Genomic DNA, 112,218 nt, shown 5'->3' with positions numbered 1-112,218 from the left:
GGCACCGTCCCCGCCCTGTGGATCGGCGCCTTCGCGGTCGCCCTGGCCGCCCTCGCCGCCCTGCTGATCCCGCGTCGTACGAAGGCGGAGGAACCGGCCGGGCCGGCGGCCGACGACGACCGCGAGCTCGTCACCACCTGACACGCCGAACACGCCTCGTCCGCCCGGCACAGGTCACCGCCCGGCGCAGCTCACCGCCTGACACGGCACGCCCGTCCCAGCCCGACGATCCGAACGGAGAACCACCGTGCCCGACCTCCCCTGGCTCACCCCGCACCGCCCCGACCCGCACACCGAGGCGTACGCCATGGCCTCCCGCTTCGAGACCCGCACCCTCCTGGGCGCGTTCCGCTTCTTCGCCCGCGCGCCCCGCATCATGTGGCAGATCCGCACCGCACCCGGCGCCCACGGCGTCACCCTGCGGGCCCGCCCGCTGCGCCGCACCTTCTGGACGCTGTCCGTCTGGGAGTCGCAGGAAGCCCTCTACCGCTTCGCGGGCAGCGACCCGCACCGGTCCAGCGCCCGGGCGTTGAAGCCCCTGATGAAGGACTCGACGTTCACCTTCTGGCCCGTCGACACCGACACGCTGCCGCTCACCTGGGACGACGCCCTGAAACGACTGGACGCCCCGCACTGAACCGACCCGCACCTCCGTGCCGGACCACCCCGTACCTCAGCTCCGGCCCACGCCTTGCCCCGTGCCGAACCACCCCGCACCCAGCGGCCCCCGCCCGACCGGCGGGGGCCGCTTCCGCGCTCTCGTACGCTGGACCCCGTGCAGGAACTCCACGATGCCCCCCTCGCCCCCCTGACCACCTTCCGCCTCGGCGGCCCCGCGGCCCGCCTGGTCACGGCCACCACCGACGACGAGGTGATCGCCACCGTCCGCGAGGCCGATGCCGCAGGCACCCCACTGCTGATCGTCGGCGGCGGCAGCAACCTGATCATCGGCGACAAGGGGTTCGAAGGAACCGCCCTGCGCATCGCCACCAAGGGCTTCCAGCTCGACGGTACGAAGCTGGAGCTGGCCGCCGGAGAAGTCTGGACCGACGCCGTCGCCCGCACCGTCGAAGCGGGCCTCGCGGGCATCGAGTGCCTCGCCGGAATCCCCGGCTCCGCCGGTGCGACCCCCATCCAGAACGTCGGCGCGTACGGCCAGGACGTCTCCAGCACCCTCACCGAGGTCGACGCGTACGACCGGCGCACGGACGAGCGCGTCACCCTCACGAACGCCGAGTGCGCCTTCTCGTACCGCCACAGTCGCTTCAAGGAAGACCCGCACCGCTATGTGGTGCTGCGCGTGCGCTTCGAGCTGGAGGACGCGGGCGGGCTGTCCGCGCCGATCAAGTACCCGGAGACCGCCCGCACCCTGGGCGTCTCGGCCGGCGACCGCGTTCCCGCGGCGACCGCGCGCGAGACCGTGCTCGGCCTGCGCGCGGGCAAGGGCATGGTCCTGGACGAGGCGGACCACGACACCTGGTCGGCGGGATCCTTCTTCACCAACCCGATCCTCGACGAAGCCGGGTTCGCGGACTTCCTCGCGCGCGTCCACGACCGCCTCGGCCCCGACACCGCCCCGCCCGCCTTCCCGGCGGGGGAGGGGCTGACCAAGACGTCGGCGGCCTGGCTGATCGACCGCGCGGGCTTCACCAAGGGGTACGGGGACGGGCCCGCCCGCATCTCCACCAAGCACACCCTCGCCCTCACCAACCGGGGCCACGCCACCACCGAGGACCTCCTCGCCCTGGCCCGGGAGGTCGTCGAGGGCGTCCGCGAGACGTTCGGCGTGACCCTGGTCAACGAGCCGGTGACGGTCAACTGCGCCCTCTGAAGCCACGGGCACCTCAAGATCTGAAGCCACCGGCCCCTCAAGATCTGAAGGCATCGCGCCCCCTCAAGAGGGGGCCGGAGCGTCCTCTTGAGGCGTCAGTACGCCACCCCGACGCCCTGCTTCACCGTCGCGGGGTCCTCCAGCACCGCCAGCATCGCGTGGGCCACATCGGCCCGCGCGATCGTCCGGCCACTGCGCGGGGTGCCGCCGACGACCTTCCGGTACGTCCCGGTCAGCGGCTTGTCCGTCAGCTTCGGCGGCCGCACCGACGTCCAGTCCGTCGCCGAGCGCGCCAACTCGCCCTCCATGACGCGCAGATCGTCGTACACGCCCTTCAGAACGCGGCTGACCACCCGGCCGATCACCCGGTCCACGGCCGGCTGCCGCTCCGGCGCCGGGCCCACCGGGGCAGCGCTGACCACCACCAGCCGGCGGGTGCCCTCCGCCTCCATCGCACTCAGTACCACCCGGGTCAGCGTGGTGGTGATCCCGACGTCCTTGGTGCTGCGCGCCCCGAGGCCCGAGAGCACCGCGTCCCGGCCGGCCACGGCCGCGCGCAGTCCCTCCGGGTCCGCCAGGTCCGACCGGAACACCGTGAGCCGCTCGCCGGTCACCGCGAACCGCGCCGGATCGCGCACCACCGCCGTCACCTCGTGCCCCGCAGCCAGCGCCTGCTTGACGATCTCCTGCCCGATGCCGCCTGTGGCACCGAATACCGTGAGCTTCATCGCACACCCTCCTGGGGTGGGTGAGCATTCACTCACCCTGCCTCTAGAGTGGGTGAGCATTCACTCACCCGTCAACCCCCGCCATGAACCCGCCCGGAGCATCCATGCAGAAGCCCACCCGAGAGCGCATCCTCGACGCCGCCCACGAGCTGATGCGCACCCTCGGACTGTCCCGCGCCACCACCAAGGAGATCGCCCGGGCCGCGGGCTGCTCGGAGGCCGGGCTCTACAAGCACTTCGCGAGCAAGGAGGACCTCTTCGTCGCCGTGCTGACCGAACGGCTGCCCCGGCTCACCCCGCTGCTGCACCGCCTCGCACTCGACCCCGGCGCGCGCTCCGTCGAGGAGAACCTCACCGAGATCGCCCGCCAGGCCGTCCTCTTCTACGCCGAGAGCTTCCCGATCGCCGCCTCGCTCTACGCCGAGACCAGACTCAAGGCCCGCCACGACACCGCCATGCGGGACATGGGCACCGGACCCCACATGCCCATCGAGGGACTGGACGCCTATCTGCGCACTGAACAGGCCGCCGGCCGCATCGCCCCCACCGCCGACACCTTCGCGGCCGCCTCGCTGCTGCTGGGCGCCTGCGCGCAGCGCTCCTTCGCGTACGACCCGGAGGGGAAGATCGGCAAGAAGCCCCCGCAGGACATCGACGACTTCGCCGCAGCCCTCGCCGCCACCCTCCTGGAGGGCGTCAGCGGGTAGCGCTCACCCCTCGGGCATGCGTCGGCAGGCGACGCTCACTCCGCCAGCCACGCGTCGATCCCGCTCAGCAGCTTCTCCCGTACGCCCGCGGGTGCGGCCGACCCCCGTACCGACTGCCGTGCCAGCTCAGCCAGTTCGGCATCGGTGAACCCGTGGTGCTCCCGCGCCAGCTCGTACTGCGCCGCCAGCCGCGACCCGAACAGCAGCGGGTCGTCCGCCCCCAGTGCCATCGGCACCCCCGCATCAAAGAGGGTGCGGAGCGGCACGTCCTCGGGCTTCTCGTACACCCCGAGCGCGACATTCGACGAGGGGCACACCTCGCACGTGACGCCCCGGTCCGCGAGACGCTTCAGCAGCCGGGGGTCCTCGGCGGCCCGCACCCCGTGCCCGATCCGCGAAGCGTGCAGGTCGTCCAGGCAGTCCCGGACGGAAGCGGGCCCGGTCAGCTCGCCGCCGTGCGGCGCCGCGAGGAGACCGCCCTCGCGGGCGATCGCGAACGCACGGTCGAAGTCCCGTGCCATTCCCCGCCGTTCGTCGTTCGAAAGACCGAAGCCGACGATCCCGCGGTCCGCGTACCGCACGGCGAGGCGTGCCAGCGTCCGCGCATCAAGAGGGTGCTTCATCCGGTTCGCCGCGACCAGCACCCGCATCCCGAGCCCGGTCTCCCGCGACGCGCTGTCGACCGCGTCCAGGATGATCTCCAACGCCGGAATCAGCCCGCCGAGGAGCGGTGCGTACGACGTCGGATCGACCTGGATCTCCAGCCACCCCGACCCGTCCCGCACATCCTCCTCGGCGGCTTCGCGCACCAGCCGCTGGATGTCCTCGGGGGTGCGCAGACACGACCGGGCCGCGTCGTACAGCCGTTGGAAGCGGAACCAGCCCCGCTCGTCGGTCGCCCGCAGCTTCGGCGGCTCACCGCTGGTCAGGGCGTCGGGCAGATGCACACCGTGCAGGTCGGCCAGGTCCAGCAGGGTCGAGGGCCGCATCGACCCGGTGAAATGCAGGTGCAGATGAGCCTTGGGGAGCAGGGTCAGATCACGTACACGTTCCATCCAAGGATCTTGCCGTACGTGCGACGCGCCCGGAAGTGTCTTTTCCCCAACGGGTGCACCCCCGAACGCAGAAACGGTCCTCCGGCCACAGGGCCGGAGGACCGTCAGGTCCAGCGAGGCGTCAGTCGCGCGCCTCGGCCAGCAGCTTCTGCATCCGCGACACGCCCTCGACGAGGTCCTCGTCACCCAGCGCGTACGAAAGCCGCAGGTAGCCCGGGGTCCCGAAGGCCTCGCCCGGAACGACCGCGACCTCCACCTCCTCCAGGATCAGCGCGGCCAGCTCGACCGAGGTCTGCGGGCGCTTGCCGCGGATCTCCTTGCCGAGCAGCCCCTTCACCGACGGGTACACGTAGAACGCGCCCTCCGGCGTCGGGCAGACGACGCCGTCGATCTCGCCGAGCATCCGCACGATCGTCTGGCGGCGCCGGTCGAAGGCGGTCCGCATCTCCGAGACCGCGTCCAGCGGACCGGAAACGGCGGCGAGCGCGGCGACCTGCGCCACGTTGCTCACGTTGGACGTGGCGTGCGACTGAAGGTTCGTCGCGGCCTTCACCACGTCCTTCGGGCCGATGATCCAGCCGACCCGCCAGCCGGTCATCGCGTACGTCTTCGCCACGCCGTTGACCACGATGCACTTGTCGCGCAGCTCGGGCACGATCGCGGGCAGCGAGGTGAACTGCGCGTCGCCGTAGACCAGGTGCTCGTAGATCTCGTCGGTCAGCACCCACAGCCCGTGCTCGTGCGCCCAGCGGCCGATCGCCTCGGCGTCGGCCTCGCTGTAGACCGCGCCGGTCGGGTTCGACGGCGAGACGAAGAGGACGACCTTCGTACGCTCGGTGCGCGCGGCCTCCAGCTGCTCGACGGAGACCCGGTATCCGGTCGTCTCGTCGGCCACGACCTCCACCGGGACACCGCCCGCGAGCCGGATCGACTCCGGGTAGGTCGTCCAGTACGGAGCCGGGACGATGACCTCGTCGCCCGGGTCGAGGATCGCGGCGAACGCCTCGTAGATGGCCTGCTTCCCGCCGTTGGTGACCAGGACCTGCGAGGCGTCGACCTCGTAGCCGGAGTCGCGCAGCGTCTTCGCGGCGATCGCGTTCTTCAGCTCGGGGAGCCCGCCCGCCGGGGTGTAGCGGTGGTACTTCGGGTTCGAGCAGGCCTCGATCGCGGCCTGGACGATGTAGTCCGGCGTCGGGAAGTCGGGCTCGCCCGCGCCGAAGCCGATCACCGGGCGGCCGGCGGCCTTGAGGGCCTTCGCCTTCGCGTCCACGGCAAGGGTGGCGGACTCGGAAATGGCACCGATGCGGGCGGAGACCCGGCGCTCGGTCGGAGGAGTAGCAGCGCTCATGCGCCCCATCGTCCCAGACCATCTGCCGCCCCGGTACAGGGGTTTCGCAGACTGGTCCGGGGCACGTCGGAGCCCTTTCTGTTCGACGCGGGCCCGCGGAGCACGTACACTCACCTGTCGTTGGCCCACAGCAGCCCGCTCCGCCGAGCGCACTCCGTGCACTCAGTCGGATGCGGTAGGTTGGGGGAACCACAAAGGGTCGTAGCTCAATTGGTAGAGCACTGGTCTCCAAAACCAGCGGTTGGGGGTTCAAGTCCCTCCGGCCCTGCTACACACTCCTTCGCCAGGATGTGTGCGCATGTACGTACTTCTCTGCATTGTCGTGCGGCTCCACCGGGCGCGGCACGGCCACGACCCGGAATCAGGTGAGTAGCGTGACGGACGCCGTAGGCTCCATCGACATGCCTGATGCCCAGGACGAAGTACCGAAGAAGGCGCGAAAGGGCGGCAAGCGGGGCAAAAAGGGCCCGCTCGGCCGCCTCGCGCAGTTCTACCGCCAGATCGTCGCGGAGCTGCGCAAGGTCGTCTGGCCCACCCGCGGCCAGCTGACGACGTACACCACTGTCGTCATTGTCTTCGTCGTGATCATGATCGGCATCGTGACCGTGATCGACCAGGGCTTCTCCGCCGCCGTGAAGTACGTCTTCGGCTAAGCACTACTCGCGTAGGGCGCCTCCACTGGGCGCCCCTTTCGCGCGTTCCACCCATTTGTGTATCCAGGAAGAAGCAGCCACCGTGTCTGACCCGAACCTGAACGACGCCGTCGAGCCGGCGGCGGGCTCTGTCGAGTCCGTTGAGGACCAGACCGCCATCGTTGAGGCGGCGGACGCTGTGGAGCCCGACCAGGCCGAAGCTGCCGACGCCGCCGCGGGCGAGCCGGCCGAGGAGGCCGCCGTCCACGTCGAGGACGAGGCCGTCGCGGTCGCCGAGACGGACGAGGACGAGGCTGCCGCCGAGGACGCTGCGGAGGCCGACGAGGTCGACGCGGAAGCGGCCGAGGTCGAGGCCGACGAGGCAGAGGCCGAGCCCGCCGAGCCGGTGGACCCGATCGCCGCCCTCCGCGAGGAGCTGCGCACCCTGCCCGGCGAGTGGTACGTCATCCACACGTACGCCGGGTACGAGAAGCGCGTGAAGGCCAACCTGGAGCAGCGCGCCGTCTCCCTGAACGTCGAAGAGTTCATCTACCAGGCCGAAGTGCCGGAAGAAGAAATCGTTCAGATCAAGAACGGCGAGCGCAAGAACGTCCGCCAGAACAAGCTTCCGGGCTACGTCCTGGTGCGCATGGACCTCACCAACGAGTCCTGGGGCGTCGTCCGCAACACCCCCGGCGTCACCGGCTTCGTGGGCAACGCCTACGACCCGTACCCGCTGACCCTGGACGAGATCGTCAAGATGCTCGCCCCGGAGGCGGAGGAGAAGGCGGCCCGTGAGGCCGCCGAGGCCGAGGGCAAGCCGGCACCGGCCCGCAAGGTCACCGTCGAGGTCCTGGACTTCGAGGTCGGCGACGCGGTCACCGTCACCGACGGCCCGTTCGCCACGCTCCAGGCCACGATCAACGAGATCAACGCCGACTCGAAGAAGGTCAAGGGTCTCGTCGAGATCTTCGGCCGCGAGACTCCGGTCGAGCTCAGCTTCGACCAGATTCAGAAGAACTGACCCCTCCCGGGGCACTTCTGACAAGAGCTTCCGAACAGGTCAGATCGGGCTTCCAAAGCCGGTCTGACCTGCTCGGTTTTTAGCCGCACGTCTATACCCGTTATCGTTGTGCGGTATGCCTCCATCCGGATGATCGGATGGATGGCCGAAACTCTCACTAGGACCCGGAGAGAGCAATGCCTCCCAAGAAGAAGAAGGTCACGGGGCTTATCAAGCTCCAGATCAACGCGGGCGCCGCCAACCCGGCCCCGCCGGTCGGCCCGGCGCTCGGTCAGCACGGCGTCAACATCATGGAGTTCTGCAAGGCCTACAACGCCGCGACCGAGTCGCAGCGTGGCATGGTCGTGCCGGTGGAGATCACGGTCTACGAAGACCGCTCCTTCACCTTCGTGACGAAGACCCCGCCGGCCGCCAAGCTGATCCTCAAGGCCGCGGGTGTGGACAAGGGATCGGGCGAGCCCCACAAGACCAAGGTCGCGAAGCTCACCGCCGCTCAGGTGCGCGAGATCTCGACGGTCAAGCTCCCCGACCTGAACGCCAACGACCTTGACGCCGCCGACAAGATCATCGCCGGCACCGCCCGTTCCATGGGCATCACGGTCGAGGGCTGATCAGCCCCTTCTCGTACGAAAGCCCCTTTTCGTACGACAGTGGTAGGGCCACGCGCCGGCCCGCACCACGACTCCACACCTGCCATGCGGCGGCAGCCGCATGGTGAATACCTGACACAGGAGCAGCAGTGAAGCGCAGCAAGTCTCTCCGCGCTGCGGACGCCAAGATCGACTCGGAGCGTCTGTACGCCCCGCTCGAAGCCGTCCGTATCGCCAAGGACACCAGCTCGGTCAAGTTCGACGGCACCGTCGAGGTCGCCATGCGTCTGGGTGTCGACCCGCGCAAGGCCGACCAGATGGTCCGCGGCACCGTCAACCTTCCGCACGGCACCGGCAAGACCGCCCGGGTCCTGGTCTTCGCGACCGGTGACCGTGCTGCGGCCGCGGAAGCCGCTGGCGCCGACATCGTCGGCTCCGACGAACTGATCGACGAGGTGGCCAAGGGCCGCCTGGACTTCGACGCCGTCGTCGCCACCCCGGACCTCATGGGCAAGGTCGGCCGCCTCGGCCGCGTGCTCGGTCCGCGTGGTCTGATGCCGAACCCGAAGACCGGCACGGTCACCCCGGACGTGGCGAAGGCTGTCACGGACATCAAGGGCGGCAAGATCGAGTTCCGCGTCGACAAGCACTCGAACCTGCACTTCATCATCGGCAAGGTCTCCTTCGACGAGACCAAGCTGGTGGAGAACTACGCAGCGGCGCTGGAGGAGATCCTCCGTCTGAAGCCGTCCGCCGCCAAGGGCCGCTACATCAAGAAGGCCACGCTGGCCACCACGATGGGCCCCGGCATCCCGCTGGACGCCAACCGCACCCGCAACCTCCTCGTCGAGGAGGACCCGGCCGCCGTCTGAGTCCTCTGACTCGGTAGCTGCCGCGGGTTCCGCGCACCGAAGCCGGGTTGCACTCCTCTCCGCAGGAGTGCAACCCGGCTTTTCGCATCTCTCGTCCTTCTCCGGTACGTGGCCGTCTCCCCGGGTACGCGGTCACCGCCGTGCCTCCCGTTTCGATACGGTCGTAAGCACTGGTCAGGGGCCATTCATCAGAATTGAGGACACATGAACAAGGCACTCGTACGCCGCGCGGGTCTCTCCGTGCTGACGGTGGTCGCGCTGACCGGACTCGCCGCCTGCAACGGCGGCAACGGTGGCAAGCAGACCGAGGGCAGCAAGCAGACCGACGCCGGCAAGCAGGCCGACGGCGGCACCGACGGCACCGACAGCGCCCGCAGCGCGCTCAGCGTGCTCCAGGCCGCCCAGAAGAAGGCCGGTGCCGCCAACTCCGCGAAGATCGAGAGCACCATGTCGGTCGGCACCACGATGGGCACCGAGAGCAAGGGCGCGATCCGCTGGGACAACGGCGTGACCGGAGTCATGGACCTCAGGTACACCAGCGGCCCCATGGCCGAGAACCTGCGGAAGGCCGGCAGCGACGGCAGGATGAAGGCCCGCTACCTCCCCGACGCCTACTACGTCGACATGGGCCCCGCCTTCGCCAAGGACATGGGCGGCAAGTCCTGGATCCGGTACTCGTACGACGACATGGTCAAGCTGATGGGCCCCAGCGGCGCCCTGCTGAAGGACCAGATGCAGAACTCCACCCCGGAGCAGGGCGTGAAGCAGCTGCTCGCCTCCGGGCAGGTCAAGGAGGTCGGCAAGGAGGACGTCCGCGGCGTGCAGGCCACGCACTACACGGGCACCCTCGACGTCCAGAAGATGGCCGAGGCCAACTCCAAGCTCGACGCGAAGACCCTCGCGGGCCTCAAGAGCCAGCTGGAGCAGACGGGCGTCACCACCAGCACCGTCGACATCTGGGTCGACAAGGAGGACCTCCTGGTGAAGAAGACCGAGCGCTCCGAGTCGAAGATCGGCCCGATCAACTCCACCGTCTTCTACACGGACTACGGCGTGGACGTCGCCGCAGAGGCCCCGGCCGCGGACCGGACGCTCGACTTCAAGGACCTGATGAAGCAGCAGCAGAAGCAGCAGAAGCAGCAGCAGGGCTGACGGAGCGCGGCCGGACGGCCCCTCGGACCACGGCAGGACGGCCCTCGGGGCGGGGCCGTGGACGGGGGCCGTCCGGCCGATTTGCCTGACATCGACGCCGTCGCGTACTCTTCCGAGGAAGCCAAAGACCGCTGGTCGTTGTCGTGTGCTCGTAAGAGGGCGCGATGGCCGAAGGATCCGCTGGAAAGACGCGGACGACCTGCGCAGGTGTTCGTGGAAAGTTCCCGGTTCATTCTGGTTGAGCTCAGCCCCGTGCGCTTGCGCCGGGGCGTTTTCGTTTTTGCAGCCCCTTCTGAGCGGTCCTCATCACCCGGAAGGAGGCCGACGCTCTATGGCAAGGCCCGACAAGGCTGCCGCGGTAGCCGAGCTCGCGGACCAGTTCCGCAGCTCGAACGCCGCCGTGCTGACCGAGTACCGGGGTCTCACCGTTGCGCAGCTCAAGACGCTGCGTCGTTCGCTCGGTGAGAACGCCCAGTACGCCGTGGTGAAGAACACGCTGACCAAGATTGCGGCCAACGAGGCCGGGATCTCTTCGCTGGACGACCAGTTCACTGGTCCGACGGCGGTTGCCTTCATCACCGGTGACCCGGTGGAGTCGGCGAAGGGTCTTCGTGACTTCGCCAAGGAGAACCCGAACCTCATCATCAAGGGCGGTGTCCTTGACGGTAAGGCGCTGACCGCCGATGAGATCAAGAAGCTCGCGGACCTCGAGTCCCGCGAGGTTCTGCTCGCCAAGCTGGCGGGTGCCATGAAGGGCAAGCAGACTCAGGCTGCGCAGCTCTTCCAGGCGCTCCCCTCGAAGTTCGTCCGCACCGCGGAAGCGCTTCGCGTCAAGCTCGAAGAGCAGGGCGGTGCCGAGTAACTCGGCTCGCGCATTGGTCGTAACCCACTAGGGGGACGGCCGCAGCGGGCCGACAGTACGCCCGCCGACATTTACATCCGGCACCTGCCGAATTAGTGGAAGGACGCCATCATGGCGAAGCTCAGCCAGGAAGACCTGCTCGCTCAGTTCGAGGAGCTCACCCTCATCGAGCTCTCCGAGTTCGTGAAGGCCTTCGAGGAGAAGTTCGACGTCACCGCCGCCGCGGCCGTCGCGGTTGCCGGTCCGGCCGGTGGCGGCGCCGCTGCCGAGGCCGTCGAGGAGCAGGACGAGTTCGACGTCATCCTCACGGGTGCCGGCGACAAGAAGATCCAGGTCATCAAGGTCGTGCGTGAGCTCACCTCGCTGGGTCTGAAGGAGGCCAAGGACCTCGTCGACGGCGCTCCGAAGCCGGTCCTCGAGAAGGTCACCAAGGAGGCCGCCGAGAAGGCTGCCGAGTCCCTCAAGGGCGCCGGTGCGGCCGTCGAGGTCAAGTGACCCTCTGAGTCTCTGACTCTTTTTGCCGGAACAACGCCGTGAGGCGTAACGCCGGCACAGCCAAGGGCGATCACCCAATGGGGTGGTCGCCCTTCGGCGTTCCTCCGGCGGCTGGGCTCATCGCTCCCCGACGAGTATGGTGATCTTCGTTGTGCGCCCCGCAGACCCACTGTGCGCCCGCTGTACGCCGCTGAGGCGGTCCGGGCAGGTGACAAACCTCTGAGGGGGCGGGGGGCCTTGACGAACGGCACGCAGCGCGCAATTCTCAGGACGCGTCGTCACAACGATCCGACTCCGAGGCATGGATCGACGGCGAAGAGGGCAGTATCGAGGTGCGCTCACAGAGCGCGAGGGCTGGCCCCGTGGCGTTGGCACAACAGCAGGACGCAGAAGCAGTCAGGCAGGCGGTCAGTGGCCGGGGCAGTGGCGTTGACGCAGTGGCACGGACAGTGGCGTTGAGAAGAACAAAGAGGCCGATGAGGGTCCCAAAAAACCCGCTCTGGACATCAGTGGGCCAAGTGGCTACACTGACCCTTTGCGCTGCCTGTTAGCTGCCTCCTGCCCGTCACCAGGGGCATGCCCACTGTTTGGCCACTGAGGAATGAACTGCCCTGATCTGGGCTTTTCTGTCTCCGTGTCCAATGTGGGACCGGTACGCGCGTAGTGAGTCCGAGCCCTCGGAAGGACCCCCTCTTGGCCGCCTCGCGCAACGCCTCGACCTCCAATACGAACAACGGCGCAAGCACCGCCCCGCTGCGCATCTCCTTTGCAAAGATCAAGGAGCCCCTCGAGGTTCCGAACCTCCTCGCGCTGCAGACCGAGAGCTTTGACTGGCTGCTCGGTAACGCCGCTTGGAAGGGTCGCGTCGAGGCCGCTCTCGAGAGTGGACAGGACGTCCCCACCAAGTCCGGTCTGGAAGAGATCTTCGAAGAGATCTCCCCGATCGAGGACTTTTCCGGGTCGATGTCGCTGACGTTCCGCGACCACCGTTTCGAGCCGCCGAAGAACTCCATCGACGAGTGCAAGGAGCGCGACTTCACGTTCGCCGCCCCGCTCTTCGTCACCGCGGAGTTCACCAACAACGAGACCGGCGAGATCAAGTCCCAGACGGTCTTCATGGGCGACTTCCCGCTCATGACCAACAAGGGCACCTTCGTCATCAACGGCACCGAGCGTGTCGTGGTGTCGCAGCTGGTCCGCTCGCCGGGTGTCTACTTCGACTCGTCGATCGACAAGACGTCCGACAAGGACATCTTCTCCGCCAAGATCATCCCGTCCCGGGGTGCCTGGCTGGAGATGGAGATCGACAAGCGCGACATGGTCGGTGTCCGCATCGACCGCAAGCGCAAGCAGTCCGTCACCGTTCTCCTGAAGGCTCTCGGTTGGACGACCGAGCAGATCCTGGAGGAGTTCGGCGAGTACGAGTCCATGCGCGCCACCCTGGAGAAGGACCACACCCAGGGCCAGGACGACGCGCTGCTCGACATCTACCGCAAGCTGCGCCCGGGCGAGCCGCCCACGCGCGAGGCTGCTCAGACGCTGCTCGAGAACCTCTACTTCAACCCGAAGCGCTACGACCTCGCGAAGGTCGGCCGCTACAAGGTGAACAAGAAGCTCGGCGCCGACGAGCCGCTGAACGCGGGTGTCCTCACCAGCAAGGACATCATCGCCACCATCAAGTACCTGGTCCGGCTGCACGCCGGCGAGGTCGAGACGGTCGGCGAGTCGGGTCGGAACATCGTCGTCGAGACCGACGACATCGACCACTTCGGCAACCGTCGTCTGCGCAACGTCGGCGAGCTCATCCAGAACCAGGTCCGCACGGGTCTGGCTCGTATGGAGCGCGTCGTGCGCGAGCGCATGACGACCCAGGACGTCGAGGCGATCACGCCGCAGACCCTGATCAACATTCGCCCGGTCGTGGCGTCGATCAAGGAATTCTTCGGCACCTCGCAGCTGTCGCAGTTCATGGACCAGAACAACCCGCTGTCGGGTCTGACGCACAAGCGTCGTCTCTCGGCACTGGGTCCCGGTGGTCTGTCCCGTGAGCGGGCAGGCTTCGAGGTCCGTGACGTGCACCCGTCCCACTACGGCCGTATGTGCCCGATTGAGACGCCCGAAGGTCCCAACATTGGTCTGATCGGTTCGCTGGCTTCGTACGGCCGCGTCAACGCCTTCGGCTTTGTCGAGACCCCGTACCGCCGCGTCACCGAGGGTGTCGTCACCGACGAGGTCGACTACCTGACGGCCGACGAGGAAGACCGCTTCGTGATCGCCCAGGCGAACGCGATCCTCGGTGAGGACATGCGCTTCACCGAGTCGCGCGTCCTGGTCCGCCGTCGTGGCGGAGAGATCGACTACATCCCGGGCGACGACGTCGACTACATGGACGTCTCGCCGCGCCAGATGGTGTCGGTCGCGACCGCGATGATCCCCTTCCTGGAGCACGACGACGCGAACCGCGCGCTCATGGGCGCGAACATGATGCGTCAGGCCGTGCCGCTGATCACGTCCGAGGCTCCGCTCGTCGGCACCGGCATGGAGTACCGCTGTGCGGTCGACGCCGGTGACGTCATCAAGGCGGAGAAGGCGGGTGTGGTCCAGGAGGTCTCCGCGGACTACGTCACCGTCGCCAACGACGACGGCACGTACACCACGTACCGGATCGCCAAGTTCTCCCGCTCGAACCAGGGCACCTCGGTCAACCAGAAGGTTGTCGTCAACGAGGGTTCCCGGGTCATCGAGGGCCAGGTCCTCGCCGACGGTCCCGCCACCCAGCAGGGTGAGATGGCGCTCGGCAAGAACCTCCTCGTGGCGTTCATGCCGTGGGAGGGCCACAACTACGAAGACGCGATCATCCTCAGCCAGCGGCTGGTGCAGGACGACGTCCTCTCCTCGATCCACATCGAGGAGCACGAGGTCGACGCCCGTGACACCAAGCTCGGCCCGGAGGAGATCACCCGGGACATCCCGAACGTCTCCGAAGAGGTCCTCGCCGACCTCGACGAGCGCGGCATCATCCGTATCGGTGCCGAGGTCGTCGCCGGCGACATCCTCGTCGGCAAGGTCACGCCCAAGGGCGAGACCGAGCTGACGCCGGAGGAGCGCCTGCTCCGCGCGATCTTCGGTGAGAAGGCGCGCGAGGTGCGCGACACCTCGCTGAAGGTGCCGCACGGTGAGATCGGCAAGGTCATCGGCGTCCGCGTCTTCGACCGCGAAGAGGGCGACGAGCTGCCGCCGGGCGTGAACCAGCTGGTTCGTGTCTACGTGGCGCAGAAGCGCAAGATCACCGACGGTGACAAGCTCGCCGGCCGTCACGGCAACAAGGGTGTTATCTCCAAGATCCTGCCGATCGAGGACATGCCGTTCCTGGAGGACGGCACCCCGGTCGACATCATCCTGAACCCCCTGGGTGTGCCGTCCCGAATGAACCCGGGACAGGTCCTGGAGATCCACCTCGGCTGGCTCGCCAGCCGCGGCTGGGACGTCTCCGGACTGGGTGACGAGTGGGCGCAGCGCCTCCAGGTGATCGGCGCCGACAAGGTCGACCCCGGCACCAACGTCGCCACCCCGGTGTTCGACGGTGCGCGCGAGGACGAGATCACCGGTCTCTTCGAGGCCACGATCCCGAACCGCGACGGCGACCGGCTGGTCCAGCCCTCGGGCAAGGCCAACCTGTTCGACGGCCGCTCCGGCGAGCCGTTCCCGGACCCGATCTCGGTCGGGTACATGTACATCCTCAAGCTCCACCACCTGGTCGACGACAAGCTCCACGCGCGTTCGACCGGCCCGTACTCGATGATCACCCAGCAGCCGCTGGGTGGTAAGGCGCAGTTCGGTGGTCAGCGCTTCGGTGAGATGGAGGTGTGGGCGCTGGAGGCATACGGCGCCGCGTACGCCCTCCAGGAGCTGCTGACGATCAAGTCCGACGACGTGACCGGCCGCGTGAAGGTCTACGAGGCCATCGTCAAGGGCGAGAACATCCCGGAGCCCGGCATTCCCGAGTCCTTCAAGGTGCTCATCAAGGAAATGCAGTCGCTCTGCCTCAACGTGGAGGTGCTGTCCTCGGACGGCATGTCCATCGAGATGCGTGACACGGACGAGGACGTCTTCCGCGCAGCGGAGGAACTCGGTATCGACCTGTCCCGGCGAGAGCCGAGCAGCGTCGAAGAGGTCTGACGGGCCGGCCGGGAGTCCTCCCAGTAGAGGACTCCCGGCCCTCCCCGGACCCGTTCAGACCATTTGAAGTGCCCATTAATCTCGCTCACGCGAGGGGCTCGAACCCCCGAAAGAGGGATTGACGACAAGTGCTCGACGTCAACTTCTTCGACGAGCTGCGGATTGGCCTCGCCACCGCGGACGACATCCGGACCTGGTCCCACGGCGAAGTGAAGAAGCCGGAGACCATCAACTACCGCACGCTCAAGCCCGAAAAGGACGGACTCTTCTGCGAGAAGATCTTCGGTCCGACCCGGGACTGGGAGTGCTACTGCGGCAAGTACAAGCGTGTCCGCTTCAAGGGCATCATCTGTGAGCGCTGCGGCGTCGAGGTCACTCGCGCCAAGGTGCGTCGTGAGCGGATGGGCCACATTGAGCTGGCCGCGCCCGTCACGCACATCTGGTACTTCAAGGGCGTTCCCTCGCGCCTTGGCTACCTGCTCGACCTCGCGCCGAAGGACCTCGAAAAGGTCATCTACTTCGCCGCGTACATGATCACCTTCGTGGACGAGGAGCGCCGGACGCGCGACCTGCCTTCGCTGGAGGCGCACGTCTCCGTCGAGCGTCAGCAGGTCGAGAACCGTCGTGACTCCGACCTGGAGGCCCGCGCCAAGAAGCTTGAGACCGACCTGGCCGAGCTTGAGGCCGAGGGTGCGAAGGCCGACGTGCGCCGCAAGGTGCGCGAAGGTGCCGAGCGCGAGATGAAGCAGCTCCGTGACCGCGCCCAGCGCGAGATCGACCGCCTCGACGAGGTGTGGAACCGCTTCAAGAACCTCAAGGTCCAGGACCTGGAGGGCGACGAGCTCCTCTACCGCGAGCTGCGTGACCGCTTCGGCACGTACTTCGACGGTTCCATGGGTGCTGCTGCACTGCAGAAGCGCCTGGAGTCCTTCGACCTCGAGGAGGAGGCCGAGCGCCTCCGCGAGATCATCCGTACCGGCAAGGGCCAGAAGAAGACCCGTGCGCTCAAGCGCCTCAAGGTCGTCTCCGCGTTCCTGCAGACCAGCAACAGCCCCAAGGGCATGGTGCTCGACTGCGTGCCGGTCATCCCGCCGGACCTGCGTCCGATGGTGCAGCTGGACGGTGGCCGCTTCGCGACCTCCGACCTGAACGACCTGTACCGCCGCGTGATCAACCGCAACAACCGCCTGAAGCGACTCCTTGACCTCGGCGCCCCCGAGATCATCGTGAACAACGAGAAGCGCATGCTTCAGGAGGCCGTCGACGCGCTCTTCGACAACGGCCGTCGTGGTCGCCCGGTCACGGGCCCCGGCAACCGTCCGCTGAAGTCGCTGTCCGACATGCTCAAGGGCAAGCAGGGTCGATTCCGTCAGAACCTTCTCGGCAAGCGTGTGGACTACTCCGCGCGTTCCGTGATCGTCGTCGGCCCGCAGCTCAAGCTGCACCAGTGCGGTCTGCCGAAGGCCATGGCGCTGGAGCTCTTCAAGCCGTTCGTGATGAAGCGCCTGGTGGACCTGAACCACGCGCAGAACATCAAGTCGGCGAAGCGCATGGTCGAGCGCGGCCGCACCGTCGTGTACGACGTCCTCGAAGAGGTCATCGCCGAGCACCCGGTGCTGCTGAACCGTGCACCCACCCTGCACCGCCTCGGCATCCAGGCCTTCGAGCCGCAGCTGGTCGAGGGCAAGGCCATCCAGATCCACCCGCTCGTCTGCACCGCGTTCAACGCGGACTTCGACGGTGACCAGATGGCCGTGCACCTGCCGCTTTCGGCAGAGGCGCAGGCCGAGGCCCGCATCCTGATGCTGTCCTCGAACAACATCCTGAAGCCGGCCGACGGTCGTCCCGTCACCATGCCGACCCAGGACATGGTGCTCGGCCTCTTCTTCCTCACCACGGACGAGGAAGAGCGCAAGGTCATCGGTGAGGGCCGTTCGTTCGGTTCCTCCGCCGAGGCGACCATGGCGTTCGACAACCGGGAGCTCTCGCTCCAGGCGAAGGTCGACATCCGCTTCCCGATCGGCACCGTCCCGCCGCGTGGCTGGACCCCGCCGGTGGCGGAGGAGGGCGAGCCCGAGTGGCAGACCGGTGACTCCTTCCGTCTCCGTACGACGCTGGGCCGTGCGCTCTTCAACGAGCTGCTGCCCGAGGACTACCCGTTCGTCGACTACTCGGTGGGCAAGAAGCAGCTCTCCGAGATCGTCAACGACCTGGCGGAGCGCTACCCCAAGGTCATCGTGGCGGCGACGCTCGACAACCTGAAGGCGGCCGGCTTCCACTGGGCGACCCGTTCGGGCGTCACCGTGGCCATCTCCGACGTCGTCGTCCCCGAGGCCAAGAAGGCCATCGTCCGGGGTTACGAGGAGCAGGACGAGAAGGTCCAGAAGCAGTACGAGCGCGGTCTCATCACCAAGGAAGAGCGCACTCAGGAGCTCATCGCGATCTGGACCAAGGCGACCAACGAGGTTGCCGAGGCGATGAACGCGAACTTCCCCAAGACGAACCCCATCTTCATGATGGTTGACTCGGGTGCCCGAGGAAACATGATGCAGATGCGTCAGATCGCCGGTATGCGTGGTCTGGTGTCGAACGCGAAGAACGAGACCATCCCGCGGCCGATTAAGGCGTCGTTCCGCGAGGGTCTCTCCGTGCTGGAGTACTTCATCTCCACCCACGGTGCCCGTAAGGGTCTCGCCGACACCGCCCTGCGTACCGCCGACTCGGGTTACCTGACCCGTCGTCTGGTGGACGTTTCGCAGGACGTGATCATTCGCGAGGAGGACTGTGGCACCGACCGCGGCCTCAAGCTGAAGATCGCGGAGAAGGGCGCCGACGGCATCCTCCGCAAGACGGACGACGTCGAGACCAGCGTCTACGCCCGCATGCTGGCGGAAGACGTCGTGATCGACGGCAAGGTCATCGCGCCTGCCAACGTCGACCTCGGCGACGTGCTCATCGACCAGCTGGTCATGCACGGCGTGGAGGAGGTCAAGACCCGCTCGGTCCTGACCTGTGAGTCCGCGGTCGGCACCTGTGCCTTCTGCTACGGACGCTCGCTGGCCACCGGCAAGCTCGTCGACATCGGTGAGGCGGTCGGCATCATCGCCGCCCAGTCCATCGGTGAGCCGGGTACGCAGCTCACCATGCGTACCTTCCACACCGGTGGTGTGGCCGGTGACGACATCACCCAGGGTCTGCCCCGTGTCGTCGAGCTCTTCGAGGCTCGTACGCCGAAGGGTGTCGCCCCGATCTCCGAGGCCAAGGGCCGCGTGCGGATCGAGGAGACCGAGAAGACCAAGAAGATCGTCGTCACCCCGGACGACGGCAGCGAGGAGACGGCGTTCCCGATCTCCAAGCGTGCCCGTCTGCTGGTCGGCGAGGGCGACGCGGTCGAGGTGGGCCAGAAGCTCACCGTCGGTGCGACCAACCCGCACGACGTGCTGCGGATCCTCGGTCAGCGTGCGGTCCAGGTCCACCTGGTCGGCGAAGTCCAGAAGGTCTACAACAGCCAGGGCGTGTCGATCCACGACAAGCACATCGAGATCATCATCCGGCAGATGCTCCGCCGCGTGACGATCATCGAGTCCGGCGACGCGGAACTGCTGCCGGGCGAGCTCGTCGAGCGCTCGAAGTTCGAGACCGAGAACCGTCGTGTGGTCCAGGAGAGCGGTCACCCCGCCTCCGGTCGTCCGCAGCTGATGGGTATCACCAAGGCCTCGCTGGCGACGGAATCCTGGCTGTCGGCCGCCTCCTTCCAGGAGACGACCCGAGTCCTGACGGATGCGGCGATCAACGCCAAGTCCGACAGCCTCATCGGCCTCAAGGAGAACGTCATCATCGGTAAGCTCATCCCGGCCGGTACGGGTCTCTCCCGCTACCGCAACATCCGGGTCGAGCCCACCGAAGAGGCCAAGGCCGCGATGTACTCGGCCGTCGGCTACGACGACATCGACTACTCGCCGTTCGGCACGGGCTCCGGCCAGGCCGTTCCGCTGGAGGACTACGACTACGGTCCGTACAACCAGTAAGCGCGTGTAGCTGTACGTACGAAGGGCGGTCACCCGGTGTCTCACCGGGTGACCGCCCTTCGGCGTTGTTCCGTACGGTACGGAGCCGGGCTCAGCGGCCGGTGGCCGCCGCGGTGTCCAGCCGGCGCCTGCGCAGGGCGGCGACGTACGTGGCGACGCTGCCCAGCACCAGGGCGACGCTCGCGGCGAGCAGGATCTGGCCGGAGGAGGAGGCGCCGGTGGCAGCCAGGGTGGCGCCTCCCGCGACGATTCCGGTGGCGGCGCCGGCGGTGTAGTTCATTTCTGTGTTCTTCCTTTCGGGGACGTTCTTCAGGGGGTGGTCATCGAGTGGTCATCGAGCGGTCACTTCCACGAACTCACGCGCGTGGCATACGACTTGATGACAGAAGTGACGAGCCAGTAGTTGCGGACGACCGCGAACACCAGCCCCGGCAGCATCAGCGCGGAGATCACCATGGCCTTCCAGCCGAGGTGCCGGACGTTGAGCGCTGCCCACGCCGACCAGAAGCCGGTCAGCGAGAACCAGGCGGGGTGGAACAGGAACCCCGAGCGGGCCGTGACTCCGAGCCAGACTCCGAGCCAGGCGAAGGTGTAGAGGAAGCCGACGAAGCCCAGGATCATGGTGGTGATCGAGAACCAGGTGTGCCGGGTCCAGCCGCGGCGTCGCAGCGTGTCGACGGTGCCCCGGCCCCAGCGCTCCCGCTGCTGGATCAGTTCGCGCAGGGTGGGCATCAAGTCGGTGTAGGCGATGCAGAGTTGATTGGCCGTCACCTTCCATCCCGACTCCTTGAGCGCGATGGTGGTCTCGTAGTCCTCGACCAGGTTGGCGTGGTCCTCCCAGAAGACCTCGCCGCGCCAGCGCAGCAGGCTCATCAGGGCCTCGGCGCGGTAGAAGGACCCGGCGCCGGACATGGAGTGGATGTTGCCGCGGTAGCGGGAGCGTGCGTAGCGCCCGTACTCGATGATCTGCATGCCGGTGAGGAAGCGCTGCCAGGTGCTGTTCCACAGGTCGGTGCGTCCGAGACAGGTGGCGCTGAGGCCGCCGATGGCCGGGTCGGACAGCAGGACGTTCCTGGCCCGCAGCAGGAACTCGTGGTGCAGGCTGGTGTCGGCGTCCATGACGAGGACGAAGCGTGCGGCGGAGGTGAGGCCGCCCCTGGCGTGGGTCAGCCAGTCGATGGCGTGGTTGAGGGCGCCGGCCTTCTTGTGCGGGTTGTCCGGGAGGTTGAGGACGACCGTCTTGGGGGACTCGGGGCGTAACGCGAACTCGCGCGCGTAGGCCTCGGTGCGGTCGGTGGAGTTGTTGACCACGACGATGACGAGGTCGGGGCGGTGCGACTGGGCCGCCAGGGAGTCCAGGGCCAGCAGGATGCCGACCTCTTCGTTGCGGGCGGGCACCACCACGACGGTGTCGAACAGCACAGGGGCGTGCGAGGACGCGACCCGGCGCCGCCGGTGCCCGGAGCCGCGGCGGCGACCACCGCTCGCGCTCCCGTTCCCGCCCGTTCTCCCGCGTCCGTCGCGGGACGCGTCCATGGCTGTGCTCGACACAACGGCCCCCCCAGGCTTCCGCCCACCGTGCAACTCCCTTTGCACACATGGGCGTTCGTGTTGCACACGACCCTACAGCTTCACCCTTATTGGTGAAGGAGTGTGTGCAATTTGTGCCCTTGTGGAACCCTGCGTGACTGTGCGTGTTCGTGCGGTCGGTCGGGGCCTCGTGGCGGCCGGGAAAGAGGAGTGCTGCCGTCTGCCGCACGGGTGGACAGCATTTGTTTTGACCCAGGTCGATGAGGTAGGTACGCTCGGACCTGTGCCTGGGGTGTGCCTGGGCTCCTGTGCGTGTCTATAGCCGCAGAGCGAGCCCGTCTTTACGTAGGCCATCGCGATCCGCGTCGTCTTCCGCCTCGGCGGAGCGTGCCGGTTCCGACACACCCGACCGCGTGGGTCGGGGACTGTTCCAGGTTAGTTTCACAGTGATCGGCACACAGAAAACGGAGAAGTAGTGCCTACGATCCAGCAGCTGGTCCGAAAGGGCCGACAGGACAAGGTCGAGAAGAACAAGACGCCCGCGCTTGAGGGTTCGCCCCAGCGCCGTGGCGTCTGCACGCGTGTGTTCACGACCACCCCGAAGAAGCCGAACTCGGCGCTCCGTAAGGTCGCGCGTGTGCGTCTGACCTCGGGCATCGAGGTCACGGCCTACATCCCGGGTGAGGGCCACAACCTGCAGGAGCACTCGATCGTGCTCGTGCGTGGCGGTCGTGTGAAGGACCTTCCGGGTGTTCGTTACAAGATCATCCGTGGTTCCCTCGACACGCAGGGCGTCAAGAACCGTAAGCAGGCTCGCAGCCGCTACGGCGCCAAGAAGGAGAAGTAAGAATGCCTCGTAAGGGCCCCGCCCCGAAGCGCCCGGTCATCATTGACCCGGTCTACGCATCTCCTCTTGTCACGTCGCTGATCAACAAGATCCTGCTCGACGGCAAGCGTTCCACCGCCGAGCGGATCGTCTACGGCGCCATGGAAGGCCTCCGCGAGAAGACCGGCGCTGACCCGGTCATCACGCTGAAGCGCGCGCTTGAGAACGTCAAGCCCTCGCTCGAGGTCAAGTCCCGCCGTGTCGGTGGCGCCACCTACCAGGTGCCGATCGAGGTCAAGCCCGGTCGCGCCGCCACCCTCTCGCTCCGCTGGATCGTGGGTTACTCCCGCGCCCGCCGCGAGAAGACGATGACCGAGCGCCTCATGAACGAGCTGCTCGACGCCTCCAACGGTCTTGGCGCTGCCGTCAAGAAGCGTGAGGACACGCACAAGATGGCCGAGTCCAACAAGGCCTTCGCGCACTACCGCTGGTAGTCGTTACCCACTTCGAGACCGAGAGAAGATTGAGCCTTATGGCCACCACTTCGCTTGACCTGGCCAAGGTCCGCAACATCGGGATCATGGCCCACATCGACGCGGGCAAGACGACCACCACCGAGCGGATCCTCTTCTACACCGGTGTGTCTTACAAGATCGGTGAAGTCCACGACGGCGCTGCCACGATGGACTGGATGGAGCAGGAGCAGGAGCGCGGCATCACGATCACGTCTGCCGCGACGACCTGCCACTGGCCGCTCAATGATGTCGATCACACGATCAACATCATCGACACCCCGGGTCACGTCGACTTCACCGTCGAGGTGGAGCGTTCGCTCCGCGTCCTCGACGGCGCTGTCACCGTGTTCGACGGTGTGGCCGGCGTCGAGCCCCAGTCCGAGACTGTCTGGCGTCAGGCGGACCGCTACGGCGTGCCGCGCATCTGCTTCGTCAACAAGCTCGACCGTACGGGTGCCGAGTTCCACCGCTGCGTCGACATGATCGTCGACCGCCTCGGTGCGGTCCCGCTCGTCATGCAGCTCCCGATCGGTGCAGAGGCCGACTTCAAGGGCGTCGTCGACCTCGTGGCGATGAAGGCCCTCGTGTGGTCCGCCGAGGCCGCCAAGGGCGAGATGTACGACACCGTCGACATCCCGGACACGCACACCGAGGCTGCCGACGAGTGGCGCGGGAAGCTCCTTGAGACGGTCGCCGAGCACGACGAAGAGATGATGGAGCTGTACCTCGAGGGCCAGGAGCCCACCGAGGAGCAGCTGATGGCGGCTATCCGTCGCATCACGCTCGCGTCGAAGGGCAGCGCCGACTCCGTCACCGTCAGCCCCGTGTTCTGCGGTACGGCGTTCAAGAACAAGGGCGTCCAGCCCCTGCTCGACGCCGTCGTGCGCTACCTGCCCTCTCCCCTGGACGTCGAGGCCGTCGAAGGCCACGACGTGAAGGACCCGGAGAAGGTCGTCCTGCGCAAGCCTTCGGACGACGAGCCCTTCTCGGGTCTCGCGTTCAAGATCATGAGCGACCCGCACCTGGGCAAGCTCACCTTCGTCCGGGTTTACTCGGGCCGCCTTGAGGCCGGCAGCTCCGTGCTGAACTCGGTCAAGGGCAAGAAGGAGCGCATCGGCAAGATCTACCGCATGCACGCGAACAAGCGTGAGGAGATCGCATCGGTGGGCGCCGGCGACATCATCGCCGTCATGGGTCTCAAGCAGACCACCACCGGTGAGACGCTGTGCGACGAGAAGGCCCCGGTCATCCTGGAGTCGATGGACTTCCCGGCCCCGGTCATCGAGGTCGCCATCGAGCCGAAGTCCAAGGGTGACCAGGAGAAGCTGGGTGTAGCCATCCAGCGTCTCTCTGAGGAGGACCCGTCCTTCCAGGTCCACTCGGACGAGGAGACCGGCCAGACCATCATCGGTGGTATGGGCGAGCTTCACCTTGAGGTGCTCGTCGACCGCATGAAGCGCGAATTCCGCGTCGAGGCGAACGTCGGCAAGCCCCAGGTCGCGTACCGCGAGACGATCCGCAAGGCCGTCGAGCGCATCGACTACACGCACAAGAAGCAGACTGGTGGTACCGGCCAGTTCGCGAAGGTGCAGATCGCCCTTGAGCCCATCGAGGGTGGCGACGCGTCGTACGAGTTCGTCAACAAGGTCACCGGTGGCCGCATCCCCCGGGAGTACATCCCGTCGGTGGACGCGGGCGCCCAGGAAGCCATGCAGTTCGGCATCCTGGCCGGTTACGAGATGGTCGGCGTCCGCGTCACCCTTCTCGACGGTGGTTACCACGAGGTCGACTCCTCGGAGCTCGCCTTCAAGATCGCCGGTTCGCAGGCGTTCAAGGAGGGTGCCCGCAAGGCCTCTCCCGTGATCCTTGAGCCGATGATGGCCGTCGAGGTCACCACGCCCGAGGACTACATGGGCGACGTGATCGGCGACCTGAACTCCCGCCGTGGCCAGATTCAGGCCATGGAGGAGCGCAGCGGCGCTCGCGTCGTGAAGGGCCTCGTGCCCCTCTCGGAGATGTTCGGCTACGTCGGAGACCTCCGCAGCAAGACCTCGGGTCGCGCAAGCTACTCGATGCAGTTCGACTCCTACGCCGAGGTTCCGCGGAACGTCGCCGAGGAGATCATCGCGAAGGCCAAGGGCGAGTAACTCTCCCGAGTAACTCACCGGGCGGCTCTTCCCGAGTTGCCCACCGCGAGTGCGGGTTCCGACCCGTATGAGCACACGCTTTAGGCTTATCACCGGAGCCACTGGGGCATTCAGCGCAATCCGTGCTGAATGCCCCGGGCGCCGGCATCCCAGCAAAGATCACCTGGCGCCGATGAAGCAAGGCGTACAGAACCACTCCGCAGGAGGACCCAGTGGCGAAGGCAAAGTTCGAGCGGACTAAGCCGCACGTCAACATCGGCACCATCGGTCACATTGACCACGGTAAGACGACCCTCACGGCCGCCATTACCAAGGTGCTGCACGACGCGTACCCGGACCTGAACGAGGCCTCGGCCTTCGACCAGATCGACAAGGCGCCGGAAGAGCGTCAGCGTGGTATCACGATCTCCATCGCGCACGTCGAGTACCAGACGGAGTCGCGTCACTACGCGCACGTCGACTGCCCGGGTCACGCTGACTACATCAAGAACATGATCACGGGTGCGGCGCAGATGGACGGCGCCATCCTCGTCGTCGCCGCGACCGACGGCCCGATGCCGCAGACCAAGGAGCACGTGCTCCTGGCCCGCCAGGTCGGCGTTCCGTACATCGTCGTCGCCCTGAACAAGGCCGACATGGTGGACGACGAGGAGATCCTGGAGCTCGTCGAGCTCGAGGTCCGTGAGCTCCTCTCCGAGTACGAGTTCCCGGGCGACGACCTGCCGGTCGTCAAGGTCTCGGCGCTCAAGGCGCTCGAGGGCGACAAGGAGTGGGGCCAGTCGGTCCTGAACCTGATGGCCGCCGTCGACGAGTCGATCCCGCAGCCCGAGCGCGACGTCGACAAGCCGTTCCTGATGCCGATCGAGGACGTCTTCACGATCACCGGTCGTGGCACCGTCGTCACCGGCCGTATCGAGCGTGGTGTCCTCAAGGTCAACGAGACCGTCGACATCGTCGGTATCAAGGAAGAGAAGACCACCACCACGGTCACCGGCATCGAGATGTTCCGCAAGCTGCTCGACGAGGGCCAGGCTGGCGAGAACGTCGGCCTGCTCCTCCGTGGCATCAAGCGCGAGGACGTCGAGCGCGGCCAGGTCATCATCAAGCCGGGCTCGGTCACCCCGCACACGGAGTTCGAGGCGCAGGCGTACATCCTGTCGAAGGACGAGGGTGGCCGTCACACCCCGTTCTTCAACAACTACCGCCCGCAGTTCTACTTCCGTACCACGGACGTCACCGGTGTCGTCACGCTGCCCGAGGGCACCGAGATGGTCATGCCGGGCGACAACACCGTCATGTCGGTCGCGCTGATCCAGCCGGTCGCCATGGAGGAGGGCCTCAAGTTCGCCATCCGTGAGGGTGGCCGGACCGTCGGCGCCGGCCAGGTCACCAAGATCACCAAGTAATTACCTGGTGGTTTGACCTGGTAGCTCGCTGACTGAGCTCCAAGTTCCAAGGGAAGGGCCCCGGCCCCGCCGCGCGAGCGGTGGGTGCCGGGGCCCTTTCTGTTGTCCCTGCGAGGGACCTTCTTGTACGGGGCCTACGGCCGCCAGAGCCAGGGCGTCGCGTCCGGGCCGAGGCCGACGACGGCCGGGCGTTCCCCTGCCCCGGGGGCCAGGGTCGGCGCCCCGACGCAGATCGCCCGGTGACGCTTCAACTTGCCCTTTCCGTCGAGGAGTTGGACGGAACCCCGCTCGTCGCGGCCCGCCAGGACGGGTCCGGTCGGGCCCGCCGCCGCGGCCACGGGGCCGTACCCCTGGAAGGACGTGCGGGGGAGTGGCGTGCCGTCCGGGCGGACGGCGGTGAGAGGGGCGGAGTGCGGGCCGCGGTAGAGCACGCCGAGCGAGCCGTCCCGGTGTACGAGGGCGCGCGGGACGTCGCCGGGTGCGGGCATGCGCCCGCCGTCCTGCAGGGTGACGGGTGCGCCGGGGGACGTCTGGGCCCAGTGCCGCACCGTCCTGCGGGCCGCTGCGAAGAGGTGGACCAGGCCCCGGCCGTCGACGACCGCCGACAGTCCGTCCTGGATGCCGTCGCCGTCGCCCCTGCCGTCCCCGTCAGGGCCCTCCAGGTCGCACCAGGGGCCCCAGCGGCCACTCGTGTCCCGCAGGCGTGTGCTGACGCTCTTCGCCGCGTTCCGTACGAAGAGATGGACCTGGCCGTCGCCGGCCGTGACCGCCACCGGGACGCCGATCCTGCGCGTACGGTCCGGGACCCTCTCCGGGTTGCCCAGGCTGGTCCAGGCGCGGCCGTCGTGCTGGACGATCTCGCGGGTGTTGGCGCCGCCGTGTCCGCCGAGCGCGGCGAGCCGCAGGCCGAAGAGGAGCAGGCCGCCGCCCCTGGGGGTCGCCTGTCCGAGCACGGGGGCGAGGGGGCCGCCGCCGAGGTCCTCGGGCGCGCCGAAGGTGCCGTCGGGGGCGGCCCTCCAGCGGGCCAGGCGCAACCCGAGAACGCCGTACGCGAAGAGGCTCCCCGACTGTTCGTGCGTCACCAACTGGGTCCCCGGATAACGGTAGTTGGTCGACCGCACCCAGCCCTTCCAGTTCGTCAGCGGACGCCCCTTGCCCACGCTGTAGTCGCCGCAGCCCGCCGGATTGCCGCACTCCCAGTCGGCGTCGCCGCCGTACGCGACGAGCGGCTCGGCCTTCTGCAGGACGACGCTCCCGGGGAGGTTCTTGGGCCAGTGCCGGTTGTAGTAGCCGCGGAAGGCGGTGGTCGTGAAGCGGGGCACCGGGCGGCCCCCGCCGGTGCTCTCCGCGACCCAGCGGATCAGCGCCGCCCAGCTGAAGCAGGCGACGGCGGTGTGGTCGGGATGGTCGGAGTAGCCGCGCTGCTCGCTGTCCTTGCGGCGTACGTGCTCGGAGCTGTGCTGGATGTCGGGGTCGGGGTCGAGGGTCTGCACGACGGTCGGCCGGTAGTGGTCGAGCAGCCCGGTCAGCGCGTCCACCAGCTCGTCGTAGTCGTACGAACTCGCCTTCTTGATGGGGGAGTTGTCGGCGACCATGGTCCGCTGCCGCATTCCCCTGTCGGCCCACAGGGCGGGCAGGGCGGGCCGGCTGCGGGACGAGTTCACGGAGATGTCGAGGAAGACGAGGTCGGCCCGTCGGGTGCCGTGCGCGAGGGTGTTCAGCTCGGCCTGCTTGCCGCCGCGCAGGGGCAGCACGGTCCGCTGCCACCGGGTGAACTTCGGCAGCCCCAGCAGGGTGGCGTACGCCTGCCGCAGCCCCTGCTGGCGGGACGATACGTACGCGCTCTTGTCGGCCTCGGGGCGCGGGTGGCCCGGCGCGTGATTGACCCCGTTGGCCTCGCCCGCGGTGACGTACACGGAGACGACGGGGGTGCCGGCCTCCAGCATCCGCCGGGTGTCCGGGTTCATGAAGTACAGGTCGTCGTCCGGGTGCGCGAGGAACTGCAGCAGCAGCGACCGCTCGGTGCTCGCGATGGGCCGCCCCGGCGCGGGATTGGCCACCGGGTCGCGACGGCGGGGCGGCGGGACGGTGCAGGAGGACACGGCGAGGGCAGCGGCGCCGGACGCGGCGGCGGCCAGCAGGGTCCGCCTGGGCAGGCGCGAACCCGGTCCTGTGGCGCTGGTCATGCGTGTGTGCTCTCCGTCCGCTTCCCCCGCAGCGGGCGGGCGACCTCGCGCTGCGTTCGATCGTTCTGGGCGGGGGACGGCCGGTGACGGCGCCGGGACCCCACTGCGCCCAGCTAGATGGCGGGGGAGGGCCGGGGGTTGCCTGCGTCGCTCAGAAGGCGTACGGGGCCTTCCGCACGCGGTCGTGGATCCGGCGCAGCCATGGTTCCCGTACGGCGGGCAGCCGTGCCAGCGTACGCAGGAAGACGTCCATGTCGGGCCGGAAGAAGCCGCCCGGATGAGGCAGCGAGGGGTCGTCGCGCCACACGCCGTCGGGCAGAGCGCCGTTCACCGGCATCGCCGGGCGTACCCGCGGACGGGCCAGGTGCAGCCACACCTCGGCGGTCAGTGCCGCGGCCGCCGTGCCGTCGGGCGCGGGCCACGCCTCTCCCGTCCTCGGATGCTGCGGTACGAGGGCGATGTCGCCGGGGCCGGGGACGGGCAGCCCCGGCCCGGCCAGGACCACCGACCGGGCCGGTGGGCCGTGCGGCAGCAGCCTGCGCAGCGTGCGGTCGAGCGTCAGTGCTCCTTCCCCGTCGGGAACGGCGGGGAAGGAGCCTCCGGAGGCCGCCAGCAGACGGGCAGCCCCGGCCCCGATCGCGGCCTCCCAGCGCGGGTCCCAACCACCGGCCGGCTCGCGCGGTGGGGCGCGGCGTCCCTCGCGCACCCACGTGTCCCAGTCGAAGACCGGCCCGGCGGCGGACGGCGGGCCGTCGATGCGGCGCACGGCGCGCGGGTCGAGCCACACCGCCTGCCACAGGCCGCAGTCGTCGATCCGGGTGGCGACCGGCAGAGCGCACCGCTCGCAGGCCATGTTCGGGGCCGCGCCCCAGGAGAGCCCGCAGCAGTAGCCGTCGCAGCGCTCCGGCACCAGGGCGGTTCCACGGGTGTCGCCGGGCGCGACGACGACCGCCCCCGGCGGACCGAAGGACAGGGCCCGCACCGGCGCGAACGTCCCACGGGCCGCCGCCTCCGCCGTCCCGACCTCGTCCCAGGGCCGCCAGGGCGGCCCGGTGGGCTCGGGATCGACGGCGTACGTACCCGGTGCCATCAGGACCGGCAGGGCCCCCGGGCCGTTGCCCACCTTCTGGTGCGCCTCGGCCGGCAGCGCGACCCGCGCCACCGGTACCGTCAGCGCTGCCCCGCACCCCGTACAGCCGAATACCGCCACAGGCCCCCCGCTTCCGTCGCGCAGACGACGCGTCCGGGCCCTTCCGGCGCGTCCGTCGACCCCGTCCGACACGGCGCGCGAGGCGTCCCGGTTTGACCTCGGTCACTCTCCGGGTAATCTCTTCCGCCCGATTGGCGCGCCCCGTGCCCCGTATGGCAGACTGTCGGGGTTGCTCGGTTGAGTATCGATGCTGCACGCCTCCCGCCGGGAGGACCGGAAGCGAGTCCCACAGTACTCGTCGCCCCAACTGCCCTCCGGGCAGCGCTGAGGCGGACGTACGGGAATCTTTCGGGAAGTGTTAGTGCGGTACTGACCAGGCACCCGGTGGGTGTTCTCCCCCGGCTTGCGGTCGCGGACCGTATCCCTTAGAGCAGGGAAATTCCTTGGGATTTCTCGCTGGCGAGGATGCGACACGCCCGACCGCGTGGGTCGGAGAAGAGCGGTGCTGAGCATGCAGAGCGCAGCTTCCCGGGTTCCAGAGCGTTATGAGAGACAGGACTACTAGTAGCCATGGCGGGACAGAAGATCCGCATCCGGCTCAAGGCCTACGACCACGAGGTCATCGACTCCTCGGCGAAGAAGATCGTCGAGACGGTGACCCGCACTGGTGCGTCGGTCGCAGGCCCGGTGCCGCTGCCCACTGAGAAGAACGTGTACTGCGTCATCAAGTCGCCGCACAAGTACAAGGACTCTCGCGAGCACTTCGAGATGCGCACGCACAAGCGCCTCATCGACATCCTCGACCCCACGCCGAAGACGGTTGACTCGCTGATGCGTCTCGACCTGCCGGCGGGCGTCGACATCGAGATCAAGCTCTGAAGGGACGGGCCGAGATGAGCAAGAACATCAAGGGCGTCCTGGGCGAGAAGCTCGGCATGACTCAGGTTTGGGACGAGAACAACCGGGTCGTCCCGGTGACCGTCGTCAAGGCCGGGCCGTGCGTCGTGACGCAGGTACGTACGAACGACAACGACGGCTACGAGTCGGTCCAGATCGCCTTCGGCGAGATTGACCCGCGCAAGGTGAACAAGCCCCTCAAGGGTCACTTCGCCAAGGCCGACGTGACCCCGCGCCGCCACCTCGTGGAGCTGCGCACCCCGGACGCCAGCGAGTACACGCTGGGCCAGGAGATCACTGCCGAGGTGTTCGAGTCCGGCGTCAAGGTTGACGTCACGGGCAAGAGCAAGGGCAAGGGCTTCGCCGGTGTGATGAAGCGTCACAACTTCCACGGTGGCAAGGCCTCGCACGGTGCCCACCGCGTGCACCGCAAGCCTGGTTCCATCGGTGGCTGTGCCACCCCCGGCCGTGTCTTCAAGGGCATGCGCATGGCGGGTCGCATGGGTAACGAGCGGGTCACCACCCAGAACCTGACCGTCCACGCCGTTGACGCCGAGAAGGGTCTGCTGCTCATCAAGGGCGCCGTCCCCGGCCCCAACGGTGGCCTCGTCCTGGTCCGCACCGCGGCCAAGGGGGTTTGAGGAACCGATGAGCACCATTGACATCCTTTCGCCGGCAGGTGACAAGGCCGGGACCGTCGAACTCCCCTCGGAGATCTTCGACGCCAAGGTCAGCATTCCGCTGATCCACCAGGTCGTTGTCGCTCAGCTGGCCGCTGCCCGCCAGGGCACGCACAAGACCAAGCGTCGCGGCGAGGTCCGTGGTGGCGGTAAGAAGCCTTACCGCCAGAAGGGCACCGGCCGCGCCCGTCAGGGTTCGACCCGCGCCCCGCAGTTCGCCGGCGGTGGCGTTGTCCACGGCCCGCAGCCGCGTGACTACTCGCAGCGCACCCCGAAGAAGATGAAGGCCGCCGCCCTGCGCGGTGCCCTCACCGACCGGGCCCGCAACGCGCGCATCCACGTCGTCACCGGCGTGGTCGACGGTGCGGTTTCCACGAAGGCCGCCAAGTCCCTGCTGGGCAAGGTCAGCGAGCGCAAGCACGTGCTCCTGGTCGCCGAGCGTTCGGACGAGGCCGCGTGGCTCTCCGCCCGCAACCTGCCCCAGGTGCACATCCTGGAGCCGGGCCAGCTGAACACGTACGACGTGCTCGTCTCGGACGACCTGGTCTTCACCAAGGCCGCCTTCGAGTCCTTCGTGTCTGGCCCCAAGGCCGATGAGACCGAAGGGAGCGACGCCTGATGAGCGCCGTTACCAGCAAGACCTTCACGGACCACCGCGACATTCTTGTCAAGCCGGTCGTCTCGGAGAAGAGCTACGCGCTGCTCGACGAGAACAAGTACACGTTCATCGTCGCCCCCGGCTCCAACAAGACCCAGATCAAGCAGGCCGTGGAAGCGGTCTTCTCGGTCAAGGTCACCGGAGTCAACACGATCAACCGTCAGGGCAAGCGGAAGCGCACCCGCACCGGTTTCGGCAAGCGTGCCGACACCAAGCGGGCCATCGTGACCCTCGCCGAGGGCGACCGTATCGACATCTTCGGCGGTCCGACCGCCTAACGGCGGTCTGGATCGTCCGGAATCGGACGAGGACTGAGAAATGGGAATCCGCAAGTACAAGCCGACTACGCCGGGCCGCCGTGGCTCCTCCGTAGCCGACTTTGTCGAGATCACGCGGTCCACGCCGGAGAAGTCGCTGGTCCGCCCCCTGCACAGCAAGGGCGGCCGTAACAACGCCGGTCGTGTGACCGTTCGCCACCAGGGTGGTGGCCACAAGCGCGCCTACCGCGTGATCGACTTCCGTCGTCACGACAAGGACGGCGTGCCGGCCAAGGTCGCGCACATCGAGTACGACCCCAACCGCACCGCGCGCATCGCGCTGCTGCACTACGCGGACGGCGAGAAGCGTTACATCCTCGCCCCGCGTGGCCTGTCGCAGGGTGACCGGATTGAGAACGGCCCTGGCGCCGACATCAAGCCGGGCAACAACCTCGCGCTGCGCAACATCCCGGTGGGTACCACCATCCACAACATCGAGCTGCGGCCCGGTGGCGGTGCGAAGTTCGCCCGCTCCGCCGGTGCCTCCGTGCAGCTGCTGGCGAAGGAGGGCGTCATGGCCCACCTTCGTATGCCTTCCGGCGAAATTCGCCTGGTCGACGCCCGCTGCCGCGCCACGATTGGCGAGGTCGGCAACGCCGAGCAGTCGAACATCAACTGGGGCAAGGCCGGCCGCATGCGCTGGAAGGGCGTTCGCCCGACCGTTCGCGGTGTTGCGATGAACCCGGTCGACCACCCGCACGGTGGTGGTGAGGGTAAGACCTCCGGTGGTCGCCACCCGGTCTCCCCGTGGGGTCAGAAGGAGGGTCGTACTCGCTCGCCGAAGAAGGCTTCGAGCAAGTACATCGTCCGCCGCCGCAAGTCGAACAAGAAGCGCTAGGAGCGGGTTTAGATGCCGCGCAGTCTCAAGAAGGGGCCCTTCGTCGACGGACACCTCGTAAAGAAGGTGGACGTCCAGAACGAAGCTGGCACCAAGAACGTCATCAAGACCTGGTCCCGGCGCTCGATGATCATCCCCAGCATGCTGGGTCACACCATCGCGGTGCACAACGGCAAGATCCACGTCCCGGTGTTCGTCACCGAGTCGATGGTCGGCCACAAGCTCGGCGAGTTTGCGCCGACCCGCACCTTCCGCGGCCACGTCAAGGACGACCGCAAGTCGAAGCGCCGCTAAGGCGGGGTGCGATGACTATGAACGACACCGAAGGGACAACCATGGAAGCCAGGGCCCAGGCGCGGTACATCCGCGTCACGCCCATGAAGGCCCGCCGAGTGGTGGACCTTATCCGTGGCATGGATGCCACGGAGGCTCAGGCGGTCCTGCGTTTCGCCCCGCAGGCCGCGAGCGTGCCGGTCGGCAAGGTGCTTGACAGCGCCATTGCCAACGCCGCGCACAACTACGACCACACCGACGCCTCTTCGCTGGTCATCAGCGAGGCGTACGTGGACGAGGGCCCGACCCTGAAGCGGTTCCGTCCGCGTGCTCAGGGCCGTGCCTACCGGATCCGTAAGCGGACCAGCCACATCACCGTGGTCGTCAGCAGCAAGGAAGGAACCCGGTAATGGGCCAGAAGGTAAACCCGCACGGGTTCCGGCTCGGCATTACCACGGACTTCAAGTCCCGTTGGTACGCCGACAAGCTGTACAAGGACTACGTCAAGGAAGACGTCGCCATCCGCAGGATGATGACGTCCGGCATGGAGCGCGCCGGCATCTCGAAGGTGGAGATCGAGCGCACCCGTGACCGCGTGCGTGTGGACATCCACACCGCTCGTCCGGGCATCGTCATCGGCCGCCGTGGCGCCGAGGCCGACCGCATCCGCGGTGACCTCGAGAAGCTCACGGGCAAGCAGGTCCAGCTGAACATCCTCGAGGTCAAGAACCCCGAGATGGACGCTCAGCTGGTTGCCCAGGCCGTTGCCGAGCAGCTCTCCTCCCGCGTCTCCTTCCGCCGTGCCATGCGCAAGAGCATGCAGGGCACCATGAAGGCCGGCGCCAAGGGCATCAAGATCCAGTGCGGCGGTCGCCTCGGCGGCGCCGAGATGTCCCGGTCGGAGTTCTACCGCGAGGGTCGTGTGCCGCTGCACACGCTCCGCGCGAACGTGGACTACGGCTTCTTCGAGGCCAAGACGACCTTCGGTCGTATTGGCGTCAAGGTCTGGATCTACAAGGGCGACGTCAAGAACATCGCCGAGGTTCGCGCCGAGAACGCTGCGGCCCGTGCGGGTAACCGCCCGGCCCGCGGTGGTGCGAACGAGCGCCCGGCCCGTGGTGGCCGTGGCGGCGAGCGTGGCGGCCGCGGCCGCAAGCCGCAGCAGTCCGCGCCGGCAGCCGAGGCCCCCAAGGCCGACGCTCCCGCCGCCGCTGCTCCGGCTGAGAGCACCGGAACGGAGGCCTGACCGACATGCTGATCCCTCGTAGGGTCAAGCACCGCAAGCAGCACCACCCCAAGCGCAGTGGTATGGCCAAGGGTGGTACTGAGGTCGCATTCGGCGAGTACGGCATCCAGGCGCTGACCCCGGCCTACGTGACGAACCGCCAGATCGAAGCGGCTCGTATCGCGATGACCCGCCACATCAAGCGTGGCGGCAAGGTCTGGATCAACATCTACCCGGACCGTCCGCTCACGAAGAAGCCCGCCGAGACCCGCATGGGTTCCGGTAAGGGTTCCCCGGAGTGGTGGATCGCGAACGTCAAGCCCGGTCGGGTGATGTTCGAGCTGTCCTACCCGAACGAGAAGATTGCTCGTGAGGCGCTTACCCGCGCTGCTCACAAGCTTCCGATGAAGTGCCGGATTGTTCGGCGCGAGGCAGGTGAGTCGTGATGGTGGCCGGTACGAAGGCGACTGAGCTGCGCGAGCTGAACGACGAGGACCTCGTCGCGAAGCTCCGTGAGGCCAAGGAAGAACTGTTCAACCTCCGCTTCCAGGCGGCGACCGGGCAGCTCGAGAACCACGGCCGGCTCAAGTCCGTCCGTAAGGACATCGCCCGGATCTACACCCTGATGCGCGAGCGCGAGCTGGGCATCGAGACGGTGGAGAGCGCCTGATGAGCGAGAAGAATGTGACTGAGACGACTGAGCAGCGCGGATTCCGCAAGACCCGTGAGGGTCTGGTCGTCAGCGACAAGATGGACAAGACCGTCGTCGTCGCTGTCGAGGACCGCGTGAAGCACGCGCTGTACGGCAAGGTCATCCGCCGTACGAACAAGCTCAAGGCTCACGACGAGTCCAACGCTGCCGGTATCGGCGACCGCGTCCTCATCATGGAGACGCGTCCGCTGTCGGCCTCGAAGCGCTGGCGCATCGTCGAGATCCTCGAGAAGGCCAAGTAATTCCTTAGTGGGGTTTCCCGCTAAGTAGTTCCGCCAGGCTCGGTGGGGGACGCAGTGATGTGTCCCCCACCGGGAACCGGCAGACGATCAGGAGATAGACGTGATCCAGCAGGAGTCGCGACTTCGCGTCGCCGACAACACGGGTGCGAAGGAAATTCTCACCATCCGTGTTCTCGGTGGCTCGGGTCGCCGCTACGCGGGCATCGGTGACGTCATTGTCGCCACCGTCAAGGATGCAATCCCCGGTGGCAACGTGAAGAAGGGTGACGTCGTCAAGGCGGTCATCGTTCGCACCGTCAAGGAGCGTCGTCGCCAGGATGGCTCGTACATCCGCTTCGACGAGAACGCCGCTGTCATTCTCAAGAACGACGGCGACCCCCGCGGCACCCGTATCTTCGGCCCGGTGGGCCGTGAGCTGCGCGAGAAGAAGTTCATGAAGATCATCTCGCTCGCGCCGGAGGTGCTGTAAGCATGAAGATCAAGAAGGGCGACCTGGTTCAGGTCATCACCGGTAAGGACAAGGGCAAGCAGGGCAAGGTCATTCAGGCCTTCCCCCGCGAGGACCGCGTCCTGGTCGAGGGTGTCAACCGGGTCAAGAAGCACACGAAGGCCGGTCAGACCGCTCGCGGTTCGCAGACCGGCGGCATTGTGACGACCGAGGCTCCGGTCCACATCAGCAACGTTCAGCTGGTTGTGGAGAAGGACGGCAACAAGGTCGTTACCCGCGTCGGCTACCGCTTTGACGACGAGGGCAACAAGATCCGCGTTGCCAAGCGGACTGGTGAGGACATCTGATGACTGCCACCACCGCACCGCGCCTCAAGCTGCGCTACCGCGAGGAGATCGCGGGCAAGCTGCGTGAAGAGTTCTCGTACGAGAACGTCATGCAGATCCCCGGTCTGGTCAAGATCGTGGTCAACATGGGTGTCGGCGACGCCGCCCGTGACTCGAAGCTGATCGACGGGGCCATCAAGGACCTGACGACCATCACGGGTCAGAAGCCGGCCGTCACCAAGGCCCGGAAGTCCATCGCGCAGTTCAAGCTGCGCGAGGGTCAGCCGATCGGCTGCCACGTCACCCTCCGCGGTGACCGCATGTGGGAGTTCCTGGACCGTACGCTGTCGCTCGCGCTGCCGCGTATCCGTGACTTCCGTGGTCTGTCGCCGAAGCAGTTCGACGGCCGTGGCAACTACACGTTCGGTCTCACGGAGCAGGTCATGTTCCACGAGATCGACCAGGACAAGATCGACCGAGTCCGGGGAATGGACATCACCGTGGTCACCACGGCGACGAACGACGACGAGGGCCGCGCCCTCCTTCGTCACCTCGGCTTCCCCTTCAAGGAGGCGTAACCGAGATGGCGAAGAAGGCTCTGATCGCTAAGGCCGCTCGCAAGCCGAAGTTCGGCGTGCGTGCCTACACGCGCTGCCAGCGCTGTGGCCGGCCCCACTCCGTGTACCGCAAGTTCGGCCTGTGCCGCGTGTGCCTTCGTGAGATGGCTCACCGTGGCGAGCTGCCGGGCGTGACCAAGAGCTCCTGGTAGTCAGTACTGCCCTTTGGGCGTACGGATTTCCTAGAGCTCTCGGTAAGTATCTGGTCGGCGGGAGCCCCACCCCGAATGCCGTAGGCTAGAAGGGTTGGGCGCCCGCCGCCCATAACGACTTACTACGCCGTAGGTCCCCGCACCGCACCCGTCCCGCCTCTGAGTGGGGAGAGGGATGGCGCATACAGGAAACCCCGGCGAGAGAGGCCGAAGGCCAATTCATGACCATGACTGATCCCATCGCAGACATGCTCACGCGTCTGCGTAACGCAAACTCGGCGTACCACGACTCCGTCGTGATGCCGCACAGCAAGATCAAGTCGCACATCGCGGAGATCCTCCAGCAGGAGGGCTTCATCACCGGCTGGAAGGTCGAGGACGCCGAGGTTGGCAAGAACCTCGTTCTCGACCTGAAGTTCGGTCCGAACCGCGAGCGTTCGATCGCCGGCATCAAGCGCATTTCGAAGCCGGGTCTGCGCGTGTACGCGAAGTCCACCAACCTGCCCAAGGTCCTCGGCGGCCTCGGCGTGGCGATCATCTCCACGTCGCACGGTCTTCTGACCGGTCAGCAGGCAGGCAAGAAGGGCGTAGGTGGGGAAGTCCTCGCCTACGTCTGGTAGTCGGGAAAGGAAGGAAAGCTAATGTCGCGAATCGGCAAGCTCCCCATCCAGGTTCCCGCTGGTGTGGACGTCACCATCGACGGCCGCACGGTTTCGGTGAAGGGTCCCAAGGGCTCCCTCACCCACACCGTTGCTGCGCCGATCGAAATTGTTAAGGGCGAGGACGGCGTGCTCAACGTCAACCGCCCCAATGACGAGCGTCAGAACAAGGCCCTGCACGGCCTGTCCCGCACGCTGGTGGCGAACATGATCACCGGTGTGACCCAGGGATACAGCAAGGCGCTCGAGATCAGCGGTGTGGGTTACCGCGTCCAGGCGAAGGGCTCCAACCTGGAGTTCGCGCTGGGCTACAGCCACCCCATCGTGATCGAGGCGCCCGAAGGCATCTCCTTCAAGGTCGAGTCGCCCACGAAGCTCAGCGTCGAGGGCATCGACAAGCAGAAGGTCGGCGAGGTCGCCGCTAACATCCGCAAGCTGCGGAAGCCCGACCCGTACAAGGCCAAGGGCGTCAAGTACGCCGGCGAGGTCATCCGCCGCAAGGTCGGAAAGGCGGGTAAGTAAGCCATGGCATACGGTGTAAAGATCGCCAAGGGTGACGCGTACAAGCGCGCTGCCATCAAGCGTCGCCACATCCGCATCCGCAAGCACGTCTCCGGTACGCCGGAGCGTCCTCGCCTGGTCGTGACGCGGTCCAACCGCAACGTGACCGCCCAGGTCATCGACGACATCGCGGGCCACACGCTCGCGTCGGCGTCGACCCTGGACGTTTCGATCCGCGGTGGCGAGGGCGACAAGAGCGCCCAGGCCAAGCAGGTCGGCGCACTTGTCGCCGAGCGCGCCAAGGCCGCCGGTATCGAGACCGTCGTGTTCGACCGTGGTGGCAACAGGTACGCCGGGCGCATTGCCGCTCTGGCTGACGCCGCCCGCGAAGCCGGGCTGAAGTTCTAAGCCCCGGTTCCGGGACTAACGGACGTAACAGAGAGAGGTAAATCCAATGGCTGGACCCCAGCGCCGCGGAAGCGGTGCCGGTGGCGGCGAGCGGCGGGACCGGAAGGGTCGCGACGGTGGCGCTGCCGCCGAGAAGACCGCTTACGTTGAGCGCGTTGTCGCGATCAACCGCGTTGCCAAGGTTGTCAAGGGTGGTCGTCGCTTCAGCTTCACCGCGCTCGTCGTGGTCGGAGACGGTGACGGCACCGTAGGTGTCGGTTACGGCAAGGCCAAGGAAGTTCCCGCGGCCATCGCCAAGGGCGTTGAAGAGGCCAAGAAGAGCTTCTTCAAGGTTCCGCGCATCCAGGGCACCATCCCTCACCCGATCACGGGCGAGAAGGCTGCGGGCGTCGTCCTGCTCAAGCCGGCTTCCCCCGGTACCGGCGTTATCGCCGGTGGCCCGGTGCGTGCCGTGCTCGAGTGCGCCGGCGTGCACGACATCCTGTCGAAGTCGCTCGGTTCGTCGAACGCGATCAACATCGTGCACGCGACCGTGGCTGCCCTTCAGGGTCTGCAGCGTCCCGAGGAGATCGCGGCTCGCCGTGGTCTGCCCCTCGAGGACGTCGCCCCGGCGGCTCTGCTCCGTGCTCGTGCGGGAGCGGGTGCGTAATGGCCCGTCTCGAGATCACGCAGACGAAGTCGTACATCGGCAGCAAGCAGAACCACCGCGACACCCTGCGTTCGCTCGGGCTCAAGCGCCTGAACGACGTGGTTGTCAAGGAGGACCGCCCCGAGTTCCGCGGAATGGTGCACACCGTCCGCCACCTCGTGTCGGTCAAGGAGGTCGACTGACATGGCGGAGAACAACCCGCTGAAGGTCCACAACCTCCGTCCGGCTCCGGGCGCCAAGACCGCCAAGACCCGTGTGGGTCGTGGTGAGGCGTCGAAGGGTAAGACGGCTGGTCGTGGTACCAAGGGCACCAAGGCCCGTTACCAGGTTCCGCAGCGCTTCGAGGGTGGCCAGATGCCCCTCCACATGCGCCTGCCGAAGCTCAAGGGCTTCAAGAACCCGTTCCGCACGGAGTTCCAGGTCGTGAACCTGGACAAGCTGGCCGAGCTCTACCCGCAGGGTGGAGAGGTCACGGTGGCCGACCTGGTCGCCAAGGGCGCCGTGCGCAACAACCACCTCGTCAAGGTCCTGGGCCAGGGCGAGATCTCCGTGGCGCTGACGGTTTCGGTTGACGCCGTTTCCGCCTCCGCCAAGGAGAAGATCGGTGCCGCTGGCGGCACCGTCACCGAGCTCGTCTGAGACAGCTCGATGGCTTGAACATCCGACCGGGGATGCCTCTCATATGGGGCATCCCCGGTTGGTCGTTCCTAGGGGGCATGGTCCGCCGGTATGGTGGCGTGCACTGTTAACTTTCGAGCGGTGTGCCCACAACGCCCGTCGCTCGTTTCTTGACTGATACGTATTCGTCGATCCTCAATACCGTCACCCTTGACGCAGTAGCGCGGGGGTCGCAGGAGGCACCGTGCTCACCGCGTTCGCCCGGGCGTTCAAGACGCCCGACCTGCGCAAGAAGCTGCTCTTCACACTCGGCATCATTGTGCTGTTCCGGCTCGGCGCGCACATTCCTGTCCCGGGCGTCAACTACAAGAACGTGCAGACCTGTATCGACCTCGCCAAGGACGGCGGCGGTGGCCTCTTCGGTCTGGTCAACATGTTCAGTGGTGGCGCGCTGTTGCAGATCACGATCTTTGCGCTCGGCATCATGCCGTACATCACGGCGAGCATCATCCTTCAGCTGCTGACCGTGGTGATCCCACGGCTGGAAGCCCTCAAGAAGGAGGGCCAGTCCGGCACGGCGAAGATCACGCAGTACACGCGTTATCTGACCGTGGCGCTGGCCATCCTGCAGGGCACCGGCCTGGTGGCCACCGCCAACTCGGGTGCGCTGTTCCAGGCTTGCCCCGAGGCGGTCCGCTCGCAGATCGTGCCGGACAAGTCGATCTTCACCACCGCCGTCATGGTCATCACGATGACCGCCGGCACCGCGATGGTGATGTGGCTCGGTGAGCTCGTCACCGACCGCGGCATCGGCAACGGCATGTCCATCCTGATGTTCATCTCGATCGCCGCGGGCTTCCCCGGATCGCTGTGGGCCATCAAGGAGTCGGGCAAGCTGGCGAACGGCTGGATCGAGTTCGCCGTGGTGATCCTGGTCGGATTCGCGATGGTCGGCCTAGTGGTGTTCGTGGAGCAGGCTCAGCGCCGTATCCCAGTCCAGTACGCGAAGCGCATGATCGGCCGGAAGTCGTACGGCGGCACGTCGACGTACATCCCGCTGAAGGTGAATCAGGCGGGTGTCATCCCCGTCATCTTCGCTTCTTCGCTTCTCTACATCCCGGCCCTGATCGTCCAGTTCTCCGGATCCACCGCCCCCTGGGCCCAGTGGATCTCGAACAATATGGTCAAGGGCGACCATCCCTACTACATCGTCACGTACTTCCTCCTGATCGTGTTCTTCGCCTTCTTCTATGTGGCGATCTCGTTCAACCCCGAGGAAGTTGCCGACAACATGAAGAAGTATGGTGGCTTCATCCCGGGCATCCGGGCAGGTCGACCTACTGCTGAGTACCTGAGTTACGTGCTGAATCGCATCACGTGGCCGGGATCGCTGTACCTGGGTCTGATCGCTCTCGTGCCGACGATGGCGTTGGCCGGCTTCGGTGCCAGCCAGGACTTCCCGTTCGGCGGCACAAGCATCCTCATCATCGTGGGTGTGGGTCTGGAGACCGTGAAGCAGATCGAGAGCCAGCTCCAGCAGCGCAATTACGAAGGGTTCCTCCGCTGATGCGTATCGTCCTCGTCGGGCCGCCGGGCGCGGGCAAGGGAACGCAGGCCGCGTTCCTCGCCACGAACCTGTCGATCCCGCACATTTCGACGGGTGACCTCTTCCGGGCCAACATCAGCCAGGGCACCCCCCTCGGCCTTGAGGCCAAGGCGATCATGGACGCCGGAAATCTGGTCCCCGACGAGGTCACGATCGGCATGGCGCTGGACCGCATGGCCCAGCCCGACGCCGTGAACGGTTTCCTGCTCGACGGCTTCCCGCGCAACGTCTTCCAGGCCGAGGCCCTGGACAAGGCGCTGAAGGCCGAAGGGCAGAAGCTCGACGCCGTCCTGGACCTGGAGGTCCCGGAGGAAGAGGTCGTGAAGCGGATCGCCGGCCGGCGTATCTGCCGCAACGATTCCGCTCATGTCTTCCACGCCACGTACAGCCCGCCGAAGGCCGAGGGCGTCTGTGACGTCTGCGGTGGCGAGCTCTACCAGCGCCCGGACGACACCGAGGAGACCGTGCGTAAGCGGCTCGACGTCTACCACACGCAGACCGAGCCGATCATCGACCACTACAAGGCGCAGGGCCTGGTGGTCACCCTCTCCGCGGAAGGCAAGGTCGCCGAGGTGACCGCGCGCGCGATGGACGCCCTGAAGAAGGACTAGGCCCTCAGGGAGCCCGGGTTCTGTACGTACGACGGTGAAGGCCGCGGTGTCCATGGGGCGCCGCGGCCTCGCTGTTTCGGCCGTACTGTGGAAACGAAGTCATACGAGCGTGGAAGGCACATCCATGGTGGAGATCAAGACTCCCGAGCAGATCGCGAAGATGCGTGAGGCGGGGCTGGTCGTCGCCGCCATTCACGCGGCGACCCGTGCGGCGGCCGTTCCCGGCGCCAGTACGAAGGACCTCGACGAGGTCGCCCGCAAGGTGCTCGCTGAGCACGGCGCGAAGTCCAACTTCCTGGGGTACGGCGGCTTCCCGGCCACCATCTGCACCTCGGTGAACGAGGTCGTCGTGCACGGCATCCCGGACGAGAAGACCGTCCTCAAGGACGGCGACATCATCTCCATCGACTGCGGCGCCATCATCGACGGCTGGCACGGCGACGCCGCGTACACCGCATTCGTCGGCAGCGGCCACGCGCCGGAGCTCCTTGAGCTCTCCCGGGTGACCGAGGAGTCGATGTGGGCGGGCATCGCGGCCATGAAGCTGGGCAACCGGCTGGTCGACGTGTCCAAGTCCATCGAGGGCTACGTCCGCCGCCAGCCGCGGCCGGCCACCGGCAAGTACGGAATCATCGAGGACTACGGCGGGCACGGCATCGGCTCCGAGATGCACATGGACCCGCACGTGCTGAACTACGTCACGCGCAAGCGCGGCAAGGGCATCAAGCTGGTCCCCGGTGTCTGCCTCGCGATCGAGCCGATGATCTCGCTGGGCACGGCACAGACCGAGGTCCTCGCCGACGACTGGACGGTCATCACGACGGACGGCACCTGGTCCTCGCACTGGGAGCACTCCATCGCGATGACCGAGAACGGCCCGCTGGTGCTGACCGCCGTCGACGGCGGCAAGGCCAAGCTGGCGGAGCACGGAATCACGGCTGCGCCGGATCCTTCCCCAAGGTCTTAAGGACCAGGGGATACCCCATGGGCTGAGGTGGGGCGGGGGTGGGCCGAGGCTGCTTTGACGGCCGGGCCGGGCCCTCGGCGGTCGGAGGCCGGCGCAGCGGCACGAAGCATGTGAGGCGCCCTTGGGCGCCGAGCCCGCGAGGGCTGCGTCGGGAAGGGGTCGGCGGCAAGGCCAAGCTGGCGGAGCACGGAATCACGGCTGCGCCGGATCCTTCCCCAAGGTCTAAGGACCAGGGGGATACCCCATGGGCTGAGCGCTCGCTCGGGTGAAGGCTTCGGCACGCTGGGGTGAAAGCCGCATAACGATCATCAGTGTTGGGCAAACTTGACGGATTCGTCTTTTCGGGTGGCCTGACGTAGACTGACTCGTCGGCTCTCGTGCATCCGTGTGCCTGCATTCTGATGCGAGAGTCGATCAAGGTAGCCGATTCGAAGGGCGAAGCGTGGCCAAGAAGCAAGGTGCCATCGAAATCGAGGGCACCGTGATCGAGTCCCTCCCGAACGCAATGTTCAAGGTGGAACTGCAGAACGGTCACAAAGTCCTCGCGCACATCAGCGGCAAGATGCGTATGCACTACATCCGCATCCTCCCGGATGACCGGGTCGTCGTGGAGCTCTCTCCCTACGACCTGACGCGTGGCCGGATCGTCTACCGGTACAAGTAGATCTGCCGTGCCCCTTCCGGGGGGCTAGTGGCACTGACCCGGAGAACCTGACATCCCATGAAGGTCAAGCCGAGCGTCAAGAAGATCTGCGACAAGTGCAAGGTGATCCGCCGTCACGGTCGGGTCATGGTCATCTGCGAAAACCTGCGCCACAAGCAGCGCCAGGGCTGACGCACGACCTTTCCTGCATCTCGCAGTTCTTCGCGCGACGCAAGCAATTCGTACATACGCAGAGCACGCCAGGCCCCAGCGGTCGGCGGCACCTCCGGCGGGGGCCGGGGACCCGGACGTACCACTTCACTCGTCGAGTGGGGTCGGCGGTCGGGAGCAGCTCTGTGGAAGACCCCCGAACTAACAACTGGAGCCATTGAATGGCACGCGTTTCAGGTGTTGACATCCCGCGCGAAAAGCGTGTGGAGATCGCCCTCACCTACGTCTTCGGCATCGGCCGCACCCTGGCGAAGGAAACCCTCGCCGCCACCGGTGTGAACCCGAACACCCGCGTTCGCGACCTGGCCGAAGAGGACCTGGTCAAGATCCGCGAGTACGTGGACGCCAACCTCAAGACCGAGGGTGACCTCCGTCGCGAGGTGCAGGCCGACATCCGCCGCAAGGTAGAGATCGGCTGCTACCAGGGTCTGCGCCACCGTCGCGGCCTGCCGGTCCACGGCCAGCGCACCAGCACGAACGCTCGTACCCGCAAGGGCCCGCGTCGCGCCATCGCCGGTAAGAAGAAGCCGGGCAAGAAGTAGTCCTCAGCCGGACGCTTTTCAAGCGGTCTTCGCTGTAGGACCGATCACCTCCCTCTCCATCTGGAGTAAGACATGCCCCCCAAGGGACGTCAGGGCGCTGCCAAGAAGGTGCGCCGCAAGGAAAAGAAGAACGTCGCTCACGGCCACGCGCACATCAAGAGCACGTTCAACAACACGATCGTGTCCATCACGGACCCGACCGGCAACGTGATCTCGTGGGCCTCCGCAGGCCACGTGGGCTTCAAGGGCTCGCGCAAGTCCACCCCCTTCGCCGCGCAGATGGCCGCCGAGTCGGCCGCCCGCCGCGCGCAGGAGCACGGCATGCGCAAGGTTGACGTCTTCGTCAAGGGTCCGGGCTCCGGCCGCGAGACCGCGATCCGCTCCCTCCAGGCCACTGGCCTTGAGGTCGGTTCGATCCAGGACGTCACCCCGACGCCGCACAACGGCTGCCGCCCGCCGAAGCGTCGTCGCGTCTGATTCGTCGCCTTACGGCGTCGCATCGATTTTTACCGTGGTGCGGGCGGCGTGGAGACCGACCTCCTCGTCGCCCGGACCGCGTTTTCGGGCGGTACAGCTCTTCGGAGCCGTACCGCCCGTACCCTTGTGGTAGTTGGCGTCAAATAGTGGGCGCCAAGAACAAGAAGGAACCCCATGCTTATTGCTCAGCGCCCGTCGCTGACCGAAGAGGTCGTCGACGAGTACCGCTCCCGGTTCGTGATCGAGCCGCTGGAGCCGGGCTTCGGTTACACGCTCGGTAACTCCCTGCGTCGTACCCTCCTGTCGTCCATCCCGGGTGCCGCTGTCACCAGCATCCGGATCGACGGTGTCCTGCACGAGTTCACCACCGTGCCGGGCGTCAAGGAGGACGTCACCGACCTCATCCTCAACATCAAGCAGCTGGTTGTCTCCTCGGAGCACGACGAGCCGGTCGTGATGTACCTGCGCAAGCAGGGTCCCGGCCTGGTCACCGCTGCTGACATCGCCCCGCCGGCGGGCGTCGAGGTCCACAACCCGGACCTCGTCCTCGCCACGCTGAACGGCAAGGGCAAGCTGGAGATGGAGCTGACCGTCGAGCGCGGTCGCGGCTACGTCTCCGCCGTCCAGAACAAGCAGGTGGGCCAGGAGATCGGTCGCATTCCGGTCGACTCCATCTACTCCCCGGTGCTCAAGGTCACGTACAAGGTCGAGGCGACCCGTGTCGAGCAGCGCACCGACTTCGACAAGCTGATCGTCGACGTCGAGACCAAGCAGGCCATGCGTCCGCGTGACGCCATGGCGTCGGCCGGCAAGACCCTGGTCGAGCTGTTCGGTCTGGCGCGTGAGCTCAACATCGACGCCGAGGGCATCGACATGGGCCCGTCCCCGACGGACGCCGCCCTGGCCGCCGATCTGGCGCTGCCGATCGAGGAGCTTGAGCTCACCGTTCGGTCGTACAACTGCCTCAAGCGCGAGGGCATCCACTCGGTGGGCGAGCTCGTGGCCCGCTCCGAGGCGGACCTGCTCGACATTCGCAACTTCGGTGCGAAGTCGATCGACGAGGTCAAGATGAAGCTCAACGGCATGGGCCTGGCCCTCAAGGACAGCCCCCCCGGGTTCGACCCGACCGCTGCCGCCGACGCCTTCGGCGCCGACGACGACGCGGATGCCGGTTTCGTGGAGACCGAGCAGTACTAGGAGTGGCTGGGGGCAACCCCAGAGGGTCGCAACGTCGACACCGAGCAGGACCAGTCCGTACGGACTGCTGAAATCTTCCGTTGGGCACTAGCCCTTCGGTAACTGACACCGGTACCTGATACGGCCGGTGCAGACACAAGGAGAAACACCATGCCGCGTCCCGCAAAGGGTGCCCGTCTGGGCGGCAGCGCCGCGCACGAGAAGCTGCTCCTCGCCAACCTGGCGAAGTCGCTCTTCGAGCACGGCCGCATCACGACGACCGAGGCCAAGGCCCGCCGCCTGCGCCCCGTCGCCGAGCGTCTCGTCACGAAGGCGAAGAAGGGCGACATCCACAACCGTCGCCTGGTGCTTCAGACGATCACGGACAAGAGCATCGTGCACACGCTCTTCACCGAGATCGCCCCGCGTTACGAGAACCGCCCCGGTGGTTACACGCGCATCACGAAGATCGGCAACCGTCGTGGCGACAACGCCCCGATGGCGGTCATCGAGCTGGTCGAGGCCCTGACCGTGCAGCAGAACGCTGTCGGCGAGGCCGAGGCTGCCACGAAGCGCGCGGTCAAGGAAGACGACGCCAAGGCCGAGCAGGCCGAGGTCGTCGAGGACGCGAAGCCCGAGGGCGACGAGTCCAAGTAGTACCTGGCAGTACCTGGACGGGCCCGTTCCCAGTTTTTCTGGGGGCGGGCCCGTTCTGTGTTCCGTGTGTGGCGTGAGTTCCGGGCGAACGTGGAGGTTGGTTGTGGCTGACGAGGTGGCGGACGGGTTTGTACGGGTGCGGCTGGACCTCTCGTACGACGGCAAGGACTTCTCGGGGTGGGCGAAGCAGCCCAGCGGGCGGCGGACCGTACAGGGGGAGATCGAGGCGGCGCTGCGGACGGTGACGCGCTCGGACACGAACTTCGATCTGACGGTGGCCGGGCGGACCGACTCCGGGGTGCACGCGCGGGGCCAGGTCGCGCACGTGGACCTGCCGGACGAGGTGTGGGCCGAGCACGGGGAGAAGCTGCTGCGGCGGCTGGCGGGGCGGCTCGGGCACGACGTGCGGGTGTGGAAGGTGGCGCCCGCTCCGGCGGGATTCAACGCGCGGTTCTCGGCGATCTGGCGGCGGTACCAGTACCGGGTGTCCGACCACCCGGGCGGTGTCGATCCGCTGATCCGTAGTCATGTGCTGTGGCACGACTGGGAGTTGGACGTCGAGAAGATGAACGCGGCCTCGGCGCTGCTGCTCGGGGAGCACGACTTCGCGGCGTACTGCAAGAAGCGGGAGGGGGCGACGACGATCCGTACCCTCCAGGAGCTGTGGTGGGAACGGGGGGCCGACGGGGTGGTCACTGGGACGGTGCGGGCCGATGCCTTCTGTCACAACATGGTGCGCTCGCTGGTGGGGGCGCTGTTGTACGTGGGGGACGGCCATCGGGGCGTGGAGTGGCCGGCGAAGGTGCTGGCGGCGGGGGTGCGGGACTCGTCGGTGCACGTGGTGAAGGCGCACGGGCTGACGCTGGAGGAAGTGGCCTATCCGGCGGACGAGTTGCTGGCGGCGCGGGCGGTGGAGGCGCGGAACGTGCGGACGCTGCCGGGGGTGGCGGGACTGCTGGAAAACGGGGGCGGTTGTTGCTGAGGGGGTGAGTGTGGCTGCTCCGAAGTCATTGTCAGTGGGCTGTGGGATGGTGTTTTCAGACATCAGTTCAGGTGGCGTACGGGGGCTTTGATGACGGGGGCACGGAAGCGCGGGGTGTGGGTGCTGCTGATCGCGGTGGCGCTGTTCGGGGTCTTCGTGGTGCCGCAGGTGCTGGAGAAGGGCGACAAGGGCGACGGGGCCGGGCGGTCGGCGCAGGCGGCCGGGGTGGCGCTCGGGGTGCCGCGCGCCACGGACGCTCCAGGGGGATCGAAGAGTCCTTCGGGAGGGAGTTCCGCGGGCGAGGGGCTTGCGGGAGGGGGGTCTTCGGGAGGGGACGCTTCGGGAGGGGAAGCTTCGGGGGGCGGCGAGCAGGACGACAAGGCGCGGGGTGAGGCTTTCGCCGCGGCGCGGGCCGGGGACTGTCTCGCACTGTTCGACACGGGGGACGGGTGGAACACCCGAATACCGCAGAAGGTCGGGTGTTCCGGGGACGCGGGGCTGACCCGGGTCAGTGCGGTGCGGACCGGTTGGAGCGCCTGCCCGACGGGCGACGGGTTGTCGTACGTGGTGCACCGCTCGGCGGCGGGTAAGCGGGTGCTGTGCCTGACCCGGCAGTACAAGGCCGGGTACTGCGTGCTGGCGGAGAAGAGCACGGGCCGCGGGGCGGGCGGTACGGCCATGCGGCTCGGGGCGATGACGGCCGTCGACTGCGGGGCGGAGCGGACCACTCCTCCGTACAACACGGTCCTGCACATCACCGGGGTGTACGGGCCTTCGTCCGGCCGGGCGCCGGGGAACTGCCGGCGGGCCCCGGACGACCGGACGTTCTACTGGTCCTGGCAGGTCGACGGGGGCGGGACGCTGCTCTGCACGATGGTCTACCGGCGGTAGGCGCCGGTTGTCGCTTCCGGGGGCGCGGGTCGGGTCCGGGGCTCAGCGGCGGGTGGCGGCCCAGAGGAGGACGCCGGTCGCGGCGAGGGCGATGAAGGTCGCACCGCCGAGCGCGTAGAGGAACGGGAACCAGAGCACGGCGAGCAGGGCGCAGTATCCGGCGGAGAGCACGGAGAGGCCGAGCTGTACGCGCGGCGGGCCGCTGCGGTTGAGGCGTACGAGCAGGGCGAGGAAGACGGCGGACCAGAGGGCGGCGCGGGGCTGGTCGAAGGTGACCGTGCGGGCGATGTCGCCGACGGCTCCGTACCAGCTCTCGTGGGCCAAGTCGGCCTGCATACCGGCTATTTCGCGCAGTTCCTCGGGGCCGCCCGTGGCGCGCTGGGCGCCGGAGAGGGTGCTGGCCGTTGCGCGGAAGTACTCGTACACGGCGAGCAGGGTGAAGCCGAGGGTGTGCAGGAGGCCGGTGATGAACCCGGTGGCCCGGCTCCGGTGCGCGGCCCGGCGTTCCTCCGGACTCGCTTCGGAGGGGTGTGGGGGGCCGGGGGTGAGGGGCTCTTCGGGCTGCTGGCGGTGCTGGTTGTAGCGCGGCGGGGGTGGTGGGGCGGTGGGGCGGGCTGAGGCGACTGGTCCGACTGGTCCGACTGGTCCGGATGTGCTGGCTGCGCGGGCGCGCGGGGGTATGGGGGCGGATGCGGGGGCGGGTATGGGGGTGCCGCGAGGGGTTTCTGGGCGGGGGTTCTTGCCGGGGCGCGGGGTGCCGGGTGGGGTGCTGAGGCCGAGGGGCTGTGTGCGGTGGGGGGAGGTCGGGGGGCGGGGGGACTCGGCGGGTTCCGGTGATGCGGGCGGCTGGTGCGGGACGACCTTGGGCCAGCTGAGGCGGGGGGTCTGGGGGCGGGAGGTGCTCAGCTGGGTGGTGGGGGAGGGGTCCCGGGGCGTGCGGGGTGTGGGGGGCGTGGGGGTTTGTGTGGTGGTGGGGGCTGTGGGGGGTGTGTCTGTTGGGGCTGCCGAGGTTGTCTGGGGCGCAGGGGGTGCGTCTGTGGACGGGGGGTGGGCTTTGGTGGGACGGGTGGGGATGGGGGTGGTTGGGGGGTCGGCCTTTGAGGGGCGGGCGGGGGTGGCGGGGGGCGTGCTGGAGCCCGTGCCGGGGCCCGTGGGATCGGGTTGTTGTTTCTTGGGGGTGGGGTGAGGGAGGTGCGGGGCTGGGCGGTGGGTGGGGGTGTTCTGCGGGCCGTCCGTTTTGGGCGGTGCGGGGGTGGTGTCGGTCCGGTGCGTGGACTGCTCGGTGCCTGGCGGGGGCTTGGGGGCCGTCGGCCGGGAGGCGGTGTCCGTGGTGGGCCGGGATTCTTGGGAGGGGCCGGGGCCACCGGGGCCGGTGTCCGTGGTGGGCCGGGAGTCCTGGGAAGGGTCGGGGCCTGTGGAGGTGCCGGGTTCGGAGGCGGTGCCGGTTTCCGGAGTGGGGGAGTCCGGGGTGTGCTGCCGGTCTGTGCTGCCCGTTTCCATCTGCTTTCGCCCCCCGATGATGGCAGGCCCTTGCGCTGCCCCGCCGACAGGGTAGTCAGGGGGTGGGTGGGCCGCCAGGGCCGAGGGGCTGGGGCGGGTCGGGTGGGTCAGCTGACGGCCGTGGTGGAGGTTGCTGCTGCGGAGGCCTGGGTGCGGCCCCGTTCGACGATGCGGAGGAACGTGTACTTCGCCGCGTCGTCGCCGAGCGTGTAGACGGCCTTGTCGGACGTGGTGACGTTCTTCTTGTTGTCGGTGAAGCCGCTGACGGTGAAGTAGGCATAGCGGCCGTAGGAGTTGGCGGTCTTCCGGCAGATCGTGCCGTTGCGGCAGAAGGTGGGGACGCCGGCGCCGGGGAGGGAGGCGACGCCGTCCTTCACCTGGGCCTTCGCCTTGAGGGCCTGGGCTTCCGTTTCGAAGACCGCTACGCCGACGGTGACTGCTGTGCCGTCCTTGCTGAAGGTGGCCCGGATGACCTGGTCGCAACCGTTGCGGGTGAGGATGCCGCCGAGGGCGCCCTGGGTGGCGGTGGCGCAGTCGGTGGTGCGGTTGGTGGCGCCCTTCGCGTAGGAACGCCCGTCCAGGGTGAGGGACTTGCCCGGGAAGAGGGTGTCGGCGCTGAGCGGGGCCTTGTCCTTCTCGGCGCTGGAGATGAACTCCTTGGGGTCCGGCGGGGGCGGGGGCGCGACCGGGGAGAAGGAGGGGGTGGGGGCGGTGGGTTCGGTGGGGAGCGTTTCGGGGGAGGGCAGCGCGGAGTTCTTGCCGTCGGCGGAGGGGGAGTTGCCGGTGGAGATGACGGCTGTGGCCACGAGGGCGCCGATGGCGAGGGTCGCGAGGACACCGCCGCCGATGTAGAGGAGGCGTTTGCGGCGGGTGCGGGTGGCGGCGGCGTCGGCCAGGGCGGACCAGTCGGGGGTGGGGCCGGTTCCGGGGGCGGGGGGTGTGCCGAAGGGGTGGGGCGGGAGCGAGGGGGTGTGCTCCGCGTGGGGGCCGCCCCCGGGGGGCGGCCCCGCTGCCCAAGAGGGCTGGGGTTCTTGGACGAGTTGGACGGGGGGCATGGGGGTGGGGGGTTGTCTGGGGGGTTGGGTCAGGTAGGGGTTGGGGTTTTCGGCGGGGCCCTGCGGAGGGGGGCCGTAACCGGACTGGTGGGGTTGGTCGTTGCCGTGCGGGGGCTGGCCCCCGGGGCCGTCGGAAGGACCCCCATGCCCGAAGCTCATGCCGCGCATCCTAACGAGGGGGATGTGGTGTGCGGGGCCCGGCGTTCGTAATCCGGTTGGGGTGGGGAGTGGTCGGCGGCGAGAATGTGGGAATGGGACATCTAGAGGTCGGACACGTCGAGTACTACTTGCCGGACGGGCGGGTGCTGCTCGGTGACGTCTCGTTCCGGGTGGGCGAAGGGGCTGTGGTGGCCCTCGTCGGGCCCAACGGGGCCGGCAAGACCACCCTGCTGAAGATCATCGCGGGGGAGTTGCAGGCACACGGCGGCTCGGTCACCGTGAGCGGTGGGCTCGGGGTGATGGGGCAGTTCGTGGGCTCGGTGCGCGACGAGCGGACCGTGCGTGACCTGCTGGTTTCGGTGGCCCAGCCGAGGATTCGTACTGCTGCGGCCGCCGTCGACAAGGCCGAGGCCGCGATTCTGGAGCGGGACGACGAGGCCGCGCAGATGGAGTACGCGCAGGCGCTGAGCGACTGGGCGGAGGTCCAGGGGTACGAGGCGGAGACCGTCTGGGACATGTGCACCATGGCCGCGCTCGGGGTTCCGTACGAGAAGGCCCAGTGGCGTGAAGTACGGACGCTGAGCGGGGGCGAGCAGAAGCGGCTGGTGCTGGAGGCGCTGCTGCGGGGCCCGGACGAGGTGCTGCTGCTCGACGAGCCGGACAACTATCTGGACGTGCCCGGCAAGCGGTGGCTGGAGGGGAAGCTCAAGGAGACCCGGAAGACGGTTCTCTTCGTGAGCCACGACCGCGAGCTGCTGTCGCGGGCCGCCGAGAAGATCGCGAGCGTCGAGCCGGGGCCGACCGGATCCGAGGTGTGGATCCACGGTGGCGGCTTCGACACGTACCACGAGGCCCGCAAGGAGCGCTTCGCGCGCTTCGAGGAGCTGCGCCGCCGCTGGGACGAGAAGCACGCGCAGCTCAAGAAGCTGGTGCTGAACCTGCGGCAGGCGGCTTCGATCAGCCATGAGCTGGCGTCCCGGTACGCGGCCGCGCAGACCAGGCTGCGGAAGTTCGAGGAGGTCGGGCCGCCGCCGGAGCCGCCGCGCGAGCAGGACATCACGATGCGGCTGCGCGGCGGGCGTACCGGAGTGCGGGCCGTGACCTGCGAGAACCTTGAGCTGACCGGGCTGATGAAGCCGTTCGACCTGGAGATCTTCTACGGGGAGCGGGTCGCGGTCCTCGGGTCGAACGGGTCCGGGAAGTCGCACTTCCTGCGGCTGCTGGCCGGGGACGACGTCAAGCACACCGGGATGTGGAAGCTCGGGGCGAGGGTCGTGGCCGGGCACTTCGCGCAGACGCACGCGCATCCGGAGCTGATGGGGCGCACGCTCGTCGACATCCTGTGGGCCGAGCACTCCAAGGACCGGGGCGGCGCGATGTCGGTGCTGCGGCGGTACGAGCTGGAGGGGCAGGGGGACCAGGGGTTCGACCGGCTGTCGGGCGGGCAGCAGGCGCGGTTCCAGATCCTGCTGCTCGAACTGCGCGGGACGACGGCGCTGCTGCTCGACGAGCCGACGGACAACCTCGACCTGGAGTCGGCGGAGGCGCTGCAGGAGGGGCTGGAGGCGTACGAGGGGACGGTGCTCGCCGTCACGCACGACCGGTGGTTCGCGAAGTCCTTCGACCGGTATCTGGTGTTCGGGTCGGACGGTGTGGTGCGGGAGACGGCGGAGCCGGTGTGGGACGAGCGGCGGGTGGAGCGGGCTCGCTAGGGCGCTGGGCGGTAGGGGTGGGGCGGTCGCGGGGTTGGGCGGTCGTGGAGGGGCGGGGTCCGCGCGAGGGGCCGCCCCCTTGCCCGCCCGTTCCGCCCCCGGGGGGCGGCCCCGCCGCCCAAGAGGACGGCGGCAACGCGCAAGGGGACGGTGGTGACGCCCAAGGGACGGTGGCCCCGCCGCTCAAGGGGGACGGGGTGCGTTTTGACCCGTCCGGGGGGCGCGGGTAGTGTTGCGGGTTGTTATACGTATTGGCTTCGTCGTTCTCACGCGAAGGGCCCTTACGTAGGTTCCCTGGAGCAGTTACCAGTGGCTCGCATACGGGCAGCGTTCCCGGCACTGTGAGCCCCAGCTGCATGATCGCTTCAGGGGCGCCATGTGTCTGGACCCCATCCACTGAAGAAGCGAAGGCTACGAAGTGCGTACGTACAGCCCCAAGCCCGGCGATGTCACTCGCCAGTGGCACATCATCGACGCGCAGGACATCGTCCTGGGCCGTCTGGCGACTACGGCAGCGAACCTCCTCCGGGGCAAGCACAAGCCGACCTATGCGCCGCACATGGACATGGGTGACTTCGTCATCATCATCAACGCCGAGAAGATCCACCTCTCCGGCAACAAGAAGACCCAGAAGATGGCGTACCGCCACTCTGGCTTCCCGGGCGGTCTGCGTTCGATGCGCTACGACGAGCTCATGGAGAAGAGCCCGGAGAAGGCCGTCGAGAAGGCCATCCGCGGCATGATCCCCAAGAACACCCTGGGCCGTCAGATGCTCTCGAAGCTGAAGATCTACGCGGGCGACCAGCACCCGCACGCTGCTCAGCAGCCGGTCCCGTTCGAGATCACCCAGGTCGCGCAGTAGTTCCGGCCACCCCCTAAGACGTACAGAAAGATCTGAGGAGAATCGTGGCCGAGACCACTGTTGAGACCCCCGTCGAGGGCACCGAGGGCGAAGAGACCTTCGCCGAGGTGACCACCTTCGAGTCGGAGGTTCCCGTCGAGGGCGAGTACACCAGCGAGTCGCTCGCCGGCCGCTTCGGCGACCCGCAGCCCGCCGCCGGCCTTGGCCGTCGCAAGAACGCCATCGCCCGCGTCCGGATCGTTCCGGGCACCGGCAAGTGGAAGATCAACGGGCGTACGCTCGAGGACTACTTCCCGAACAAGGTCCACCAGCAGGAAGTCAACGAGCCCTTCAAGGTGCTTGAGCTGGACGACCGCTACGACGTCATCGCCCGTATCTCGGGTGGCGGCGTGTCCGGTCAGGCCGGTGCGCTCCGTCTCGGTGTCGCCCGTGCGCTGAACGAGGCCGACGTCGACAACAACCGCGCCATCCTGAAGAAGGCCGGCTTCCTCTCGCGTGACGACCGTGCGGTCGAGCGCAAGAAGGCCGGTCTCAAGAAGGCCCGCAAGGCGCCGCAGTACAGCAAGCGTTAATCACGCGCCTGCTCAGCGGCATCACCGTTCGCCCCGGTGGCACTCTTCGTGCCGCCGGGGCGTTCGTGTAGTTCGCTCTAGAACCTTTCTTAGACCTTTATTGGACTCCCTCGGGCGTATAACGGGCACAAAACGCTCAAGGGCGTGCGTTTTCGAGCACGGTTTCGAAGCACGGCTTGTGAAGCACGGTTTCGAAGCACAACGGCATTTCGGAGGACAGTTGTGGGACGACTCTTCGGCACTGACGGAGTACGCGGCGTTGCCAATGCGGACCTGACGGCGGAGCTCGCGCTCGGCCTGTCGGTCGCGGCGGCGCACGTACTCGCCGAGGCCGGTACGTTCGAGGGCCATCGGGCGACGGCAGTGGTCGGGCGCGACCCGCGCGCCTCGGGCGAGTTCCTGGAGGCCGCCGTCGTGGCGGGCCTGGCGAGCGCGGGCGTGGACGTCCTGCGCGTCGGTGTGCTGCCCACCCCCGCGGTGGCGTATCTCACCGGTGCGCTGGGCGCCGACCTCGGCGTGATGCTCTCCGCGAGCCACAACGCCATGCCGGACAACGGCATCAAGTTCTTCGCGCGCGGCGGCCACAAGCTGGCCGACGAGCTGGAGGCGCGGATCGAGAACGTCTACGACCAGCACCGCAGCGGCGAGGCGTGGGACCGTCCGACCGGAGCGGGCGTGGGCCGGGTCACGGACTACGACGAGGGCTTCGACAAGTACATCGCCCACCTGATGGGTGTGCTGCCGAACCGTCTCGACGGCCTGAAGGTCGTCCTCGACGAGGCGCACGGCGCCGCTTCCCGTGTCTCCCCGGAGGCGTTCGCGCGCGCCGGTGCCGAGATCGTCACCATCGGCGCCGAGCCGGACGGCCTCAACATCAACGACGGCTACGGCTCCACGCACATGGAGCGCCTGCAGGCCGCCGTCGTCGAGTCCGGCGCCGACCTCGGCATCGCGCACGACGGCGACGCCGATCGCTGCCTGGCAGTCGACGCGGCCGGCCAGGAGGTCGACGGCGACCAGATCCTCGCCGTGCTCGCCCTCGCCATGCGCGAGGCCGGCCAGCTGCGGAAGAACACCGTGGTCGGCACCGTCATGTCCAACCTCGGCTTCAAGCTGGCCATGGAGGGCGAGGGTATCGAGGTCGTCCAGACCGGCGTCGGTGACCGTTACGTCCTGGAGTCGATGAAGGAGCACGGCTACGCGCTGGGCGGCGAGCAGTCGGGCCACGTCATCGTCCTCGACCACGCCACCACCGGCGACGGCACCCTGACCGGCCTCATGCTGGCCGCCCGGGTCGCCGCCACCGGCCGTAGCCTCGCGGACCTGGCGGGCGTCATGTCGCGGCTGCCGCAGATCCTCATCAACGTCCCCGACGTCGACAAGTCCCGCGTCGGTACGTCGGCGGAGCTGGCCGCGGCCGTCGCCGACGCCGAGCGCGAGCTGGGCGCCACCGGCCGGGTGCTGCTGCGCCCGTCGGGCACCGAGCCGCTGGTGCGCGTGATGGTGGAGGCCGCCGACATCGACCAGGCGAAGGCTGTTGCCGGGCGACTGGCGGACGTGGTCAAGTCCGCGCTGGGCTAGGCCTGTTGGACCGTACGTACGAGGAAGCCCGCCCGGGATGTGCCCGGGCGGGCCTTTTCGTACGTACGGAAATGCTCAGAGCTTGCGCAGCGACAGCCGCTGGACCTTGTGGTCGGGGCCCTTGCGGACGACCAGGGTGGCGCGGCCCCGGGTGGGGGCGACGTTCTCCAGGAGGTTGGGGCGGTTGATGGTGCGCCAGGTGTTGCGTGCGTAGTCGAGGGCTTCTTCCTCGGAGACCTGGGTGTACTTGCGGAAGTACGAGAACGGGTTCTGGAAGGCGGTCGCGCGCAGCTTGCGGAACCGGTTGAGGTACCACTGCTCGATGTCCTCGGCGCGGGCGTCGACGTACACCGAGAAGTCGAAGTAGTCGGCGAGACCGACGCGGGTCCTGCCGTCGCTGCCGGGGAGGGCCGGCTGGAGGACGTTGAGGCCCTCGACGATCAGGATGTCCGGGCGGTGCACGGTGAGGCGCTCGCCGGGGACGATGTCGTAGATCAGGTGCGAGTAGACCGGGGCGGTGACCTCGTCCTTCCCGGCCTTCACGTCGGCGACGAAGCGGGTCAGGGCGCGGCGGTCGTACGACTCGGGGAAGCCCTTGCGGGCCATCAGGCCGCGCTTCTCCAGCTCCTTCATCGGGTAGAGGAAGCCGTCGGTGGTGACCAGCTCCACGCGCGGGTGCTCGGGCCAGCGGGCAAGCAGGGCCTGGAGGAGGCGGGCGACGGTGGACTTTCCGACGGCGACGCTGCCCGCGACCCCTATGACGAAGGGGGTGCCGCGCTGGGTGCCGTTCTCGCCGAGGAAGGTGTTGAGAGCACTTCGCAGATTGCCGGTGGCGCCCACGTAGAGGTTGAGGAGGCGGGACAGCGGGAGGTAGATGTCGCGCACCTCGTCGAGGTCGATGACGTCGCCCAGGCCGCGCAGCCGCTCGACCTCCTCGGCGGTGAGGGGCAGCGGCGTCTTCTCGCGCAGGGCGCTCCACTCCGTGCGGGTGAGGTCCAGGTACGGGGACGACTCGGCCCGGCGTGGGGAGCTTCGTGGCGGCGAAGTGATCACACGTCCCATTGTCGGGGGTGGGACCGCCTTGTCGCCGGTCGGGCGGGGTGGGGTGGGTCACGTGGGGGTGGGGTTGTACGGGGCCGGGTCTCGATCCGGGGGAGGTGGCGTTGCGCGACGGTCACGATCTTGGGAGCGGTGTGCGTGACGTGGGAATTCGGTGTTCCGGGGGAGGGTGCGGGCTTTACATTCCTTTGGCACAACAGATTCCGCGTGGCCGGTGACAGGCGACTGTGCGCGGGGGGAGCGTTGTTCGCCGTTTTCGTACCATTCGGAGGATTTCTTTCATGCGTCGCACCGATCTTCGTCGTACCGCCGTGGCCGCTGTGGCCGTCGCTTCGCTGACCCTGCTGGTCGGGGCCTGTGGGGCGGACAAGCCCGCCGCGGACGCTCCGGCCGCGGGTGCTCCGTCCGGGGGCGCTTCCGCCAAGCAGGAGGAGCCCGGCAAGCAGGAGGAGCCCGCGGCGAAGGCGCTGTCGGTGGCGGAGCTGGAGAAGCTCGCCCTCGCGCAGGGTGACGTGACCACCTACATGGTGACCAAGGGCACGAAGGCCGACGAGGCCGTGGCCGGTTCGGTCAAGTCCGACAAGCCGGAGTGCAAGCCGCTGGTGGACGCCCTCTCGGCGATCCCGATGGGACAGCCCGGCGCCCATGTGCTGCGCAAGGCCATCGAGAAGCCCGCCAAGATGAAGGTCGACCCCGGCGCGTCGGCCGAGGAGAAGGCCAAGGCCGGGCTGGGCGCGCTGACCCAGCCGATCACCGCGGAGCGACTGGCGTCGTACGAGGGCAAGGGCGCCCAGGAGGCGTTCGCGACCCTCGAAAAGGCGGGCAAGTCCTGCGCGGGCGGATTCAACGGTGAGCAGGACGGCGAGAAGCTCAAGATCACGAAGGTGGCCCCGGACACGGTGACCGGCGGCGACCAGGCCCAGGGCTGGACGCTCAGCATGGCCGGTGACGGCCCGGACGAGCAGGACGTCGTCATGAAGCTGGCGGCCGTACGGAAGGGCGGAACGCTGGCCACCTTCTACACGATCAGCCTGGGCGGAACGGTGAAGGCGCAGCCGACGCCGGTGATCGAGGCGCAGCTGAAGAAGCTCGGCTGATCCTTTTCCGGCGGACCGTTCCCCGACTGGTCTCTCCTCGGGTGATCGCTCCCCGTCGGGCCTTTCCTCGGGTGACCGTTCCTCGGGTACGGGCCTTGTGTACGAACCCCGCTCCGGCCGTCGTGCCGGGGCGGGGTTTTTCGTGCCGACGGGTTCCCGGGCGGGAGGGCCCGTGCGGCCTACGCTGCCAACCATGTGTGGAATCGTGGGCTATGTCGGTGGGCAGTCGGCGCTGGACGTCGTCGTCGCGGGGCTGAAGCGGCTGGAGTACCGGGGGTACGACTCGGCAGGGGTCGCGGTGCTCGCGGACGGGGGGCTGGCGGCCTCCAAGAAGGCGGGCAAGCTCGTCAATCTGGAGAAGGAGCTGGTGGGGCGGCCGTTGCCGGCCGGGGGCACCGGGATCGGGCACACCCGGTGGGCGACCCATGGCGGGCCCACGGACGCCAACGCGCACCCGCATCTGGACAACGCGGGACGCGTGGCCGTCGTGCACAACGGGATCATCGAGAACTTCGCGGTGCTGCGGGCCGAACTGGCCGAGCGGGGACACCGGTTGGCGTCCGAGACGGACACCGAGGTGGTGGCGCACCTGCTGGCCGAGTGCTTCTCGGCGAGCGGGGACCTCGCGGCGTCGATGCGGCAGGTGTGCAGGCGGCTGGAGGGTGCGTTCACGCTCGTCGCGGTGCACGCGGACGAGCCGGACGTGGTGGTCGGGGCGCGCAGGAACTCCCCGCTGGTGGTGGGCGTTGGAGAGGGTGAGTCCTTCCTCGCGTCGGACGTCGCCGCGTTCATCGCCCACACGCGGTCGGCGATCGAACTGGGCCAGGACCAGGTGGTGGAGCTCCGGCGGGACGGGGTGACCGTCACCGACTTCGACGGTGCGCCCGCGGAGGTCCGGGCGTACCACGTGGACTGGGACGCCTCGGCGGCCGAGAAGGGGGGCTATGACTACTTCATGCTCAAGGAGATCGCCGAGCAGCCGAAGGCGGTCGCGGACACGCTGCTGGGACGGATCGACGCGGGTGGGCTGCTGACGCTCGACGAGGTGCGGATTCCCGTAGGCGTGCTGCGCGAGGTCGACAAGGTCGTCGTGGTGGCGTGCGGGACGGCTTTTCACGCCGGGATGATCGCCAAGTACGCGATCGAGCACTGGACCCGGCTGCCCTGCGAGACGGAGTTGGCGAGCGAGTTCCGCTACCGGGACCCGATCCTGGACTCGCGGACGCTGGTGATCGCGATCTCGCAGTCCGGCGAGACCATGGACACGCTGATGGCGCTGCGGCACGCCCGTGAGCAGGGCGCGAAGGTCCTGGCGATCTGCAATACGAACGGATCGACCATTCCGCGGGAGTCGGACGCGGTGCTGTACACGCATGCCGGGCCGGAGGTGGCCGTCGCCTCGACCAAGGCGTTCCTGACGCAGCTGGTGGCCTGCTACCTGGTCGCGCTGTATCTGGGGCAGGTGCGCGGGACCAAGTGGGGCGACGAAGTCCAGGACGTCGTACGGGAGTTGTCGGAGATCTCCGGCGCCGTGGAGGAAGTGCTCGGCACCATGGAACCGGTACGGGAGCTGGCGCGGTCCCTCGCGGACAAGAACACGGTGCTCTTCCTCGGCCGCCATGTGGGGTACCCCGTGGCACTGGAGGGTGCGCTGAAGCTCAAAGAGCTGGCGTACATGCACGCGGAGGGGTTCGCGGCTGGCGAGCTGAAGCACGGGCCGATCGCGCTGGTCGAGGACGACCTGCCGGTGGTGGTGATCGTGCCGTCGGCGCGGGGGCGGTCGGTGCTGCACGACAAGATCGTGTCCAATATCCAGGAGATCCGGGCGCGCGGGGCGCGGACGATCGTGATCGCGGAGGAGGGGGACGAGGCGGTGGTGCCGTACGCCGACCATCTGATCCGGGTGCCGCGTACGCCTACGCTTCTCCAGCCGCTGGTCACCACGGTGCCGTTGCAGGTCTTCGCCTGTGAGCTGGCCACGGCGCGGGGCAACGAGGTGGACCAGCCGAGGAATCTGGCGAAGTCCGTGACTGTGGAGTGAGTGGGCAAGAGTGATTGTTGGGGTTGGGATCGATGTCGCCGAGATCGAGCGGTTCGGTGCGGCACTGGCGCGTACGCCACAGATGGCCGAACGGCTCTTCGTGGAGCGGGAGTTGATGCTGCCGAGCGGGGAGCGGCGGGGGATCGCCTCGTTGGCGGCGCGGTTCGCGGCCAAGGAGGCGTTGGCCAAGGCGTTGGGGGCGCCGACGGGGCTGCTGTGGACGGACGCGGAGGTGTACGTCGAGGAGAGCGGGCAGCCGAGGCTGCAGGTCTCGGGGAGCGTGGCCGCGCGGGCCGAGGCGCTGGGGGTGCGGTCGTGGCACGTGTCGCTCAGCCATGACGCGGGGGTGGCTTCGGCGGTGGTGATCGCGGAGGGGTAGGGGTGTGGCGTGGCGCCGGCCCTTGGTCAGGGGGCCGACGCCACGCCGGTCTTCGGGCGGGGGGTTGTGGTCTGAGGACCTGCGGATCTGCGGACCTGGGGACCTGCGGACCTGCCGGTCAGGCTGTGGTGCGGCGGCTTCTGCGGCGTACCACGAGGGTGAACGTGCCCAGGGCCGTCAGAGCTGCCGCGGTGGCGCCCAGCGCCATGGCCGGGCTGCCGGTGGAGGCGAGGGGGCCGGTGCCGGTGCCGCTGTCGACCCCTCCGGCGGTGCCGCCTCCGCCGACCGTCCCGGCGGTGTTGCCGCCGACGGTGCTGCTGGCTCCTGGGACGCCCGCCGTGTCGCCCGCCGTACTGCCCGCCGTGCCGCTTCCCGTCCCGCTTCCCGTGCTTCCGTCGCCGCCGGAGACGGAGCCTCCGCCGGAGGTACCGGGGGCGGACGGGTCGGCGGGACCGGCCGGATCGCTGGGGTCGGACGGGTCGCCGGTGCCTGGGTCGCTCGGGTCACCAGTGCCCGGGTCCGATGGGGCCGTCGGGTCCGTCGGGTCCGTTGGGTCCCCCGTGCCGGGGTCTGACGGGTCGCCCGTGCCGGGGTCCGGGTCCGACGGGTCGCCCGTGCCCGGGTCCGTCGGGTCCGGGTTCGTCTGTTTCGGGGTCACCGCCAGGGGGGCCGCCGAAGTCCGCACCGTGCCCACCGGGTTGGTGAAGGAGGCCCGGAAGAGGTGGCCCGTCTGTTCCTTCGTCGGGGTGAAGGCGAGGGTGGGTCCGGTCGCGTTCTCGACCGGTTTCCACGTCTTGCCCTCGTCCGCGCTGGATTCCCAGGTGACGGTCGGCTCGGGGGATCCCGTGGCCGCCGCCGTGAAGGTGGCCTGCTTGCCCTCGTCGACCGTGAGGGGGGCGGGGTGGGTGGTGGGTGTGGCCGCCGTCTGACGGGCGGTCTGGGTGACCGTGCCCGAGGCGACCGCGAAGACGGTGTGGTTCTTCGGGTGCAGGGCGAGCGCGCCGGGCTGATTGCCCGTCGGGAACGTTTCGGTGACCCTGCCCGTTCTCAGATCGACGGCTGCGACCGCCCCCGCGGTCGTCTGGGCGACGTACAGGGTGCTGGTCCCGGCGTCGTGCACCATCGTCTTCGGGTTGCCGCCGACTTCGAGGGTGCCGGTGACCTGGTTCGCCCTGAGGTCGACGGTGAAGACGCTGCCCGCGGCGAGGTTGGCGACGTAGCCGGTGCCGGTGGCCGGGTCGACGGTGACGCCCATGCTGCCGAGCGCCGTCGTACCCAGGTTCAAGGTGGTGGTCGCCCTGCCGGTGGCGCCGTCGACGCCGGTGAGGATGTTGCGGAAGACCGTCTGGCCGTTCTCCCGCACGCTGGTGACGTGGGTGGCGTAACCGGTGTGGCTGTTCGTGTCCACGGCCAGGCCCGCCGGGAAGACGGGCAGGACGACGGGTTCGCCGACCGGTTTGCCGGAAGCGGTGTCGTACACCATGACCGACTTGGCCGTCTGGTTGCCGACGTACAGCCGCCCCGCGCCCGGGTCCAGGGCCAGGTGGTTCACGTTGCCGGTGACGGCGGCCCAGTCGGCGGTGAGCCGGCCGGTCCTCGTGTCGTACGCGCCGATCCGGTCGGCGAGGGCGAGGTACAGCGTGCCGGTCGCCGGGTCGAGGGCCATGACCTGGGACCTGGACGGCAGGGTGACCGGTGTGCCGACCGGCAGGCCCGTAGTGGAGTCGTAGGTCGTGAGGCGGGACGCCGTGCCGTCGGACCGGCTGACGTACAGCCGTCCGTTCGCCGGGTCCACCTCGGCGTCCGTGGCGCCGCCTTCGGTCGCCGCGTACGCGCGGACGGTGGTGTGTCTGACCGTGCCCGCCGGTACCTCGGGGGTCTCGCCGGGGCCCTCGCCGAAGGTGATCGGGACGATGACGTCCTGGTCGCGGTCGCTGTTGTGGGTGTGGTCGGCGCGGGTGACGATCGCGCAGCGGAGCCGGGTGCAGTCGGCTCCGCCGTCCTTGATCCGGGCGGTCAGGTCGAAGGTGAACCCGCCCTTCCCGTCGGGCTGTTCGGTGAACTTCTTGACGATGTCCTTGGCGTAGTCCGGCGGGTTGTTGGAGATCCAGTACGAGGACCCGGACCTGCCGGACAGGTCGGCGCCGCCCAGGCACGGGCTGGGTGCCTCGCCCTCCTTGCCCAGTACGCAGACCGCGAGGTAGATGCCCTTGTCGAGGGCGTAGCCGGAGCCGGTGACCGTGACGGTCTCTCCGGCGGGCTTGAGGTCCTTGGTGTTCGTGACGGTCAGTTTCTGGCCGGTCGGGCCGGTGGCCGTGCCGGGAACAGGACCGAGGACAGGACCGGGAACAGGACCGAGGACAGGACCGGGAACAGGACCGAGGACAGGACCGGGAACAGGACCGGGCGCCGGGTCGTCGGCGGCGGGCGCGATGCCGGTCAGGGCAGCGGTCAGCAGACCGGCCGATGCGGTCGCGAGCAGGGCCCGGGCCGGTCTTCGTGGCACGGCCCGGGGCGGGGGCGCGGAGCGCATGGAACGTCGTACCTCCGAAGGGAGAGGCGGGGGAGGGAGGCGAATCAGGCGGACTGCTGGAACGTCGCGGACTACTGGAACGTCACCGGGACGTACACGTCGTACTTGCGGTCCCCGCTGTCGTAGTGGTCCGCGCGCGTGACGATCGCGCACTTCACGCCGCCCTGGCCGCAGGTCACGGTGTCGGAGAGCTTGGCCTTGACATGGATCTGCACCGAGAAGGCGCCGCGCCCCGCGGCCTCGGTGTACGGGGAGGAGTTGTTCGGCGAGAGCCAGTACCAGTCGGTGTTGATCCAGTGCGAGGCGCCGGTGGTGCCCGCCTCGTCCTGGCCGCCGAGGCAGGGGGTGGGCTTGTTGTTCCAGGTGGCCGGGTTCGCGGTGTCGACGCCCGCGGGTATCGCGCACAGGCTGACGTAGACGCCCTGGTCGGGGTTGTAACCGCTGCCGGTGACGGTCACGTTGGAGCCGGCGGCGGCCGCGGTGTCCGGTGCGGTGAGGGAGAGCCGGTACGTCTCGCCCTCGACGGTGGTGCGGTTCACGGTCGCTGCGGCGGCGGGCGAGGCCAGCGCGGCAGTGAGCGCGACAGCGCCGAGGAGAGGGACGGCGGCGCGGGCGTAACGAGGCATGGCGGAACACCTTTCGGCAGGGCGAAAGCAAGAGTTATTAGGTTAGGCAAACCTAAGTAAAGAAATGATCGTGCGTCAACCCTCGTGTCCGTACGGGGATTTGGTGCACGTGGTGCGTTCCCGCCGCGGCCGGGGCCTCTGCGGCAGACTCGGAGGCATGCGTACCGCACACAGCGTCGAGACCGTCAGGGCCGTCGAGCGGGAGGCCATGGCCAGGCTTCCGGAGGGCACGCTCATGCAGCGCGCCGCCGCCGGACTGGCCGCCGCCTGCGCCGATCTGCTGGAGAGGCGGGTGTACGGGGCGAGGGTCGTGCTGCTCGTCGGCAGCGGCGACAACGGAGGCGACGCCCTCTACGCCGGGGCCCGGCTCGCCCGGCGCGGGGCCGGAGTGACCGCCGTACTGGTTGATGTGCGGCAGCGGGCGCACGCGGGCGGGGTCGCCGCGCTGCGGGCCGCCGGGGGCCGGATCGTGGCGGGCCCGCACGAGGCGCACAGGGCGCACGGTGCGGGCGAGGCGGACGGTGCGGGTGGCGCGGGCGGTTCGGGATCCGCCGCGTACGTCGCGCTCGGCCGCGCCCACTTGATCATGGACGCCCTCACCGGGATCGGCGGACGGGGCGGGCTGCGCGCGGAGGCGGTGCCGCTGGTGCGGGCCGCCGAGGCCGCCGCGGGGGTGCTGGTGGCGGTGGACCTGCCGAGCGGGATCGACGCCGACAGCGGGCGGATCGAGGGCGAGTGCGTACGGGCCGATGTGACCGTGACCTTCGGGACGTACAAGCCGGGGCTGCTGATCGACCCGGCGAAGGAGCGGGCCGGGGTGCTGCGGTTCGTCGACCTCGGGCTGGAGACGGCCGGGACGCCTGCCGATGTGGAGGCGCTCCAGCACGCCGAGGTGGCGGACCTGTTGCCCGTGCCCGCAGCGGAGAGCGACAAGTACCGGCGGGGCGTGGTGGGGATCGTCGCCGGATCGGCGCGCTACCCGGGCGCCGCGGTGCTCGCGGTGGCCGGGGCGCTGCGCGGCGGCGCCGGTGCGGTGCGGTACGTCGGCCGGGGCGGCGGCGCGGTGCTGGCGCGGTTCCCCGAGGTGCTGGTGAGCGACGGGGCGCCCGGGGACGCGGGGCGGGTGCAGGCGTGGGTCGTCGGGCCGGGCCTGGACGACCGTACGAAGGACGTGCTGGCGGACGTACTGGCGTCCGACGCGCCGGTGCTGGTCGACGCCGACGGGCTGCGGGCGCTGGACCCGGAGGCGGTACGGGGCCGGGGCGCACCCACCGTGCTGACCCCGCACGCGGGGGAGGCGGCGGCGCTGCTGGGTGTGGCGCGGACGGAGGTGGAGGCCGGACGGCTCGACTCCGTAAGGAAGCTGGCGGTCAAGTACGGGGCGACGGTCCTGCTCAAGGGCTCGACCACGCTCGTCGCGCCGCCCGACGGGGGGCGGCCGGTACGGGTCAACCCCACGGGGACGGGCTGGCTGGCGACGGCAGGCAGCGGGGACGTGCTGTCGGGGCTGACGGGCGCCCTGCTGGCGGCCGGGCTGGGAGCGGTCGACGCGGCCTCGGTGGGGGCCTACCTGCACGGCCTGGCGGGACGTCGGGCGGCTCGGGGGGCGCCGGTGGGGGCGGGAGACGTGGCGGGGGAGATCGCGGGGGCGTGGCGGGACGTGAGGGACGTACAGGGGCGGAACGGCTGAGGAGTGAGCTCAGGCGTGAGGAGTGAGCTCAGGTGTGAGGGGCGGCTCCCCGTCGGGAAGCCGCCCCGGTGCGGTCAGCCCTTCTGCGCCTTCTGCGCCTGCTGCACCTGCTGTGCCTTCTGCACCTGCTGCCCCTGCGGGGTGATCGGGGTGCTCAGGTCCCAGTCCAGCGGGATGTTCTCGCCGCCGAAGCCCTTGATGACGAGTTCGTCGTCGGTGAGGCGGCGGTCGTCGCGCGACTCCCAGCCGCGCACGTTCGTGCCCGGCTTGGCGCCCCAGACGTAGACCATGCTGCCGGTGCCGAGCTTCTTCCAGAGCCGGGCCGCGTCCTCCACGTACAGGTTCACGCAACCGCCCGAGCCCGCCTCGAAGAGGTCGCCGTACGTGCCGTGCAGCGCCTGCCCGCCGCTGAAGAACTGGCTGTACGGCATGGGGGCGTTGTTGTAGATGGTGGAGAAGTGGTTCTTGTGCCTCCAGTAGATCCGGTGCCAGCCGGTACGGGTCTCCAGCCCGCGGATGCCGCTGCGGATCGGCACCGGGGCGAAGGTGACCTTCCTGCCCACCTGCACCCAGAGGAGCTGTCGCGGCAGGTCCACGCAGGTGACGGAGTAGCCGTAGCGGACCGGGCACTTGCCCGCCGCGTTCGGGTTCCTGCGGGCCTCACGGACCAGCAGCAGGCCGTGCGTCTTCGCGGTGGCGCGGCCGTCCGCCGGGTCGATGTTCAGCTGCCGCTGGAGCCTGCGGATGGCGACGCAGTCGGCAGGCGACTGCTTGCCGTCGACCTTGAGGCGGAGCTTGCGCTCCAGTTCCTTCTGGTACGGGCCGGTGGGCGCGGTGCACGGTGGCTCGGGAGCGGCGTACGCGGCACCCGGTCGGGCGGCCGCGGCCGACGACATGGGGACGACGGTCGCCGTCACCGCCACGGCGACGAGTCCGGCCAGTGCGGGTATACGGGCGAGGTGGACGCGCTTCATGGTTCCTCAGCTCTTCCAGCGTGCGGCAAGCCCGAGGGAAGCGAGCCCGCCTGTGGAGTCCATCGGGCGGCCCGTACGGCCCGCGCGCCAGGCACGGCCTGCCGCGCGGGTGACAGGGCAGGCCAAATGTGTGACGTGTGGTGATTTCGTGCATACCTGGCGGCGCACCCTACGGGGCGCCCGGCGCCTTCCCCGTACCGCCTTGACCGGCCCTGTCGTACCCCTCTGCGAGACTGGGGGCGCAATGACCCTGAAGACCGAGAGCGTGATGAGCCAGGCGATGACCCAGACGACGACGCGGGCGAGGCCCCGGGCCCCGATGCGCGCGCGTGCGGAGATCGATCTTGCCGCCCTGCGCGCCAACGTCCGGTCCCTGCGCGAGCGTGCCCCGCACGCCGCGCTGATGGCCGTCGTGAAGTCGGACGCGTACGGGCACGGCGCGCTGCCCTGCGCCCGCGCCGCCCTCCAGGCCGGTGCCACCTGGCTCGGCACGGCCACCCCGCAGGAGGCGCTCGCCCTGCGCGCCGCCGGGATCACCCCGGCCGACGCGCGCGTCATGTGCTGGCTGTGGACCCCGGGCGGCCCCTGGGCCGAGGCCGTCGAGGCCGACCTCGACATGGGGATCGGCGGGATGTGGGCGCTGCGCGAGGTCACCGACGCCGCCCGCGCCCTCGGACGTACGGCAAAGATCCAGCTCAAGGCCGACACGGGCCTCGGGCGGAACGGCTGCCAGCCCGCCGACTGGCCCGCCCTGGTCGCCGCCGCCCGCGCCGCCGAGGCGGAGGGCACGGCGAAGGTCACCGGCCTGTGGTCGCACTTCGCGTGCGCCGACGAGCCGGGCCACCCCTCGATCGAGCTCCAGCTGACCGCCTTCCGCGAGATGGTCGCCTACGCGGAGGGGCAGGGTCTGGCCCCCGAGGTGCGCCACCTCGCCAACTCCCCGGCCACGCTGACCCTTCCGCACGCGCACTTCGACCTCGTACGGACCGGGATCGCGATGTACGGGGTGTCGCCGAGCCCCGAGCTCGGCACGCCCGCCGAGCTGGGCCTGCGCCCGGTGATGACGCTCGCCGCGTCCGTCGCCCTGGTCAAGGACGTCCCGGCGGGCCACGGCGTCAGCTACGGACACCACTACGTCACCGAGCGCGCCACGACGCTCGGCCTGATCCCGGTCGGCTACGCGGACGGAATCCCGCGGAACGCGTCGGGGCGCGGCCCGGTCCTGGTCGGCGGCCGGTGGAGGCGGGCTCGCGGCCGGATCGCGATGGACCAGTTCGTGGTCGATCTCTGTGGTGAGACGGTCGAACCGGGGGAAGAAGCCATCCTGTTCGGCCCGGGCGACCGGGGCGAGCCGACCGCCGAGGACTGGGCGCAGGCCGCGGACACGATTGCGTACGAGATCGTCACGCGCATCGGTCAGCGCATTCCGCGCGTCCATGTGAACGAGGACCCTTCTCAGGACCGGTAGAGCCGGTGGAGGGGTAACACCACGGGCGGACCGTCGGCCCGGCAGGCGCACCAGCAAGGAGCGGCACGTGAGCGAGAGCAGCACGGAGGGCGCGGCCGGCGTGGCGCAGAAGGTCACGGAGGCGGTGACGGACGCGGTGTCCGGAGCGGCCGCCTCCGGCAACTGGCGCCGGGCCGGACTGGCCGGAGCAGCCATAGGCGTGGTCGCCGCGGGCGCGGCGGCCGGTGTCGCCGTCGAGCGGCTCACCGTCGGCCGGGGCATGCGCAAGAAGGCCCGGCTGGCCCTGGACGCGGCCGGCCCGTACGGTGCGCTGCGCGGCACCCCGGGCACCGCACTCGCCGACGACGGCACCGAGATCTACTACGAGACGGACGACCCGGAGCCGGACGTCCCCGCCAGGCGCCGGGGGCTCTTCGGCCGCCGTGCGCCCGCCCCCGTCACCGTCGTCTTCAGCCACGGCTACTGCCTCAACCAGGACTCCTGGCACTTCCAGCGCGCCGCCCTGCGCGGCGTCGTGCGCACCGTGCACTGGGACCAGCGCAGCCACGGCCGCTCCGCGCGCGGCATGGCCCAGGCCGACGGCGAGCAGGTCACCATCGACCAGCTCGGCCGCGACCTCAGGGCCGTCATCGACGCGGCGGCGCCCGAGGGGCCGCTGGTGCTGGTGGGGCACTCGATGGGCGGGATGACGGTGATGGCGCTGGCCGACCAGTTCCCGGAGCTGATCCGCGAACGCGTCGTCGGCGTCGCCTTCGTCGGTACGTCGTCGGGGCACATGGGTGAGGTCAACTTCGGGCTGCCGGTCGCGGGCATGAACGCGATACGCCGCATCCTGCCGCGCGTGCTGCGCACCCTGGGCTCGCAGGCGGAGCTGGTCGAGCGGGGGCGCCGGGCCACCGCGGACCTCTTCACGGGCATCGTCAAGCGGTACTCGTTCGGGTCGGGGGACGTGGACCCGGCGGTCGCCCGGTTCGCGGAGCGCCTGATCGAGGGCACGCCGATCGACGTGGTCGCCGAGTTCTACCCGTTGTTCCAGGAACACGACAAGGCGGCGGCGCTCCCGATCTTCGCGGAGGTGCCGGTGCTGGTGCTGGCCGGCACGAAGGACCTGGTCACCCCGAGCTCGCACAGCGAGGCCATCGCCGAGCTGCTCCCGGACGCGGAACTGGTGATCGTCCCCGGCGCCGGGCACCTGGTGATGCTGGAACTCCCGGAGCTGGTGAACGGCCACCTCGCCGAGCTGCTGGCGCGCGTGGGGGCCGTACCGCCGGCGGCTAACGTTGATTCCCATGGAAGCACCGCACAGCGGGGCCGCTGAGAAAGCCCCTGACGACACCTCTGACAACGCCCCTGACAACGGCCCGGTCAACTCCCACTCGCTGACCGTCAACTCCCCCGCCGAAATGGGGGAGTTCGGGCGCGCACTGGCCAAGCTGCTGCGCCCCGGCGACCTCGTGATGCTCACCGGTGAGCTCGGCGCGGGCAAGACCACGCTGACCCGCGGCCTCGGCGAGGGCCTGGGGGTGCGCGGCGCCGTCACCTCGCCGACCTTCGTCATCGCCCGCGTGCACCCGCCGCTCGGCGCGGGGCCCGCGCTGGTGCACGTCGACGCGTACCGGCTCGGCGGCGGTCTCGACGAGATGGAGGACCTCGACCTGGACGTCTCGCTGCCCGAATCGGTGATCGTCGTGGAGTGGGGCGACGGCAAGGTCGAGGAACTGTCGGACGACCGGCTGCACGTCGTCATCGACCGGGCCACGGGCGACACGGACGACGACGTACGGAAGGTACGGCTCGACGGCATCGGGGCGCGCTGGGCGGGAGAAGAGCTGACGGCGCTGGGGGGCTGACCGGGATCAGGGCCGGACGCGGTTCGGGAGCAGGGGCGGGAACCCGGCCGTCGCGCCGTGCGTTCTCCTGGCACACCGTACTTTCCGACAAGGTGTCGGGAAGATGTTGCATCGGGGGTGCCGGGCATGGTCACATGGGTTCCGAGGCCTTGGTTAGGTCAGCCTAACCACCATCGCCCTGCGCCTGCTCCCGTCGCCCCAGGAGGCGTCCATGTCGGCACCGGAACGAGAAGTCGAGAAGCCCATGACGCCTGCCGCGCCCGCGCCTGCTCCCGTCACCGCTCCCGTCACCATGAGCGCCCTGCTCGCGTCCTGTGCCGCGGCCACGGCGGTGTCCACCCCGCCCCGCCAGTCCTCGGCCCGCACCCGGGACAGCGAAGAGGGGACCGCCGGGCAGCGCGACGCCGCCTAGGCGATCCCCTCGTTCGAGTGTGTTCGGGCGCGGGGTTACGGGTCCGAGAGCTGCGGGCCCTGGGGTTACGGGCCCTGGGGTTACAGGTCCTGGGGTTACAGGTCCTGGGGTTAAGGGACGACGACCACCTTGACGGTGACCGTGGCGAATTCCCACACCGCGGTGCCGTCCGCCCGGCTCAGGCGGACCGCGCCCGTGCCCTCCTGCGGCGTCGCGCCCGGCGTCGGCATCGTGCCGTCGACGGCCGCGCTGAAGCCGATCGTCGTCCCGTCGACGTTCGCGAACCGCACCACGTGCTCCACCGGCTTGCCGTCCGAGCCCGTGATCTTCAAGGAGCGCGTGAGGACCTTGTAGGTGTCCGGCGCCGGGCTGACCGCACTCGGCGCGACCGGGAAGGTCCGCGGCTTGGTGCCGGCCGGGGCCTGGGAGTCCACCAGCCAGATCCGCTTGCCCGCCAGCGAATACACCACCCGGGTGCCGCTGCCTGAGTTCGCGGGCAGCGCCAGCGGTGACGGCTTGCGGGCCTTGTCCTTGGGGCCGGTGGCGGCGGGCGAGGTGGACGAGCTGGGTGCGGCCACCGACTCGGGCGCGCTCGCCGATGCCTGGTAGGCGAGGAAACCGACGACGGCGAGTGCCCCCGCGGTGAGCCCGGCCACGATTCCCGAGCTGCTGCTAGCCACCTTGCTGCACCTTTCGTTCCGACTCAGTCCGAGGTCTGCGCGACGGTTCCGCGCGACGTTCCGCGCGACTTTGTCGTGACGGTAGCAGCAGGTGTACGGCCCGTACGGACGCCGTGCTTCCGCTGCGCGGGCCGTAGGCTGTTTGTGTGCTCCTGCTCGCTGTTGATACCGCCACCCCTGCCGTCACCGTCGCCCTCCACGACGGTTCGTCCGTCGTCGCCGAGACCACCCGGGTCGACGCACGCAGGCACGGGGAACTGCTGCTGCCCCTGATCGACTCGACCCTCCGCGAGGCCGGTCTGAAGCTCGACGCCGTCACCGGTCTGGTCGTGGGCGTGGGCCCTGGCCCGTACACCGGACTCCGGGTCGGCCTCGCGACCGCCGAGACCTTCGCCTTCGCGCTCGGCGTCCCTGTGCACGGCCTGTGCACGCTGGACGCGCTGGCGTACGCGGCGGGGGCGGGGACACCGGGGACAGGCCCGGGGACGGGCCCGGGGGCCGGGGGCGGTATCGAAGGACCCTTCGCGGTGGCGACCGACGCCCGCCGCAAGGAGGTCTACTGGGCGCGGTACGACGACGCGCGCACCCGTACCACCGAGCCCGCCGTGGACCGCCCCGCCGAGATCGCGGAGCAGCTCGCGGGCCTGCCGGTGGCCGGTGCCGGCGCGCTCCTCTACCCGGAGGCCTTCCCGGACGCGCGCGGCCCCGAGCACGTGTCGGCGGCGGCGCTCGCCTCGCTGGCCGCCGAGAAACTGGCCGCGGGGACGGAGTTCCTGCCGCCGCTTCCCCTCTACCTGCGCCGCCCCGACGCGCAGGTGCCCAAGAACTACAAGGTGGTCACCCCCAAGTGACGGCTGCTGCGAGCAGGTTGAGCGACCGGGCCGACTCGGCGGCCCTGCGCGAGATGCGCTGGTGGGACATCGGGCCCGTGCTCGCCCTGGAGCACGAGCTGTTCCCCGAGGACGCCTGGTCGTCCGGCATGTTCTGGTCCGAGCTGGCGTACGCGCGCGGCCCCCGTGCCACCCGCCGCTACGTCGTCGCCGAGGACCGGGAGACCGGCCGCCTCGTCGGGTACGCGGGCTTCGCCGCCGCCGGAGACCTCGGCGACGTGCAGACCATCGCGGTCTCCCGCGACCAGTGGGGCACGGGCCTCGGCGCCCGCCTCCTCGCCGACCTCCTCAAGCACGCGACCGCCTTCGAGTGCACCGAGGTGCTGCTCGAAGTGCGCGTCGACAACACCCGCGCCCAGCGGCTCTACGAGCGCTTCGGCTTCGAGCCGATCGGCTTCCGCCGCGGCTACTACCAGCCAGGCAACATCGACGCGCTCGTGATGCGGCGTACGACGACCGAAGAGACAGAAGAGATCCAGCCATGAACCTCACCAGCGGTATCGACGAGCCCCTGGTCCTCGGCATCGAGACCTCCTGCGACGAGACCGGCGTCGGCATCGTCCGCGGTACGACGCTGCTCGCCGACGCGGTCGCGTCCAGCGTGGACACGCATGCCAGGTTCGGCGGAGTGGTCCCCGAGATCGCCTCCCGCGCGCACCTGGAAGCGATGGTTCCGACCATTGAGCGGGCCCTGAAGGAGGCCGGGATCGCGGCCTCCGACCTGGACGGCATCGCGGTCACGGCCGGTCCTGGCCTCGCGGGCGCGCTGCTCGTCGGCACGACGGCGGCCAAGGCGTACGCGTACGCACTCGGCAAGCCCCTCTACGGCGTCAACCACCTCGCCTCGCACATCTGCGTCGACCAGCTGGAGCACGGCAAGCTCCCCGAGCCCACCATGGCGCTCCTGGTCAGCGGCGGACACTCGTCGCTCCTCCTCGCCCCGGACATCACCTCCGACGTACGCCCCCTGGGCGCGACCATCGACGACGCGGCGGGCGAGGCCTTCGACAAGATCGCCCGCGTGCTCAACCTCGGCTTCCCCGGCGGCCCGGTCATCGACCGCCTCGCCAAGGAGGGCGACCCGAAGGCGATCGCGTTCCCGCGGGGCCTGACCGGCTCGCGCGACCCGGCGTACGACTTCTCCTTCTCCGGCCTCAAGACGTCCGTGGCGCGCTGGATCGAGGCGAAGCGGAACGCGGGCGAGGAGGTGCCGGTGCGCGACGTGGCGGCGTCCTTCCAGGAGGCGGTCGTCGACGTCCTGACCAGGAAGGCCGTACGCGCCTGCAAGGACGAGGGCGTCGACCACCTGATGATCGGCGGCGGCGTCGCCGCGAACTCCCGGCTGCGGGCGCTCGCCCAGGAGCGCTGCGAGAAGGCGGGCATCACGCTGCGGGTGCCGCGCCCCGGCCTCTGCACGGACAACGGCGCGATGGTCGCGGCGCTGGGGGCCGAGATGGTGGCCAGGGGCAGGTCCGCGTCGGACTGGGACCTGTCCGCTGACTCCTCGCTGCCGGTGACGGAACCGCACGTACCGGGTCATGCGCACAGCCACGGGGAGGGCGACGGGGAGGGTCACTCGCACGGTCACGCGCACGGCCACGGGCATGCCCACGACCACGACCACGTCCACGAGATCAGCAAGGACAACCTCTACTCATGACCCTCGCGCTGATGTGGGAGGCCCGCGCTGTCGACGGCAAGGGCCCCGAGCTCCTTGAGTGGGCCTACGCCCAGGCGGAGGTCCTCGCCACTCCGCCGCTGCGCCGCGAGATCTTCCGGGCGCCGCAGGACCGGGTTCTCGTACTCACCTGGTGGGACGCTCCTTACGACGCGGAGCTGCCCGAACTCCCGGAGCCCGAGGCCGAGTTGATCTCCCGGCCGGTGCACAGGTGGCGGTTCGAGTCGGTGGACAGGCAGCCTTAGGCCTGCGCTGGGGCCGGTGGGCCATATGGCTGACTCCCGATGACTCCCGAGTGGCGTTAACCGCTTTTCGGACAATTCGACTTGAGACTCGGCGGTGCCAGGGGGGTACCCCCCTCCGCCCGTCGAGAAAGTGAGTCCGCCGTATGTTCGTTACGCAGCTGAAGGTGGCCCAGGCCGCTCTGGGCGCGGTGTCCCTGGGCGTCGTGCTCGCGGTGTGTGCGCCGACCGGTGCCGTTGCCGCGCCGGTCACATCCGTCGCGCCGGTCACGCCGGTCACGTCCGTCGCCGCACCGCAGGCGGCCGAATCCGTACAGGCCGTGAGCGCGGTCGCCGCCCGCCACGGCGTCGGCGGCAGGGTGACCTCGCGCACCGGCCAGATCGTCCGGTCCCACCCGACCACGCACTCCGCGAACATCGGCTCGTACCGTGCGCACGCCATCGTCCGCATCGCCTGCAAGGTGCGCGGTCAGAACGTCGGCGGCAACAGCATCTGGTTCAAGCTGTGGGACCGTTCCGGCTGGATGAGCGCCAAGTACGTCGACAACTTCAGTTACGTCGGCTGGTGCGGCCACCACCGCGCTGCGACGAGCGCCCTCACCCCTGCGGAACTGGCCGCTCCGGCGAGCCCCGCCGATCCTGCGGGCCCGAAGGGGTGACGAGGGCGGCGCCGACGGGCCGTGGCCGGAGACCTTGAGGTCCTCGGCCACGGCCCGTTCACGTGCCCCCACCGCGTGCCCCCACCGCGCGCCCCGCCCCCGCCCGTGGCAGCCTCGTACGAGTACCCACCGAGGAGGCGGCACGTCCATGACCAGGGTCGATGTCCACGCGCACTACTTCCCCGAGCTCTACCTCGACATGCTCGACGAGCTCCACGGTTCGCCCGCCACGACCACCGGGCTGCGTGGCGGGGGCGGCGGAAGCACCCCGTCGGAGATCGATGCCCGTCTCGCCGCCATGGACGCCGCCGGGGTCGGAGTGCAGGTGCTGTCCGCGCCGCCCCTGACTCCGTACTTCGGCGATGCCTCGCAGGCGCTCGGTGCCGCGCGCGTCGCCAACGCCGCGTACGCCGACCTGATCCGCGCCCACCCCACCCGGTTCCGCGCGCTCGCCGCGCTCCCGCTGCCCAACGGTCTCGCTGCGGGCGACGAACTGGGCCGGTCCATCGACGAGTTGGGGTTTCTGGGGGCGGCCGTCACCACGACCGTCCTCGGACGCCCGCTCTCCGACCCGGAGTTCGTCCCGCTCCTCGACGCGCTGGAGCTGCGAGGTGCCGTACTCCTGCTGCATCCCACGGGTGGCGAGGACACCCAACAGGCCTACGAGGGGCTTGACTTGGCCTCGTATCCGAGCATCCGCCTCATCACCACCGGCAGAACTCCGCCCGATCGACCGCTCAACCCCTTCCACCACCACGCCGTCGCCGACGCGGACGCCCTGCGGCGGGCCGCGGTGACGTTCGGTCCGGAGCGGCTGCTGCTGGGCAGCGGATATCCGTACCGTACGGGCGTGTTCGACGCGCTCGTGCCCGAGGGCAACGCGGCGGAACTCCTCCGCTTTTAGACCATGTTGACCGAAGCGGCGTACCCTGGTCGCACGAGCGTGCGGCCGGGGAAGGGGCGTCAGTCAGATGGAGTGGTACTGGTGGGTGTTCATCTTCTTCATGATGGGCGGCTTCGGCAGCATCGCGAGCAGGGGACAGCAGGCGCTGGCCACCCGGCACAAGCGCCAGCTGGAGCGCATCGAGGTGCAGCGCAAGGAACGCCAGGCCATCGAAGCGGCCAACAAGCCGCCTGAGCCGATCTGCGGCTGCACGCACCACCTCGCCAAGCACGACAAGGCCGGTAAGTGCCACGAGGCGGTCGAGACGCCCACCGCCTGGGACGAGAACAAGAAGCCGGTCCGCTTCGAGGCGGGCAGCTGCAACTGCCAGCAGTACGTGGGCCCGCAGCCGCTCTCGCAGGTGTACGCGGAAGAGCTGACGGACCTCTAGAGCTGCTGGGCCTGGACCTCTGGCCCCGGCTGTTCGTACGGCCGGGGGCGCGCGGTAGCGTCAACGCGGCCCCGCCTGCATGCCTGCATGCCCGCCCGTCCCGCATGCCCCACCTGCCCCGTACGTACGAAGGACGCCCATGCCCCGCCCGCCCCTGCCGCCGCCTCCGCCCGCCCCGGACATCCGGGCGTGGCCGGACCGGGAGGCGATGCTGACCGACCGGGCGCGCGCGATGGAGGAGCTGGGCCGCAGATGGCTCGGAGCGCCCGCGGCCGTCGGATTCTGGCTGTACGGGGTGCTGCTCGCGGTCGGGTGGGGGTGCGTCGGAGTCGCGCTCCAGTCCTTCGAGGGCGGGATGTTCCCCGAGATGGTGATCGGCGGCGTCTTCCTCGTACCGGCCATCGGCGCGATCGTGCCCGCCGTCATCCTGCTCTGGCTGGGCGTGAAGCGCGACCGGACGATACGCGAACGTCTGCGCGCCTGGGCCGAGTTGGGCCCCGACCCGGCCGTCGACGCCCGGCTGTGCGCCCCCGCCCGCAGCCTCGGCTGGCTGCTTCCCTCCTTCGTGCTCGCGGCGGTCGGTCTGTGGACCTCGCTGGGGTACGCGGCGACTGCGCGCCCGGGGTCGACGACGTACGCGGACGCCACCTACTTCATCGGTTTCGGCTGCGTGATGTGGGTGGTGGGGCTGCTGGGGTCGGTCAAGGCGGTGGGTCACTACCGGTGGGCGGTACGGGTGCCGGGGCGTCGCCGGTCGGTGTCGCACGCGGGACAGGGCTGATCGGGCAGCGCTGCCCGGCACTCGCTCGGTGCCGACCCGCACTGACCCGCACCGACCCGCACCGACTACTCCTTCACCGCCGCCTGCCACACCCACTCCGTACGCCGCTCGCGGCCGGGGAGTTCGCCACGGCCGGTGCACCAGAGCAACACCTGCGCCGGCCCGCCCGCGGAGGCGTCCAGGGCGCTGGGAGCATCGGGGAACAGTCGCTCCAGCACGAAGGTGCTCAGCCGGGCCGGAGGGGTCCACTCCACCCGCAGACCCTGCGTGATGTCGTACGTGTGGAGCATCGCCTCGGCCACCCCCATCGCCTCGAACCCCGTCGAGTCGCACGGGCCCCAGTGGTACGCCCGCACCTCGGGCCCGGCGGCGGCCAGCACGGCGCCGAGCATCCCGCCTGCGGCGGCGATCACGCGCAGTACGTCGGCCGGGGCGGTCCCGGGCCGGACGGTCAGGTCCATCGGCAGATAGCGGTCCGCCGGCCGGGCCGCCAACTGCCCTGCGTACGCGGCCAGATCGTGCGCGATGTGCGCGGCGGTATCCCAGCAGGACCAGGTCAGGGATCCGGCGGGGACGGACCAGTCGGCACCGCCGGCGTCCTCGGCGCGGGGTCCGAGCACGCGCTGCACTTCACTCAGTGCGTCTTCCAGGGGAGTCACGGGCAGGGGAGTCACGGGCAGAGGAGTCACGGTCGGAGGAGTCGTGGGCGGCTGGGTCATGGGCGCGACCCTACTTACGGGGATCTCGCGCCGCACGGGATTTGCGGTGGCATCGTCCGGCCCGTACGTCTGCCGGACCACCGGCTCGGCGCCCGTGCGAGCATCCCCGTATGAAGAGATTCGAGGTCGTCACGCGTATCGGGGCGCCACCCGCGGCCGTGTTCGACCTGTCGCTGGACGTGGATCTGCACACGGCGTCGATGGCCGGTTCGGGCGAGCGGATCGTCGGGGGCGTGCGGGCCGGGCGGATGGTGCTCGGGGACACGGTGACCTGGCAGGCCAGGCACTTCGGCGTGCGGTGGCGGATGACCTCGCGCATCACCGCGTACGAACGGCCGGGGCACTTCGTGGACGAGCAGGTGACCGGGCCGTTCGCACGGTGGCACCACGCGCACTGGTTCGAGCCGGACGGACGCGGCGGGACGGTGATGCGGGATGTCGTCGAATTCGCGGCGCCACTGGGGTGGTTGGGGGCGGGCGTGGAAGCGGTGGCGCTCGACCGGTACATGCGGGGGCTCATCGCGGCGCGCAACGTGCACGTGCGGGAGTGCGCGGAGAGGGGCGACTGAGCCCTCGTCCGCCCGCTTGCCCGCAGGAGAGGGGCGACTGAGCCCTCGTCAGCCCGCTTGCCCGCCGTCCGTCCGTCCCGTACGGCCGATGCTCAGGCCGGGTGGCCGATCAGCATGGTGGGGGCGCCGGCGACGCGGGTGAGGAAGACCGTCGCGGAGTTCTTGCCGGAGAGCTTCATCTTCTTGCGGAGCTCCTCCGGCTCGACGGCCGAGCCGCGCTTCTTGACGGTGAGGATGCCGACCTCGCGCTCGCGGAGAAGAGCCTTCAACTTCTTTACGCCGAAGGGGAGTTGGTCGGTGATCTCGTACGGGGTGGCGTACGGGGTGGGGTGCAGTCCGTCGGCGGTGATGTACGCGATCGTCTCGTCGATCAGACCGCCTTCGAGTTCCTCGGCGGCCTCGGCGACGAGGTGGGCGCGGATGACGGCGCCGTCGGGCTCGTAGAGATAGCGGCCGACCTCGCGGACGTCGGGGTTGGGGAGGCCGCGGCCGACGAGGGTCGCGCCGGAGGGGAGGAGGGTGGCGCGGCGGGTGCCGACGACGATCTGCCGGTCCTGGTTCTGGCTGCCGGGCGCGTGCCAGAGGACCGCTTCCTTCACGTCGCCGTTGTCGGAGATCCACTCGGCCTCGAAGTCGTCGGGGACGAGCTCGTGGGGGATGCCGGGGGCGATCTTGATGGCGCCGGTGCCGACCTTGCGCACCGCCTCGATGGAGAAGGAGAGGGGCGGGGAGTACGCCTCGGGGTCGAAGATCCGGCCGCGCGCGCCTGACCTGCGAGCCGGGTCGATGAAGAGGGACTGCGCGCCGGTCAGGTCGTACGTCAGGACATCGGCCTGTACGACGGTGAGCGCGGCGGGGTCGGGGAGGAGGGCCTGCGCGTTGGCGCGGGCGGCGAGGCAGGTGGCGGGGTCGAGGTCGACGGCGGTGACGGCCAGGCCCGCGCGGGCCATGGCGAGGGCGTCGCCGCCGATGCCGCCGCAGAGGTCGAGGACGTGGGAGAGCGGGGAGCCGGGGGCGGAGGGCTCGGGGGCGGGGGTCTGGGCGGCGGCCGGGGTCGGGGCCGGGGTCGGGTGTGCGGCTTGGGTGGCGGCTGGCGCCGGGTGTGCGGCTTGGGTGGCGGCAGGGGCGGCGGCTGGGGGCGAGGCCGGGGCCGTGGCCTGTGGCCGGCCCAGGTCGCGGAAGCGGGCCGCGCGGTATTCGGCGACGGAGCGGCGGGTGGACTGCTCGACCCCGTTGGGCGTGAAGTACATCCGGTGTGCGTCCTCGGCGCCGAACTTCGCCGCAGCCCGCTGCCGCAGCCGGGCCTGGGCGAGCGCCGCCGACACCAGCTCGGCGGGGTGGTCGCGGCGCAGCCGGGTCGCGAGCGCCAGGGCCTGGGCGGGGTCGTAGTCCCGCAGCTCGGCGAGGAGGGCCTGGCCCTCGGGGGCGAGCAGGGCACGGAAGGCGTTGAGGGCGGCGTCCTCGGTGCCGGTGCCGGTGCCGGTGGTGTCGGTGGTGCCGGTGGTGATTGCGCCGGTGCCAGCGCCAGCATCAGCGCCGGCGTCGGTGGTGATTGCGCTGGTGGTCCCGGGGATCCCGGTGGCCCCCGGGGTCCCGGTGGCGTCGGCGTTGTCGTCGCCGGAAGGGCGGCCGGAGTGGTTCGTCACCCGTCCCATTGTGGTCCAGCCCGGCAGAACCGCCGACCCCGCCCGTCCTGCCTGCCCCGCCCCGCCCACCGCATGTGGGCCAGGCGGGCGACCGTCCGCGCCGCCTCCCCGTGTCGCCCGCTCCCCGGCCCGCCCCGCTGACAGGATGCGGCGCCATGCGACTTGTACGACAAGCAGAAGAAAGAGGGCTCTCTGTGGATAACTCGGGAGCAGGCGGGCGCAGGCGGGGCACCATGGCGGTAGCGGTTCTGGTGACGGCCGCGATCGCCTCGGGGTGCGCGACCCCGGCGGAGCAGGAGACGGGCGGCCGGGGCGGGGCCGCCCTCGGGAAGGAGACGGGAGAGGCGGGGGAGGCGGGGGAGACGGGGGAGGGGCGGAAGAAGGTGGACGGCGCGGCCGGCGCCCTGCTCTCACCCGCCGAGAAGCTGCGGCAGGAGCAGGCCGCGGCCAAGGCCGCGCAGGCGGCCCGGGTGGTGGCGGCCAGACGCTGGGGGCTGGTGCAGACGCCGCTGGCCGTGCCTCCGGCGCCCAGGGTCAAGCCGAAGATCAAGGCCCGGCAGGGCTTCGAGGTGGACGGCCAGGTCTCGGAGGGGCTGCCGCCGATCTTCACGACGGTGCCGGTCAAGGACAGGGTCGTGTTCCTGACCATCGACGACGGGGCCGAGAAGGACCCCGAGCTGATCCGGATGATGGACGAGCTGAAGATCCCGTACAGCGCGTTCCTCTCCGACTACCTGGTGAAGGAGGACTACGCGTACTTCAAGAAGATGCAGAAGAAGGGCGTGGCCCTGCACAACCACACCCTCAACCACCGTTACCTGCCCGGCCTTTCGTACGAACAGCAGAAGCACGAGATCTGCGGCCAGCAGTCCAACATCGAGAAGCGGTACGGCAAGCGCCCCCCGCTCTTCCGCCCGCCGTACGGCAACTACAACAAGGACACGCTGGTCGCCGCCAAGTCCTGCGGTGTGAAGGCGGTCCCGCTGTGGGCGGCGGAGGCCTTCCCGGACCGGATGGAATGGCGCGAATGGGACAAGGACCTGCACCCCGGCGACATCGTCCTCACACATTTCCGGGGGCGGGGTGACTGGAAGGGGACCATGCCCGACATGATTCGTCGGGTCATGAAGACGATCACCGCCAAGGGATACGCCGTGGCCAAGCTGGAGGATTACGTGTGATGCGAGGACGGGCACGCCGGTCGGGGCTGTGGGCGGCGGGGGCGGTGGCGATCGGTGTGCTCGTCGCGGGGGTGAGCGGATGCGCGGGACAAGGGGCCGGGGACGGTTCCGGAGAGCTGCGGGAAGGGTCCGCGGCGAAGTCCGCGACGCCCGGGGCGACCCCCGGGCAGGCGGCACCGGCGCCCGCCGCACCGGGGACCGACGCCAGGGGCGTACCCCTGAAGGCATACGCGCGCTGGGGCCTGGCGGGTCCCCTCGCACCGGCCCCGGCGCACCCGGACCGTACGCCCGTGCTCAAGGCGTCCGGACCGCCCGTCGTCCTGGACCGGGTCAGGACCCGCGACAAGGTCGTCTTCCTGACCTTCGACGACGGGGCCGAGAAGGACCCCCGGTTCATCAGGATGGTCGGGGAGCTGAAGCTCCCGATCAGCATGTTCCTGACGGACAGCGTCGCCGGGAGCGACTACGACCACTTCAAGCGCCTGCGCGACGCCGGCGGCGGCACGATCCAGAACCACACCACGGGACACGCGAACCTGCGGACGCTGTCGTACGAGGGCCAGCGCAAGCAGATCTGCGGCCAGCAGGACCGCCTGGCGGCCCGCTTCGGCACCCGCCCCACCCTCTTCCGCCCGCCGTACGGCAACTACAACGAGGCCACGGTGCGCGCGGCGGGCAGCTGCGGGGTGCGGGCCCTCGTCCTCTGGCGCGAGTCGATGCAGATCCACAACATGCGCTACGCGGAGGGCGACCGCCTCAAGTCCGGTGACATCGTTCTCGCGCACTTCCGCGGTCCCGACGAGCTCAAGGGCTCGACCATCACCGAGATGACGGCCCGCATGCTGCGCAGGATCCAGGACCAGGGGTTCACGGTGGCGCGCCTGGAGGACTACCTGTGACGGCCGCGATGCCGTGCGGAGGGCGGCCGGATCACTCCCGGGGGTCTTGGATTGGCACTCCGCTTGACCGAGTGCTAACTGCGTCATAGTCTCGGCTCTGGCACTCACCACTGGAGAGTGCCAACACAGCGACGGGCAGGTCCGGCACCCGCGACGACGGATCCACCTGGTCGCCACCCCAGACTGTTAACCCCGTGAGATCTCCGAAGGGGGAGACCGGATCGTGACGACCGCAAGCTCCAAGGTTGCCATCAAGCCGCTTGAGGACCGCATCGTGGTCCAGCCGCTCGACGCCGAGCAGACCACCGCCTCTGGCCTGGTCATTCCGGACACCGCGAAGGAGAAGCCCCAGGAGGGCGCCGTCCTCGCCGTGGGTCCGGGCCGCTTCGAGAACGGCGAGCGCCTGCCGCTCGACGTGAGCGTCGGCGACGTAGTGCTGTACAGCAAGTACGGCGGCACCGAGGTGAAGTACAACGGGGACGAGTACCTCGTTCTCTCGGCCCGCGACGTTCTCGCCATCATCGAGAAGTAAGCACGCCGGGAAGTAATTCACTTCCGCATTTTTTGTTCTGCGCCCCTGGCCCCCGCTCACACGCCGGGCGTCCAGGGGCGCAGTTCGTATTCCGAGAGGACTTGAGAAAGCTCCATGGCGAAGATCCTGAAGTTCGACGAGGACGCCCGTCGCGCCCTTGAGCGCGGCGTCAACAAGCTTGCCGACACCGTGAAGGTGACGATCGGCCCCCGCGGCCGCAACGTCGTCATCGACAAGAAGTTCGGCGCCCCGACCATCACCAACGACGGTGTCACCATCGCGCGTGAGGTCGAGCTCGACGACCCGTACGAGAACCTCGGTGCCCAGCTGGTGAAGGAGGTGGCGACCAAGACCAACGACATCGCGGGTGACGGTACGACCACCGCCACCGTGCTGGCCCAGGCGCTCGTCCGCGAGGGCCTGCGCAACGTCGCCGCGGGTGCCTCCCCGGCCGCCCTGAAGAAGGGCATCGACGCCGCGGTCAAGGCCGTGTCCGAGGAGCTCCTCGCGACCGCCCGCCCGATCGAGGACAAGTCCGACATCGCCGCCGTGGCCGCGCTCTCCGCGCAGGACCAGCAGGTCGGCGAGCTCATCGCCGAGGCGATGGACAAGGTCGGCAAGGACGGTGTCATCACCGTCGAGGAGTCCAACACCTTCGGCCTGGAGCTCGACTTCACCGAGGGCATGGCCTTCGACAAGGGCTACCTCTCGCCGTACATGGTGACCGACCAGGAGCGTATGGAGGCCGTCCTCGACGACCCGTACATCCTGATCCACCAGGGCAAGATCGGCTCGATCCAGGACCTGCTGCCGCTCCTGGAGAAGGTCATCCAGGCCGGTGGCTCCAAGCCGCTGCTGATCATCGCCGAGGACGTCGAGGGCGAGGCGCTCTCCACCCTCGTCGTCAACAAGATCCGCGGCACGTTCAACGCCGTGGCCGTCAAGGCCCCGGGCTTCGGCGACCGCCGCAAGGCGATGCTCGGCGACATGGCCACCCTCACCGGTGCCACCGTCATCGCCGAAGAGGTCGGCCTCAAGCTCGACCAGGCCGGTCTGGACGTGCTGGGCACCGCCCGCCGCGTCACGATCTCCAAGGACGACACGGTCATCGTCGACGGCGGGGGCAACTCCGAGGACGTCAAGGGCCGCGTCAACCAGATCAAGGCCGAGATCGAGTCCACGGACTCCGACTGGGACCGCGAGAAGCTGCAGGAGCGCCTGGCGAAGCTCGCCGGCGGCGTCTGCGTCATCAAGGTCGGTGCCGCGACCGAGGTCGAGCTCAAGGAGAAGAAGCACCGTCTGGAGGACGCCATCTCCGCGACCCGCGCCGCGGTCGAGGAGGGCATCGTCTCCGGTGGTGGCTCCGCGCTCGTCCACGCCGTGAAGGTCCTGGACGGCAACCTCGACAAGACCGGCGACGAGGCCACGGGTGTCGCGGTCGTCCGCCGCGCCGCCGTCGAGCCGCTGCGCTGGATCGCCGAGAACGCCGGCCTTGAGGGCTACGTCATCACCTCCAAGGTCGCCGACCTGGAGGCCGGGCAGGGCTTCAACGCCGCCACCGGCGAGTACGGCGACCTGGTCAAGGCCGGCGTCATCGACCCGGTCAAGGTCACCCGCTCCGCCCTGGAGAACGCCGCGTCCATCGCGTCGCTGCTGCTCACGACCGAGACCCTGGTCGTCGAGAAGCCGGCCGAGGAAGAGGCCGACGCCGGTCACGGCGGCCACGGCCACTCCCACTGACCTGGTCAGTAGCTGAACAACGCCGAGGCCCGGCGCCCCTTCGGGGGTGCCGGGCCTCGGTGCGTTTCCCGCAGGGGCTACGCGGAGTGGTCCAGTACGTCCGGACGTACCGCCTCCGCGAAGGGGACCCTCGCCGCGTACCGCTCCAGCTCGGCCAGCGCGTGGTCGGCCATTCGGTGCAGCTCGTTGCCGAAGGACCCGGCCAGGTGCGGGGTGAGCAGGACGTTGGGCAGCGTGTAGAACGGCGAGCCGGGCGGTGGGACCTCGGGGTCCGTGACGTCGAGTACGGCGTCCAGCCTGCCGGACTCCAGGTGCGGGAGCAGCGCGGACTCGTCGACGAGGGAGCCGCGCGAGGTGTTGATCAGGGTGGCTCCGTCGGGCATGGCGGCGAGTTGGGCGGCGCCGATCATGTGCCGGGTCTCCGGGAGCTGGGGGGCGTGCACGGAGACGATCGTGCTGCGGGTGCACAGCGTCAGCAGGTCCGTCGGCTCGACGCCCAGGCGGGCCGCTTCGGCCGGGGTGACGTACGGGTCGTACAGCAGTGTGTGTACGTCGAAGGGGGCCAGCAGCTCGATGACGCGGCGGCCGATCCGGGAGGCGCCGACGATGCCGACGGTGCGGCGGTAGTTGCCGGAGGTGTGCAGGTCGGTGCGCCAGTCGTGGCCGGAGCCGTCGAGGCGGCGGTAGGTGCGGGCGGCCCTGGCGACGTGCTTTCCGGCGAACAGGATCGCAGCGAGGGTGTACTCGGCGACGGGCAGGGCGTTGGCCCCGGCGGCCGAGCTGACCGTGAGGCCGCGTTCCCAGCAGGCCGGGGTGATGTGGTGCTTGACCGATCCGGCCGCGTGCACGACGGCGCGCAGCTTCGGGGCCCGGGCCAGGACGTCGGGGGTGAGCGGGGTGGCGCCCCAGCAGGTGAGGAGCACCTCGGCCTCGGCGAGTGCCGCCGCGAACTCGGGGGCGTGCAGATCGTGGGCGACCAGGTGGGGGTCGGTGCGGGCGAGCTGGGCGAGGCGGGTCCGCTGGTCGTCGCTGAGCAGGCGTTCCGCGATGCCGGGGGCCATCGCGAGCAGGGTCGCGGGGCGATTGTCAGTGGCGTGGTGCATGGTGGAACTCGGGCTCCTCATCGGGTCGTTCGGCGCTAAGGAAGTGCCCGTCACTTGACGCTGCCGGCGGTGAGTCCGGCCTTCCAGTGCCGCTGGAGGGAGACGAAGGCGACGATCAGGGGGATGACGGCGAGGAGGGAGCCGGTGACGACCATCGGGAGGTAGGTCGGCTCGGCGTGAGCGTTGGAGTTCCATGCGTACAGACCGAGGCTCAGCGGGAAGAGCTTCTGGTCCGAGAGCATCACCAGGGGGAGGAAGAAGTTGTTCCAGATCGCGGTGAACTGGAAGAGGAAGACGGTCACGAAGCCCGGCATGACCATGGGCAGACCGATCGAGAAGAAGATCCGCAGCTCGCCCGCGCCGTCGATACGGGCGGCCTCCAGGGCCTCGTTCGGGATGTAGCCCGCGCTGAAGACCCGGGAGAGGTAGACCCCGAAGGGGTGGACCAGGACCGGCAGCAGGACCGACCAGTAGGTGTTGACCAGCCCGACCCTGCTGGCCAGCAGGTACATCGGCAGGGCGAGCGCGGTCGTCGGGACCAGCACCCCGAGCAGCACCGTGGAGAACAGCTTCTCCTTGCCCCGGAAGGCGTACTTGTCGAAGGCGTAGCCCGCCGCCACGCTCACCAGCGAACTGATGACGGCCCCCACGCCCGCGTACAGAAGGGAGTTGCCGTACCAGCGGAAGTAGATGCCGTCGCCGTGCGAGGCCAGGCCGGAGAGGTTCCGGCCGAGGTCGAAGCCCTCGAAGGAGAAGGCGTTGCCCGCGAGCAGCCCGCCCGCGTCCTTGGTGGCGGCGGTGAGCAGCCACACCAGGGGGAAGAGCATGTAGAGCGTGGCGAGGACGAGCGCGCCGTTGACCGCCGTACGGGAGAGCCAGCGGCCGACGGGAGCGGCAGGAGCGGTGGGGGACACGGGGGAGACGGAGGAGGGAGAGGAGGGAGAGGAGACGGAGGTGCTCATGCGGTGCTCCCCTTCGAGGCCTTCTCCTGCTTGTCCACGGCCTTCTTCTGTCTGCGCCCGCCGGACAGCCTGGTCACCACGAACGACAGCAGAGCGGCCGTGAGGGCGAGGAGTACGGAGGCGGCCGCGGCCAGCCCGTAGTCGTTGCGGTCGAAGGCCGCGGTGTAGGCGTACATGTTCGGCGTCCAGGTGGAGGTGACGGCGGAGCCCGTGCCCTTGTTGAGGATCAGCGGCTCGGTGAACAGCTGGAGCGAACCGATGACGGTGAACAGCGCGACCATCACCACCGATGCCCTGATCAGCGGCACCTTGATGCTGAACGCGGTGCGCCAGGCCCCCGCCCCGTCCACGGTGGCCGCCTCCAGGACGGACCGGTCGACGGCCTGGAGGGCCGCGTAGAAGATCACCATGTTGTAGCCGAGCCACTCCCACAGCGCGATGTTGACCACCGAGGGCAGGGCGCCCGAGGGCGAGAAGAAGTCGAAGCCGATCCCGCCGGCCTCCATCGCGTCGACCACCGGGCTGAGCTGCGGCGTGTAGAGGTACACCCAGATCAGTGCGGCGATGATGCCGGGCACGGCGTGCGGCAGGAACAGCGCGAGCTGGAAGAAGCGGCGCGCGCGGGCGAGCGCCGAGTCGAGCAGCAGCGCCAGCGCGAGGGCGCCGCCGATCATCAGCGGGATGTAGAGGGCGCAGTACCCGAGGAGTACGGCGAAGCCCTCGCGGAAGGCCGGATCGCCCAGCGCGGCGGTGTAGTTGTCGAGTCCGCTGAACACGGTCTCGACCCCGCCGAAGCCAAGCCCCGACTGCTTCTCGCTGAACAGGCTGAGCCACACCGCGTATCCGATCGGCACGACCATCACCAGGACGAACAGTGCGAAGAAAGGCGTGAGGAGGAGGGCTGCGGCGGCATTGGTACGGGCGCGGGCGGCCGAACGCACCCGGGCCCGGCCCCCGGCGCGCGACGGCTGGGCGGCGGGGCCGTCCGGCCCGGTGGCAGGAGCACCGGGCCGGGTACCAGCCTTCGTGGTGGCCATGGTGGGGCTCAGCCCTCGACCTTCAGGCCGCGCTTCTTCAGCTCGGCGACGGTCGCGGCATGGCCGGCCCGCACCGCGTCGGCGATCGTCGTGCCGCCGTGGGTGACCTTGCCGAACTGGTCCTTGATGATGCTGTTGGTGGTGCCGGTGCTCGGCCCCCACGACCAGTTCGCCCTGATCGACGTACCGGCGTCCTCGAAGACCTGGTAGATGTCCTGACCGCCGTAGTACTTCGCGTCGAAGGCCTTCTTCGCCGCCGGGCGCAGCGCGGCGGCGGCCGGGAAGGCGCTCGAAGTGCCGGACGCGATACGGGCCTTGATGCCCGCCTCCGTCGTCGTCATCCACTTCGCGAACTCGACCGCCGCGGCCGCCTTCTCGCTGCCCTTGGTCACCGCGAACGTCGATCCGCCGAGCATCCCGCTGGCCGCCTTCCCGTCCCAGGTCGGCATCGGCGCCACCGCCCACTTGCCGCTCTGCTCCGGCAGGGTGCTCTTCAGGACGCCCGCGCCCCAGGCCGCACCGAGGTAGCCGATCGTGCCGCCGCTCTTGAGGGAGTTGGTCCACTCCGGGCTGAAGGACGCGTTGTTGCGGATCAGGTCGCCGTCGAGGAGCTGCTGCCAGTACCCGGAGACCTTGGCGGTCGCCGCGTCGGTGGTGTTCACCTTCCAGGTGTCGCCCTCGGCCTTGAACCACTGGGCGCCCGCCTGCCAGGCCATCGCCTGGAACGTCGTCGGGTCGTCCGGGAAGAACGTGCCGATCCGTGCCTTCGCGTCGGCCTTCTTGACCTTCTCGGCCGCGGCCTTGAACTCGTCCCAGGTCTTGGGGACTTGGACGCCGTACTTGGCGAACAGGTCCTTGCGGTAGAAGAAGGCCTGCGGTGCGGCGTCGAAGGGGACCGCCCAGTTCTTGCCGCCGAGCGTCGTCAGTTCCACCGTCTGCGGCAGGAACTTCTTCCTCGCGTCGTCGCCGAGCAGGGCGCCGATGTCCTGCACCGAGCCCTGGCTGACGAATTCCGGCAGCATCGGGTACTCGATGGACACCAGGTCGGGGGCGTTGTCGGCCTTCACCGCGTTGGAGATCTTCGCGTAGCCGCCGGCGTTGCCGGACGGGATCTCCTCGTACTTCACCTTGATGTCGGTGTGCGAGGCGTTGAAGGCGTCGACGACTTCCTTGGTGCCCTTCGCCCAGCCCCAGAAGGTGATGTCGACGGGCTTGCCGTCGGCCCCCGGGGCGGCGGAACCGCCGCCACCGTTGCCGCCGCAGGCCGTGAGGACGGCGAGGGCGGTGGCTGCGCCGGCTATGACGAGTGGTGTTCGCTTCCAACTGCGGCTCACGGCATGGCTCCTGTAAGGAAGGCGGCGACATTGGCGTTGGCCGCGATCCTTGAACCAGCCCTGAACGAAGTCAAGAGCGAACGATCGAATGATCGAAAATAGATCAGCCGGATGTGCCCCGGGAACCTGCCGGAACCTGTGAGCGGGGACCGGCCGGACCCATGCCCTGGGGGCCGGCCGGACCCACGCCCTGGGGACCGGCCGGACCCATGCCCTGGGAGCCGGCCGGGGCCTACGTCCTGGAGGCTGCCGGAACCTGCGGTTCGGCCCCGCACGAAGCCCGTACCCGCAGGCTCGGCAGCAGTGCCAGGTGCCGCCGCGGGGCCTCTCGCGGGCCGCCGCCCCCGCCCGCCTGCTCGCCCAGCCTCTCCACCAGCAACTCCGCCGCGTGCCGCCCCACTTCGCGCTTCGGCGGGGCCACCGCCGTCAGCGGCGTGTCCGCCAGCGCCGCCACCTCGTCGTCGTACGCGACGACCGCCAGATCGTCCGGCACCCGCACGCCCAGCTCCGCCAGCCGCTGCACGATCTGGATCGCGTCCACGTCGTTGTGCACCAGCGCGGCCGTCACTCCGTCCGCGACCGCCGCACACAGCTGTCGTACCGCCGTCTCGAACCCCTCCGGATCCAGCTCCGCCGGTACGGAGTCGATCGCGGCCCGGGGCGCCGTCAGCCCCGGCGAGCCCAGCGCCGCCGCGTATCCGGCGCGTACCGACAGGGCCGTCGGGCTGTCCGCCCGAGCCACCAGCACCGGCGCTCCGTGCCCGAGCCCCACCAGGTGACGTACCGCGAGCAGCGCACCGTACGCGTGGTCCGAGCAGACCCGGTCGAGGCCGTCCAGCGGCGATCCGGGCGCGGGCTGCCGCTCCAGCAGCACGGCCGGGACCGGCAGCCGGGCCAGCCACTCCCCGTACTCCGCCGGGTCCTGCGGCCCCCGCCACCCGGGCGCCACCAGTACTCCCTGCGCACCCGCCGCGAGCAGCCCCTCCACCCGAGCCCGGTCCTCCTCCGGCCGGTAGTCGGAGATCCGCAGGATCAGCCGCGCCCCGGCCCGCGCCGCGGCCTCGTGCGCGCCCCGGATCACCTCGGCGAAGTAGTACGTCGCGGAGGGGGCGAGCAGTCCGATCACCAGGTCGCCCGACCGCTGTCCCGGGGCCGCCGGGTCCTGTGCCCCGGGCCACGACACCGACCCGTGCACCCGGTCCAGCAGGCCCTTCGCGGCCAGCGCCTCGGCGTCCCGCCGGGCGGTGACGGGGGAGACCCCCAGCAGCCCGGCCAGGTCCGAGACCCGTGCGGTGCCGTGCCGGCGCACCAGCTCCAGCAGTCGGTCATGACGTTCAGCGGCACTCTCGCGCACGGTCGCATCCCCCTAGGCGGTGTGGTGGCTCGGTCCGACCCTAGACCAGCAAGGCTGATCGAACGACAGAAGTTTCGATCATTCGAACGCGATCCATTGACCTTCGATCAACGGAAGTTGATGATTCCGGGCGACGCCGACGCACCCGACGCACCCGACACCTCCGCAGCCGTAGAAGCCGCCGCCGCAGCCGTACCGCCTCCAGGGGAGCATCATGCCCACGCCGCCCGAGAACCGTGAGCTCAGCCCGTACACCGGCTGGACGCGCGCCCACTGGGAGCACACGGCCGACCAACTCCTCCGCGCCGTGCGCCCGTACAGCACCCCCCGGCACGGCCTGATCCACCTCCCAGGCCCCCGCCCCAGCGTCTCGGGGCCCCGATCCGACGGCCTCGAAGGCTTTGCCCGTACGTTCCTCCTCGCGGCCCTCCGTGTCGCAGGGGCACACGGCGACGACCCCCACGGCCACCTCCCCAGGTACGCCGAAGGACTCGCCGCAGGAACCCAACACCCCACCCCGTCCCCAGAGTTGAGTGGCACGGACCCCGAGTCCTGGCCCCGTATGGCCGACGTCCGCCAGGCCGTCGTCGAATCCGCCTCCGTCGCCCTGTCGCTCCGCCTGACCCGCCCCTGGCTCTGGGACACCCTCGACGACGCCACCCGGCAGCGCACCGTCGACTGGCTGCTCCCCGCCCTCGGTCCGTCCCCCGTGGACAACAACTGGTGGCTCTTCGGCCTCACCGTCGCCGGATTCCTCCAGGACGCAGGCATCGAGACCGACCGCGCCCGTGCCACCATCGACACCGCCCTCGCCCGCATCGAGGACTGGTACCTCGGCGACGGCTGGTACAGCGACGGCCCCAACCGTGCCTTCGACCACTACAACGCCTGGGCCCTGCACTTCTATCCCGTACTGCACGCCCATCTCGCGGGCGACACGGACCTCCTCGACCTGTACGGGCCGAGGCTGCGGGCCCAACTCGACGACACCACCCGCCTGTTCGACACCAACGGCGCCCCCGTGCCGTACGGCCGCTCGCTCACCTACCGCTTCGCCGCGGCCGCCGCCCCCTGGCTCGGCACCCTCACCGGCCACACCCCGCTCGGCCCCGGTGCCACCCGCCGCCTCGCCTCCGGCGCCCTGCGCCACTTCATGGACCGGGGCGCGACGGACGACGACGGCCTGCTCACCCTCGGCTGGTACGGCCCGTACCCGCCCATGATCCAGACGTACTCCGGACCCGCATCCCCCTACTGGGCCTCCAAGGGCTTCCTCGGCCTGCTCCTCCCCGCCGACCACCCCGCCTGGACGACGGCCGAGGAACCCCTCCCCGCCGAGACCGCCGACGCGGTCACCGTCGCCGCACCGCCGAACCTCCTCGTCCAGTCCACCGCGGCCGACGGCCTGGTCCGCCTGCACAACCACGGCAGCAACCACGTCGGCGACGGAGAGGACCCGGGCTACGCGCGCTTCGCCTACTCGACCCGCACCGGCCCGGCCCACGAGAGTGCCGACAACCACTTCTCCCTGCTCGTCGACGGTACGCAGACCACGCGCGGCCCCGCCGAACCCCTCACCCACGGCCCGGACTGGGCGTCCTCCGCGCACACCCCGGCCCCCGGTGTCCGCGTCGTCTCGGCCACCGCCGTCCACGGCCGCGCCGAAGTCCGCGCGCACCTGGTCGTCGGCGCCCCGCCGGGCACCCCGGTCCGCCAGACCGGCTGGGCCGTCACCCCGGACGGCCCGACGGCGCAGCTCCACCCGGTGCACGGCTACGACCCCGACATCGCCGAACTCCCCGTCGGTCCCACCCAGTTCGGCCCGTCCGCCCACGCCGCCGCACTCCACGGGCGTACCGCCGAGGCAGCCGGCACCCTCTTCGTCGCCCTCGCCTCCCTCACCGCCGAGCCGGCCCCGGCCCCCGCCGCGTCCCTCGCAGACGTCCAGGTCCACGGCACCGACATCCATGTGACCTGGCAGAACGGCACCACTGCCCTGCTCCGCCTCGACCCGGAGGAACCGCACCGTGAGACACCGAACCCACGCCCGTAGCGCCCGCAGTGCCCGTACGACCACGGCTCTGGTCGCCACCGCGACAGCCTCGGCCGCCGCCCTCGCCGTACTCCTCCCTTCCCCGGCCCAGGCCGCACCCGCCCAGGCCCCTGCCTCCTCCGGCCAGACCCACTACGTCGACTGCTCCGCCACCGCTCCCGGAACCGGGTCCCGCACCCGCCCCTGGACCACCCTCGCCGAAGCCAACGCCCACACCTTCGGCCCCGGCGACCGCTTGCTCTTCCAACGCGGGGCGACCTGTCAGGGTTCCCTCCAGCCGAAGGGATCCGGCGCGGCCGGGCGCCCCTTCACCATCTCCGACTACGGCCGCGCCTCGGCAGGCCGTGCCAAGCTCGACGGCGCCGGCGCCCACGACGTCGTACTCCTCGCCAACACCCAGCACATCAAGCTGACCAATCTGGAGATCGTCAACTCCGCGAACCCCGGCAGCGAGCGCAACGGCGTCCGCCTGCGCCTCACCGACTACGGCACCGCCCGGAACTTCGAGCTCGCGGGCCTCTACCTCCACGACATCCGCGGCGGCGACTTCAAGACCCTCACCGGCTCCAGCGCGATCCACATCGCCGTCGAGGGCAAGGCAAGGGCCAGTAGGTACGACGGCCTGAACATCCACCACAACCTCATAGAGGACGTCGACCGCGAAGGCATCTACTTCAAGTCGACGTATTCCAAGCGCGACCTGGTCGGCAACCAGCAGGACCCAAACGTCTACCCCGGTGATTGGACCCCCTCCACCGGCGTCCGCATCCACCACAACACCCTCAAGTCCCTTGCGGGCGACGGAATCAAGCTCGACACGACCACCGGCGCCGTCGTCGAGCGCAACCTCATAGAGGGCTTCCAGCTCCGTTCGCCCTCCGCCAACGCGGGCATCTGGACCTTCAACACCGACGACACACTCGTCCAGCACAACGACGTCTCCGGTGGCGGCAACACTCACGACGGCATGTCCTTCGACGCCGACGGCGCCTCGAAGGGGACGGTCTTCCAGTACAACTACAGCCACGACAACGTCGGCGGCTTCCTGTTGATCTGCCCGTACAGCGGCGCCAAGACCGTCGACACAGTGGTCCGCTACAACGTCAGCCGCAACGACGGCGCCCGCCTCGTCCAGAACTGCTGGGGCCCCATCCTCAACACCCAGATCTACAACAACAGCTTCTACAACAAGGAGAAGGTCCCGGCCCACCTCATAGAGGACAGCGCCGCCGCCTCCACCCAGCACGAACTCAAGCTCCGCAACAACCTCTTCGTGAGCGAGGGGACCGGCGGCTACGCGTACGACGTCAAGATCCCCGCCATCACCTTCGAGCACAACGCCTTCCACGGCGTCCCCACCACGGTCCCCAACCCCGGCGGCATCACCGCGAACCCGCTGCTGCGCCCCGACTTCCGCCTCTCCCCGGGCTCGCCCGCCCTCGCCGCCGGAGTCGAGATCCCCGACAACGGCGGCAAGGACTACTTCGGCAACCGCCTGAAGCCCGGCACGGCCCCGAACATCGGCGCGTACGCGGGCCCGGGCGTCAAGTAGGCCAAGCCGCTCACCAGGTTGGCCAAGTCACCCACTCAGCAGATCAAATCACTTACTGAGGACCGTACTTGCGGCCTGTTCGGGAAGTGATCCCCCCGAGCAGGCCGCGCGGCGCCACCTTCACCACACCCATCAGCGCCTTGTAGCGCGGGTCCGGAATCGACAGCGACTTCCCGCGCGCCAGGTCCTTCAGTGCCTCCGCCACCAGCTTGTCCGCGTCCAGCCACATCCACGACGGGATGTTGTCCGTCCCCATCCCGGCCCGCTCGTGGAACTCCGTCCGTACGAAACCGGGGCACAGCGCCATCAGCCGCACCCCGCTCCCGCCGAGGTCCTTCGCCGCGCCCTGGGTGAACTGCACGACCCACGCCTTGCTCGCCCCGTACGTACCGCGCGGCACGAAGGCAGCGACCGAGGCGACGTTGACGACCCCGCCCCGCCGCCGCTCCTTCATGCCCTTCACCGCCGCCGACGTCAGCCGCAGCACCGCCTCGCAGTGCACCTTCAGCATCGTCAGCTCGTCCGCCATCGGCACTTCGAGGAACTCGCCCTTGTTGCCGAACCCGGCGTTGTTGACCAGCAGGTCCACCGGGTGCGTACGGTCCGCGAGCCGCTCCTCGACGGCCGCGATGCCGTCGTCCGTGGACAGGTCGGCGGTCAGCACCTCGACCTCCACGCCGTGCTTGTCGTGCAGTTCCGTCGCCTGCTCCTGGAGGCGGTCGGTGCTCCGTGCCACCAGCACCAGGTTGTGTCCGTCGGATGCCAGGCGCCGTGCGAAGGCGGAACCGATGCCCGCGGTCGCTCCCGTGATCAGTGCAGTCGTCATGCGCTCCACGTTAGTGCCCTGCATGATCCCCGCCCGCCGGACGCCCGGCCCGTCGAACCGCATCGCCGGCCTCACCGTGCTGCCACCCGGTACGAACACCGTGTCCTTCGCCCCGCGCAGCGCCCCCGTCGTCGGCTTCCCGTCCACGCCCAACACCCTGAACTGCACGCCGTGCACAGGCAAGTTGTGCGGCACGCCGCCCTCGTTCCGTACGCTCCATGTCTCGGCAGTGCCCCGCGTCACGGTCTCGCCGGCCCGCCCCATGGCCATCTTCCTGCCGTTGATCCCCGACATCCGCAGCCCGAAGAACCGCCCCCGGACGGACTCCTTCCCCTGCGGAACCTCCAACGTGCCGAGAATGCAGGGCAGTTGCGTCGACTTCCTCAAAGAGGCGGCGGCCGACTTCGCGAGGGGCGGCACCTTGGGCTCGTTGCGGAACTCCACCTCCCCACCGTGCTCACCTCGGCCCCCGTCCAGAGCCGGACGAACAGACCGCCGACAGCGGCCAGGAACACGGCTGCGACCGAGCCGAGAACAATGAGGACGCGCTCCCACCGGGAGATGCTCCGACCCTCGTCCCGGCGCCCCGCCCGGACATCGGGGACGGTCCCGCAACCGCCCCCGATCCCAACGCCCGGCCCTTCTAGGGGACTTCACCCACCACCTACGCGGCGCCGCCGTGCTTCTCCAGGTAGGCGAGGGCCTTCTCCCGCGTGAGCGGCGACAGCACGTCCCCGGCCTCCAGGAGCCGCGGCAGCAGCGACCGCTCCAGGGTGTTCGCCTTGAAGTGCATCGCCACCGTGACGTCGTGCGCGGGCCGGTGCGCGATCTCGATCGGGTCTCCCGCCCGTACGACTCCGGGCTCCACCACCTTGAGGTACGCGCCCGGAGCCACCGCCTCCGTAAAGCGCTTCACCCACTTCTCCTCGTTCAGGGCGCCCGCGAACGTACGGCACGGGATGCGGGAGGCGGTCACTTCGAGGACCAGGTCCGCCCCGACCCGCCACTGCTCGCCGAGCCGCGCCCCGTTCACGTCCAGGCCCACGGTGGTGAGGTTCTCGCCGAACTCCCCGCCGCGCAGCGGCCGTCCGAGGTCGCTCTCCCACCGGTCCAGGTCCTCGCGCGCGTACGCGTAGACGGCCTGCCGGGTCCCTCCGTGGTGCCGCAGGTCGCACACGTCGTCGCCGACGAGCCCGCTGCCCCCGGTCCCGCGGGGACCCGGCTCCCGCACCTCCACAGGCCCTTCCGTCGGCTGCTTGCCGATGCCGGTCACCCCCTCCGCCTGATCGGTGTACTCGCTGGCCGTGGCCCGCCCCAGATTCACACTCAGTAGTTCCATGACAGAGAACGCTAGCCGCATCGCACTCAAAGTCGATTCCAGTAATTGGCCCCATGCTCCAAGTAAGTCTTATACTCGTTCCATGATCGAAGCCCGCCACCTCCGCGTCCTGCGCGCAGTCGCCTCCACCGGGTCCTTCTCCGCCGCCGCCCGCGAGCTCGGCTGCACACAGCCGGCCGTCAGCCAGCAGATGAAGGCCCTGGAGCAGTCGGCGGGCACCCCCCTCCTGATCCGCACCGGCCGCGAGATGCGCCTCACCCAGGCCGGCGAGGCCCTCGTCCGGCACGCCTCGGGCATCCTCGCCGGGCTCACAGCCGCCGAGGAGGAGGTCGCCGCCATCGCGGGCCTGCGCGCCGGCCGGGTCCGCCTCGTCTCCTTCCCCTCCGGCAGCTCCACCCTCGTCCCCACCGCGCTCGCCGCCCTGCGCGCCGCCCACCCCGGCACCCGGGTCTCCCTCGTCGACGCCGAACCCCCGCGCTCGGTCGAGATGCTCCGCGAGGGCGACTGCGACATCGCCCTCGCCTTCCGCTACGGCCCCGGCGGGGCCACCGAGGACTGGACCGACCTGGTCGTACGCCCCCTGCTCACGGACCGCCTCGTCGGTCTCGTCCCCGAAGGGCACCGGCTCGCCGATGCCGGGACGGTGGGCATCGTCGAACTCGCCGAAGAGCCCTGGATCGCGGGCTGCCCGCGCTGTCGCCGCCAACTGGTCGAGGTCTGCGAGAGCGCGGGCTTCGCGCCGCGTATCGATTTCGCCACCGACGACTACCCGGCCGTCATCGGCCTGGTCGGCGCCGGTCTCGGCGTCGCCGTCCTGCCCGAGCTCGCCATGGAGTCCGTACGCCCCATGGGCGCGCGCACCGTGGCGGTGGAGCCGGCCGTGCAGCGCGAGATCGTCGCGCTCACCCTGCCCGACCTGGCCCAGGTGCCGGCGGTGGCCGCCACCCTCGACCAGCTGGCACTGGCCGCCGCCCGCTGAGCGGCTGCCCGCCGGGTGGGTCGACCCAGTGGGCCGATCCGGTGCAGAAACGTTCCTTCTCGGATTGATCCACGGATTACTTCACGAGGGTGACGCGGCGGGAGTGCTCCGCCCCGCCGCCCTTCACCGGAGCCTGCTTCTTCGCGGCTCCGGCCGCGCCTGCCGGAACCAGACGGTGTCTGGCCCGGCCCATCAGCTCCTCGCGCTCGTCCTCGGTGAGGCCTCCCCACACCCCGTAGGGCTCGCGGACCTGGAGTGCGTGCGCCGCGCACTGTGCGCGCACCGGGCATCGCATGCAGACCTCCTTCGCCGAGTTCTCACGTGCGCTCCGCGCGGCCCCGCGCTCGCCCTCCGGGTGGAAGAACAGCGAGCTGTCGACACCACGGCACGCGGCGAGGAGCTGCCAGTCCCACAGGTCGGCGTTGGGTCCGGGAAGGCGGGAGAAATCTGCCATTGGTTGTCCCCTTGCGTCTGTGCTGAGGCGGAACGATGACCGAGATCATCACATCTACTGCCATCTACGGTGTGAGTAGATGTAAATATGACTCATTGCGAATCTAGCCATAGACACCAGCAAAAGGGAAGAAAACCGACTAAATGGGGCACTAGATCTTCGGGAGGCCGATTCTCAGGCCGTAACTCTTTCGAGTGACCGTCGTTGAGTTGGCTGAGGCGGTTGAAGGAAAGGGCGATCGGGCAGATGTCCGAGAGCGTCAACCGCACAGGTGACGACTTGTATTCAGCCTGGAGGCCCAAGGTGACGCGCATCAGCTGTGCGAGCGGCGGAGGTCGGTCATGACATCCGTCCTCGTCTGCGACGACTCCCCGCTTGCCCGAGAGGCGCTTCGCCGCGCGGTCGCGACCGTGCCCGGCGTCGAGCGCGTGACGACGGCTGCCAATGGCGAGGAAGTCCTCCGCCGCTGGGGCGCCGACCGTTCGGACCTGATTCTGATGGACGTACGCATGCCCGGTCTGGGTGGCGTCGAGACCGTCCGCCGACTGCTGTCCGCCGATCCCGGCGCCCGAATCATCATGCTCACGGTCGCGGAGGACCTCGACGGGGTCGCGCTGGCGGTCGCCGCCGGAGCCCGCGGGTACCTGCACAAGGACGCGTCCCGCGCCGAGCTGCGCGCGACCGTCACGCAGGCGCTCGCCGACCCGACCTGGCGGCTGGCTCCGCGCCGGCTGCGGTCCGCCGAGATGGGCGCCGCCCCGACGCTCACCGCGCGCGAGATCCAGGTCCTCGAAGGGATGAGCCACGGCCGGTCCAACGCCGAGATCGGCCGCGAGCTCTTCCTCTCCGAGGACACGGTCAAGACGCACGCCCGCCGGCTCTTCAAGAAGCTCGGCGCCTCGGACCGTGCGCACGCGGTGGCGCTCGGCTTCCGCTGGGGCCTGGTCCGCTAGGGCCTGTTCGCCGGGCGGGCCAAGGGTCCGCCCGGGGTCGGGCCCCGCTGGTTTGTGCGCGTGAGATGGTCCCCCGCCCGCCCTGTGCGGGCGGGGTGCAGGACGCCCGATCCCGGTTCGGCGGCCGATGCCGCATCCTTGAGGGATGGGGTTCCTCGGGAACGGGTCGGTCGAGCGGAAGGGGAGGGCGCGGGAGATGAGTCCTGGCGTACCTGCTCATAACGCTTCAGTGCACAACTACGGACGCGGTGGCGCGGAAGCCGCCACGTCAAGGCACCATGGACCGATGCGTGACGAAGAGGCGGTCGCGGCCCAGGGGGCCATCGGTGCCCTGGTGCACCTGGCCGTCGAGGGCGACGAGCAGGCCACGCACGACCTCCTCGCGCACGTCCACCCGCTCGCGCTGCGCTACTGCCGCTCCCGGCTCTCCCGGCTGCCCGGTGATGCCCGGCACTTCGTGGAGGACCTGGCGCAGGAGGTGTGCGTCGCGGTGCTGATGGCGCTGCCGCGCTACCGGGACACCGGGCGGCCCTTCGAGGCCTTCGTCTTCGCCATCGCCGCGCACAAGGTCGCCGATCTGCAGCGGGCGGCAATGCGCCATCCCGGATCGACCGCCGTGCCCTCCGACGAGATGCCGGAGCGGCCCGACGACTCCCTCGGCCCCGAGGAGCGGGCACTGCTCAGCAGCGACGCCGCCTGGGCCAAGAAGCTGCTCGCCAATCTTCCCGAGCACCAGCGCGAGCTGCTGGTGCTGCGGGTCGCGGTCGGCCTGACCGCGGAGGAAACGGGACAGAAGCTCGGAATGTCCCCGGGTGCCGTGCGTGTTGCACAGCACAGGGCGCTGAGCCGGCTCCGCGCCCTCGCCGAGCAGTAGCCCGTCCGCCGCCCGGCTTCCGCCTGCTCCGCCCGTGCCACGCCGCGTACCGCACCGTCGTAGGGCCGCACAGGAGAAACGTACAAACTTGGCCGCTTGTCATGATCGTGGAATCTGACACCCCTGGTTCCCGTTAGCATGGACATCCGCGCCGAGCAAGACCATTTGGGAAGGTGTCATGACTGCCAACGTCGATGGAGTGCCGGAGAAATTCGCGATGCTCGGGCTGACCTACGACGACGTGCTGCTGCTTCCCGGCGCGTCCGACATGGCCCCCGACCAGATCGACACCTCCTCCCTCATCTCGCGGAACGTACGGGTGAACATCCCCCTGCTGTCCGCCGCGATGGACAAGGTCACCGAGGCCCGGATGGCCATCGCGATGGCCCGCCAGGGCGGTGTCGGTGTCCTGCACCGCAATCTCTCCATCGCCGACCAGGCCAACCAGGTCGACCTGGTCAAGCGCTCCGAGTCGGGCATGGTCACCGACCCGATCACCGTGCACCCGGACGCCACGCTCGCCGAGGCGGACCAGCTGTGCGCGAAGTTCCGCATCAGCGGCGTGCCTGTCACCGACCCGGCGGGCAAGCTGCTCGGCATCGTCACCAACCGCGACATGGCCTTCGAGACCGACCGCAGCCGTCAGGTGCGCGAGGTCATGACGCCGATGCCGCTGGTCACCGGCAAGGTCGGCATTTCGAGCGTGGACGCGGTGCAGCTGCTGCGCCGTCACAAGATCGAGAAGCTGCCGCTGGTCGACGACGCGGGCATCCTCAAGGGCCTCATCACGGTCAAGGACTTCGTCAAGGCCGAGAAGTACCCGAACGCGGCCAAGGACGCAGAGGGCCGGCTGCTCGTCGGTGCCGCCGTCGGCGTCGCGGGTGACGCGTTCGAGCGCGCCCAGGCACTGGCCGAGGCCGGTGTCGACTTCATCGTCGTCGACACCGCGCACGGCCACTCCCGCCTGGTCGGCGACATGGTCGCCAAGATCAAGTCGAACACCTCGGGCATCGACGTCATCGGCGGCAACATCGCCACCCGGGACGGCGCGCAGGCGCTCATCGACGCCGGTGTCGACGGCATCAAGGTCGGTGTCGGCCCCGGTTCCATCTGTACGACCCGTGTCGTCGCCGGTATCGGCGTCCCGCAGGTCACCGCCATCTATGAGGCGTCGCTCGCGGCGAAGGCGGCCGGGGTTCCGGTCATCGGCGACGGCGGTCTGCAGTACTCCGGCGACATCGCGAAGGCGCTCGTCGCCGGCGCGGACACGGTGATGCTGGGCTCGCTGCTCGCGGGCTGCGAGGAGTCGCCGGGCGAGCTGCTGTTCATCAACGGCAAGCAGTTCAAGTCGTACCGCGGCATGGGCTCGCTGGGCGCCATGCAGACCCGCGGCGAGAACAAGTCGTACTCCAAGGACCGGTACTTCCAGGAGGGCGTGCGCACCGACGACAAGCTCGTGCCCGAGGGCATCGAGGGCCAGGTGCCCTACCGGGGCCCGGTCTCGGCGGTCGTGCACCAGCTGGTCGGCGGCCTGCGCCAGTCGATGTTCTACGTCGGCGGGCGTACGGTGCCCGAGCTCCAGGACAACGGCCGCTTCGTCCGGATCACGTCCGCGGGCCTCAAGGAGAGCCACCCGCACGACATCCAGATGACGGTCGAGGCACCGAACTACAGCAGGAAGTAACACCTCCGATTGCGCCCAGGGGCGGTCCCGGAATCACCGGGACCGCCCCTTCGCTGCGTGTCGGGGATACTGGAACGGCAGACCAAGAGGGAAAGGCCACACAACGTGACTGAGATCGAGATCGGGCGCGGCAAGCGCGGCCGCAGGGCGTACGCGTTCGACGACATCGCCATCGTGCCGAGCCGGCGTACGCGGGACCCGAAGGAGGTCTCGATCGCCTGGCAGATCGACGCCTACCGCTTCGAGCTGCCGTTCCTGGCCGCTCCGATGGACTCGGTCGTCTCCCCGCAGACCGCCATCCGCATCGGCGAGATGGGCGGCCTCGGCGTCCTCAACCTCGAAGGCCTCTGGACGCGGTACGAGGACCCGGAGCCGCTGCTGGCCGAGATCCGCGAGCTGAACGACGAGGGCGCCGCCACCCGCCGCCTCCAGGAGATCTACTCCGAGCCCATCAAGGCGGAGCTGATCGGGCAGCGCATCAAGGAGGTGCGCGACTCGGGCGTGGTCACCGCCGCCGCGCTGTCTCCGCAGCGTACGGCCGAGTTCTCCAAGGCCGTCGTGGACGCGGGCGTCGACATCTTCGTGATCCGGGGGACGACGGTCTCGGCCGAGCACGTCTCCGGTGCCGCCGAGCCGCTGAACCTCAAGCAGTTCATCTACGAGCTGGACGTCCCGGTCATCGTGGGCGGCTGTGCCACCTACACCGCCGCGCTGCACCTGATGCGTACCGGTGCCGCCGGTGTGCTCGTGGGCTTCGGCGGCGGTGCCGCGCACACGACCCGCAACGTACTGGGCATCCAGGTGCCGATGGCCACCGCCGTGGCCGACGTGGCCGCCGCGCGCCGTGACTACATGGACGAGTCCGGCGGCCGGTACGTGCACGTCATCGCCGACGGCGGTGTCGGCTGGTCCGGCGACATCCCGAAGGCCGTCGCCTGCGGCGCCGACGCCGTGATGATGGGCTCCCCGCTGGCCCGTGCCACGGACGCGCCCGGCCAGGGCCACCACTGGGGCATGGAGGCCGTCCACGAGGACGTGCCGCGCGGCAAGCGCATGAACCTGGGCGTGGTCGGCACCACCGAGGAGATCCTGACCGGTCCCTCGCACGTGCCGGACGGCTCGATGAACATGTTCGGTGCGCTGCGCCGCTCGATGGCGACGACGGGCTACAGCGAGCTCAAGGAGTTCCAGCGCGTCGAGGTGACGGTGGCGGACTCGCAGCACCGCCGCTGACCGCACCGGTCCCGTACGTAGGCGAGTGGCCCGGCACCTCATAGAGGTGCCGGGCCACTCGTGCGCGAGGGTGTGCGGTTTCTTCTCGCGCGGTTTCTTCTCGCGCGGTTACTTCTCGCGCAGTTACTTCTCGCGCGGTTCTTCTCGCGCGGTTACGAGGCCTTCTTGGCGCCGGAGACGGCGCCGACGGCACCGAGGGCGAAGAAGACGAAGGACATGAAGTCCAGCTCTGCCTTCCAGCCGGCGTTCAGGTCGCCGAAGTGCTGGGTGAGGATCTCCATGACGCCGATGGGCGCCTCCTTGGAGATGAAGATCGCATAGCCCAGGATCTGGCCGAGGTAGACGGCGGCCAGGGCGAGGAGCGCGCTCACCACGGCGGTCGCCGCGTTGAAGCCGCCGACCTTGCCGGCCACGAAGCCGACGAGGAGGCCGACGCCCACCGCGGCGTAGCCCACCTCGGCCTCCACGGCGCCCATGATCGCGCCGTAGATGCCTGCCGCGATCAGCGCGACCACGAAGGCGGCCAGGATGCCGAGGCCCGCATTGCCGCGACGGGCCGGGGCGGGCGGCGGGAAGCCGCCGCCGAACTGGCCGCCCTGCTGGGGGAACTGGCCCGGCTGCTGCTGGCCGTACTGGCCGGGGGCCTGCGGGTACTGCTGGCCCTGGGCGAAGGGGTTGCCGCCGCCGGGCTGCTGGGGCGGCTGGCCCTGGGCGTACGGGTTGCCGCCGGGCTGCTGGGGCGGCTGAGCGGGATAGGACATGGGTGGTTCCCCCCTGGGAGCGGACGCGCGTAAAGCGTGCATAAGTTCGGATGTGCGGCCTGACGTTAGCAGCCGTCGCCGACAGGGGTGTGCGGGTTTCGGGTTCATTCCTTGCGCAACCGGAACCGGTTGCCGGTGGCGCTAGAGCCGGTACGCCGCCCCTGCCGGGCTCGCTCCCCGTGTGTCCAGCAGGAGTTGGGCCTTCACCGCCAGGCCCTGGAGGTCGTACGTCCGGTGGTGCTGGAGCAGGATCGTCAGGTCCGCCGCTGCCGCCGCCTCATAGAGGGAGTCGGCGCGGGGGACGGGGACGTCGCGCACGCGCCAGTGCGGGACGTGCGGGTCGTGGTAGGTGAGATGGGCGCCCATGTCGCGCAGCCGGGTGGCGATCTCGGGGGCGGGGGAGCCCTCCTGGTCGGCGAGGTCGGGCTTGTAGGAGACGCCGAGGAGCAGCACGCGGGCGCCCCGCGCGGACTTGCCGTGCTCGTTGAGGAGGGTGGCGCAGCGCTGGATGACGTACTGCGGCATCCGGCTGTTGATCTCCTGGGCGAGGCCGACCATGCGCAGCGGGTGGCCGGGCGTACGGCTGCCGTAGGAGAGGTAGTTGGGGTCCAGGGGGACGCTGTGGCCGCCGACCCCGGGGCCGGGGCGGAACGCCTGGAAGCCGTACGGCTTGGTCTCGGAGCAGCGGATGACGTCCCAGAGGTCCACGCCGAGGTCGTGGCAGAGGACGGCCATCTCGTTGGCGAGGGCGATGTTGACGTGCCGGAAGTTGGTTTCGAGTACGCCGACGGTCTCCGCCTCGCGCGGGCCGCGGGCGCGCACCACCTTGTCGGTGAGCCGGCCGTAGAAGGCGGCGGCGGACTCGGTGCAGGCGGGGGTGAGTCCGCCGATGACCTTGGGGGTGTGCGCATAGCCGTGGGTGCGGTTGCCGGGGTCCAGCCGGCTGGGGGAGTGCGCGAGGTGGAAGTCGCGGCCCGCGCGCAGGCCGGACCCCGCCTCCAGGAGGGGGCGCAGGAATTCTTCGGTCGCCCCCGGGTAGGCGGCCGACTCCAGCAGCACGGTGGTGTGCGGGCGCAGGCGCGACGCGAGCGTGCGAGCCGCGGCCTCCACGGCGGACAGGTCGAGGGTGCGGTCCGGGCCGAGCCGGGTCGGGGCGCAGATGACGGCCGTACGGACCCGGCCCAGCTCGGCGGGGTCGGTGGTCGGCCGGAAGCCCCCGGCGAGCATCCGGCGGATCTCGGCGGCGGAGAGCGAGCCGTCCACGGGCGGGCGGCCGGCGGCCAGCTCGGCGACGGGGCGCGGATCGGCGTCGTAGCCGATGGTGGCGATGCCGGCGGCGACGGCGGCCTGGGCGAGGGGGAGACCGAGGTGGCCGAGTCCGATGACGGCGAGGTCTGCGGGCATGGTGTGAGCCGTCCTTCCCTTGGGGTCCCTCCGGGTCACGGATCTGCCGGGCCGCCTCCAATAACCGGAGGTGGGGCAGTGCGCAAGCCCTGTGGACAATTCGAGCCGAGGAAATGTCAGACTAGGCGTAAATATGACCGTTATGAGGGATTTGGCGTCCTCGTATGGGTGGTCCCGGCGCGGGCCGTGCGTCCGGTTGTCCACAGGCGGTGGCTGAAGCACCGGCCTGCGGCGAGAATCGGTGGAGTGGCCCCGGTCACACCCGCCCAACAGGACAGCACCAGCCGCACCAACCGCACCAACGGGAGGCAGCAGTGAGGACAGCGACACTGGGACCGGCCGAGCGCGCAGAGGCGCTCGCCGCGATGGCCGAGCGGGAACTGGACGTGCTGGTGGTGGGCGCGGGCGTGGTCGGTGCGGGCACGGCGCTGGACGCCGTCACGCGGGGCCTGTCCACCGGACTCGTCGAGGCGCGGGACTGGGCCTCGGGGACCTCCAGCAGGTCGAGCAAGCTGATCCACGGCGGGCTCCGCTATCTGGAGATGCTCGACTTCGCGCTCGTACGGGAGGCGCTGAAGGAGCGCGGACTGCTGCTTGAGCGCCTCGCTCCGCACCTGGTCAAGCCGGTGCCCTTCCTCTACCCGCTCCAGCACAAGGGGTGGGAGCGGTGGTACGCGGGCTCGGGCGTGGCGCTGTACGACGCGATGTCGGTGTCGTCGGGACACGGGCGCGGACTGCCGATGCACCGTCACCTGACGCGGCGGCACGCGCTGCGCGTGGCACCGGCGTTGAAGAAGGACGCGCTCACCGGGGCGCTCCAGTACTACGACGCACAGATGGACGACGCCCGCTATGTGGCGACGCTGGTGCGCACCGCCGCCGCCTACGGCGCGCACGTCGCCAACCGGGCCCGGGTGGTCGGCTTCCTGCGGGAGGGCGAACGGGTCGTCGGGGTGCGGGTCGAGGACGTCGAGGCCCGGGGCGAGTACGAGATCAGGGCGAAGCAGGTGGTGAACGCGACCGGGGTGTGGACCGACGACACCCAGGCGCTGATCGGGGAGCGCGGACAGTTCCACGTCCGGGCCTCCAAGGGAATTCACCTGGTGGTGCCGAAGGACCGAATTCATTCGACTACCGGACTGATTCTCCGGACCGAGAAATCAGTGCTTTTCGTCATTCCGTGGGGAAGGCACTGGATTGTCGGAACCACGGATACCGATTGGGATCTGGACAAGGCGCACCCGGCGGCTTCGAGTGCGGATATCGACTATCTGCTGGAGCACGTGAATTCGGTGCTGGCCGTTCCTCTGACGCGGGACGACGTGCAGGGGGTGTACGCGGGCCTGCGGCCCCTGCTGGCCGGGGAGTCGGACGCCACCAGCAAGCTCTCCCGGGAGCACACGGTGGCACATCCGGTACCGGGGCTCGTGGTGGTCGCGGGCGGCAAGTACACGACGTACCGCGTGATGGCGAAGGACGCCGTCGACGAGGCGGTGCACGCGCTGGACGTCCGGGTCGCGGAGTGCGTGACCGAGGACGTGCCGCTGCTGGGCGCCGAGGGATACCGGGCGATGTGGAACGCACGGGCCAGGACGGCCGCCCGGACGGGCCTCCATGTGGTGCGCGTGGAACACCTGTTGAACCGGTACGGGTCCCTGGTGGAGGAGGTGCTGGAGCTGATCGCGCAGGACCCGGGGCTCGGTGAGCCGCTGACGGGGGCCGACGACTATCTGCGGGCGGAGATCGTCTACGCGGCCTCGCACGAGGGGGCCAGGCACCTCGACGACGTCCTGACGCGGCGCACCCGGATCTCGATCGAGACGTTCGACCGGGGGACGCTGAGCGCGCTGGAGTGCGCCGAGTTGATGGCTCCGGTGCTGGGCTGGGACAAGGGGCAGGTGGAGCGGGAGGTGGAGCACTACGAGAAGCGGGTCGAGGCGGAGCGGGAGTCGCAGCGGCAGCCGGACGACCTGACGGCGGACGCGGCCAGGCTGGGGGCGCCGGACATCGTGCCGTTGTAGGGGTGGGCGCGGGGGCGGGTGTGGGGCGCGGCGGATTGTCCGCCCGCGCCCCGGGGGTGTTGGCGGTCTGCGCGTGGGGGACAATGGGGGCTCTGCCAGGGCGGGTTGCCGCATCGCCGGAGAAGCTGCCGAGAAGGTCTGCGACGCGTTCGTACGGGCCGGGGCACGGGGCGAAGATCAGGGATCGCAGAGGGGACGCATGTCGGACGAGCCGGAGCAGTCGCGGAAGAGCACGCAGGATGCCGTGTCCGACAAGAAGGATGCCGTGTCCGGGGATGCCGGGGACGCTGTGTCCGCGGACGCCGGGGCTCGCGACGTCGAGTCCGGGGAATCCGGGTCCCGGGGAGCCGGGTCCGGGGGTGCGGGGACCCGTGATGCCGAGCCCGGGGACGCCGAGCCGTCCGGGGACGCCGAGTTCCGGGACGCCGAGTCCCGGGGGGCGCTGGCCGACGAGCAGGCGGCGGCGGAAGCCGCCAAGGACGCCGCTTCGGACACCTCCAAGGAGGTCGAGGGCCGCCTGCTGGCGGGCCGTTACCGGCTCGGTGACGTGCTCGGCCGGGGCGGCATGGGCACCGTCTGGCGGGCCGTCGACGAGACGCTCGGCAGGACCGTCGCGGTCAAGGAGCTGCGCTTCCCGACCGCCATCGACGAGGACGAGAAGCGCCGTCTGATCACGCGCACCCTGCGCGAGGCGAAGGCGATCGCCCGGATCCGCAACAACAGCGCGGTCACGGTCTTCGACGTCGTCGACGAGGACGACCGGCCGTGGATCGTCATGGAGCTGGTCGAGGGCAAGTCGCTCGCCGAAGCGATCCGTGAGGACGGCCTGCTGACGCCGCGACGGGCCGCCGAGGTCGGGCTCGCGATCCTCGACGTGCTGCGCGCCGCGCACCGCCAGGGCATCCTGCACCGCGACGTCAAGCCGTCGAACGTACTGATCGCCGAGGACGGCCGGGTCGTCCTGACCGACTTCGGCATCGCCCAGGTCGAGGGCGACCCCTCGATCACCTCCACCGGCATGCTCGTCGGCGCCCCCTCGTACATCTCGCCGGAGCGGGCGCGCGGCCACAAGCCGGGTCCCGCCGCCGACATGTGGTCGCTGGGCGGTCTGATCTACGCGTCGGTGGAGGGCGTTCCGCCGTACGACAAGGGGTCCGCGATCGCGACGCTGACCGCCGTGATGACCGAGCCGGTCGACCCGCCGAAGAACGCGGGGCCGCTGGAGGAGGTCATCTACGGTCTGCTCGTCAAGGACCCGGCGCAACGGCTCGACGACGCGGGCGCACGGGCGCTCCTGGGCGACGTGCTCGACCAGCTGGACAAGGCGGACGCGGCCGGCGACGAGCTGGTGCGGTCGGACGCCACGAAGGTGGTTCCGCTTCCGCCGGTCCCCGCGGAGCCGGCAGCCAAGGCGCCCCGTACGCCCAAGGCGAGGAAGACCGCCGCGGTGAAGGCGGAGAAGCCGGCCGGGGCCATGCCCGCGGCCGCGGCGGCCGCTGCTCCGGTGGCACCTGCGGCGGCGGGTCCTGCCGCTGCGGGCGCGGCGCCCGCAGCGATGCAGTCGACCGGTTCCGGTTCCGGTGGCGGAGGTATGTCGCCGGGGAGCGTCGGAGGCATGTCGCCCGGTGTGCGCAAGCGGGCGCTGCTCGTGGTCGCGCTGGTGGCCGCGCTCGCCGTACTGGGCACGGTGATCGCGATCGCGCTGAACAAGGACGATCCCGGGAAGGGCGGCGAGACGGGCAAGAACGGCACGTCCGCATCCGCCGGGGCTACGGGCGGCGACAGCAAGAACCCGGACAAGGACCCCGACAAGGGGAAGGGCACCGACCCGGCCAAGGGCAACGGGACGGGCGGGAGCACGGGTGGGAACACGGACGGCAAGGACGGCGGAACCAAGCCCTCCGGCGACCCGTCCGCAGGAAAGCCCGCCGACGGCGCGGTGCCCGCGGGGTTCACGGCGGTCACCGACGGCAGGTTCCACTTCTCGATGGCCATGCCCGAAGGGTTCCGCCGGACGGGCATAGCGGGCGAGAGCTCGGGCGGGATATACAGCAAGAGCGGCGGATTCCCGCGCGTACAGGTCGACTTCAACAACCAGCCCGGCAGCGACGCGGCCCTCGCCTGGGGCAAGGCGGTTGCGGGCACCGCTGCTCAGAGCGACAACTTCAAGCAGATCAGCATCAAGCCCGTCTCCTACAACGGCTACCCCACGACCGCCGACTGGGAGTTCGAGCGCGACCAGAAGGGGCAGCGGATACACGTGCTCAACCGCGGCTTCCGGGTCGACGCGACCCACGGCTACTCGATCATGGTGAGCTGCCCGGCCGACGGCTGGGACGGCGCGGAGTGCAAGCAGCTGCGCGAGACCGCGTTCGCCACGTTCAAGCCGACTGACTGACCGGGATGCGTTGACACTGCCTCGCGACGGGGTATTGCCACGTATCGTGAGACCCCGTGGACCGTACGCAGCCGCAATTCGCCGGTAAACGACCGGAATTGATGGTTTCGAGCGGTCCCCATGGTCACGAAGGTCAGTCCCGGTGGTCGGCGCAGACGACCGGGGACAGCGGGGAAAAGCGCGCTTTGGGGAGGCGTCGTGGACGACTACGCGGGTCGGGTGCTCGCCGACCGCTACCGCCTGCCATTGCCGCCCTCCGACGAGTACGACCTGGTGGAGACGCGGGCCTTTGACGGGTACAGCGGCCAGGAGGTCCTTGTCCGGCAGGTGCCGCTGCCGGAGGTGGTCGACGCGGAGTTCGTCGACGGTGAGGGCGGTCCGGTGCACCGGCGGCCCGCCGGCGGGCGGGGTGCGCCGCGCCGGTCCGGCGACCCGGCCGTACGACGCGCCATCGAGGCGGCGCAGGCCGCCGCGCAGATCCCCGACCACCCCCGGCTCGACCAGGTCTTCGACGTCTTCGAGGAAGACGGCTCGCTGTGGATAGTGAGTGAACTGGTGGCGGCCCGGCCGCTCGCGGCGCTGCTCGCCGAGGCCCCGCTCAGCCCCTACCGGGCCGCCGAGGTCGCCTCCGACGTGCTCACCGCGCTGCGGGTGCTGCACGCGCACGGCTGGACCCACCGGAACATCACCGTCCGCACGGTGCTCGTCTGCGACGACGGCCGCATCGTGCTGACGGGGCTGGCGGCGGGCGCGGCCGAGGAGGCGCTGTGCGGGTATGCGCCGATCCCCGGTACGGGAGCGGGAGCCGCGCCCGTACCGCAGCCGGGGTCACCGGGCGGACCCGGTGGTGGCACGGGCAGCGGGACGGGCGGTTGGGGTGAGGCCTCGGTGCCGGTGCCGCGCGGGCATGTGGCGCCGGGAGGTGCGTCCGGCTCCGGCCGGCCCGCACTCCCCGCGCTTCCCACGGACTTCCTGGGCCGGTCCGCAGGCCAGTCGGACGCCGGGGCGGCGTCGGCGCAGGGCGCCCCGGCGCTTCCGGCCGCACCCCCGGCGGGCGACGCGCGGGCGGCCAGGGCAGGGGCGATAGCCGCGTACCGGGCGGGTGCGCGGGCGGCGGCCAGGGCCACCGAGGACCAGCGCCGCCAGCCAGTCGACCCGCCGCGCAGCCCGTACCTCCAGGACCCGGCGGCGGGTTCCGGCACGGAAGGCGCGGGTACGGGAACGGGCGCGACGGGCACGGGTACGAGCTCCGGGGCGGGCACGCGCGCGGTGTCCCCGTACGGGGCCGCGGCGGCCGGTACCGGTCCCGTCTCTCCCTACGGCGATCCGCCGAGCCAGGCGAATCAGCCGAACCAGCCGAGCCAACCGAATCAGCCGAATCGGCCGTACCTGGCGAACCAGCCGAGCCAGAGCGCCACTTCGGCCTTCGGAGACCGGACTTCCGATCGCGGTAACCCCGGCGAAGGAGTCGAGCGGGTCGCAGGGCCGGGCCCCGGGGCCGCCTGGCACGGGGCCATGCCCCGGGGCGGTGGTGCCGGTGGCGAGGCGCTGCGCGCCGACGAACTGCGGCACAGCCATCAGTCGGAGCCCGGACACGGGACCGGGACCGGGACCGGACACGGGCATGGGCATGGTCACGGGCACGGGCAGGAACTCGACCGCGTGCGGGTCGGCCAGGGCGACCCGTCCACCGGTTCCGCCCCGTCCGCCGTTCCCGTACCGGTCAAGTCACCGGCTGGCAGCGGACGTTGGGACGACGTCATCGCCGGGCTGCCCTACCGGGGCCCCAGCACACCGCTGGCCGCTGAGCGCGCCCGCCAGACCCGGATGGCGGTCATCGGCGCCGTGACCGAGCGGTGGGCGCCCGAGCAGGCCGGTCCGGTGTACGAGAACTGGCAGTTGGCGCCGCCGATCGGGCCCGCCACCGACCTGTGGGCACTCGGCGCGCTGCTGTTCCGCGTCGTACAGGGGCATGCGCCCTACCCGGAGGACAACACCGCCGAGCTGGTGCAGATGGTTTGCGCCGAGCCGCCCGCCTTCGCGGAGGAGTGCGGTCCGCTGCGGCCGGTCGTCGAGTCGCTGCTGCGCCAGGACCCCACCGAGCGGCCGGACTTCGAGGAGCTGCGCGGCTGGCTGCGTTCGCTCGTACGGTCCGCGCCGGAGCCGGAAGGGGGCACCAAGGTCGTACCGCTGCCGTCGCCGCCGGACGCCACGCGGCTGCCGATCGTACGGCGCAGGGGCGAGCTCGTACGCAAGCGGCGTGGTGCTTCGCAGCACGGGCGGCACCGGCACAAGCAGGGCAAGGGCCGGGAGAGGACGGGCCAGGCGGCGCGCGAGCAGGCGCCGCGCGCCCCGCGCGTGCAGCGGGAGCCGCGCATCGGGGCGCGGCAGCCGCGCTCGATGGGACGGTGGCTGCTGGTGCTCGTTCTGGCCGGGCTCGCGGCGGCCGTCGTGTACGCCGTGATGTTCCTGCCGAAGGACGGCGGGGACGTTGCGCCCGGCGAGCAGAACACGGGCAGCGGCCAGCCCGCGCAGTCCGGCGGCGCGCAGCCCGACCAACCGCAGCAGCCCGCGCCCGAGCGCTCCGACGACCCGCCCGTCGACGGCACGAACGGCACGAACGGCACGAACGGCGGGCAGGGCAACGGACAGGGCAACAACCAAGGCAACGACCAGAGCCAGGACAAGCCCCCGGCCGCCGATCCGCCGCCCGCCCAGAACCCGGCGTCCGGCCTGCCCTCCGGGTACGTCCTGCGCAAGGACGAGGGCGGCTTCCAGATCGCCGTCGACAAGAACTGGCGGCGGACGCCGATGAACGCCAGCCGCCAGGTCCGCTACCAGGGGTACGACATCGAGATCGTCGTCGTGCCCGGCCGGGACACCGTCAAGGCCAAGGGCAGCGACCCGATGGTGTACCAGCTCAAGGAGGAGCAGGAGTTGCAGCCCCTGCGCGACTCCACCTGGGCCCAGCAGTCCGGGCTGCGGCGGATCAGCGTCGGTCAGCAGGCGGCGGCGGAGGGCCAGTTCACCTGGAAGGACAGCAGCGGCCGGGACGTCTTCGTGCGCAACAAGGCGATGATCGTCGGCGGGACCTACCACATCATCCAGGTCATCGGCCCGGAGTCGCAGCGCGACCAGGTGAGCGAGGTGTACGAGGCGGCGGTGCTGCACTACCGGTCGACGAAGTAGCGCGAGCAGCGCGAGTAGCGCGAGCAGCATGAGCAACCCCAAGCACCCCTAGCACCCCGAGCAGCACAAGTAGCCCGTACGCAGGGCGTATCACGGTGCGTATCGACGGACCTGTCGCTCCGCGGGGCGACGGACGTGTCACGGTGCGGTCTCGTGATCGCCCCTGTGTTCCACCTCCGGATCCCTGATCCGTAACCTGGTGCCCCTGAGACACGGGGCGGTGGGCCGGATCATGGAGAACGCCAGCAGCGGTACGAGCGGTGGCGCGGGCAGCGGTACGGAAGCGGGCCAGGTGCTCGCCGGGCGCTACCGCCTGGGCGACGTTCTCGGCAGCGGCGGCATGGGCCGCGTCTGGCGTGCCCGCGACGAGGTGCTGCACCGCACCGTCGCCATCAAGGAGTTGCGGGCCGGTCTGTACGCCGCCGAGGCCGACCGCGTCGTACTGCACGCGCGTACGCAGAAGGAGGCGCGGGCCGCCGCCCGCATCAACCACCCCGGCGTCGTCACCGTCCACGACGTGCTGGAGCACGACGACCGGCCGTGGATCGTCATGGAGTACGTCGACGGGCCCTCGCTCGCGGACCGGCTCAAGGAGACCGGAAGTTGCGACCCGCAGGAGGCGGCCAGGATCGGCCTCCAGGTGCTCGCCGCGCTGCGCGCCGCGCACGGCGTCGGCGTGCTGCACCGGGACGTGAAGCCGGGCAACGTGATGCTGGCCAAGGACGGCCGGGTGCTGCTGACCGACTTCGGCATCGCCGCCATCGAGGGCGACTCCACGATCACCAGGACCGGTGAACTGGTCGGCTCGCTGGACTACTTGGCGCCCGAGCGCATCCGGGGCGAGGACCCGGGTCCCGCCTCCGACCTGTGGGCGCTCGGCGCGACGCTGTACACGGCGGTCGAGGAGCGCTCGCCGTTCCGCAGGACCTCGCCGATCAGCACCATGCAGGCGGTGGTCGCGGAGGACCCCTCGCCGTCGTACAACGCGGGAGCGCTCGCACCGGTGATCGTCGCGCTGCTGCGCAAGGAGCCCGATGAGCGTCCGAGCGCCGCCGAGACGGAGCAGTTGCTGCGGGAGGCGCGGGCGGGACGGCGGCCGAGGGCGGCGCAGGAATACGTGCCGACGCGGCAGGTGTCGCAGGAGGAACTCCAGTCCTCCGTGCCGGTTCCGCCGACGACGCCGATGCCGGTGCGGGAGGAGGGGCCGGGGTCCGGGTACGGGTCGCGCGGGGAACAACAGCAGTACCCGCATGCGTACCAGCACCCCTCGACGGGGCACACGCCGCCGTTTGCCCATACGTCGCCGCAGGGGCAGATGCAGC

The 112,218-nt window shown here is 69.6% G+C and carries 111 protein-coding genes, 1 tRNA gene and 1 pseudogene (2 of these 113 only partly in view); 86 read left to right on the top strand and 27 right to left on the bottom strand.

What is annotated here, in order from left to right:
- From ACH4SP_RS24130 to ACH4SP_RS24120, 3 genes are all read left to right on the top strand, one after another.
- Window positions 1-141, top strand: partial view of a DHA2 family efflux MFS transporter permease subunit gene (locus tag ACH4SP_RS24130; protein ID WP_398417590.1) — the final stretch only. Its footprint begins 1,299 nt before the window's first position; the window shows 141 of its 1,440 coding nt (coding positions 1,300-1,440); its start codon lies beyond the left edge, outside the window; the stop codon is at window positions 139-141.
- A gap of 106 nt (window positions 142-247) precedes the next feature.
- Entirely contained in the window at window positions 248-637 is a 390-nt protein-coding gene (locus ACH4SP_RS24125) for a DUF3291 domain-containing protein (protein ID WP_398417589.1), read from the top strand.
- A 138-nt stretch (window positions 638-775) separates the two neighbouring features.
- Window positions 776-1,831, top strand: coding sequence for a UDP-N-acetylmuramate dehydrogenase (locus tag ACH4SP_RS24120; protein ID WP_398417588.1), 1,056 nt, complete (start codon window positions 776-778; stop codon window positions 1,829-1,831).
- A 95-nt stretch (window positions 1,832-1,926) separates the two neighbouring features.
- On the opposite strand, the gene ACH4SP_RS24115 is transcribed toward ACH4SP_RS24120, so the two are convergent.
- Window positions 1,927-2,559, bottom strand: a complete 633-nt coding sequence (locus ACH4SP_RS24115; protein ID WP_398417587.1) for an NAD(P)-dependent oxidoreductase — start codon at window positions 2,557-2,559, stop codon at window positions 1,927-1,929.
- 104 nt (window positions 2,560-2,663) lie between these two features.
- Between ACH4SP_RS24115 and ACH4SP_RS24110 the strand changes: the two genes are divergently transcribed.
- Entirely contained in the window at window positions 2,664-3,266 is a 603-nt protein-coding gene (locus ACH4SP_RS24110; RefSeq protein WP_398417586.1) for a TetR/AcrR family transcriptional regulator, read from the top strand.
- A 35-nt stretch (window positions 3,267-3,301) separates the two neighbouring features.
- Here ACH4SP_RS24110 and ACH4SP_RS24105 read toward each other — a convergent pair whose 3' ends face one another.
- Both ACH4SP_RS24105 and ACH4SP_RS24100 read right to left on the bottom strand, forming a co-directional pair.
- Entirely contained in the window at window positions 3,302-4,321 is a 1,020-nt protein-coding gene (locus ACH4SP_RS24105) for an adenosine deaminase (RefSeq protein WP_398417585.1), read from the bottom strand.
- A 121-nt stretch (window positions 4,322-4,442) separates the two neighbouring features.
- Window positions 4,443-5,669: a pyridoxal phosphate-dependent aminotransferase gene (locus tag ACH4SP_RS24100; RefSeq protein WP_398417584.1), complete on the bottom strand. Its 1,227-nt coding sequence runs from the start codon at window positions 5,667-5,669 to the stop codon at window positions 4,443-4,445.
- 195 nt (window positions 5,670-5,864) lie between these two features.
- Between ACH4SP_RS24100 and ACH4SP_RS24095 the strand changes: the two genes are divergently transcribed.
- The 10 genes from ACH4SP_RS24095 to ACH4SP_RS24050 all read left to right on the top strand — a co-directional run bounded on the left by ACH4SP_RS24095 (window position 5,865) and on the right by ACH4SP_RS24050 (window position 19,503).
- Window positions 5,865-5,937 (top strand) — tRNA-Trp (locus ACH4SP_RS24095).
- 106 nt (window positions 5,938-6,043) lie between these two features.
- Entirely contained in the window at window positions 6,044-6,322 is a 279-nt protein-coding gene (gene secE, locus ACH4SP_RS24090) for a preprotein translocase subunit SecE (RefSeq protein ID WP_398417583.1), read from the top strand.
- Window positions 6,323-6,404: 82 nt separating this feature from the next.
- Complete coding sequence (gene nusG, locus ACH4SP_RS24085) at window positions 6,405-7,325, top strand: transcription termination/antitermination protein NusG (RefSeq protein WP_398417582.1); 921 nt, start codon at window positions 6,405-6,407, stop codon at window positions 7,323-7,325.
- Window positions 7,326-7,501: 176 nt separating this feature from the next.
- Entirely contained in the window at window positions 7,502-7,936 is a 435-nt protein-coding gene (gene rplK / locus ACH4SP_RS24080) for a 50S ribosomal protein L11 (protein ID WP_214974378.1), read from the top strand.
- A gap of 128 nt (window positions 7,937-8,064) precedes the next feature.
- Window positions 8,065-8,787 (top strand): 50S ribosomal protein L1, encoded by a 723-nt coding sequence (rplA, locus tag ACH4SP_RS24075; protein WP_398417581.1) that lies wholly within the window; start codon window positions 8,065-8,067, stop codon window positions 8,785-8,787.
- 204 nt (window positions 8,788-8,991) lie between these two features.
- Window positions 8,992-9,939: a hypothetical protein gene (locus tag ACH4SP_RS24070; protein WP_398417580.1), complete on the top strand. Its 948-nt coding sequence runs from the start codon at window positions 8,992-8,994 to the stop codon at window positions 9,937-9,939.
- Window positions 9,940-10,270: 331 nt separating this feature from the next.
- Window positions 10,271-10,801, top strand: coding sequence for a 50S ribosomal protein L10 (gene rplJ / locus ACH4SP_RS24065; RefSeq protein ID WP_362417190.1), 531 nt, complete (start codon window positions 10,271-10,273; stop codon window positions 10,799-10,801).
- A 111-nt stretch (window positions 10,802-10,912) separates the two neighbouring features.
- A complete protein-coding gene (rplL, locus tag ACH4SP_RS24060) occupies window positions 10,913-11,296 on the top strand; it encodes a 50S ribosomal protein L7/L12 (RefSeq protein ID WP_398417579.1) in 384 nt (127 codons plus the stop codon).
- Window positions 11,297-11,989: 693 nt separating this feature from the next.
- Complete coding sequence (gene rpoB / locus ACH4SP_RS24055) at window positions 11,990-15,475, top strand: DNA-directed RNA polymerase subunit beta (protein WP_398417578.1); 3,486 nt, start codon at window positions 11,990-11,992, stop codon at window positions 15,473-15,475.
- 128 nt (window positions 15,476-15,603) lie between these two features.
- Window positions 15,604-19,503 carry a DNA-directed RNA polymerase subunit beta' gene (locus tag ACH4SP_RS24050; RefSeq protein ID WP_398417577.1) on the top strand — a complete coding sequence of 1,300 codons (3,900 nt, stop codon included), beginning with the start codon at window positions 15,604-15,606 and terminating at the stop codon, window positions 19,501-19,503.
- Between the two features lie 91 nt (window positions 19,504-19,594).
- On the opposite strand, the gene ACH4SP_RS24045 is transcribed toward ACH4SP_RS24050, so the two are convergent.
- Window positions 19,595-19,783, bottom strand: a complete 189-nt coding sequence (locus ACH4SP_RS24045) for a hypothetical protein (protein ID WP_398417576.1) — start codon at window positions 19,781-19,783, stop codon at window positions 19,595-19,597.
- Window positions 19,784-19,845: 62 nt separating this feature from the next.
- Window positions 19,846-21,054, bottom strand: coding sequence for a glycosyltransferase family 2 protein (locus tag ACH4SP_RS24040; RefSeq protein ID WP_398417575.1), 1,209 nt, complete (start codon window positions 21,052-21,054; stop codon window positions 19,846-19,848).
- Window positions 21,055-21,508: 454 nt separating this feature from the next.
- Between ACH4SP_RS24040 and rpsL the strand changes: the two genes are divergently transcribed.
- The 4 genes from rpsL to tuf all read left to right on the top strand — a co-directional run bounded on the left by rpsL (window position 21,509) and on the right by tuf (window position 25,927).
- Window positions 21,509-21,880, top strand: coding sequence for a 30S ribosomal protein S12 (gene rpsL / locus ACH4SP_RS24035; RefSeq protein ID WP_003948652.1), 372 nt, complete (start codon window positions 21,509-21,511; stop codon window positions 21,878-21,880).
- A gap of 2 nt (window positions 21,881-21,882) precedes the next feature.
- Entirely contained in the window at window positions 21,883-22,353 is a 471-nt protein-coding gene (gene rpsG / locus ACH4SP_RS24030) for a 30S ribosomal protein S7 (protein ID WP_185027993.1), read from the top strand.
- Between the two features lie 38 nt (window positions 22,354-22,391).
- Complete coding sequence (gene fusA, locus ACH4SP_RS24025; protein ID WP_398417574.1) at window positions 22,392-24,521, top strand: elongation factor G; 2,130 nt, start codon at window positions 22,392-22,394, stop codon at window positions 24,519-24,521.
- 212 nt (window positions 24,522-24,733) lie between these two features.
- Window positions 24,734-25,927 (top strand): elongation factor Tu, encoded by a 1,194-nt coding sequence (tuf, locus tag ACH4SP_RS24020; RefSeq protein ID WP_189821111.1) that lies wholly within the window; start codon window positions 24,734-24,736, stop codon window positions 25,925-25,927.
- 134 nt (window positions 25,928-26,061) lie between these two features.
- Here the strand turns inward: tuf and ACH4SP_RS24015 are convergent, their stop codons facing one another.
- On the bottom strand, window positions 26,062-28,113 hold the full coding sequence (locus ACH4SP_RS24015) for a PIG-L family deacetylase (protein ID WP_398417573.1): 2,052 nt from the start codon (window positions 28,111-28,113) through the stop codon (window positions 26,062-26,064).
- A gap of 151 nt (window positions 28,114-28,264) precedes the next feature.
- Window positions 28,265-29,323, bottom strand: coding sequence for a hypothetical protein (locus ACH4SP_RS24010; RefSeq protein WP_398417572.1), 1,059 nt, complete (start codon window positions 29,321-29,323; stop codon window positions 28,265-28,267).
- A 510-nt stretch (window positions 29,324-29,833) separates the two neighbouring features.
- Here ACH4SP_RS24010 and rpsJ point away from each other — a divergent pair.
- From rpsJ to ACH4SP_RS23850, 32 genes are all read left to right on the top strand, one after another.
- The gene (rpsJ, locus tag ACH4SP_RS24005; protein ID WP_003948644.1) at window positions 29,834-30,142 is read left to right on the top strand and encodes a 30S ribosomal protein S10; all 309 of its coding nucleotides are present in this window, start codon (window positions 29,834-29,836) and stop codon (window positions 30,140-30,142) included.
- A gap of 14 nt (window positions 30,143-30,156) precedes the next feature.
- The gene (gene rplC / locus ACH4SP_RS24000) at window positions 30,157-30,801 is read left to right on the top strand and encodes a 50S ribosomal protein L3 (RefSeq protein WP_189821109.1); all 645 of its coding nucleotides are present in this window, start codon (window positions 30,157-30,159) and stop codon (window positions 30,799-30,801) included.
- Window positions 30,802-30,808: 7 nt separating this feature from the next.
- Window positions 30,809-31,459, top strand: coding sequence for a 50S ribosomal protein L4 (gene rplD, locus ACH4SP_RS23995; RefSeq protein ID WP_398417571.1), 651 nt, complete (start codon window positions 30,809-30,811; stop codon window positions 31,457-31,459).
- Window positions 31,459-31,776 (top strand): 50S ribosomal protein L23, encoded by a 318-nt coding sequence (gene rplW, locus ACH4SP_RS23990; protein WP_185028010.1) that lies wholly within the window; start codon window positions 31,459-31,461, stop codon window positions 31,774-31,776. Before rplD ends, rplW begins: the two co-directional genes overlap by 1 nt.
- A gap of 40 nt (window positions 31,777-31,816) precedes the next feature.
- Window positions 31,817-32,653 (top strand): 50S ribosomal protein L2, encoded by an 837-nt coding sequence (rplB, locus tag ACH4SP_RS23985; RefSeq protein ID WP_398417570.1) that lies wholly within the window; start codon window positions 31,817-31,819, stop codon window positions 32,651-32,653.
- Window positions 32,654-32,665: 12 nt separating this feature from the next.
- Window positions 32,666-32,947, top strand: coding sequence for a 30S ribosomal protein S19 (gene rpsS / locus ACH4SP_RS23980; protein WP_138894198.1), 282 nt, complete (start codon window positions 32,666-32,668; stop codon window positions 32,945-32,947).
- Window positions 32,948-32,988: 41 nt separating this feature from the next.
- Window positions 32,989-33,336: a 50S ribosomal protein L22 gene (gene rplV / locus ACH4SP_RS23975; RefSeq protein ID WP_004571827.1), complete on the top strand. Its 348-nt coding sequence runs from the start codon at window positions 32,989-32,991 to the stop codon at window positions 33,334-33,336.
- Entirely contained in the window at window positions 33,336-34,172 is an 837-nt protein-coding gene (gene rpsC, locus ACH4SP_RS23970) for a 30S ribosomal protein S3 (protein WP_345228948.1), read from the top strand. The genes rplV and rpsC overlap by 1 nt, the downstream gene beginning before the upstream one ends.
- 5 nt (window positions 34,173-34,177) lie before the next feature.
- Window positions 34,178-34,597 (top strand): 50S ribosomal protein L16, encoded by a 420-nt coding sequence (gene rplP, locus ACH4SP_RS23965; RefSeq protein ID WP_119286204.1) that lies wholly within the window; start codon window positions 34,178-34,180, stop codon window positions 34,595-34,597.
- Window positions 34,597-34,821 carry a 50S ribosomal protein L29 gene (gene rpmC / locus ACH4SP_RS23960; RefSeq protein ID WP_138894199.1) on the top strand — a complete coding sequence of 75 codons (225 nt, stop codon included), beginning with the start codon at window positions 34,597-34,599 and terminating at the stop codon, window positions 34,819-34,821. The genes rplP and rpmC overlap by 1 nt, the downstream gene beginning before the upstream one ends.
- Window positions 34,821-35,105, top strand: coding sequence for a 30S ribosomal protein S17 (gene rpsQ, locus ACH4SP_RS23955; protein WP_362417305.1), 285 nt, complete (start codon window positions 34,821-34,823; stop codon window positions 35,103-35,105). Before rpmC ends, rpsQ begins: the two co-directional genes overlap by 1 nt.
- Before the next feature lie 100 nt (window positions 35,106-35,205).
- Complete coding sequence (rplN, locus tag ACH4SP_RS23950; RefSeq protein WP_003966950.1) at window positions 35,206-35,574, top strand: 50S ribosomal protein L14; 369 nt, start codon at window positions 35,206-35,208, stop codon at window positions 35,572-35,574.
- 2 nt (window positions 35,575-35,576) lie between these two features.
- Complete coding sequence (gene rplX / locus ACH4SP_RS23945; protein WP_398417569.1) at window positions 35,577-35,900, top strand: 50S ribosomal protein L24; 324 nt, start codon at window positions 35,577-35,579, stop codon at window positions 35,898-35,900.
- Window positions 35,900-36,457: a 50S ribosomal protein L5 gene (rplE, locus tag ACH4SP_RS23940; RefSeq protein ID WP_345228946.1), complete on the top strand. Its 558-nt coding sequence runs from the start codon at window positions 35,900-35,902 to the stop codon at window positions 36,455-36,457. The genes rplX and rplE overlap by 1 nt, the downstream gene beginning before the upstream one ends.
- 5 nt (window positions 36,458-36,462) lie before the next feature.
- Window positions 36,463-36,648: a type Z 30S ribosomal protein S14 gene (locus ACH4SP_RS23935; RefSeq protein ID WP_003956452.1), complete on the top strand. Its 186-nt coding sequence runs from the start codon at window positions 36,463-36,465 to the stop codon at window positions 36,646-36,648.
- Window positions 36,649-36,869: 221 nt separating this feature from the next.
- Window positions 36,870-37,268: a 30S ribosomal protein S8 gene (gene rpsH / locus ACH4SP_RS23930; protein WP_362417313.1), complete on the top strand. Its 399-nt coding sequence runs from the start codon at window positions 36,870-36,872 to the stop codon at window positions 37,266-37,268.
- A 21-nt stretch (window positions 37,269-37,289) separates the two neighbouring features.
- Window positions 37,290-37,829: a 50S ribosomal protein L6 gene (gene rplF / locus ACH4SP_RS23925; RefSeq protein WP_398417568.1), complete on the top strand. Its 540-nt coding sequence runs from the start codon at window positions 37,290-37,292 to the stop codon at window positions 37,827-37,829.
- Between the two features lie 3 nt (window positions 37,830-37,832).
- The gene (gene rplR, locus ACH4SP_RS23920; RefSeq protein ID WP_384349955.1) at window positions 37,833-38,216 is read left to right on the top strand and encodes a 50S ribosomal protein L18; all 384 of its coding nucleotides are present in this window, start codon (window positions 37,833-37,835) and stop codon (window positions 38,214-38,216) included.
- Between the two features lie 46 nt (window positions 38,217-38,262).
- Window positions 38,263-38,865 (top strand): 30S ribosomal protein S5, encoded by a 603-nt coding sequence (rpsE, locus tag ACH4SP_RS23915; protein WP_097866720.1) that lies wholly within the window; start codon window positions 38,263-38,265, stop codon window positions 38,863-38,865.
- Complete coding sequence (gene rpmD, locus ACH4SP_RS23910) at window positions 38,865-39,047, top strand: 50S ribosomal protein L30 (RefSeq protein ID WP_345228942.1); 183 nt, start codon at window positions 38,865-38,867, stop codon at window positions 39,045-39,047. The genes rpsE and rpmD overlap by 1 nt, the downstream gene beginning before the upstream one ends.
- A gap of 1 nt (window position 39,048) precedes the next feature.
- Complete coding sequence (rplO, locus tag ACH4SP_RS23905) at window positions 39,049-39,504, top strand: 50S ribosomal protein L15 (protein ID WP_398417567.1); 456 nt, start codon at window positions 39,049-39,051, stop codon at window positions 39,502-39,504.
- 223 nt (window positions 39,505-39,727) lie between these two features.
- Window positions 39,728-41,050: a preprotein translocase subunit SecY gene (gene secY / locus ACH4SP_RS23900; protein ID WP_398417566.1), complete on the top strand. Its 1,323-nt coding sequence runs from the start codon at window positions 39,728-39,730 to the stop codon at window positions 41,048-41,050.
- The gene (locus tag ACH4SP_RS23895) at window positions 41,050-41,700 is read left to right on the top strand and encodes an adenylate kinase (RefSeq protein WP_398417565.1); all 651 of its coding nucleotides are present in this window, start codon (window positions 41,050-41,052) and stop codon (window positions 41,698-41,700) included. Before secY ends, ACH4SP_RS23895 begins: the two co-directional genes overlap by 1 nt.
- Before the next feature lie 124 nt (window positions 41,701-41,824).
- Window positions 41,825-42,667, top strand: a complete 843-nt coding sequence (gene map / locus ACH4SP_RS23890) for a type I methionyl aminopeptidase (RefSeq protein ID WP_398417773.1) — start codon at window positions 41,825-41,827, stop codon at window positions 42,665-42,667.
- A gap of 442 nt (window positions 42,668-43,109) precedes the next feature.
- Window positions 43,110-43,331 carry a translation initiation factor IF-1 gene (infA, locus tag ACH4SP_RS23885; protein ID WP_003956442.1) on the top strand — a complete coding sequence of 74 codons (222 nt, stop codon included), beginning with the start codon at window positions 43,110-43,112 and terminating at the stop codon, window positions 43,329-43,331.
- A gap of 57 nt (window positions 43,332-43,388) precedes the next feature.
- Window positions 43,389-43,502, top strand: coding sequence for a 50S ribosomal protein L36 (gene rpmJ, locus ACH4SP_RS23880; protein WP_009740505.1), 114 nt, complete (start codon window positions 43,389-43,391; stop codon window positions 43,500-43,502).
- 200 nt (window positions 43,503-43,702) lie between these two features.
- Window positions 43,703-44,083, top strand: coding sequence for a 30S ribosomal protein S13 (rpsM, locus tag ACH4SP_RS23875; protein ID WP_398417564.1), 381 nt, complete (start codon window positions 43,703-43,705; stop codon window positions 44,081-44,083).
- Window positions 44,084-44,155: 72 nt separating this feature from the next.
- Window positions 44,156-44,560 carry a 30S ribosomal protein S11 gene (gene rpsK, locus ACH4SP_RS23870; RefSeq protein WP_003948617.1) on the top strand — a complete coding sequence of 135 codons (405 nt, stop codon included), beginning with the start codon at window positions 44,156-44,158 and terminating at the stop codon, window positions 44,558-44,560.
- 174 nt (window positions 44,561-44,734) lie between these two features.
- Window positions 44,735-45,757 (top strand): DNA-directed RNA polymerase subunit alpha, encoded by a 1,023-nt coding sequence (locus ACH4SP_RS23865; protein WP_185028035.1) that lies wholly within the window; start codon window positions 44,735-44,737, stop codon window positions 45,755-45,757.
- Between the two features lie 150 nt (window positions 45,758-45,907).
- Window positions 45,908-46,393: a 50S ribosomal protein L17 gene (gene rplQ / locus ACH4SP_RS23860; RefSeq protein WP_266659686.1), complete on the top strand. Its 486-nt coding sequence runs from the start codon at window positions 45,908-45,910 to the stop codon at window positions 46,391-46,393.
- Between the two features lie 103 nt (window positions 46,394-46,496).
- Window positions 46,497-47,375, top strand: coding sequence for a tRNA pseudouridine(38-40) synthase TruA (gene truA, locus ACH4SP_RS23855; protein ID WP_398417563.1), 879 nt, complete (start codon window positions 46,497-46,499; stop codon window positions 47,373-47,375).
- Window positions 47,376-47,465: 90 nt separating this feature from the next.
- On the top strand, window positions 47,466-48,266 hold the full coding sequence (locus ACH4SP_RS23850; protein WP_398417562.1) for a hypothetical protein: 801 nt from the start codon (window positions 47,466-47,468) through the stop codon (window positions 48,264-48,266).
- A 42-nt stretch (window positions 48,267-48,308) separates the two neighbouring features.
- On the opposite strand, the gene ACH4SP_RS23845 is transcribed toward ACH4SP_RS23850, so the two are convergent.
- Together ACH4SP_RS23845 and ACH4SP_RS23840 are read right to left on the bottom strand one after the other, a co-directional pair.
- Window positions 48,309-48,692 carry a hypothetical protein gene (locus tag ACH4SP_RS23845; protein ID WP_398417561.1) on the bottom strand — a complete coding sequence of 128 codons (384 nt, stop codon included), beginning with the start codon at window positions 48,690-48,692 and terminating at the stop codon, window positions 48,309-48,311.
- A 1,181-nt stretch (window positions 48,693-49,873) separates the two neighbouring features.
- Window positions 49,874-50,821: a hypothetical protein gene (locus tag ACH4SP_RS23840; protein ID WP_398417560.1), complete on the bottom strand. Its 948-nt coding sequence runs from the start codon at window positions 50,819-50,821 to the stop codon at window positions 49,874-49,876.
- 251 nt (window positions 50,822-51,072) lie between these two features.
- On the opposite strand from ACH4SP_RS23840, the gene ACH4SP_RS23835 reads away from it, so the two are divergent.
- From ACH4SP_RS23835 to glmM, 4 genes are all read left to right on the top strand, one after another.
- Entirely contained in the window at window positions 51,073-52,692 is a 1,620-nt protein-coding gene (locus ACH4SP_RS23835) for an ABC-F family ATP-binding cassette domain-containing protein (RefSeq protein WP_398417559.1), read from the top strand.
- Between the two features lie 418 nt (window positions 52,693-53,110).
- Window positions 53,111-53,554: a 50S ribosomal protein L13 gene (gene rplM / locus ACH4SP_RS23830; protein ID WP_398417558.1), complete on the top strand. Its 444-nt coding sequence runs from the start codon at window positions 53,111-53,113 to the stop codon at window positions 53,552-53,554.
- Window positions 53,555-53,598: 44 nt separating this feature from the next.
- A complete protein-coding gene (gene rpsI, locus ACH4SP_RS23825) occupies window positions 53,599-54,126 on the top strand; it encodes a 30S ribosomal protein S9 (protein WP_398417557.1) in 528 nt (175 codons plus the stop codon).
- A 222-nt stretch (window positions 54,127-54,348) separates the two neighbouring features.
- Window positions 54,349-55,707, top strand: a complete 1,359-nt coding sequence (glmM, locus tag ACH4SP_RS23820; protein ID WP_398417556.1) for a phosphoglucosamine mutase — start codon at window positions 54,349-54,351, stop codon at window positions 55,705-55,707.
- A 75-nt stretch (window positions 55,708-55,782) separates the two neighbouring features.
- Here the strand turns inward: glmM and coaA are convergent, their stop codons facing one another.
- Window positions 55,783-56,760 carry a type I pantothenate kinase gene (gene coaA / locus ACH4SP_RS23815; RefSeq protein WP_398417555.1) on the bottom strand — a complete coding sequence of 326 codons (978 nt, stop codon included), beginning with the start codon at window positions 56,758-56,760 and terminating at the stop codon, window positions 55,783-55,785.
- Window positions 56,761-57,047: 287 nt separating this feature from the next.
- Between coaA and ACH4SP_RS23810 the strand changes: the two genes are divergently transcribed.
- The 3 genes from ACH4SP_RS23810 to ACH4SP_RS23800 all read left to right on the top strand — a co-directional run bounded on the left by ACH4SP_RS23810 (window position 57,048) and on the right by ACH4SP_RS23800 (window position 60,283).
- Window positions 57,048-57,863 (top strand): hypothetical protein, encoded by an 816-nt coding sequence (locus ACH4SP_RS23810; protein WP_398417554.1) that lies wholly within the window; start codon window positions 57,048-57,050, stop codon window positions 57,861-57,863.
- A gap of 193 nt (window positions 57,864-58,056) precedes the next feature.
- Window positions 58,057-59,904 (top strand): glutamine--fructose-6-phosphate transaminase (isomerizing), encoded by a 1,848-nt coding sequence (glmS, locus tag ACH4SP_RS23805; RefSeq protein WP_398417553.1) that lies wholly within the window; start codon window positions 58,057-58,059, stop codon window positions 59,902-59,904.
- A 10-nt stretch (window positions 59,905-59,914) separates the two neighbouring features.
- A complete protein-coding gene (locus ACH4SP_RS23800) occupies window positions 59,915-60,283 on the top strand; it encodes a holo-ACP synthase (RefSeq protein ID WP_398417552.1) in 369 nt (122 codons plus the stop codon).
- Between the two features lie 118 nt (window positions 60,284-60,401).
- On the opposite strand, the gene ACH4SP_RS23795 is transcribed toward ACH4SP_RS23800, so the two are convergent.
- Together ACH4SP_RS23795 and ACH4SP_RS23790 are read right to left on the bottom strand one after the other, a co-directional pair.
- The gene (locus ACH4SP_RS23795) at window positions 60,402-62,816 is read right to left on the bottom strand and encodes an endoglucanase (RefSeq protein ID WP_398417551.1); all 2,415 of its coding nucleotides are present in this window, start codon (window positions 62,814-62,816) and stop codon (window positions 60,402-60,404) included.
- 71 nt (window positions 62,817-62,887) lie between these two features.
- Window positions 62,888-63,442 (bottom strand): hypothetical protein, encoded by a 555-nt coding sequence (locus ACH4SP_RS23790; RefSeq protein WP_398417550.1) that lies wholly within the window; start codon window positions 63,440-63,442, stop codon window positions 62,888-62,890.
- A gap of 157 nt (window positions 63,443-63,599) precedes the next feature.
- Between ACH4SP_RS23790 and ACH4SP_RS23785 the strand changes: the two genes are divergently transcribed.
- Window positions 63,600-65,132 (top strand): NAD(P)H-hydrate dehydratase, encoded by a 1,533-nt coding sequence (locus tag ACH4SP_RS23785; protein WP_398417549.1) that lies wholly within the window; start codon window positions 63,600-63,602, stop codon window positions 65,130-65,132.
- A gap of 74 nt (window positions 65,133-65,206) precedes the next feature.
- On the opposite strand, the gene ACH4SP_RS23780 is transcribed toward ACH4SP_RS23785, so the two are convergent.
- Window positions 65,207-66,106, bottom strand: a complete 900-nt coding sequence (locus ACH4SP_RS23780) for a L,D-transpeptidase (RefSeq protein ID WP_398417548.1) — start codon at window positions 66,104-66,106, stop codon at window positions 65,207-65,209.
- Window positions 66,107-66,386: 280 nt separating this feature from the next.
- On the opposite strand from ACH4SP_RS23780, the gene alr reads away from it, so the two are divergent.
- The 4 genes from alr to ACH4SP_RS23760 all read left to right on the top strand — a co-directional run bounded on the left by alr (window position 66,387) and on the right by ACH4SP_RS23760 (window position 69,836).
- Entirely contained in the window at window positions 66,387-67,574 is a 1,188-nt protein-coding gene (gene alr, locus ACH4SP_RS23775) for an alanine racemase (protein ID WP_398417772.1), read from the top strand.
- A 67-nt stretch (window positions 67,575-67,641) separates the two neighbouring features.
- Window positions 67,642-68,892, top strand: coding sequence for an alpha/beta fold hydrolase (locus ACH4SP_RS23770; RefSeq protein WP_398417547.1), 1,251 nt, complete (start codon window positions 67,642-67,644; stop codon window positions 68,890-68,892).
- The gene (gene tsaE, locus ACH4SP_RS23765) at window positions 68,864-69,424 is read left to right on the top strand and encodes a tRNA (adenosine(37)-N6)-threonylcarbamoyltransferase complex ATPase subunit type 1 TsaE (protein WP_398417546.1); all 561 of its coding nucleotides are present in this window, start codon (window positions 68,864-68,866) and stop codon (window positions 69,422-69,424) included. Before ACH4SP_RS23770 ends, tsaE begins: the two co-directional genes overlap by 29 nt.
- 211 nt (window positions 69,425-69,635) lie before the next feature.
- Complete coding sequence (locus tag ACH4SP_RS23760) at window positions 69,636-69,836, top strand: hypothetical protein (protein ID WP_398417545.1); 201 nt, start codon at window positions 69,636-69,638, stop codon at window positions 69,834-69,836.
- 110 nt (window positions 69,837-69,946) lie between these two features.
- Here ACH4SP_RS23760 and ACH4SP_RS23755 read toward each other — a convergent pair whose 3' ends face one another.
- The gene (locus ACH4SP_RS23755; protein WP_398417544.1) at window positions 69,947-70,516 is read right to left on the bottom strand and encodes a hypothetical protein; all 570 of its coding nucleotides are present in this window, start codon (window positions 70,514-70,516) and stop codon (window positions 69,947-69,949) included.
- 146 nt (window positions 70,517-70,662) lie between these two features.
- Between ACH4SP_RS23755 and tsaB the strand changes: the two genes are divergently transcribed.
- From tsaB to ACH4SP_RS23715, 8 genes are all read left to right on the top strand, one after another.
- Window positions 70,663-71,367, top strand: a complete 705-nt coding sequence (tsaB, locus tag ACH4SP_RS23750; protein WP_398417543.1) for a tRNA (adenosine(37)-N6)-threonylcarbamoyltransferase complex dimerization subunit type 1 TsaB — start codon at window positions 70,663-70,665, stop codon at window positions 71,365-71,367.
- Window positions 71,368-71,420: 53 nt separating this feature from the next.
- A complete protein-coding gene (gene rimI, locus ACH4SP_RS23745; protein WP_398417771.1) occupies window positions 71,421-71,891 on the top strand; it encodes a ribosomal protein S18-alanine N-acetyltransferase in 471 nt (156 codons plus the stop codon).
- On the top strand, window positions 71,888-73,066 hold the full coding sequence (gene tsaD / locus ACH4SP_RS23740) for a tRNA (adenosine(37)-N6)-threonylcarbamoyltransferase complex transferase subunit TsaD (protein ID WP_398417542.1): 1,179 nt from the start codon (window positions 71,888-71,890) through the stop codon (window positions 73,064-73,066). The genes rimI and tsaD overlap by 4 nt, the downstream gene beginning before the upstream one ends.
- Window positions 73,063-73,329 (top strand): hypothetical protein, encoded by a 267-nt coding sequence (locus tag ACH4SP_RS23735; protein WP_398417541.1) that lies wholly within the window; start codon window positions 73,063-73,065, stop codon window positions 73,327-73,329. The genes tsaD and ACH4SP_RS23735 overlap by 4 nt, the downstream gene beginning before the upstream one ends.
- 143 nt (window positions 73,330-73,472) lie before the next feature.
- A complete protein-coding gene (locus ACH4SP_RS23730) occupies window positions 73,473-73,985 on the top strand; it encodes a hypothetical protein (RefSeq protein ID WP_398417540.1) in 513 nt (170 codons plus the stop codon).
- A 148-nt stretch (window positions 73,986-74,133) separates the two neighbouring features.
- Window positions 74,134-74,889, top strand: coding sequence for an amidohydrolase family protein (locus ACH4SP_RS23725; RefSeq protein WP_398417539.1), 756 nt, complete (start codon window positions 74,134-74,136; stop codon window positions 74,887-74,889).
- 67 nt (window positions 74,890-74,956) lie between these two features.
- Window positions 74,957-75,319: a hypothetical protein gene (locus ACH4SP_RS23720; RefSeq protein ID WP_398417538.1), complete on the top strand. Its 363-nt coding sequence runs from the start codon at window positions 74,957-74,959 to the stop codon at window positions 75,317-75,319.
- 139 nt (window positions 75,320-75,458) lie between these two features.
- Complete coding sequence (locus ACH4SP_RS23715; RefSeq protein WP_398417537.1) at window positions 75,459-76,100, top strand: hypothetical protein; 642 nt, start codon at window positions 75,459-75,461, stop codon at window positions 76,098-76,100.
- Window positions 76,101-76,165: 65 nt separating this feature from the next.
- On the opposite strand, the gene ACH4SP_RS23710 is transcribed toward ACH4SP_RS23715, so the two are convergent.
- Window positions 76,166-76,720 (bottom strand): hypothetical protein, encoded by a 555-nt coding sequence (locus ACH4SP_RS23710; RefSeq protein WP_398417536.1) that lies wholly within the window; start codon window positions 76,718-76,720, stop codon window positions 76,166-76,168.
- 209 nt (window positions 76,721-76,929) lie between these two features.
- Here ACH4SP_RS23710 and ACH4SP_RS23705 point away from each other — a divergent pair, with 209 nt between their 5' ends.
- Entirely contained in the window at window positions 76,930-77,388 is a 459-nt protein-coding gene (locus ACH4SP_RS23705) for an SRPBCC family protein (RefSeq protein WP_398417535.1), read from the top strand.
- Between the two features lie 92 nt (window positions 77,389-77,480).
- Here the strand turns inward: ACH4SP_RS23705 and ACH4SP_RS23700 are convergent, their stop codons facing one another.
- Complete coding sequence (locus ACH4SP_RS23700) at window positions 77,481-78,821, bottom strand: SAM-dependent methyltransferase (RefSeq protein ID WP_398417770.1); 1,341 nt, start codon at window positions 78,819-78,821, stop codon at window positions 77,481-77,483.
- A 368-nt stretch (window positions 78,822-79,189) separates the two neighbouring features.
- Here ACH4SP_RS23700 and ACH4SP_RS23695 point away from each other — a divergent pair, with 368 nt between their 5' ends.
- The 4 genes from ACH4SP_RS23695 to groL all read left to right on the top strand — a co-directional run bounded on the left by ACH4SP_RS23695 (window position 79,190) and on the right by groL (window position 83,386).
- Window positions 79,190-80,215 (top strand): polysaccharide deacetylase family protein, encoded by a 1,026-nt coding sequence (locus tag ACH4SP_RS23695; RefSeq protein ID WP_398417534.1) that lies wholly within the window; start codon window positions 79,190-79,192, stop codon window positions 80,213-80,215.
- Window positions 80,215-81,114, top strand: a complete 900-nt coding sequence (locus ACH4SP_RS23690) for a polysaccharide deacetylase family protein (RefSeq protein ID WP_398417533.1) — start codon at window positions 80,215-80,217, stop codon at window positions 81,112-81,114. The genes ACH4SP_RS23695 and ACH4SP_RS23690 overlap by 1 nt, the downstream gene beginning before the upstream one ends.
- 223 nt (window positions 81,115-81,337) lie before the next feature.
- Window positions 81,338-81,646, top strand: a complete 309-nt coding sequence (groES, locus tag ACH4SP_RS23685) for a co-chaperone GroES (RefSeq protein WP_398417532.1) — start codon at window positions 81,338-81,340, stop codon at window positions 81,644-81,646.
- Window positions 81,647-81,760: 114 nt separating this feature from the next.
- Window positions 81,761-83,386, top strand: coding sequence for a chaperonin GroEL (gene groL / locus ACH4SP_RS23680; RefSeq protein WP_398417531.1), 1,626 nt, complete (start codon window positions 81,761-81,763; stop codon window positions 83,384-83,386).
- Window positions 83,387-83,463: 77 nt separating this feature from the next.
- Here groL and ACH4SP_RS23675 read toward each other — a convergent pair whose 3' ends face one another.
- The 5 genes from ACH4SP_RS23675 to ACH4SP_RS23655 form a co-directional block, all read right to left on the bottom strand.
- Complete coding sequence (locus ACH4SP_RS23675) at window positions 83,464-84,489, bottom strand: hydroxyacid dehydrogenase (RefSeq protein WP_398417530.1); 1,026 nt, start codon at window positions 84,487-84,489, stop codon at window positions 83,464-83,466.
- A gap of 50 nt (window positions 84,490-84,539) precedes the next feature.
- Complete coding sequence (locus ACH4SP_RS23670; RefSeq protein WP_398417529.1) at window positions 84,540-85,451, bottom strand: carbohydrate ABC transporter permease; 912 nt, start codon at window positions 85,449-85,451, stop codon at window positions 84,540-84,542.
- Entirely contained in the window at window positions 85,448-86,488 is a 1,041-nt protein-coding gene (locus tag ACH4SP_RS23665; RefSeq protein ID WP_398417528.1) for a carbohydrate ABC transporter permease, read from the bottom strand. The genes ACH4SP_RS23670 and ACH4SP_RS23665 overlap by 4 nt, the downstream gene beginning before the upstream one ends.
- A gap of 8 nt (window positions 86,489-86,496) precedes the next feature.
- Complete coding sequence (locus ACH4SP_RS23660; RefSeq protein WP_398417527.1) at window positions 86,497-87,822, bottom strand: ABC transporter substrate-binding protein; 1,326 nt, start codon at window positions 87,820-87,822, stop codon at window positions 86,497-86,499.
- A gap of 232 nt (window positions 87,823-88,054) precedes the next feature.
- The gene (locus tag ACH4SP_RS23655) at window positions 88,055-89,176 is read right to left on the bottom strand and encodes a substrate-binding domain-containing protein (protein ID WP_398417526.1); all 1,122 of its coding nucleotides are present in this window, start codon (window positions 89,174-89,176) and stop codon (window positions 88,055-88,057) included.
- Window positions 89,177-89,390: 214 nt separating this feature from the next.
- Here ACH4SP_RS23655 and ACH4SP_RS23650 point away from each other — a divergent pair, with 214 nt between their 5' ends.
- Both ACH4SP_RS23650 and ACH4SP_RS23645 read left to right on the top strand, forming a co-directional pair.
- Entirely contained in the window at window positions 89,391-91,229 is a 1,839-nt protein-coding gene (locus ACH4SP_RS23650) for a DUF2264 domain-containing protein (RefSeq protein ID WP_398417525.1), read from the top strand.
- Window positions 91,204-92,781: a right-handed parallel beta-helix repeat-containing protein gene (locus tag ACH4SP_RS23645; RefSeq protein WP_398417524.1), complete on the top strand. Its 1,578-nt coding sequence runs from the start codon at window positions 91,204-91,206 to the stop codon at window positions 92,779-92,781. The genes ACH4SP_RS23650 and ACH4SP_RS23645 overlap by 26 nt, the downstream gene beginning before the upstream one ends.
- A 52-nt stretch (window positions 92,782-92,833) precedes the next feature.
- Here ACH4SP_RS23645 and ACH4SP_RS23640 read toward each other — a convergent pair whose 3' ends face one another.
- The 3 genes and pseudogenes from ACH4SP_RS23640 to ACH4SP_RS23630 form a co-directional block, all read right to left on the bottom strand.
- Window positions 92,834-93,607 (bottom strand): SDR family NAD(P)-dependent oxidoreductase, encoded by a 774-nt coding sequence (locus tag ACH4SP_RS23640; protein WP_398417769.1) that lies wholly within the window; start codon window positions 93,605-93,607, stop codon window positions 92,834-92,836.
- Between the two features lie 51 nt (window positions 93,608-93,658).
- Window positions 93,659-93,901: pseudogene (locus ACH4SP_RS23635) on the bottom strand (multicopper oxidase domain-containing protein); the annotation flags it as partial.
- Window positions 93,902-94,271: 370 nt separating this feature from the next.
- Window positions 94,272-94,946, bottom strand: a complete 675-nt coding sequence (locus ACH4SP_RS23630; RefSeq protein WP_398417523.1) for an MOSC domain-containing protein — start codon at window positions 94,944-94,946, stop codon at window positions 94,272-94,274.
- 82 nt (window positions 94,947-95,028) lie between these two features.
- Between ACH4SP_RS23630 and ACH4SP_RS23625 the strand changes: the two genes are divergently transcribed.
- Entirely contained in the window at window positions 95,029-95,925 is an 897-nt protein-coding gene (locus tag ACH4SP_RS23625) for a LysR family transcriptional regulator (protein ID WP_398417522.1), read from the top strand.
- A gap of 76 nt (window positions 95,926-96,001) precedes the next feature.
- Here ACH4SP_RS23625 and ACH4SP_RS23620 read toward each other — a convergent pair whose 3' ends face one another.
- Window positions 96,002-96,379: a WhiB family transcriptional regulator gene (locus ACH4SP_RS23620; protein WP_398417521.1), complete on the bottom strand. Its 378-nt coding sequence runs from the start codon at window positions 96,377-96,379 to the stop codon at window positions 96,002-96,004.
- Between the two features lie 341 nt (window positions 96,380-96,720).
- On the opposite strand from ACH4SP_RS23620, the gene ACH4SP_RS23615 reads away from it, so the two are divergent.
- The 4 genes from ACH4SP_RS23615 to ACH4SP_RS23600 all read left to right on the top strand — a co-directional run bounded on the left by ACH4SP_RS23615 (window position 96,721) and on the right by ACH4SP_RS23600 (window position 101,123).
- Window positions 96,721-97,332 carry a response regulator transcription factor gene (locus ACH4SP_RS23615; RefSeq protein WP_003948568.1) on the top strand — a complete coding sequence of 204 codons (612 nt, stop codon included), beginning with the start codon at window positions 96,721-96,723 and terminating at the stop codon, window positions 97,330-97,332.
- Window positions 97,333-97,618: 286 nt separating this feature from the next.
- Window positions 97,619-98,206 carry a sigma-70 family RNA polymerase sigma factor gene (locus ACH4SP_RS23610; RefSeq protein WP_362417467.1) on the top strand — a complete coding sequence of 196 codons (588 nt, stop codon included), beginning with the start codon at window positions 97,619-97,621 and terminating at the stop codon, window positions 98,204-98,206.
- A gap of 178 nt (window positions 98,207-98,384) precedes the next feature.
- A complete protein-coding gene (gene guaB, locus ACH4SP_RS23605; RefSeq protein ID WP_398417520.1) occupies window positions 98,385-99,890 on the top strand; it encodes an IMP dehydrogenase in 1,506 nt (501 codons plus the stop codon).
- Window positions 99,891-99,995: 105 nt separating this feature from the next.
- Window positions 99,996-101,123, top strand: a complete 1,128-nt coding sequence (locus tag ACH4SP_RS23600; protein ID WP_398417519.1) for a GuaB3 family IMP dehydrogenase-related protein — start codon at window positions 99,996-99,998, stop codon at window positions 101,121-101,123.
- 152 nt (window positions 101,124-101,275) lie between these two features.
- Here the strand turns inward: ACH4SP_RS23600 and ACH4SP_RS23595 are convergent, their stop codons facing one another.
- Complete coding sequence (locus tag ACH4SP_RS23595; RefSeq protein WP_398417518.1) at window positions 101,276-101,884, bottom strand: hypothetical protein; 609 nt, start codon at window positions 101,882-101,884, stop codon at window positions 101,276-101,278.
- A gap of 141 nt (window positions 101,885-102,025) precedes the next feature.
- Window positions 102,026-103,288 (bottom strand): nucleotide sugar dehydrogenase, encoded by a 1,263-nt coding sequence (locus tag ACH4SP_RS23590; RefSeq protein ID WP_398417517.1) that lies wholly within the window; start codon window positions 103,286-103,288, stop codon window positions 102,026-102,028.
- A 314-nt stretch (window positions 103,289-103,602) separates the two neighbouring features.
- On the opposite strand from ACH4SP_RS23590, the gene ACH4SP_RS23585 reads away from it, so the two are divergent.
- The 4 genes from ACH4SP_RS23585 to ACH4SP_RS23570 all read left to right on the top strand — a co-directional run.
- Entirely contained in the window at window positions 103,603-105,309 is a 1,707-nt protein-coding gene (locus tag ACH4SP_RS23585; protein WP_398417516.1) for a glycerol-3-phosphate dehydrogenase/oxidase, read from the top strand.
- 199 nt (window positions 105,310-105,508) lie between these two features.
- Complete coding sequence (locus ACH4SP_RS23580) at window positions 105,509-107,707, top strand: serine/threonine-protein kinase (RefSeq protein ID WP_398417515.1); 2,199 nt, start codon at window positions 105,509-105,511, stop codon at window positions 107,705-107,707.
- Between the two features lie 198 nt (window positions 107,708-107,905).
- A complete protein-coding gene (locus ACH4SP_RS23575; protein ID WP_398417514.1) occupies window positions 107,906-110,896 on the top strand; it encodes a protein kinase in 2,991 nt (996 codons plus the stop codon).
- 232 nt (window positions 110,897-111,128) lie between these two features.
- Window positions 111,129-112,218, top strand: the 5' portion of a protein-coding gene (locus tag ACH4SP_RS23570; protein ID WP_398417513.1) for a serine/threonine-protein kinase. 782 nt of this gene lie beyond the right edge of the window; only the first 1,090 of its 1,872 coding nucleotides appear in the window; its start codon is at window positions 111,129-111,131; its stop codon lies off the right edge, out of view.

Origin of the sequence: Streptomyces sp. NPDC021093 (genome assembly GCF_044333135.1) — a bacterium.
Lineage (GTDB): Bacteria > Actinomycetota > Actinomycetes > Streptomycetales > Streptomycetaceae > Streptomyces.
Note: the sequence above shows the minus strand (reverse complement) of the source record. Positions and strands in the feature narration are given on the sequence as shown.

Bases quoted from the DNA above. Each gene is read 5' to 3' on its own strand.
- rpmC (WP_138894199.1), top strand. From the start codon at position 34,597: ATGGTGGCCGGTACGAAGGCGACTGAGCTGCGCGAGCTGAACGACGAG.
- ACH4SP_RS23620 (WP_398417521.1), bottom strand. From the start codon at position 96,379: ATGGCAGATTTCTCCCGCCTTCCCGGACCCAACGCCGACCTGTGGGAC.
- rplV (WP_004571827.1), top strand. From the start codon at position 32,989: ATGGAAGCCAGGGCCCAGGCGCGGTACATCCGCGTCACGCCCATGAAG.
- rpsH (WP_362417313.1), top strand. From the start codon at position 36,870: ATGACCATGACTGATCCCATCGCAGACATGCTCACGCGTCTGCGTAAC.
- map (WP_398417773.1), top strand. From the start codon at position 41,825: ATGGTGGAGATCAAGACTCCCGAGCAGATCGCGAAGATGCGTGAGGCG.
- ACH4SP_RS23650 (WP_398417525.1), top strand. From the start codon at position 89,391: ATGCCCACGCCGCCCGAGAACCGTGAGCTCAGCCCGTACACCGGCTGG.
- ACH4SP_RS23720 (WP_398417538.1), top strand. From the start codon at position 74,957: ATGGAGTGGTACTGGTGGGTGTTCATCTTCTTCATGATGGGCGGCTTC.
- ACH4SP_RS23595 (WP_398417518.1), bottom strand. From the start codon at position 101,884: ATGTCCTATCCCGCTCAGCCGCCCCAGCAGCCCGGCGGCAACCCGTAC.
- ACH4SP_RS23850 (WP_398417562.1), top strand. From the start codon at position 47,466: ATGACGGGGGCACGGAAGCGCGGGGTGTGGGTGCTGCTGATCGCGGTG.
- rpmJ (WP_009740505.1), top strand. From the start codon at position 43,389: ATGAAGGTCAAGCCGAGCGTCAAGAAGATCTGCGACAAGTGCAAGGTG.
- ACH4SP_RS23795 (WP_398417551.1), bottom strand. From the start codon at position 62,816: ATGCGCTCCGCGCCCCCGCCCCGGGCCGTGCCACGAAGACCGGCCCGG.
- ACH4SP_RS23730 (WP_398417540.1), top strand. From the start codon at position 73,473: ATGTTCGTTACGCAGCTGAAGGTGGCCCAGGCCGCTCTGGGCGCGGTG.
- ACH4SP_RS23785 (WP_398417549.1), top strand. From the start codon at position 63,600: ATGCGTACCGCACACAGCGTCGAGACCGTCAGGGCCGTCGAGCGGGAG.
- ACH4SP_RS23725 (WP_398417539.1), top strand. From the start codon at position 74,134: ATGACCAGGGTCGATGTCCACGCGCACTACTTCCCCGAGCTCTACCTC.
- ACH4SP_RS23780 (WP_398417548.1), bottom strand. From the start codon at position 66,106: ATGAAGCGCGTCCACCTCGCCCGTATACCCGCACTGGCCGGACTCGTC.
- rplW (WP_185028010.1), top strand. From the start codon at position 31,459: ATGAGCGCCGTTACCAGCAAGACCTTCACGGACCACCGCGACATTCTT.
- rplK (WP_214974378.1), top strand. From the start codon at position 7,502: ATGCCTCCCAAGAAGAAGAAGGTCACGGGGCTTATCAAGCTCCAGATC.
- rpsK (WP_003948617.1), top strand. From the start codon at position 44,156: ATGCCCCCCAAGGGACGTCAGGGCGCTGCCAAGAAGGTGCGCCGCAAG.
- rplB (WP_398417570.1), top strand. From the start codon at position 31,817: ATGGGAATCCGCAAGTACAAGCCGACTACGCCGGGCCGCCGTGGCTCC.
- rplQ (WP_266659686.1), top strand. From the start codon at position 45,908: ATGCCGCGTCCCGCAAAGGGTGCCCGTCTGGGCGGCAGCGCCGCGCAC.
- rplF (WP_398417568.1), top strand. From the start codon at position 37,290: ATGTCGCGAATCGGCAAGCTCCCCATCCAGGTTCCCGCTGGTGTGGAC.
- ACH4SP_RS23715 (WP_398417537.1), top strand. From the start codon at position 75,459: ATGCCCCGCCCGCCCCTGCCGCCGCCTCCGCCCGCCCCGGACATCCGG.
- ACH4SP_RS24100 (WP_398417584.1), bottom strand. From the start codon at position 5,669: ATGAGCGCTGCTACTCCTCCGACCGAGCGCCGGGTCTCCGCCCGCATC.
- ACH4SP_RS23630 (WP_398417523.1), bottom strand. From the start codon at position 94,946: ATGGAACTACTGAGTGTGAATCTGGGGCGGGCCACGGCCAGCGAGTAC.
- ACH4SP_RS23865 (WP_185028035.1), top strand. From the start codon at position 44,735: ATGCTTATTGCTCAGCGCCCGTCGCTGACCGAAGAGGTCGTCGACGAG.
- rplL (WP_398417579.1), top strand. From the start codon at position 10,913: ATGGCGAAGCTCAGCCAGGAAGACCTGCTCGCTCAGTTCGAGGAGCTC.
- ACH4SP_RS23615 (WP_003948568.1), top strand. From the start codon at position 96,721: ATGACATCCGTCCTCGTCTGCGACGACTCCCCGCTTGCCCGAGAGGCG.
- ACH4SP_RS23590 (WP_398417517.1), bottom strand. From the start codon at position 103,288: ATGCCCGCAGACCTCGCCGTCATCGGACTCGGCCACCTCGGTCTCCCC.
- rpsJ (WP_003948644.1), top strand. From the start codon at position 29,834: ATGGCGGGACAGAAGATCCGCATCCGGCTCAAGGCCTACGACCACGAG.
- ACH4SP_RS24105 (WP_398417585.1), bottom strand. From the start codon at position 4,321: ATGGAACGTGTACGTGATCTGACCCTGCTCCCCAAGGCTCATCTGCAC.
- rplR (WP_384349955.1), top strand. From the start codon at position 37,833: ATGGCATACGGTGTAAAGATCGCCAAGGGTGACGCGTACAAGCGCGCT.
- ACH4SP_RS23810 (WP_398417554.1), top strand. From the start codon at position 57,048: ATGCGTCGCACCGATCTTCGTCGTACCGCCGTGGCCGCTGTGGCCGTC.
- rpsS (WP_138894198.1), top strand. From the start codon at position 32,666: ATGCCGCGCAGTCTCAAGAAGGGGCCCTTCGTCGACGGACACCTCGTA.
- rpsM (WP_398417564.1), top strand. From the start codon at position 43,703: ATGGCACGCGTTTCAGGTGTTGACATCCCGCGCGAAAAGCGTGTGGAG.
- ACH4SP_RS23935 (WP_003956452.1), top strand. From the start codon at position 36,463: ATGGCGAAGAAGGCTCTGATCGCTAAGGCCGCTCGCAAGCCGAAGTTC.
- rplO (WP_398417567.1), top strand. From the start codon at position 39,049: ATGGCGGAGAACAACCCGCTGAAGGTCCACAACCTCCGTCCGGCTCCG.
- ACH4SP_RS23675 (WP_398417530.1), bottom strand. From the start codon at position 84,489: ATGCACCACGCCACTGACAATCGCCCCGCGACCCTGCTCGCGATGGCC.
- ACH4SP_RS23835 (WP_398417559.1), top strand. From the start codon at position 51,073: ATGGGACATCTAGAGGTCGGACACGTCGAGTACTACTTGCCGGACGGG.
- ACH4SP_RS23670 (WP_398417529.1), bottom strand. From the start codon at position 85,451: ATGAGCACCTCCGTCTCCTCTCCCTCCTCTCCCTCCTCCGTCTCCCCC.
- ACH4SP_RS23790 (WP_398417550.1), bottom strand. From the start codon at position 63,442: ATGCCTCGTTACGCCCGCGCCGCCGTCCCTCTCCTCGGCGCTGTCGCG.
- ACH4SP_RS23625 (WP_398417522.1), top strand. From the start codon at position 95,029: ATGATCGAAGCCCGCCACCTCCGCGTCCTGCGCGCAGTCGCCTCCACC.
- rplX (WP_398417569.1), top strand. From the start codon at position 35,577: ATGAAGATCAAGAAGGGCGACCTGGTTCAGGTCATCACCGGTAAGGAC.
- rpsG (WP_185027993.1), top strand. From the start codon at position 21,883: ATGCCTCGTAAGGGCCCCGCCCCGAAGCGCCCGGTCATCATTGACCCG.
- rimI (WP_398417771.1), top strand. From the start codon at position 71,421: ATGCGCTGGTGGGACATCGGGCCCGTGCTCGCCCTGGAGCACGAGCTG.
- ACH4SP_RS23840 (WP_398417560.1), bottom strand. From the start codon at position 50,821: ATGCCCCCCGTCCAACTCGTCCAAGAACCCCAGCCCTCTTGGGCAGCG.
- ACH4SP_RS23610 (WP_362417467.1), top strand. From the start codon at position 97,619: ATGCGTGACGAAGAGGCGGTCGCGGCCCAGGGGGCCATCGGTGCCCTG.
- fusA (WP_398417574.1), top strand. From the start codon at position 22,392: ATGGCCACCACTTCGCTTGACCTGGCCAAGGTCCGCAACATCGGGATC.
- rpsC (WP_345228948.1), top strand. From the start codon at position 33,336: ATGGGCCAGAAGGTAAACCCGCACGGGTTCCGGCTCGGCATTACCACG.
- ACH4SP_RS23640 (WP_398417769.1), bottom strand. From the start codon at position 93,607: ATGACGACTGCACTGATCACGGGAGCGACCGCGGGCATCGGTTCCGCC.
- rplC (WP_189821109.1), top strand. From the start codon at position 30,157: ATGAGCAAGAACATCAAGGGCGTCCTGGGCGAGAAGCTCGGCATGACT.
- ACH4SP_RS24045 (WP_398417576.1), bottom strand. From the start codon at position 19,783: ATGAACTACACCGCCGGCGCCGCCACCGGAATCGTCGCGGGAGGCGCC.
- ACH4SP_RS23760 (WP_398417545.1), top strand. From the start codon at position 69,636: ATGTCGGCACCGGAACGAGAAGTCGAGAAGCCCATGACGCCTGCCGCG.
- tsaD (WP_398417542.1), top strand. From the start codon at position 71,888: ATGAACCTCACCAGCGGTATCGACGAGCCCCTGGTCCTCGGCATCGAG.
- guaB (WP_398417520.1), top strand. From the start codon at position 98,385: ATGACTGCCAACGTCGATGGAGTGCCGGAGAAATTCGCGATGCTCGGG.
- groL (WP_398417531.1), top strand. From the start codon at position 81,761: ATGGCGAAGATCCTGAAGTTCGACGAGGACGCCCGTCGCGCCCTTGAG.
- rplJ (WP_362417190.1), top strand. From the start codon at position 10,271: ATGGCAAGGCCCGACAAGGCTGCCGCGGTAGCCGAGCTCGCGGACCAG.
- ACH4SP_RS23705 (WP_398417535.1), top strand. From the start codon at position 76,930: ATGAAGAGATTCGAGGTCGTCACGCGTATCGGGGCGCCACCCGCGGCC.
- ACH4SP_RS23735 (WP_398417541.1), top strand. From the start codon at position 73,063: ATGACCCTCGCGCTGATGTGGGAGGCCCGCGCTGTCGACGGCAAGGGC.
- glmS (WP_398417553.1), top strand. From the start codon at position 58,057: ATGTGTGGAATCGTGGGCTATGTCGGTGGGCAGTCGGCGCTGGACGTC.
- ACH4SP_RS24115 (WP_398417587.1), bottom strand. From the start codon at position 2,559: ATGAAGCTCACGGTATTCGGTGCCACAGGCGGCATCGGGCAGGAGATC.
- ACH4SP_RS23695 (WP_398417534.1), top strand. From the start codon at position 79,190: ATGCGACTTGTACGACAAGCAGAAGAAAGAGGGCTCTCTGTGGATAAC.
- rpsE (WP_097866720.1), top strand. From the start codon at position 38,263: ATGGCTGGACCCCAGCGCCGCGGAAGCGGTGCCGGTGGCGGCGAGCGG.
- rplE (WP_345228946.1), top strand. From the start codon at position 35,900: ATGACTGCCACCACCGCACCGCGCCTCAAGCTGCGCTACCGCGAGGAG.
- alr (WP_398417772.1), top strand. From the start codon at position 66,387: ATGACCCAGACGACGACGCGGGCGAGGCCCCGGGCCCCGATGCGCGCG.
- rplP (WP_119286204.1), top strand. From the start codon at position 34,178: ATGCTGATCCCTCGTAGGGTCAAGCACCGCAAGCAGCACCACCCCAAG.
- rpmD (WP_345228942.1), top strand. From the start codon at position 38,865: ATGGCCCGTCTCGAGATCACGCAGACGAAGTCGTACATCGGCAGCAAG.
- ACH4SP_RS23665 (WP_398417528.1), bottom strand. From the start codon at position 86,488: ATGGCCACCACGAAGGCTGGTACCCGGCCCGGTGCTCCTGCCACCGGG.
- ACH4SP_RS24015 (WP_398417573.1), bottom strand. From the start codon at position 28,113: ATGACCAGCGCCACAGGACCGGGTTCGCGCCTGCCCAGGCGGACCCTG.
- tsaE (WP_398417546.1), top strand. From the start codon at position 68,864: ATGGAAGCACCGCACAGCGGGGCCGCTGAGAAAGCCCCTGACGACACC.
- ACH4SP_RS23895 (WP_398417565.1), top strand. From the start codon at position 41,050: ATGCGTATCGTCCTCGTCGGGCCGCCGGGCGCGGGCAAGGGAACGCAG.
- ACH4SP_RS24070 (WP_398417580.1), top strand. From the start codon at position 8,992: ATGAACAAGGCACTCGTACGCCGCGCGGGTCTCTCCGTGCTGACGGTG.
- rpsQ (WP_362417305.1), top strand. From the start codon at position 34,821: ATGAGCGAGAAGAATGTGACTGAGACGACTGAGCAGCGCGGATTCCGC.
- ACH4SP_RS24110 (WP_398417586.1), top strand. From the start codon at position 2,664: ATGCAGAAGCCCACCCGAGAGCGCATCCTCGACGCCGCCCACGAGCTG.
- ACH4SP_RS23690 (WP_398417533.1), top strand. From the start codon at position 80,215: ATGCGAGGACGGGCACGCCGGTCGGGGCTGTGGGCGGCGGGGGCGGTG.
- rplD (WP_398417571.1), top strand. From the start codon at position 30,809: ATGAGCACCATTGACATCCTTTCGCCGGCAGGTGACAAGGCCGGGACC.
- ACH4SP_RS23580 (WP_398417515.1), top strand. From the start codon at position 105,509: ATGTCGGACGAGCCGGAGCAGTCGCGGAAGAGCACGCAGGATGCCGTG.